We start from the raw sequence: 115343 nt of genomic DNA on the forward strand, positions 1-115343 counted from the left end.
TAAACCTCGCGATACCCTGGGGCCATTTGAAGTACAAGCGAAATTGAGAGTTGCCGCATATCGTTCACCTGTAAAAAATCCAGCCCAAGCAATCTTTGCATGTGCGATTGCATATCAGTAAGCTGCCGTGATAGTAGTGAATCTTTGAGTTTTCCTTGTTCAGATAAGCGTAATTTCAAATCCTTTAATTTCTGAGCAATGCGCAGAAGTACCCATCTTACGAATCGATTCTCATTCGTGTCGTAATCCACATACCGCTTTGTCTCTATGGCATGGGTGGGATAATAGCGTTGCCCATTGATGGATACGATCCCGAGCTTATTGTCCTGTTTTAACAAATGAGGATGCTTGGCGAGAAATGCTATGTTCTTCTTACCTGGCTTCCTCACTCGGCCGGACTCCACGATTCGATTCTCCGTTTGATGCTTGGTATGCGGTGCACTTTGGATTCTCTCTACGGCTTGAACCAACTGTCCAAATACATGCTTCAGAATAGAGAAAAACTCCGTCAAACTCTGATTTCTAGTTTCCTTTAGGCCGGTTAAATGATAAGTTTTGCGCAAGAAATCGAACGAAAGATTATAAATCTGTTGATTCACATCGTTCAAAATCATCTGGTAGTCGCGTTTGTAATCCATTTTCACAGGAAAAATCTCCAGCTGCAGCCCTAGTATTACTTGTCCATAAAATCGAAGCTCCAGATCGGTTAAGCCTACTTCGTTCTGAAAGTTTAATACACCTGAGAGGATCTGACCTCTACCCAGCGATTTAACTGCTTGTCGAATATTCATATTCTCATGGTAGAAGCTTAGGGGCACATCCCCTTTCTTCTCAATGACAAGCTCATAGGGCTGCGTTTCGAAGAAGAGTGGATACGATGCTCCACCGGGCTGCCATTCCGATAGCTCCCGCTTCTCAGGATTGAATAGGAGTAGCTTCTTTATCTCCAAAGATGAAGATGGTGAAGATATATGGAAATGTGCCGGAATCAGTTCATTGTCATCCGTTCTATGAAGCTGAAGCGAATCCACCGTGGGATGAAATGGCTTACCGTGCAGATACAGAATAAATAGATTCGTCTCAATGCGAAGTAGTTCAGTACTTAGATTAAGAGAGCCAATAAGAGGTGAATCCATCTTCCTCTAACCTCCGCAGCATGAATGCCAATTTACGAGCACTAAGCGGATACTTCGCCTCAGCTTCTTGTTCCTTCGCCTTCTTACCGGAATATAGCTCCGATGCATCATCCATTAAATCTTGGATAGGTAATGACTTTCCGAGTGCTTCTTGTAGGAGCTGGAGCAACACTCGTTTTACCGACGAGCTACTTCCTTGTACACGAGGTAAAAGCTTTTGTAGCAGCTGCAGATCGAATGCTTTATCCTCGCTCATTAACTCAAACTGCTTATTGTAGATCATATAGAAACAGACGGCATCTCTAATGCGGAAGCCAACATGAGAATGCACTTGTTCTAGGATCTCATTAATCTTGACTAACTTCGTCGTGACGTTCTTCACAAGATCTTCGTTGAGATCATAGGCATCAATTAGTTGTAGATATTCGCTTCGTAAGAACGAATTGAACACTCGATCAGGTGTAATTTGATTGCTGAAACCAGTAGGAAACTGCTCCAGATTAATATAGTTGAACTCAATCGTGTTGGCGCGATCTAGCACCTTTTTGCTAAAAGGATGTGTTGTCTCATCCATGTTCACTGTTCCGATGATATACACGTTATCTGGGAGTGCAAGACCGCCGTAGATAGGTTGATCCTCAGTAATTAAACTGTCCTTCTGAATAAGCGGCACCGTGACAATTCGATCGTTCCGCCACTCTTGTGTCTCAATAACACTGAGCAAATCGCTAAAATAGTGCTCAACGCGCGCCAAGTTCATTTCATCCAAGCAAACAAAATAAGGTTTGTTCCGATTGCTATCTTTAGATGCTTCAACCAATACTTCAGCCAGTAAGCCTGGTCGAAAAGTACCGGTTAAATCCTTATAACCAAGCAGATCGGAAGGATCACTCCAATCTGGGCGGACCGGGATAAGGTTGAATTGCTTGTTCGCACTTGTTGCACCTAGCGCCTCTGCAAATAACTTCACCAACTTGGTCTTCCCCGTTCCGGAAACACCAGCTAGAATGACGAAAGGTTTAGTCTTAAGTGACAAGTAAAAGTTCTCAATTAGGTCCTCAGGGAAGTGGAAACCCTTACTCTCAATATAGGTACTTATGTAATTAACACGCTCCATTACTGTTAACGTATCTATTGGTTCCACCTCCACCTCAGCTATGAAACGATACTCATCTTTAGACTTGTGAACGTATCCAAGCTCCTCTAACCAATTCAACATAAACCGAGAACGATTCACCTGAGTCACTGCGCCCCACTCGTTCTCCATGTTCATGGTGGAGATGAATATGGATCTGAACTGTTCTAACGTAAATGTGCCGAGTTCCTCAGCAGTTGTGATTCCAAGATTGATACACTTGGTTAGTCGGCTTGCCTGCTGCTCGTTCTCCGAGTTTGACAGGCTTGCTCTAACTAGCTGTACTTGAACTGGACTTAACGACCAAATTGTTTGATCAAAAGCTTGATAATACTCTAAGCCTCGAGCCGTGAGAGAGTACTGTCCGTCTTCGATTGCTACCAATCCAAGCTCATGGAAGGCACGTCCGATATGCTGCACTCTTTCCTTCGGATTCTTAACATCATCTCCCGATTTCAGTACCGTTGCTTGATTCGCAACTAGCTCATCTAGCGGAACATATCGAGTGTTGTTCTGCCCTAAATAATAAATAATACCTTGACCTAAATAGAGATGAGCAATCGTAAAGGTGAAGACTGGGTGCTCAACGGGGGGCTGTTCCTGAAGAACTTTATCTGCATATAGCTTGTAATTATTGACGACATTTTCTAGGTCGGCTAGTAGCTGTGAATCTTCTGGAACTTGATTACGATCATAGCGGATCGATGCGATGATTGCTGCTTGATAGTCATCTCCCGCACCGGGTACAATTTCATCTTTTTGCATATTTTCAAGGGGTAAGTAGCTTCTTATCTCATCGGATTTTTGCTTGAAATATTGATTAGCTCCCTTTTTCTTATAAAGCCTCTGCGGCTCAGTTACCCCATGTGCCAGCGTAAGATACACAGCACTCATATCTTCAGCAAATAAATAAACGATATATTCACCACTCTGAATAGATATATTTAGACGCTTGTCTAGAATTCCAATCCAAGGAATACCTACCCAATTTCCTTGACCGATAGAACCTTGTACTTTGTAATCCGGGCCAATAAAATCCTGCGAAAGTAAATATTCAGGAATCGACTTCCTCATCAGTGCACCTACAGGATGACTGCCGAACCCTTGCGTCTTGTACTCTAGATAATGGTTTAAGATCTGATCAAAAGAATCCTTCAGCGAAAACGTCGACGCAGCTTTTAACTCGCTGTTATATGCTGCTAACTCAGACTGTGCATATTCCCTCAACTCCGAAAGCATTTGCTCGTTCAACTGTGACCAAATATGCGACTTAAAGCTAATTGTCTCAGAATTCACTTCTAAGACAGACTTAAGTGCATCGATTGGGGTCTGTAACAGAGATTTTGTCTGAGACAAAGTGAAGGAATTCCAACTCTCATTTACTTTCTGAGGTGGGGAGTCAACAACTTGTCCTGAATTTATAGCAGAACGATAATACGACAAAAACCGCTCAGCAATTATGTTGAGCGGTAGAAACTGAAGTTTGGTTTGATGGTACTCATCCAGAATAGACAAGATGAAAACCATTTTATAAGATTTTTGCTTTACTCGAAATATAGTAGCCAGTTCTACTGGAAGTGTAAGTGTCATATCGTTTCGCTCCAAACTTAAATTGACTAGAGTTCAGATTAAGATTCGATATGATAGTGCTAAAGTCCTTTTGGAATGGTTAGATATTCACAATATACCATCTAGAAAAGAATAGAAGTTACCTTGATACAACCTCAATCTATATCAGAGAATAGGCTCATTTCAACTAATCACACATCAAATATAAAGGTTTAAAAACTCATTGAGCCATCACATCATAAATATGTTAATTTTCTGCAAATCACAAGAGCTTCTTCCGTTAGGGGAACTCTCAAAATTTCTAGGCGCTCGTGGTTGATTTCCGTTCTATACTGGTCGTTTCTGGGCATACTCTGTAACAATACTAGGTTTCTAGGGACCAGAAGGAGAAAACAAATGGATGATTTCAACTGTATTCTTCGCTTACGTTACCCATCGCCAGATGCAGACCTGAGGGCCAGAAAAGAGGACATTGAGACAGTTGTGGAACAGTCTAACAGATACTACGATCAAACATGCAGACTGAAAATTAATATTATAAGAATCAGCAAACATGAGATCCATCTACTTGCCAGCAAAAAACATGGGGGCACTCCCTCGGGGAAAGACTTCTTGCTGATCAGTAAACGCCTGTACCACAAATTTGGTTGGAAAGATATTTCGACTAAAGAAAGTAAGTTGTTCATCGTGGAAGTCCTAGATACAACTTGTGACATCGAAGAAGTACAATCTACCCCCTCCCCAAAACAAGCAGCAACAACCGAAGAGACTCGATCCCAACTGATTGAACTTAGAAACCGGATCGATAAGCTTATCGCAGCTCTTTAGTGTAGATTTATCCAAAATGAGAACACGACGCTATTTGGCTACCAAGGTAGTCATTTGGATGTAAGTTTGGCGATCGGCTGGTTTTAGTCTGCTCGAGCACTTATACGCCGAGCTAAAGAGCTTGCCAGTGAAATTAGCAAATAACTCATCGCTGGATCGACGCAACGGATATGGCTTCTGACATATCCGTATTTTTTTGCTACCACGTAAATGAAACAATTATAGCTTCATACTTTAACACAATATTATATAGGCATATTTAGGACTGTATGAGGAAGTAGGCTATGATAATCTGGTAATACCATGTAATTTCCGGAGGAAACCATTGTTCGTCGTCCTAGGGACCTCCTTTGCCGGTCATGAGATAGATACGATCATTGAAGCCGAAACCCCGTTAGAGATTCTAAGATGAATTCTACAAAAATATAACAGCAGGCTCAAAAAACCATATGCAATCTACATTCCGTCTCAGGTAAGCGAAGTACAGCTGAATGCAGCTGTTCGGGAGCAAAAGTTTGACTGCAGTTGGTGGCTGGAAGACACTAAGATCATCCAAATCGGGGAAGCGACTCGTTCCAACGCGTTTGTTGGGGATCCAGACATGCAGGCGTTTAAGCGATACTGCAAAACGCTGACAGATGGTATCCTTGAACGCTATTGGTCGGATATGACCGGTTTCCCGAAGTCGGATAAGGAGTTCAAGCTACTCAACCAGATCGTTATGGAATTCCTCCCCAAATTCAACCCAGAGCTTAGCCAGACACTTCGGGCCTTTATTTGGAGACGTGTTCGAGATCGGGTCGTGCGTGAATGGAAACGTGAAAAGCACAAAAACGCAGACAGTGAGACGGCTGAGCCGAAGGTAGATCTACTTAGATGAATTCGCCAGGACGCTCATGCCTAGAGTGAACGAGGACGATGAATTAACAGAGAGAGAAACTGATAAAGTATGGGCTTTTCTTCGCGCCACATCTTTCGGAGATGAAGCCGAATATGCGCTGAAAACTAACAAAGGGATGTAGCAATGTTCACCTTATTCACTAGCTTCCCATCCAAAGTATCTCCGCTAAATAAAAGAAGACCCTTCAATCTTGAAAGGCTTCACTCAATTTCATTCAAATAATGTCAAAATGTATATTTACTTTCTCTCATAAACTAGGTTACTAAGAATACTCAAATTCTCGTTGATAAATGATTCCGCTACATCTTCATTTTCATTGGCAGCTATCACAACTGCTTTTTTTGCAACTTCATACAATTTCTTTGACCGATGTCTAAGCATATGTGATTTATAAACAAGTTGACTAATTTGGGTTTGCTCGTAATCTCCCACAATAGGAATCGGTAATTCACTAATGTATTTTTCATAAATAGAAATGATACCGCTTGTACCAACTATATTTTTATAAATTAAGTTCTGTCCGATAGATGAGTTTATAAAAACACATAATACCTCTGGTAAAACACGTGATGAGTCGAGGGGTCTCATTATCTTTAAAGTTGAATCTGTAGTGAATGACTTAATTTCAGTTTCAAAATCATAAAAAATACTGGCTTTTCCAAGAGAGCCGACTCCCATAGAAGCAAAAATAATATCTTTATCACGAACTAATGGAAGATTATTCCCAATAACCATTGCATTTGATGTATTACTTTCCGTATTATAATTTAGAATGTTTTTTCTAACTTGTTTTGTTTTAAATACAGGTATTTCACCGTTTTCTACATAAGGGAAGTTAACAGTTTTAAGAACTTCAAAGTTTGAAATTAATGATTCATATCCAGACGCTTTAACTCTTGCCACTAACATTTCATACTTCGGTTGGTAAAACTCAGCATCAATACGTTCGGAATTCTCTACTTCCTCAAAACTTTTAATATAATAACGATTATTTTTGGGTTTCCATGAATCTAATTTTGTAGATGACAAAAAAATTTGCTCTGCTTCATTATATTTTGAGAAAGAAACTTCCTTTAGTTGTTCAAGTTCATTGTAGATTTTCTCAAATAATCCTTGGAAGTTTTCATTAGCAACTGGTATCAAAGTTTTTTCAATGGCTTCTAAGGTTAAATGTGGCTGCCCTGTTTGGCTGGCTGTTCTTAGCATCATGCTTTTTCCCAGGTCAGAAAATAAATACATCCACAAGTAAAATTTATTAACTCCCCTTAATTTATTCGTACGAAGTATTATTGTATCTCTACAAGTAGCATATCGTGAGAATAAATCAGGAACAAATCCAACCTTACCTAAAGTATTCCCACCTTTGGCAATTATCAAATCACCTGGATAAGCTATGGAAATTGTTTTTTGATTTTGCTCTAATACAAATTCGGGTAAGAAAGCTGTCTCTTCAGTTATCTCAATTAATCCATTCTGAATTTCATTTACTCTTATAAAGGGAACTCCAACACCATCAAATGAATAATATTGTGTGATTGCTGGATAGAATGCACTACAGTCCAGTTTTCCATTTAGTTGCTTAATAGTTTTAGATCCAATTTTTTCTAAAAATTTTTCAAGTTTCAAAAAATGTGGACGGTAATACTCAGCATCTAAACGTTGACTGGTTGTATCTAGTTTACTTTTCGATACGACAGATATTTCCATAATTACTCTTCTCCCCAGAAAGAAAAACCTTCTCTAGTAGCCCATTCAATAAAACCCTCAGCTATTCCGTCTTCTAGTTGCATATCATGATTGTGCAAATCATGATTCACTATTAAATGTCCATTGTTATCAATCTTTGGTTTTCCATCTTCGTTTAAGACAAATAAATATTCACCGGAGTTATCTTTTCCAGCTTTATCTGATACGGCAAAAAAAATAGGGTAATCTTCAACTTTTGGACAAAGCGGTCCTGCATTAGGGTCATCGTTCCATTTCTGAAGTAATAACACACTTGTCTTGGTTCCTGTATGCGGTTTAAACGTATTAACATGCAATCCTACTACACCAAGAATTCTCGCTTTATCTGAAATGAAATCGCGACCACTTTTGTCAGTGATATTATTGAATCTACCTTGCGGTAAAACTATTGCCATTCTACCACCTGGTTTAAGGAAGTCTAAATTCCTTTCAATAAATAAAATATCACGACCTACTTTATTATGAGGCTTTTGTGATTCTTTATATCCCAACTCGTATTTATGAATAATTCTAGATTCCTTTATGTCACCTGCAAATGGAGGATTTGCCATTAAAACATCAAAAAGAAATTCTTTGTTAGAATCTCTGTTCTTTTTAAGTTTTTCTAAACGACTATAACCTTTGCCATAGGTCGTAAGCCATGATTGTGTTGAAATGGTTTCATTCCATCTTTCATAATCCAAGGTATTCAAGTGTAATACATTCGTCTCTCCATCACCAGCAATAAGGTTTAAGGTTCTTGCAACACGAACTGCTTTCTCATCAAAGTCAATTCCAAATATCTTCATAACATCTTCTTTTTCTTCTTGTGATATTTCAACATTGGAAAAGAGGTGACCAGTAATATAGAAAATTGTGTGAACTGTAAATCCACAGGAGCCTGCCGCTGTGTCTATCATGTATTCTCCCCGTTTTGGGTTAAGCATTTTTACACACATATCAATTACATGACGTGGTGTGAAGTATTGTCCTTTCTCACCTTTAGAAGATTTATTTACAAGATATTCAAACGCTTCATCAATGACTTGCAAATTTGAGTTGAACAGCTTAACATCTTGTATCCCTGAAACACAAACAGACAAATGGGAAGGAGTAAGGTCAATCTTACTATCGCTTGAGAATACTCCTTCCCATGTTGCTTTAGCTTCATCAAAAATCTTTTGAATCTTGTTTTTGAGTTCTCCTTCTGCTTGTCCTGTATTCCTAAATTCCAAAATCCTGAAATCTGAATCATCAATATCTGAAACAATTTCTTGCAATTTTTCGAACTCTATTGAACCAGCAGGCACTTCTCTTTTAACCACCCTATTTATATAGGACTTATCTTCTTTACTTTTCATTTCATCATAGAGCTTTGTAAATATTAATTTAAATACTTCCTCAAAGACATCGACACCTGCGTTGGCAAGGACTTCATCTTCTAATTCCTTAATAATTGATTTTAAAGATTTTCCTTCATTTGGAATTTTATCCTTTATAATCAAGTCCTTCAAAGTGAATCTTTCTTTTAATATATCTGCGAGTGTTTGGGTTACACTTGGAATATCGGTAATATCTTCAAAATAGTTGGGGTCTTTACGGTTGTAATGCGAGATTTGTCCACCATTTGTCCATACACCTATTGGAGCTCCTGTAGCATTACAATAGGAACGTAGTTGTTCTTTTCCTTCAGATAGCTTGGGCTTTTTAACTTCAATTATTATGTACTCGACAGTCGGTCTATCCTTATCGAATATAACAATATCAGCGGATTTCACTTGACGTCCAAAATGTATTCCATGCTCTAATTTTATTCTACTTTTGGGATACTTGTATTCATTTAATAATTTTGAAATATAAAGTTGTCTAACTACTTCTTCTGGTTTTAACAAGATATCTTTCTCTCTTATCAGACAGGAAACATAAGGTTTTTGCTGCCCACGGTCTTCCTTAAAGAATATTCTTCTTTCAAAAAGCTCGATTTCCTTTTGCTTAAAAATTGCGAGGTCATAGTTAGTGTCTTTCAATATGTTAATTAATACATTTTCCATTAATAAAACAAACCCCCACACAAAGTAATTAATTATCGTTTATTAACATTCTACAGGAATAGTTAATGTTTGTCCTTGTTGATTTATGGGACTGAAGTGCTAAAAGAGGTAAAGCTAACTCGACATAGAGCCTCTGTGAGCATGATTTTTTGCTAATAGCGGCGAATCACATAGGATTCGCTAGGTTAGGCAGCCTATCATACTCACCTCTCCAAGTAAAGTTTATCTGGGCAGAATTACACGTCATACTTCTTCCATCTTTGTTAGAAAAGCCATAAAGAATTTGTCTTTCTCTCTTAAAGTAAACTCAATGACAACTTTTGTTTTTAGAAAACAATTACAATTCCCAAAATCCATTAAAACAAGGGGCATAGCCATTAACGGCTAACCCCTTCTTGTCATTAATATTACGCATTCGATATGTGTCGTATGCGGAAACATATCCACCGGTTGCACCTCAAGAGTTCGGTATCCGCCGTCCTCCAACACGCGTAAGTCACGAGCCAATGTCGAAGGGTTACACGACACATACACCACACGCTCCAGGCGCATCGCCAGGATCGTCTCCAGCAACGCTTCGTCGCAGCCTTTGCGAGGCGGATCGACAACGATCACATCCGCTACAATGCCTTCCTTCCGCCAACGCGGAATGACAACTTCAGCTGGGCCAGCCTCGAACGAAGCGTTCTCGATTTCGTTCAGCTTCGCGTTCCGCTCAGCATCCGCAATCGCCTCTGGCACGATCTCGACGCCGTAAACATGGCCGGCTTGACGCGCCAAGAACAGCGAAATCGTACCGATGCCGCAATAGGCATCGATAACCCGCTCTTTACCCGTCAGCGCCGCATACTCAACCGCTTTGCGGTACAATTCCACCGTTTGCACAGGGTTCACCTGATAGAAAGAGCGTGCCGAAATGGCGAAGCGAATACCATCGAGCTCATCATAGATAACCTCGTTGCCCCATAGCACACGCGTCTCATCGCCGAAGATCACATTCGTATCACGCTTGTTCACATTCTGCACAATACTCTTCACGTTAGGCACAGCTTCACGAATCATCTCAATCCAGCGATCCACTTGCGGGATATGCCCCCCGTTCGTGATAAGCACAATCATCGCTTCGCCCGATACGAAACCAACACGCGTCATGACATGACGCAGCAGCCCACGTCCTGTCTCTTCGTTATAGGCCGATACACCAAGTTCGCGGCCGATAGCCTTCACACGCGCCACAATATCATCATTGTGCGAGTGCTGAATCATGCACTCGTCCATATCAATGATGCGGTGGCTGCCGCGCGCGTAGAAGCCGCCGATCAGGCGCTCCTCCGAGAAGAGCCCATCGCCATCTCCACCAGTAGCTACAGCGGCCATTCCCATCGGCACGGACGCTTTGTTCCGATAGCGCCACGGCTCGTCCATCCCAACCGTGGGATGAACAATCACTGCATCCGCCTCACCGCCGACTAGGCCACCATCGCCGCCGGCCCCAGCGACCCGCAGCTTCCCGATCCGCTCTAAATTATCGACCACATGCTGCCGCTTCCACGCCAGCTGCCCCTCATAGCTCAGATGCTGCAGCTGGCAGCCGCCGCACTGCTTATAGATCGGGCAAGGCGCGTCCACGCGGTCCGCGCTCTTAACCAGCAGCTCCTGCAGCTTGGCGTAGCCATAAGTCTTCTTCACCTTCAGCACCTTCGCGCGGACGCGCTCGCCGGGAAGGGCTCCCTGTATAAAAAGGGTAAAGCCGTCTGCACGGCCTACCCCTTCGCCCTCATGCGTCAAGCCGACAATGTCGACGACGACTTCATCATTTTTGCTTACTGTCGGTACTTTAACCTTATTATTGCTCATTGTACGTAACCCGCTCCGTTTTCCTCAGTCAGTTGTCTCGCCTAGCCTTAACCATCTATCTGCTTCGTGCCGTTTATTTATAAGTAGAATTGCCCGCTTCATCTACGATAATGTTCAAATGCGACGGCAGCACCGTGAACGTACATGGCAGCGTGCCGCCATACTCGCCGTCTAGGTTCAGCTGCACGTAATCCGGTGTCGTGACGATCAGCTCGTGCGTTTGAAAATGCACCACATGCGGGTCATGCAAGTGCTCGCCACGCAGCGCCAGTGACGCTAGCCGGATGAATTCGCCGAGGTTGCATTTCTTCAGCACGACTACGTCAAACAGACCATCGCTCAAGCTCGCCTCAGGCGCCAGCTTCTCGAAGCCGCCGACCGAATTGCTATTACAAATGAGGAACATCATAATCTCCTCATGAATCTCGCCAATCTCCTTGGCCTGGAGCCGCAGCTCCGTTGGCCGCAGGCGGGTCATTTTCTCAAGACCCTTCATATAATAGGCCAGCTGACCGATCATCGTCTTCAGCTTGCTCGGCACCTCATAGGTCAGCTCCGTCAAGGAGCCGCCACCCGCGATGTTGATAAAATACCGCTGATTCGCCCGTCCCAGGTCAATCGATTTCGTAAACTGCTGAATGATGAGATCGCACGCGTACTCCCAATGCTTCGGAATGCCAAGCGCCCGGGCAAAATCATTCGTGGTGCCCAGCGGCAAAATCCCAAGCGGCGGTCGTACGTCCTTCTCCGCCAAGCCGTTGATCACTTCATACAGCGTCCCGTCCCCGCCTGCCGCGATAATCATATCGAAGCCGCGGTCTGCAGCTTCGGATGCCGCGATCGTCGCATCGCCTTCGCTCACGGTGGCGTGACAGCTCGTCTCGATGCCGCCGCGCTCCAGCCGCTGCAGGATATCCGGCAGCCGCTTCTTAATTTCTTCCCGTCCAGACGTCGGGTTATAGATCAATCTGGCCCTCTTAATCGTCGTCACCTAGTCCACCTCCGGCACATTCACTCCGGACCGTGTGCGGCAGCGCCTCCCGCGCATCCGCAAACACGGCAACCGGTAAGCATCCTGCTGCCCGTATCATCTCATGTTCTCTATTCTCTACTATACACTGAAATGGCGAACTTCCCAAACGGCCCTCGCCAGCTATTCCCAGCAACCCCAAAGCCGTTATCTCGCCTCGTTCAGCTCACGCAGCCAGCTCTCGATCTGACGCTCCATCCAGCGCACAATACACGGATGCGGCAGCAGCGCGCGGCCATTGTACCGGTAATCCAGCCCATCAAGCCGACCCGGAATCACCGTTCTTGTAAAATAACCCTCGCTCAGAAAAAGAGGCACGACGAGGAACGAGTCACCGGGGTACCGCCGCTGCAGCACGCGCAGCTTGCAGGCCGCCTGATTCGGCAGCAGCATCGCAATGTCTGCGCCGCCAAACCCGCCAAGCTCGCGGACACGCGCCGCGAGCTGCCGCATGCCGCTTCGCCAGCGGCCGTGAAAGACCGCCTCGCGCGAACCATGCGCGACGAGCAGCAATCGCTCCCGCGCGGGTGCCGTCGACAGCTCCGCGATATTGCCTAGCAGCAGCTCGGCAATATCCGCGTCGTCGTCGATCGGCAAGCCGAAGCGGACGCTCATGCCCGCGCCAACCCGAAACGGCGCCAGCTCACCCCGGCGCGCCGCCGATACCGGCGCAACGCCAAACGCCTGTGCAATGTCGTCCACATGCGTACTGCCGGACGACACAAAAAGCGGAAGGACGTAGAGCTCCGTCACGCCTTCCGCTTCTAGCTGATCTATGCCGTCTTGAATCAGACGTCCTTCTACAATTTCCAGAAAAGCCGAGACAACCGGCACATCGGCGCCACTAAGGTTACCATGGTTCTGCTCGTCACCGCGACCAGCGCCACTCTCTCGCCCTACCGCAACCGCCGCTACCGCCTCATCAACAAGCTTCACCCAGCCCGCTTCGCGCGAACCATGGCTAATGACTAACACGCCAGGCTTCCGCATGACGTTAGCGCCCTGCGCGCTCCAGCGCCATTTTGTAACCGTCGTTGCCGTAGTTCAGGCACCGCTTCACGCGCGAAATCGTCGCCGTGCTTGCGCCGGTCTCGGCTTCAATCTGATTATATGTCGCACCCTTGCCAAGCATGCGTGCCACTTCAAGCCGCTGGGACAGCGACTGGATCTCGTTAACCGTACACAAATCATCAAAGAACACATAGCATTCTTCCACCGTCTCCAGCGTCAGAATCGCCTCGAACAGCTGGTCGAACGTCTTATCATTCAGCTTCTTCAATTGCATCGTCCGCACACTCCTACTTGAACTAGTAAGCTAATTGTATTCGTTTCTCTATCATTATTCAAGCATCACCGTTGTAGCGCTTCACAGAACAGAAGGACATCCCGGCCCACGACGATCGCCGAATGTCACCCTGCACCTGCGGAAATTTATTACGAAAATACGGGCATTCGTCCAGTCCGTATGTTTGCCTATCCCATAGACTACTATATAAAAAGCCAAAAAAGGTTGTGATCTGCGTGAAATACCGCTACGATCCACCCGCCGGCAGCTACGAGCAGCAGAGCCAGAGCGGCGGGCAAGGTCAAAGCCTGCATAATGGGCGGCAGCAAAGTCCTTTTCCGGGCATATCCGATCCATTTCAAGGTCTGAATAACAAAAGCGTCGGGCTAGGCAAAACCCCTGTCCCGTTCTCCTCCTCCTCCTCCGAGTTCTCGACCGGCGTACCATCGATTACCATTCAACCGGCGGCAGGCCAGCAAATTATACCTCTTCCGGAGTCTGACGGCAATCTCCCTACGCTTATTGAGCAAACCAAAATCGAAGAGAAGACCGACACCAAGTCCGGCTTCAACCTCGCTACGAGCCTCAATGACCTGAAGGGCGTCGTGGATCGGATGGGCGGCATAGACGGCATCGTGACCACGATGGGCAAGGTACAGAAGGTCGTCGGCAGCATCACCCAGATGGCACCGCTGATCAAAGTACTCGCGGGCTCCTTCGGGAAGAAAGGCGCTTCCGTGACCAGCACCGACGACGACGATGACGCACCGCCGAAGCGCCGCAAGAAGAAACGTCGGCGTACAGCCGGCAAGACCGGCGTAACGCCCGGCGGCCCTCGCCGCAGACGTCCGCGTAGATAACCGCCAAGCGAAAAAGGCTGAACATCTCAACCAAGCGCACCTAAGCAGCGCTTGCGAGACGTTCAGCCTTTTAACCTTTTAGATAAACAATGCAATAATTTGATAAATCAGCGCCGCGAGAATCATCGTAATTGGAATCGTAATGATCCAGGAGATGATGATCCGTCCGGCCAAATCCCATTTGACCGCGGAGAAGCGCTTCGCGCTGCCTACGCCGAGAATGGAGGATGTAATAACATGCGTTGTACTAACCGGCAGGTGAGTCAAGGTTGCCGTGAAGATAACGGTAGCCGATGTGATATCCGCCGCGAAGCCGTTGATCGGCTCGATTTTGAAAATTTTCGTACCCATCGTCTTGATGATCTTCCAGCCGCCGATCGACGTTCCGAGCGCCATAGCCGTAGCTGCGGAAATCTTAACCCACAGCGGGATATGATCCGTCGTTTCTTGGATGCCGGCTGTAACGAGCGCGAATGTGATGATCCCCATCGCCTTCTGTGCATCGTTCGTCCCGTGCGTGAACGATTGGAAGGCCGCCGTCAGGATTTGACCGGAGCGGAACACCTTATTGACATGATGCGGACTGGATTTGGCAAAAATCTGCTTCAAGATCCACATCACGATAAAGCCCCCGGCGAATGCAATGAGCGGCGAAAGAATGAGTGCTTTTAAAATATCGATAAATCCGCTGCCATTAATGGCGTCTAGTCCCGCAGAGCTGACAACAGCCCCGGTCAACGACCCGATCAACGCATGCGAAGACGAAGAAGGAATCCCGAACCACCAGGTAACCAGGTTCCATGCAATCGCCCCGATCAGCGTCGCGACTACAACCTGGACGCCGTGGTCCAGCGTAGCCGGATTCGCGATTTTGCCCCCGATCGTCTTCGCCACGCCGGTAAACATGATCGCCCCGATAAAGTTCATCAGCGACGCAAGGATAATCGCCATCCGCGGCGACAATGCCCGCGTGGACACCGTCGTCGCGATCGCGTTCGCTGTATCGTGAAATCCGTTAATAAAGTCAAATGCCAGTGCTAGAAAGATTACGATGCCGACCCAAATGTAAATGTCCATACCTGCTCGTCCCGCTCCTTAGCTGTTGCGCATAATGATGGTTTCGAGTGTGTTTGCGACATCCTCACAATAGTCGGTCGTTTGCTCCAGACGCTCATAGACCTCTTTGCGCTTGATCAGCTCAATCGGATCCTTCACGTTCGCGAACAAGCTCTTTACGCTGATGCGAAGCAGGTCGTCGGCTTGGTTCTCAAGCTCGTTGATATGAATGGCCGGCTCGCGCATGGCAAGCAGCTTCTTCTCGGATAGCAGGTAGATCGCTTTCTTGATTTGCTGCGCGCAGCGAAGGATGTTCTCTGCGAATAGGGTGACATACTCGTCCGGCTCCGTGATGTTGTACATTTCGAAACGGGAAGCACAGGCTTCAATGCCATCCAGCACATCATCAAGCGATGTGGTTAGTTTCATAATATCTTCACGCTCAATTGGCGTAATAAACGTTTTGTTAAGCTCAGTCAGAATCGTATGTACATGACGGTCGCATTTGCTTTCATACTCTTTCATCGTTTTCGCAAACTGTCCGACATCTTTGATTTTAGAAACGTTCTGCTCGAAGTAGAGCACGCCTTCCAGAATCGTATCGGCCATCGCTTCCAGTGTCGTAAAGAACACATCGTTCTTTTTCTTAAACATAACTATCCCCTTCGCTATCGCGCTAATTTGGTTGCCGGTAAATTTCAACAATTGCCATATGAAACCGACAATATCTTAACACAGTTTACAACCCAATTGTTAAGGGAATGTAAAGGTTTTATGACTATTTTCAAAAAACGTACATTATTTTCATTTGAGCCTTCCGTGCACTTCTATTGTTTTCCGGCACATCCGATTTTAACCGTCCGCGGCGCAAAAAAAAAGAAACCGGATCCCCTCCGGCTTCTCTTGCTTTACAGCTTCACGGCTGCGATTGTAAATGTCTTCGGAATCCCTTTGTCGAACACATCGGACGAGGCGTTAGGCAGCTCTTCGAGCAGCTTGATGCACAAGCCTCCGGAGGCAACCGCCGTCACGATCTCTCCGAGCGTCCAGTTGCGCAGCAACACTTTGGGCACTTCCGCTGCCCCTCCATGCTCCGACATAAACTTCGAGAAAGCGACTTCCTTTTCCTCCAGCTCGGTGCTGAAATAATCGCCGTCCACCTTGTGCTTGCGAATGTTCGCCGTCGTGCCGCGCGAGGAGATCAGCTTGGTAGAGACCGGATGGAAATCCTGCAGCACCAGCGTCCCGGCTTGGCGAAGCAAGCCGCGCACAACCTCAAACAGCGGGAGCAGATCTAGAAAATAATGCAGAATCCCAAACTCCATGTACACGATATCGTAGCTGCCGTTTAACACTTCATCAGGCAGCTTCAGCACATCCGCAACGATGTAGGTGAGCGGAACTCCTGCTGCAGCGGCCAGCTCGGTGGCATAACGTTCGTTCTCCGCCGAGAAATCGATGACGGTTGCTTCTGCGCCAAGCAGCGCAAGCGCTACGGCTTTATTCCCGTTCGAGCCAAGCAGGTTAACGATTCGCTTCCCGCTCACATTTCCCATATGCTCAAGTGCTGAACCGACGCGTTTCTCGGGTGCCGATTTGATTTTGTCCGCCGCCTCGGCCGGCGTGCCGAAACGCTTCAGCCAAGCCCCGTATGCGCCGGTATTCCAGGACTGTTCATTTTGCTTCGTAGTCGATTCCAATCTCTGTTCCTCCACGTTACACGTCTAATCTTCTCATTATATGCCGAGCTTCACATGCCCCGCAAACGTCGGCGTCATCGGAACGATGTGATAATACGTATGTCCCGGGATGAATGGCAGCTCCTGCCCGTCCTTCATGAGGCGAATGACGCCGTCACTGCTGCGTTCCCAGGTGCAGTCGACTTCCTTGCCCTTCTGGATCAGCATCGCCGGACCGCCGCTCTCGAGATCTATCTCCAGCCTGCCGTAGTCGTCGTACGTCTTATGCTTCGCGCCGATGATCACTAGATTCGTGGCCGTCAGCTGGTTGTTCGTTGTGAGATCGGTATGCGGCTTGCCGTTTACCGATCGTTCATAGAGGCCTGTAGCCTCGTTATACCGGTAAGACAGCTTATAATCCTTCAGCAGAAAATGAATCTCGACCGTCGTTGCTGCTATGCCGTCTGAGGTTGCTCCTTGCTCTGACCATGTAAACGTCGGGATCTCGACGGTTTCGGCATATTTCTTCTTCGCGGCTCCGGCACGCAGCTTCTCCAAATTGGAGTACAGATTGTGCGGCGGTTTGCGGAAAGATTCCCGGTAGAAGTAAGCTCCCGCATTGGAGATTTCGTCTAAATAATCCTTGTTATGATGCTGCAGCAGGTCATAGCCTTCGGTGCTCGCACCGGCATGGGCCAGGACAGCATGATAGGCTTCGCCGATCCGGATTAGGTAAGGACGATTGCTGCGAATCGGACCGATCGGATTGGTTGAGGTGTCGCTTTGGAAGACGGCTACAAGCCGCGTAATGCCGCCCTCGGCAAGCACTTCCCAGACGACATCGGCATTGGGCAATCCCGATTGCGGACGTGCCGCAGCGAAATTGTTGACCATGACGGCGATCGGACGCAGCGTAGCTTCGGTATCGAGCGGCAAGCCGGTCAGCGGTGCAATATATTGAGGCGGATCGACGGCGGGCGGATCAACCGGCGCCGTCTCTACAGGCGCTTCCGCTGGTTCCGTCGGTTCTTCGGCAACCGGTGGCGTATCATTGGTGTTCAGCTTCTTCTCATTACAGCCTGAGAGCATTATGCCTGCCAATAGCAGCAATACTACGCCAAGCACGAGTGTAAATCGAAAGGATGACCGTTTAGCATGCTTCATCTGCGAGCCCACCTTTTGGAAGAGTTAGAGTTTGGATATTTCTTATTAAACCACAAGAACGGTGGAATTGTCTTCCGCTGCTGCTAAGAATGAACCTATTGGAGGAGTAGACTGGGATCGGCGGGTTGTGGCATTCAAAATGCTCTAACGAACCATACAGGTCTTATTTGACCGAAAATGGCTCCTGAAACATGCTAACAAACCGTACAGGCTCTATTTGACGGTTCTCAGGTGTTTTGGAGCCCATTTTCCCATAATAACGCCCGTACGGTTCGTTAGAATCTCGTAGCCCCGAAATCAGGCGGATTAACGCCCGTACGGTTCGTTAGAAATTCGTAGCAGGTGGCTAAGGGGGATGACAATATTGGATGCCAGAGGTGTGGGGAGAGAGGTGCCTGATGCGATCTATGAAATACTCTAACGCATCCTACAGGTCTTATTTGACCGAAAATGGCTCCAGAAAAATGCTAACAAACCGTACAAGCTCTATTTGACGGTTCTCAGGTGTTTTGGAGCTCATTTTCCCAATATAAGGTCTATACGATTCGTTATAATCTCGAAGCCACGAAATTGGGCGAAATAAGCCCTTCACGATTCGTTAGATTTTCGCATCAGGAGGCAGCAGGGACCGGATACCGGATACTCGATACCGAATTTGAAGTGTGGGAGTGCGAGGTGCAGGTGTCAGTGCCTGTGCGGGCTGCTGGGGCGAGGTAGGGAATACCGGAGGCACGGTACCAGATGCACGGTACCCGGTGCCAGGCCCGAGTGCGGGACCCAGGGGTACAACCACAGCAACTCGCATACTCCCCCTAATAATTGGCATACTACCTCTATCTCGCTTACTCGAGGGGGCTGCTTATGCCAGCTTTTATAGACTGGATCACCGCACATTGGTTCTCCAGCCTTGTTATCCTATTGGCTATCATTGCGATCGCCTTTGTATTCAAGAATCACAAGTCGCTGTTCTATAAAGAATAGATGAAAGCTCCAAAATAACCCGGTCGGCCGCTGCCGATCGGGTTATTTGAGGTTTGCCGCGTCGGGCGGCTGTTGTGGTGGCTGTTGCTGCTGTTGTGTTCGGATTAGTGGCAGTGCGATTGTCACTGTTGTACCTTCGCCAACCGCGCTCTCCAGACGGAAGCTGCCGCCGTGCAGCTCGACAATCTCCTTGCAGATGGCCAGGCCAAGTCCGCTTCCGGAGCGCTGGCTTGTCCCTTTGTAGAACTTCTCGGTCACATGGGGCAAATCTTCTGGCGGAATCCCGCTTCCCGTATCTTGGATCCGGATTCGCGCCATCCCTTCGTCCTGATCCGCAGTTACCGTAATCGTCCCGTTCCGCGGCGTAAACTTCAGCGCATTGTCGAGCACATTGATGAACACCTGCTTGAGCCGATTGGCATCCACTTCCGCAACGAGCGGTTTTTCTCCGCCGGTTCCCGTAATGGCGATCGATTCGCGCTGCCCGCGCGCTTCGAACTGGCGGAGCGTTTCTTCGATCGTCCTCCGAATGTCGAGCGCCTCGGGATGAAGCACAATACTCTTGGCATACAGCTTCGAGAAGTCGAGTAAATCCTCGACGAGTCCCGCCAACCGTTCCGTCTCCCGGTCGATGATTGCGAGCCCCATATTAAGCTCCTCTACATCGCTAGGATCGCCGGAGGCCAGCGTCTCGCTCCAGCCTTTGATCGAGGTGAGCGGTGTCCGCAGCTCATGGGAGATGGAAGAGATGAAGTCCTCCTTCAGCTTCTCGCGCCGCGTCAGCTCCGAGGCCATCGTGTTCAGCGTTTCTGCCAACCGTCCGATCTCATCCCGATCATGCGGCGCGGCGCGGCGGCTCCAGTCCCCTTCCGCCATCTTCTCCGCGACTCGCGTCAAATTGCGGATCGGCCTGGCGATCCGGTTCGCGATCAGTACGCTCATCGCAAAGAACAGCAGCACGACAACCGAACCGACAAGCAGCGTAATCCACAGGACGTTGCGGACGGTGGTGTCCACTTCTTTGAGCGAAGCGGTATAGCGAAACATGGCGACCACGCGCTGGCCTTGCTTAACCGGCAGCGTAACAGCGGCAATCCGCTCGTTCGTCAGCGGGTCCGTTCCGCGCCAGACCCCTTTGCCACCATAGATTGCCCGCCGGACATCCGGCGTTTCCGCGAGCTTGCCCTCGCCGCCAAGCCCGTCGCTGTCGACGACGATTACGCCGGAGCCGGTAAGCAGCTGGAGATGGGCCGTGCCTTCGGACATATTTTGCAGCATGTATCTGGCTTTCTCTCGCATCGATTCATACGCGATCATCCGATTATGTAAGGCCGCCTCCGTCTCCGCACGCTGCAGAACAGAGCCGACCGCGCTGCTGTAATAGTAGTTCCAGACGAGGGTTACGAACATCGAACCGAGCATGACGACTACGAGCACGATCAAGATGCCATAGCTCCATACGATGCGTGTACGCAGACTCCTCATTGATCGTCGCTCCGTTTCCAGCGGTAGCCATACCCCCACAGCGTCTCGATATGATGCGGATCCGATGGCTGAATCTCGATCTTCTGGCGGATGCGGCGAATGTTCACATCGACAATCTTCAGATCGCCGACATAATGGCGTCCCCACACCGCATTCAGAATATCATCGCGGCTAAGCCCTTCGCCTTCCCGCTCCATAAGCAGCTTCACGAGCGTCCATTCCGTCGGCGTCAGCACGATCTCGACGCCATCCTTCCACAGCCGGCGCTCCGCCGAAGACAAGCGGAACGGTCCCGAGTTCAGCTCGCCCGGACGCTGGGGCTGGGCGCTCGGCGCACCGCCTCCGGCCAAGGCGCCTGAGGCTTGCTCCGCTTGCGCCGCCGGCGCTGGCAAGGCTGCTGCCTCGGCAGCGGAAGCGCCTGCAGCCTCGCTTGCCGGCTCCTCGCCAAGCGGCTGCATGCGCCGCTTAAGCGCGTTCAGCCGGGCGACAAGCTCGCCCGGGCTGAACGGCTTCTGCACATAATCATCCGCGCCTAGCTCAAGGCCGCGGATCTTGTCTTCCTCCTGCGACTTCGCCGTCAGCATAATGATGCCCATACGGGGAAATTGCTGTCTCAGCTGCTCACATACTTCGAATCCGCTTATACCCGGCAGCATGAGATCGAGCAGGGCCACATCGAAAGGCGGGGAAGCCGCCAGCGCAAGCGCCAAAGCGGTTTCCCCATCCTCGGCCTCCGTCACTTCCATGCCGCCTCGTTTTAAATTAATGCGGACAAACCCGCGAATCGCTTCTTCATCCTCAACAATCAATATTTTCAAAGCAGCCGTTCCCCTCTTTTCTCATCCAAGATCTATTCCTCCGGCAGCAGCTTGAAGAGCTTGCGAAGCGTCGCTTCATCCGGCGGAAAAATGACACCCGGCTTCTCCGCGGCATCCTTCACCAGAGGCGCATGCCAGATCGCTACATAGACAAGCCCGCTTCCGCTGCCAAGCTGCACGAAGCGGCTCCCTTCCTCTTGCAGCTGCTGCTCTTTCTCATTCCAATCCGCGATCGGAATGACGCGCAGTGCCAGGATCTCCTCGCGCCGATTCGTTTCCTCATCATATTGGTCAAGCGCAACATCGTTGCTGCTGCCGTCCGTTAATCTTCGAAACGTGTAATGGTTCCATTCCATCGGCAGAGACAGCGCATAAGATCGATTCGTATCCACATATTGTTCGCCAACTACGTTAAATCCATCTACGCCATTCCACTGCTTATACTGCTGAATCCACAAGAGATCGCTGTAGGCCACACCCTCAGATTGACCGGGAGCTTCACGCAGCTCGATCACATCCAGAATGCCGTCCCCATTGCCATCATCACTCAGCTGCATGGTCGCATTGATCTGTACATTCTCATCGCCGGATTGCTTAGGCGGGTAGATCGGAATCAGCTTCCCTGCTTTCCAGGCATACATCGTCGTCATGGACGAGTTCGCGCCAATAGCCGCATCTGCGAGCACGCCATATTGATCCTGCGCGATTTTGCCAAGCTTCACCTGCAAATATTCGTTCACCGAACCATCCAGCGTGGCGGAGGCCATCTTCGATGCTCGGTCTCCCGCAAAATGATAAATGCCGATCGAAGCCGTCAGCTTCTGACGCTGCAATTGAATTAAAGCAAGCTCATCATGACCGTCGCCTTCCGCATCGCCGACTCCGAGTGTATCGTAAGGCAGTTCCGCTATCGGCTTTGGCGCTACGATCCCGCTAGTCGGCGGCACATGATAAAGGGTCAGAATATGCTGAGGCTCCCCATACTGATTCCACCCGATAAGCACCTCGGGCTCTCCGTCCCGGTCCAAATCAACCGTGCGCAGCACATCGATCCCGTAGCTGGATGTCTCTTCGAACGTAAACCATTGCTGCCAGCCGATATCCGCCGTCTTCTTCAGCACCATCACATGCTCTGTTCCGCTCTCATCCGAGTAGATGACAAAAGCTTCCTGTTTTCCATCCCCATCCGCATCCATTTTGACCACGGCCGAATTCGACCGCTCCTGCATGGCAAGCGACAGCTTGGCTCTCGCCGGGAGATGATCGCGAATGGCCGAAGCCAGCTCGGCGTTCTCCGGCGTAGACCTCGGGTTAAGCAGGAGATCAGCTGGGGTAGCGGTATACTGACAGCCGCTTATAACCAAGAAGCAGAGCAAGGCGCCGGCCAGAACAACGGTTTGTTTCATCCAATGCGATACGTTCATCCCTTGTGCTCCTTCCGCACCGTCAGCCGTTCTTCGTCTTAGCATGATTGCGATGTGCTTTTGCAGCCAGCAGCTCACTCACGGTAACGAAGGTATAGCCTTTGTTTTGCAGGTCTTTGATGATGAGCGGCAGAAGTTCTACCGTGTTGTTGATATGTTTACTCCCAAACGAATGCATCAAAATAATGCCGCCGGGATGCGTGTTCTTATTCACGTTGGCCCGCATTGCAGCAACCGAGCTGCCCGCCCAATCGCGCGTATCGACGGTCCACCCGATCAGCTCACGCCCGTTATCCTTCACAATCTGCTTCAGCAGCGGCGAGGTAGCGCCATAAGGCGCTCTTACTAAGCGTGGCACGTATCCGATCTGCTTATTAATTAAAGCGTCCGTCCATTTAATTTGATTCAAAATAGGGTTGCTGTCAAGCTTTGACAAATCTTTATGCGCATAGCTGTGATTGCCGATCTCGCTGCCCTCATCGCGAATGCGTTTCATCACTTTGCCGTTCTTCTTCACTTGGATCCCTACCGTAAAGAAAGTGGCATGGATCTTCTTCGCTTTCAAAATATCGAGTATGGCCGGCGTGAAATGACTGTCCGGTCCGTCATCAAAGGTTAAGGCAACCAGTTTCCCGCCATTGTTCGTTAGAAAATCGGTATCCGGCTCGGTCGGATTGTCGAGTGTTATAGGTGGCTCAATCGTAATCTCCGGCGGCTTTGGATGAAGCAATGGTTTGCCGGGTATCGCTACTACGAGCTCATTGTCCTTGTCGCCGCCGCTGCCGCCCGATTGATTCCAATCTGCATGTGATGCAGACTCCGAATCTCCTGTGTCGCCGCTGCCGGTATGCGTGCCAGTATCGCTGTCACTTTGCCCCGGAGGAAGCGGCGGATGTGCGGCGCCTGCCAATTCATCCTTGCGCAGCCCGCAGCTGGTCGACAATAGACCTATCATTAGCGTAACCACAATCAATGAGGCTAATCTTCTCCGTTGTCGCAATCCTCGCTGCTGTCGCATACTACCAATCCTCTCGCACTTCTTCTACTACTTCCTATGCTAGTAGATTTAGGCGACTTAGTAGTTACAAAGAAGTAACACCTGTCCTACCAAACTATGGACACCCTCCAAAACAATGGTAGGCAGGTTGCAAATATGCAAAAAGACCGCCTCAAAAGTGGTGTGACTTTTGAGACGGTCTTTAAATATGCATAGCTGGTGAGTGGAGCTCCGAAGTAGCTCTAGAAGGTCTAAATAGCCGAACGGCTTTAATGATCGTTCGTACATTCAGCAGTCCCGCCCTCATTTCGAATCATACCCGAATCCCGAATCGGGGTGTGGATGGTGTGTGAAATTGTGTGGACAAGAAAAAAAGAGTTGTCCAGATGTGGACAACCCTTTCTCGTTGTAGCTGACGTTTACGCTCACTATTTCAGTGCTTTCGCCGCAATATCGGTACGGCAGTGCATGCCGTCAAAATGAATCGCAGCCGCTGCTTCATACGCTTTCGCGCGCGCTTCCGCGATATCGCTGCCACGGCCGACGATGCCGAGCACGCGTCCGCCGTTCGTTACGATCTCGCCTTCGGCAGAAAGTGCCGTACCGGCGTGGAACACGAGCGCGCCTTGTGCTTTTGCAGCATCCAGACCCGAGATAGGCAGGCCTTTCGGATATGCTGCCGGGTAACCTTCGGATGCGGCAATGACGCATACCGCAGCTTCGTCGCTCCACTCGATTTCAAGCTGATCGAGACGACCGTTCATGGAAGCAAGCACGATATCGAGCAGGTCGGTTTTGAGACGCGGCAACACAACCTGTGTCTCGGGATCGCCCATCCGTGCGTTGAACTCAATCGTCTTCGGGCCGTCCTTCGTCATCATCAACCCCGCGAATAGGACGCCGCGGAACGGACGACCTTCGCTGACCATTGCTCGAGCCGTCGGCTTGATGATGTTCTCGATGGACTCTTCCACGATGGTCGGATCAATATGCGGCAGCGGAGAATAGGTGCCCATACCGCCTGTATTCGGGCCTTTGTCGTTGTCGTAGACAGGCTTGTGATCTTGAGCCGGCACCATTGCGCGCACCGTTTCGCCATCGACGAATGCCAGGATCGACATCTCTTCCCCCGAAAGGAACTCCTCAATCACGACACGTCCGCCGGATTCGCCGAACACTTTACCCACCATCATGCCGTGGAGCGCTTCTTCCGCTTCTTCCAACGTAGCCGCAACCGTAACGCCTTTACCTGCCGCGAGGCCGTCTGCTTTCACGACGATCGGCAGCTCTTGCTCGCGCAAGTAAGCCAGTGCCGTCTCGTACTCGGTGAATGTCTCGTACTTAGCTGTCGGAATCTCATACTTCTTCAGCAGATCCTTCATGAAGATCTTGCTGCCTTCGATTTCAGCTGCTTTCTTGCTAGGTCCGTAGATTGGAATGTTGCGCGCCTCGAAAGCATCGACGATTCCGTCCGCAAGCGGATCATCCGGTCCTACGAAGACCAGATCCACCGCGTTGTCGCATGCAAATTGAATGAGATCGTCAAACCGGTTAACCGGAATTGGCGCAATTTCTGCCAGCTCCGCAATGCCTGCATTACCCGGCGCACAGAAGATTTTGCTTACTTTATCGCTCTTATTCAGCGCCCAGACGATCGCGTGCTCACGCCCGCCGCCGCCGATGACCATAATCCGCAAAGGAAACCCCTCCTTTTATGCCAAGCCTGTACTAGTGTTTAAAATGACGAACGCCTGTCAGCACCATCGCAATGTTATGCGCATTGGCTACTGCGATCGATTCCTCGTCTTTGATCGAACCGCCTGGTTGGATAACGGCCGTGATGCCGGCTTTCGCTGCCAGCTCCAGCGTGTCGCCCATTGGGAAGAACGCGTCAGAAGCAAGAACTGCGCCTTTTGCTTTGTCGCCTGCTTGCTCGATCGCGATGCGAGCTGCGCCGACACGGTTCATTTGACCAGCGCCTACGCCTACCGTCATATCATCCGATGCGAGCAGGATCGCGTTCGACTTCACATGCTTCACAACTTTCCAACCGAATAGCAGCTGCTTCAGCTCTTCTTCTGTTGGCTTGCGGTTTGTGACAATTTGGATGTCCGCTTCCGTTAAGCTATGGACGTCGCTCTCTTGTACGAGCATGCCGCCGTCTACGCTCGTTACGAGCCATTCCGGTTTGCGTTCGCCTGCTGCTTGGATTTCGCCGAGTTTCATCAAGCGGATGTTTTTCTTCTTCGTCAGCACTTCAAGCGCCTCAGGCGTGAAGTCCGGAGCAATAACGATCTCTAGGAAAATCTCGCTCAGCAGTTTCGCTGTCTCTACGCCGATTGTACGGTTAGCCGCCACAATGCCGCCGAAGATCGAAGTTGGATCTGCTGCGTAGGCTTTCTGGTAAGCTTCGTGGATGTCGCTGCCGATACCCACGCCGCATGGATTCATATGTTTTACCGCTACGACAGCCGGTTCGTTGAATTCTTTGACAATGGCAAGCGCCGCGTTGGCGTCGTTGATATTGTTATAGGACAGCTCTTTGCCATGCAGCTGCTCGGCCGTTGTGATGTTGCCTGCGGATGCCAGCGGCTTGCGGTAGAAGGCTGCTTTCTGATGCGGGTTCTCGCCATAACGCAGATCCTGCACTTTCTCGTACGTAACGGTGTAGCTCTCCGGAAGCGGATTGCCTTGCAGCTTCGAGAGGTAGTCCGAGATGAGCGCATCGTAAGCGCCGGTGTGGCGGAATACTTTCGCTGCGAGGCTCTTACGAGTCTCAAGCGTAGTGTCGCCTTGCGCTTTCACTTCGTCGAGCACGGTTTGGTAGTCTGCCGCGTCTACGACAACCGTTACGAAAGCATGGTTCTTCGCTGCCGAACGAAGCATCGTCGGGCCGCCGATATCGATGTTCTCGATCGCATCCTCGTAGGATACATCCGGTTTCGCGATCGTCGCTGCAAAAGGATACAGGTTCACGACAACGAGGTCGATGTAGTCGAGGCCAAGCTCTTCCATCGCTTTCTGATGCTCTTCGTCATCGCGAACAGCAAGCAGACCGCTGTGTACGGCAGGATGCAGCGTCTTTACGCGGCCATCCAGAATCTCTGGGAAGCCCGTTACATCGGAGATCCCGATAACCGGAACGCCTTCCTTCTCCAGCAGGCTCGCCGTACCGCCCGTCGAAATAATTTGCACGCCAAGTCCAGCCAACGCCCGCGAAAACTCCACAATCCCCGTCTTATCCGATACGCTAATAAGTGCTCTGCGAATGGTCAAAATAGAACCTCCTAAAAAGTTTTTGCGCCGCTCCTATGGAGCACGCATGTTGTAAGCAAAACTTGCATCTCTATGTTCAAACTAGCTCATGCTACTCGATGTGATTAGCCAAAATGTCGGTTACTAGCCAATGTGTTGCTCAGGGTTGCTACTCTTGTGCTCGATTCGTTAGTTTCTTAGCCAATGTGTCGCTCTGAGAGCTACTCTTGTGCTTGATTCGTCGGTTTCTTAGCCAGTGTGTTGCCCTGAGAGCTACTCTTGTGCTTGATTCGTCGGTTTCTAGCCAATGTGTTGCCCTGAGAGCTACACTTGTGCTTGATTCGTCGTGTGCGGTAACCATTACCCTCTTAGCTCCTAAATCTCCGATCCCTCACCAATGTAGCTCTCCTGGTGATCTTCATCCGCCGAATCACACTAGTTTCCCGCCAATGTAGCACTCCTGGTGATCTACATCTGCTCCACCACACTAGTTTCACACTAATGTAGCTCTCCTAGTGACCTACATCCACCGAACCATACTAGTTCCCCGCCAATTTAGCTCCTCGGGTGACCTTCGCCATCTCGATCTACTTCACGCTCACGTGTCGGCCATCGATCGCGACCGCCCCGGCGGCGATGCGCGAGACGACCCACGGGAGCAGCGCCTGCTCCGCCGCATGGATCCGCGGTGCGAGTGTCTCCAGCGTGTCACCGTCGGCGACTTCGACTATGCGCTGCGCGATGATCGGGCCGCTGTCCAGGCCGCCGTCCACGAAGTGAACGGTGACCCCCGTCACCTTCACGCCATAGGCTAGCGCCTGGCCGATGCCGTTCACGCCCGGGAATGCGGGCAGCAGCGACGGATGGACGTTGATCATCCTTCCCAAAAACGGCTCAACGAGCACCGACGTCAGAATCCGCATGTAGCCCGCCAGTACGATCAGCTCGATTCCGCGTCGCGTCAGCTCCGCCAGAATCTCCGTTTCATACGCCTCTCGCGAAGCGTACTCCTTCGGCTTGAACAAAAACACATCAATGCCAGCTTCTCGCGCGCGCGCAACTACAGGCGCCTCCGGCTTATCACAAACAAGAAGCTCGAGGCTTGCGCCCTCGAGCCTTTGTTGTTTTGCCGCATCCACGAGCGCCCCGAAGTTCGAGCCGAAGCCCGAAGCAAACACGGCGACGCGCAAGCCGGCCATTAAACGTCAGCTCCCGTAAAGGTAACTACACGGCTGCCTTCCGTTACTTTACCGATGATGTAAGCATCTTCGCCAAGCTCGCGCGCAATGCGCAGCGCTTCTTCGGCTTGTTCAGCAGAAACGACAACGACCATACCCACACCCATGTTGAACGTTGTGAACATATCGCGGTTTGTGATCGAGCCTTTCTCTTGCATCAGCCCGAAGATTGGTTGAATCGGCCATGAACCGTATGCAATTTCAACGTTGACGCCATCAGGCAGAACCCGCGGAATGTTCTCGATGAATCCGCCGCCTGTAATATGGGCCATTCCTTTAACTTGTACTTGTTTGATCAGCTCAAGAACGGATTTCACATAAATCCGAGTCGGCTCGATGATCACTTCGCCAAGCGTTTTGCCGCCAAGCTCAGGCAGTGTATCGCCAAGACCATATCCAGCTGTGTCAAGCAGCAAACGACGAACGAGCGAGAAGCCATTGCTGTGGATACCGCTCGAAGCGAGACCCACCACGACATCGCCAGGTGCGATCGTTTTGCCGTCGATGATGTTTTTCTTGTCTACGATTCCGACTGTAAAACCAGCGATATCGTACTCGTCGCCTTGGTACATACCAGGCATTTCAGCGGTTTCGCCGCCGATTAGAGCGCAGCCGGACTGCACGCAGCCGTCGGAAATTCCTTTTACGATCGCTTCGATCTTCGCAGGCTCTACTTTGCCGCAAGCGAGGTAATCGAGGAAGAACAGCGGCTCTGCGCCTTGAACGATAATATCGTTCACGCACATCGCAACCGCATCAATACCGATCGTGTCGTGCTTGTCCATCGCAAAAGCAACCTTCAGCTTCGTACCCACACCGTCCGTACCCGAAACCAATACCGGCTCCTCGTACTTGTCTTTATTAAGACCGAACAGACCGCCGAAGCCGCCAAGATCCGTCAATACTTCCGGACGGAACGTCTTCTTCACGTGTTTCTTCATCCGTTCGACTGCTTCGTTACCAGCCGCGATATCAACGCCGGCTTCTTTATAAGCTTCTGCCACGATAGTCACTCCTTAGAATTATTTCATCAAACCTTAAGTGATCAAGGTTTGTCTTTCGGATCATACCCCAAGGTGAAAAAGCGGCCGGAGGCCGATATGGAGTCGGAACAGCGTTAGCGGTCGCCTTTGTAGATGGATTTCCTACCTATACAGGTTAGAAAATTCAAAGAAATCCATCTACAACAGCGAGTGGAGACCCATATTGGCCGCAGGCAGCTGCCTTCACCATACTCTAACAAGAGCAGCTTTTCTCCGAAGTCGGATCCACCGGTGTCGGATAATCATTATCGAAGCAAGCCAAGCACATCCCGCGATTGTATTCGCCGTCGTTGCCGCCAACAGCCTCGATAAAACCTTCATGGCTTAGAAAATATAACGAATCCGCGTTGATCGCCTGGCGAATTTCTTCAACCGTCTTCTGCGAGGCAATCAGTTCCTTGCGGTCAGGCGTATCGATGCCGTAGTAGCAAGGGTTCTTGAACGGAGGTGAAGTAATGCACACATGAACCTCAGTCGCGCCTGCTTCGCGAAGCAGATTGACGATGCGAAGGCTCGTAGTACCGCGCACGATCGAGTCATCGATCATGACAACGCGCTTGCCTTCCACCACTTTGCGAACCGCAGACAGCTTCATTTTGACGCCTTTTTCACGAAGCTCTTGCGAAGGTTGAATGAACGTACGGCCCGTGTACTTGTTCTTGATCAGACCAAGCTCATAAGGAATCCCCGTTTGCTCCGCATATCCGATGGCTGCCGAAATACTCGAATCCGGTACGCCGGTTACGAGATCGGCATCGAAGAATGCTTCAAGCGCCAGCTTCTGTCCCATGCGTTTACGCGCCGAGTGCAGGTTGATTCCATTAATATCGCTATCCGGTCTTGCAAAATAAATATATTCCATCGCACAAGTCGCGCGGCGCTCCAGCTTCTCGAAACGATCCTCACGCAGACCGTTCTTATCCAGCACAAGCAGCTCGCCCGGCTGCACGTCACGTACATACTCGGCGCCGCAAGTTTCAAGCGCGCAGGTCTCCGAAGCGAATACATAACCGCCGTCCAGCTTACCCATGACGAGTGGACGAAGGCCATGGCCGTCAGAGGCAACAAGCAGCTTGTCATTCGTCATAATAAGAAAAGCAAAACCGCCAATAATCCGTTGCAGCGCATCTTTTGCCGCACTTACGAAGTCTTTGTTCGAGCGCGCAATCAGATGGGCAATAACTTCCGTATCGCTTGTCGTTTGGAAAATCGAGCCCTGGCTCTCCAGCTCCTTGCGGATCGAAGGCGCGTTCACGATGTTTCCGTTCGTTGCGACAGCCAGATCGCCGTCACGATATTTGAAGACAAGCGGCTGCGCATTCGCGAGCTTGCTTTCCCCTGCAGTCGAATATCGCACATGGCCGATGACACAGTTGCCCGGAAGGCCTTCCAGCGTTGCCTGGTCGAACACTTCCTTTACAAGCCCCATGCCACGGTGATACGTAAACTTGCCGGTTGTTGATTCCACCGCAGCCATGCCGGAGCTCTCTTCGCCGCGGTGCTGCAGCGCGTGCAGCCCGTAGTAGCCAAGGGAGCAGGCATCCGGGATGCCGTACACCCCGAATACGCCGCACTCTTCACGCAATTTATCAAAAATATCATCCCGGCCAATGCCTTCGTTATAGTGATCGCCTGTCCACAGCTTCGGCAGCTGTTTTATTTCATCAGACATGGAATCGCATCCTTCCAAACCTTCTCCAGTTGATCAACCGGTGCATGGATGCCCGGTTTGCCGTTAACAGTAACAACAAGTCCGCTTGTGCGTACGACGCCGAGTGCCGCGTTCGGTACGCCTTTATCTGTCAGGTACTTCTGCAGCGCTTGTGCTTGCTCCGGTTTAGCCGAAAGCAAAATACGGGATTGCGATTCGCTGAACAAAGCAGCATCCGGACGCAGGTCTGTCGTAATGTCCACTTCAGCGCCCAGCTTGCCGCTGATCGCCGATTCCGCAAGCGCAACCGCTAGGCCGCCCTCGGACAAGTCATGCGCCGAAGCAACAAGACCTTCGCGGATCGCGCCAAGCACGCCATCAAGCAGCTTTTTCTCCGTAGCCAGGTCAATTTGCGGAGGACGTCCTTCGCTCTTGCCTTGCAGCACGTATTGCAATTCACTACCGCCAAGCTCATGTTTCGTTTCGCCGGCAAGGAAAATGACATCGCCTTCCGCCTTGAAGCCTTGCGTCGTAATATGGTCAACGTCGTGCACGAGTCCAACCATTCCGATAACCGGCGTTGGGTAAATCGCGCCTTTCGCATTTTCGTTGTACAAGCTGACATTACCGCCGATAACCGGCGTTTCCAGCGTACGGCAAGCTTCGGAAATTCCGTCTGCCGCTTTCTCAAGCTGCCAGAACACTTCCGGCTTCTCCGGGCTGCCGAAGTTCAGGTTATCCGTGATCGCGAGCGGCTCGGCACCGGAACATACGATGTTACGCGCTGCTTCTGCTACTGCGATACGTCCGCCTACTTCTGGATCAAGGTATACATAGCGTCCGTTGCAGTCTGTCGTCATCGCAAGCGCTTTGCGCGTTCCGCGAATCGTCACAACCGCAGCATCGGAGCCTGGTTGAACCGCAGTGCTTGTGCGCACCATGTAGTCATACTGGTTGTAAACCCACTCTTTGCTCGCCACTGTCGGCGAAGCCAACACCTTTTTCAATGCATCCGTCAGATCCGTTACTTCCGCATAAGCAGTCGTATCGATCGCTGCATTTGCCGCGTAGTAAGCAGGCTCTTTGGAAGGTTTGTCGTACATTGGGCACTCGTCAACGAGCGCTGTAACCGGCATATTCGCCACTTCTTCGCCTTGGTGGAACAGACGCAGACGGCCATCATCCGTAACTTTACCAACCTTCACGCAGATAATGCCCCAACGGTCAAAAATTTCCTGCGCTTGCGCTTCGTGCTGCGGTTCAACAACGAACAACATACGCTCTTGCGACTCTGAAAGCATCATTTCGTAAGGCGTCATGCCTTCTTCGCGCTGAGGCACCTCATCGAGGTACAGCTCCAAGCCGTTACCCGCTTTGGACGCCATCTCCGCGCTGGAGCAAGTCAGACCCGCTGCTCCCATATCTTGAATACCGACTACGATGCCGGCATTGATTAGCTCAAGCGTTGCTTCCATAACAAGCTTCTCCATGAAGGGATCGCCTACTTGCACAGCCGTACGTTTCTCTTCGGACTCTTCGGACAATTCGACCGATGCGAATGTCGCACCGTGAATACCGTCACGGCCCGTAGCAGGACCCACGTAGAATACCGGGTTGCCTACACCTTTAGCGACGCCGCGCTGGATTTTATCATGATCGATAAGCCCCACGCACATTGCGTTTACAAGCGGATTGCCTTCGTAGCTCTCATCGAACATGACTTCGCCTGCAACTGTCGGAATCCCGATACAGTTCCCATAGCCAGCGATACCGCCAACTACGTGCTCGAACAAATATTTAACGCGTTGGTTCTCCAGATTACCGAAACGCAAGCTGTTCAGCAGCGCAACCGGACGAGCACCCATGGAGAAAATGTCGCGGATGATGCCGCCTACGCCTGTTGCTGCGCCTTGGTATGGCTCAACTGCGGAAGGATGGTTATGCGATTCGATTTTGAACACAACCGCTTGGTTGTCGCCGATATCGACGATACCTGCGCCCTCGCCCGGACCCATCAATACTTTCGGTCCTGTGATTGGGAACTTCTTCAGGATTTTCTTCGAGTTCTTGTAGGAGCAATGCTCCGACCACATAACGCTGAAAACGCCGATTTCTGTATAGTTCGGCTTACGGCCCAGAAAACCGCAAACCAGTTCATATTCATGATCCGTCACACCGAATTGCGTATAAATGCGTTGCTCCGCAATTTGTTCCGCTGTCGGTTCCTTAGCTGTTAACTGCTGCGCCATTTTGTTCCCTCCAAGCATTCAAAATCGATGTAAACATCCGTTTGCCGTCTTCCGAGCCAAGCAGTTGATCCACCGCGCGCTCCGGATGCGGCATCATGCCGACCACGTTGCCACGTTCATTGCTGATCCCTGCGATATTGTCGATGGAACCGTTCGGGTTCGTATCACCCGCATAACGGAACACAATTTGGTTGTTTGCTTTGAGCTGCGCGAGCGTTTCGTCGTCGCAGTAGTAGTTGCCTTCGCCATGCGCGATCGGAATATCGATCACTTCGCCGGCGCTGTATTGGCTAGTGAATGCTGTCGCATTGTTTACGACTTCCAGCTGTGTTTGCTGGCAGATGAATTTCATGCCGCTGTTGCGGCGAAGTGCGCCTGGCAGCAGGCCTGCCTCGGTAAGGATTTGGAAGCCATTGCAGATGCCGAGAATGAACTTGCCCGCCTCAGCTGCTTTAACCACTTCGTTCATAACCGGTGCAAAACGAGCGATCGCGCCGCAGCGCAGGTAGTCTCCATAGGAGAATCCGCCCGGAACGAGAATCGCATCATACGCGGAAAGATCCGTAGCCGTATGCCATACGTATTCGACTTGCTGGCCGATTGTATCTTCTACTGCTTTGAAGCAGTCAATATCACAGTTGGAGCCTGGAAAAACGATTACCGCGAACTTCATCGTTTAGCCCTCCAATTCAAAACGGTAGTCTTCCACTACTGTGTTCGCCAGCAGCTTCTCACACATCGCTTTCAGACGAGTTTCCGCTTCTGCGCGATCCGTAGTATCTAGGTTCAGTTCCAAATATTTGCCGATGCGGACTTTGCCGACTTCCTCGAAGCCCATTGTGTGCAACGCGCCTTGTACAGCGCTGCCTTGCGGGTCAAGCACGTTTTGTTTGATCGTTACGTAAACTTTAGCCTTCATTTGGGGGGTCGCCTCCTGGAAAATGTGAGATGTGGGATGGGAGCGCTACGCAAAACGTGGATATGTCGGCCTTCGTCGCTGTTGAACTTTAGGAAACTTGAACAATATCCTAGCGGATGTTTCCCAAGTTCAAAGGCGATCGCTTGCGCTCTACGGCTCGACATACCACTTATTTGCTTCGCCCATCCTGGAAAACAATTTTGCAGGATGCTCTGGGAGCATCCTGGGCTCGCTTCGCGGGGCTATTCGCCGCCGCTTGCGTCGCCTGATTTATGTGGTGCGAGCCATCTGTGCTTGGCCCGCGGGTTTTGATTACTAGACCAATGCTTCGCCTGTTAGTGCTTTGTAGATGGCTAGGTAGCGGTTGGTTGTTTCTTCTACGACGGCTTGCGGGAGCGGAGCCGGTTTGCTGTCTCGGTCCCAGTCGGAGCCGAGCAAGTAAGTGCGTACCGGTTCTTTGTCCATACTGTCGATTTCGATGTCGTAGGCATAGTTGTCTTTCGCCCAGAAACGGGAGGAATCCGGGGTGAAGATTTCGTCGATGAGAATGACTTTACCATCTATAAGGCCGAACTCGAATTTGCAATCCGCCAAAATGATGCCGCGCTCTTCGCAGAAGCCGCGCGCATATTCGTACAGCGCAATGCTCTTATCGCGAAGCTCTTCCGCCAGCTCGGCGCCGACCATCTCTTGCATCCGCTCGAACGGGATGTCTTCGTCATGGCCCACGTCGTTCTTCGCAGCCGGCGTGAACAGCGGCGCAGCAAAACGCTCGTTCTTGCGCAGACCTTCCGGCAGCTCGATGCCGTTAATTGCCGATGTTTTCACATATTGTCTCCAACCGCCGCCGGTGATATAGCCGCGAACGACACATTCGATATCGATGCGCTCTGCTTTCTTGGAAACCATAATGCGGTTTTTCAGAAGTTCAGGCTCCGTTACGAGATCGCCAAGCTTGTACACGTCCGTGTGAACGATATGATTCGGCATCATAGCCGCCGTTTGATCAAACCAGAAAGCCGACAACCGATTCAGCACGTTGCCTTTCTCCGGAACAGCCGGATCCAGCACATAGTCAAACGCGCTGATGCGGTCCGTGACCACAATGAGATAATGCTCGCCAAGATCATAAAGCTCGCGCACCTTGCCCTTATACAGCAGCGGCGCCTTCACATAATCCACAGCCGTGGACAACGCTTGTGTCATTTCAATCTCTCCTTTTTTCAACGGTTTGATTTAGATTTATGCACGTAATGACGGAGCAGGAGAAAACAGTCTGTAGAAGCGTCAGCGTTCGCCTTTGTACAAGGATTTCAACCTATAATCCCTTATAGTTCAAAGAAATCCAAGGTACAACAGCGATCGAAAGACGTTTTCTCATGCGCAGTCATGCCTTTAAATCAACTCAAGCCGTCTGAAAATGGTATCCACGTGCTTAAGATGCCAAGCCGGGTTAAACGCATCAGCGATTTCATCAGCGGACAAATGAGCCGTAATCTCAGGCGTCGACTCGATGATATCGCGGAATTGGCGCTGCTCTTCCCATGCTTGCATCGCGCGCGGCTGTACAGTGTCGTACGCTTGCTCGCGGCTCATGCCTTTATCGATCAGCTTCGTCATGACGCGGCCGGAGAACGGCACGCCGAACGTACGCTGCATATTGCGTTTCATGTTCTCAGGGAACACCTGAAGGTTCTTGATGATGTTACCCAGACGGTTCAACATGTAGTTGAGCAGCATCGTGGAATCCGGCAAAATCACGCGCTCAGCCGACGAGTGGCTGATGTCACGCTCATGCCACAGCACAACGTTCTCGTAAGCTGTCAGCATATGGCCGCGGATAACGCGGGACAGACCGGAGATGTTCTCGCAGCCGATCGGGTTGCGTTTGTGCGGCATTGCGGATGAACCCTTTTGACCTTTGGCGAACGGCTCTTCCACTTCACGGAACTCACTCTTCTGCAGAGCGCGGATTTCCGTAGCGAATTTATCGAGCGAAGTCGCGATCAGTGCCAATGTGCCAATGTACTCCGCATGACGGTCACGCTGCAGCGTTTGCGTGGAGATCGGAGCAGGCGTAATGCCAAGCTTCTTACATGTGAATTCTTCTACAAAAGGATCGATGTTCGCGTAAGTGCCTACCGCGCCGGAGATTTTGCCGAATTGCACGCCGTTAGCCGCATGGCGGAAACGCTCCAGGTTACGCTTCATTTCTTCGTACCAGAGGGCAAGCTTCAAACCGAACGTTGTCGGCTCCGCGTGTACGCCATGCGTACGGCCCATCATCGCTGTATCTTTATAAGCAACCGCTTGGCCGCGTAAAATTTCAATAAAGTTCGTAATGTCTTTCTCCAAGATCGTGTTCGCTTGAAGAAGGAGGTAACCCATCGCCGTATCCACAACGTCTGTGGAAGTCAGGCCGTAATGAACCCATTTGCGCTCAGGTCCGACTGTTTCGGATACCGCACGCGTGAACGCGATAACGTCATGGCGTGTCTCAAGCTCGATCTCGTTGATGCGGTCGATGTTGAACGTTGCTCCTTTGCGAAGGGCTTCAACATCCTCGCGCGGGATTACGCCAAGCTCTACCCAAGCCTCGCATGCGCAAAGCTCAACCTCTAGCCATGCCTTGAATTTGTTCTCTTCCGTCCAAATCGCTCTCATTTCCGGTCTGCTGTAACGTTCTAACATCGTGAATTAAACCCTCCAAATGTTGGTTTCGGAAATCCATGCCAGCGCTTGCTCCACATCCGATGCAAGCACGTTGACATGACCCATTTTCCGTTTATGTTTGGCTTCATGTTTCCCATATAAATGAATTTTAGGCGCTACGCCTAAACGTTCCGCATGTTCATCTTGCTTCGCGATCAGTTCCAGCAGCGGCTCCACATGCTCGCCGAGCACGTTCACCATAACAACCGGCGTAAGAAGCGCCGTGTCGCCAAGCGGCAAACCGCATACGGCGCGCACGTGCTGCTCGAACTGCGATGTCCGGCAAGCTTCCATCGTATAATGGCCGCTGTTATGCGGACGCGGCGCAAGCTCGTTGACGAACAATTCGCCGTCCTCCGTCAAGAACAGCTCCACCGCGATCAAACCGACGGCGCCAAGCCCTTCAGCGATTCGTGCAGCAAGCCGCTCCGCTTCCCGCTGAAGTTCTTCGTCAATCCGTGCAGGCACGATCGACAGATGCAATATGTTATCGACGTGGATATTCTCCGCTGCCGGGAAGGTACGAATCTCGCCCTGCGGGCTTCTTGCCGCAATGACCGAAAGCTCCTTCTGGAAGCGAATGAACTGCTCCAGCACAAGCTCCGTACCGGCACGATTCAGCGTCTCGAACGCCTCATCGATTTCAGCTTCGCTGCGGATGACCCATTGGCCTTTGCCGTCATAGCCGCCCATAGCGGTCTTCAGCACGCAAGGCAGGCCGAAGCGGCCTACTGCCTCGCGAAGCTCATCTGCGCTTCGCACTTCGGCATAAGGCGCAACCTTCACGCCCGCCGCTTCAATCGCCCGTTTCTCACGCAGCCGATGCTGCGTCGTATAGAGCAGCTCGCTGCCTTGCGGCACGTACGATTCCTCCATCAGCATGGCCGCAACGCCGGCATCGACGTTCTCGAACTCATACGTGATGACATCGGAGCGCTCCGCCAGTTCGCGAGCCGCATCGCGATTGTCATACGCGGCTACGATTTGACCGGCAACTTGTCCGGCAGGCGCATCCGGCGTAGGATCCAGTGCCACGAACCGATATCCCATGGCGCTGCCTGCATTCGCCATCATCCGGCCAAGCTGACCGCCGCCAAGGATCCCGACTGTGGAGCCGGGCAAAATCACTTTCACTTCTTTACCCGTGCCGCCGCTCATAGCGTCTCACTGCTTTCGAGCACTTCCTGCTCAATCCGCTCGCGGCGCGCAAGCACGCGGGCTTGTACATCCGGATCGAACGCGCCGAGCATCTGTGCTGCAAGCAATCCCGCGTTTGTGCCGCCGGCGTTGCCGATCGCAACCGTTGCAACCGGAATGCCGCCGGGCATCTGTACGATGGACAGCAGCGAGTCAAGTCCGTTCAAATTCGAAGACTTCACAGGCACGCCAATAACCGGCAAGATCGTCTTCGCGGCGACCATGCCGGGCAAATGTGCAGCTCCGCCAGCACCCGCGATAATAACCTTCAAGCCGCGTTCTACTGCTGTTTCTGCGTATTGGAACATAAGGTCCGGTGTCCGGTGAGCCGAAACAACCTTCTTCTCGTAGGGGATTTGTAACTCGTCCAGAACGTCACAGGCTAGCTTCATAGTCTCCCAGTCTGACTTACTGCCCATGATGACGCCGACTTTTGCTGACATCTGCTTATAACCACCTTTGTTTGATGAAGGAATCGGATTACAGTACAAGCCACAAAAAAAGTCCCTCAGCACAGGCTCCACAACATGGATGGCTTCGGGACTTACAAGTCCAGCAATGAAGATCAAGCTCTATCGCCGCCCTGCTAACCGGTAGACAGGAACGGCAATAGACAACATCAGGCTGCCCCGTCAAGGCGGCAACCTGGTTCTTCAACTGCATGGGCTCGTAGTCCGAAAATTAAGGTTCTCGGGTAGATACTCTCGGGCCTAATCCCCAAGGATATACGAGTCTTGCATGGTAAGTATATGATTCGTTTTTCGCTATCCCTAGTTTATCAATCCTGACGCAGAATGTCAACGAAAAAACACGAACATTAAATTCAAATAAACTTATAAAAGTTCGTGTTTTGCCTAGTTTTTGCAATTTTCACGAATTATTTTGAACAATCTGTGATTTTGTTGGGTATTCGGACCATTGCTGACACTGCCTTCTAATCCCGCCCTCCTACAAAAACCGACAAAATACGCACGCTATTCAAGTCGATGGGAGCACCAAATCCCTATTCGCGAGCACACAAAAAACGTATTGACTCATCAGTCAATATAGGATTACAATCACATTGACTCATCAGTCAACATTCATAATTAACCCTCTAAAACGATAGGAGGCTCCAAGCGTGAAACCAATCGTCGAACTTCGTCAGTTGACGAAAACGTACGGCAAGAGCCGTGGCATATCCGATGTATCCTTTACGATCGGAGAAGGCGAAGTATTCGGGTTCATTGGACCGAACGGCGCGGGCAAGAGCACAACGATCCGAACGCTGCTCAATTTTGTCTTTCCTACCTCGGGCAGCGCCTCGATCCTAGGTATGGACATCGTGAAGGATGCCAAGGCCATCCGCCGCCAAGTCGGTTATCTGCCTTCAGAAGTATTTTATTATGATGACATGAAGGTTATGGATCTGCTCAAGTATTCGGCGGCTTTCTATGATCAAACGGATTCCAATCGCATCACGGAGCTGGCCGAGCGCCTCGACCTGGATCTCTCCCGCAAAATCGAGGACCTCTCCTTCGGCAACCGCAAGAAAGTCGGCATCGTTCAAGCGCTGCTGCACAGGCCGAAGCTGCTTATACTCGATGAGCCGACCGGCGGCCTAGATCCGCTTATGCAGAATACGTTCTTCGAGCTGCTCACCGAAGAGCGCATGAAGGGTACAACGATCTTCTTCTCCTCCCACATTCTGAGCGAGGTACAGAAGATGTGCGACCGGGTCGCCATTATTAAAGAAGGTGCGCTTATTAAAGTCGAATCCGTCGAGCAGCTGCTTAAGAACAACCTCAAGAATATTACCCTGACAGCTAGCAATCCCGAGGCCATTGGACTCCCGCAATTGAAGGGCATCTTAAAGCAAGAAACGACCGGTTCCCATGTGAAGCTGCTATATGGCGGCGATATGAAAGCACTCATTCAAGGATTGGCGGACTGCGCCTTCACGGATATTTTGATCGAAGAGCCTTCGCTTGAGGAAGTATTCATTCATTATTATGAGAAAAAATAAGGAGGCTGTACGATGCTTCTAAGAAGAGAATTCAAACGAAATCTTCGGGGATTGATCATTTGGAGTATTATTATGGCCGGGATCATCCTCTTATATTTAAGCATTTACCCGGAATTCGCCAAGCAGCAGCAAGGGCTGGACGATATGATGAGCACCCTTCCCGAGGGGATGAAGAAGGCTTTCGGCATGGATCGGCTGAGCATGAGCACCCTGCTCGGATTTTATGGCATCGAGATCCACTTGATGACGACCTTGCTCGGCAGCATTTTCGCATCCTTACTGGCTTCTAATATCGTAGCGAAGGAGCAGCATGAGAAAACGATCGAATTCCTGCTCTCCAGACCGATTACGAGAACCCAGATCATCGGCCAGAAGCTTGCTGCCGTAGTCATCAATATTGTGCTGTTCAACCTAGTCATTGTGGCCGCCAGTCTAATCGGGTTTCAATTCTCGAAAGATAACGACGTATCGCTGTCTACTTTCTTCCTGCTGGAATCGGCCGTCCTGCTCATGCATCTGACCTTCGCAAGCCTCTCGTTCTTGTTCTCGGCGATCCTGAGAAGGACCCGATCCGTCGTATCCATGTCGCTCGGACTTGTGTTCATCACTTATTTCTTCAGCATTATTTCGGGCGTTTCCGACCATTTCGCATGGTTCAAATATATCAGTCCCTTTAAGTATGCCGAAGCGGCAGCCATCATAACCGACCGGTATTTCGATCCGCTGTACATCACCATTATGGCCGTCGTTATCGTCTGTTGCGTGCTGTCCGCTTACTGGTATTATAGTAGAAAAGACATCACCGTTTAGTCGTCTTTAACAGAACTGAGGTGTTTTAACCGTGTACCCCGCATTCGCGAAGCTTCCTGAAGAGAAACAGGAGCTCATCATGACGATTTGTATCGAGGAGTTTGCCAAGAACGGCTACACAAACACCTCCACGGATACGATAACGGCGAGAGCCGGTATTTCTAAAGGCATTTTGTTTCATTATTTTAAAAGCAAAAAGAACCTCTATCTTGCCGTTGTCCAGCATGCGATGGACTTGCTTGTTGAGAAAACGATTACTGCGGTGGAAGCGATCGGCGCGACTGATTTCTTCGAGCATATCAAGGAGATCGTGCTGGCGAAGCAGCGCGTGACTTTGCATTATTTTCAAGAGACCGAGCTTGTGCAGCGTGTCATCAGCCTTCCGCCGAAGGCCGTCCAAGCCGAGATTGAGAAGCTGATCGAAGCGTATCAGAAGACGTTCACGACGCCGGCTATGCTGCGGTCCATCTATAAAGCCGAGCTTCTGGACGCCGCCCCGCTGCGGGATGGGCTGGATGCCGAGGCGGTTTTCAACCATGTCACCTTCGTCTTGAATGCATTGTCGAACAAGTATCTGCAGCTTCACAAGACACAGGCTCTCGCTCCCCCCGTTATCGAGCAGAAGCTGATCCAGGAGATCGATATCTTTATCGATATGATCAAGTATGGAGTCTACAAGCAGCACGGCTAAAGGCAAAAAAAGAGGACGGCGCAGATTCTGCGCCGTCCTCTTCATTGTTCACTATTAGCCTTGGCTTCCGATAAACGCGTAACGCGCGACGATCAGAATCGCAAGCACCCACATGAGCCAGTGCACTTTGTAGCCGCCTTTTTTGCCGGCAAGATTAGCTGTTGTAGCCAGCACTACATACGAAACGATACCGAAGGAAACACCGTTTGCGATGTTGTAAGTGAACGGCATAAGCGCAACCGTCAAGAACGACGGGATTGCATACACCATGTCTTGGAAGTCGATTTCTTTGATCGATTGTACCATGAGCACGCCGACAATGATCAGTGCAGCTGCAGTAGCAGAGCCCGGGATCAATGCGATAACCGGCCATAGGAACAATGCTGCCAAGAACGCAACGCCTGTCGTTACGGCAGTAAGACCTGTACGTCCGCCCTGCGCGATACCCGCAGAGCTTTCAACGAATGCCGTTACTGTGCTTGTACCGAGCATTGCGCCGCCGCTGACGCCGATCGCATCAACCAGCATCGCTTTACCAACCAGCTTCTTGCCTTTTGCAGGGTCTTTCATGTAGCCGGCACGGTTCGCCGTACCTACCAGTGTACCGAATGTATCGAACAATTCAACGAATGTGAAAGTCGCAATGATGGAAATCAAGCCGGTGTCCATAACACCTTTGAAGTCGAAGTCCCAGAAGTTGCCTTTGCTGAAATCAGGGCTCCACGATTGGCCTTTCAACGCTTCGCTCACGTTCACGTCGCCAGTCAAGATCGCGATGATCGTCACGCCAAGAATACCGAACAGAATCGCGCCCGGTACGCGCATTACCATCAGAATCGCGATCAGCAGTACGCCGATCAGCGTCAGGTACACGCTGGAGTTCTCCAGGCTGCCCATGTGGAACACGGACTCGAAGCCCAGAACATCCGTGAAGACGCCTTTAGGAATATCCGTAACCGTATTCTCAACGCCGACTGTCATAATACCGCTGTTTTTCAAGCCGATGATGGTGATGAAAAGACCGATACCTACTGTAATGGCATGCTTCAAGCTGTCAGGAACAGCTGTAATCAGCAGCTGACGAATTTGCGTAATCGTCAGGATCAAGAAGATGATACCGGAGATAAATACGGCCGTCAGCGCCATTGAAGGCGAGATCGGTGTATCTGTTGCTTTAGAAGCAAGTACCGTTGCCGCGAAGTAAGCGTTCAGACCCATACCCGGCGCGAGCGCAACCGGGAAGTTCGCGAACAACCCCATCGCAATCGTGAAGATACCGCCGGCTAATGCCGTTGCCAAAAACACCGAATACCCATCAAGTCCTGCAGTTCCGAGAATGCCCGGATTGACGGCCAAAATGTAAGCCATCGTCATAAAAGTCGTAAGGCCCGCCATAATCTCTGTCCTTACATTTGTTCCGTGTTCCTTCAAACGAAAGAAACTACCCATTTTTCAAAAACCCTCCCCAAAAAATGTTTCAGAACAAACAAGAACCCAGAAAAAAAATGCCGATGGTGTCGGCATTTCTCCTTAGGTTCCACGCAAAACAAGACAAGAAGGCGCGATATGACCGATCGCAGCCTTACTTAGTCTTGCTTCTCGTAGACAGGTCATTTACGGTGACCTCGTAGAGACTCTCAAGCCGATTCTTGAGATTATACGAAAAGATATGCTGTTTCTGTTTGTATTGATCTGTGAACATTTTAGCGAGGAACTCCCGAGCCTGTCAATGGGAAACGTTTGCAAATTAGGTAATTGTCCTTATAAAGTGGAAAAGCATCCTTCCATTGCGCTTTCCCGCATGGTTCTGCTCGTCCACTACGATGTTAATGGAATCGTTTCATCAGGTGATGGATTGCTGCGGATATCTTCTCTTTATTTCGCTTTTCCGAATCGGCTTTTTCAAGCGCAAGCAGCCCTATGCTGTATCCCAGGATGGCTAGAGAAGAGGAAATTTTCGCAAGATCGTCTGCTGTAATCTGCTTTTGTTCCGGCATTCACGCAACGCTCCTTCATTCAGGATAAACCTGTTTCATTCCTGTTTCTCTGTTCTGGCTTTCAGTACTGCAAGCAACCCAAATAGATCTCCGACAACTAAAATGATCGCCGCCCACAAAGCAAGGTCATCAGCAGATAATTCACTCAACTCATCTTTGGTCGTTGTTGCTCTCGCCATTTGGATTACCCCTTGTTCTTTAACTGATAGTAGCCTATGCACTACGGGCATTAGCCGCGTAGGCTACTGCCCTGAAGGGTAAAATTTAATCCGGCGACTAGTATCCGGATCCACGCGCGGCATCCACCTTAACTCGTCTTCCGCTCTCGAACGAGCGAATGGCCGCATCCGCGATCGCCAAGGCGCGATACCCGGCAACGGCATGAATCGGAGGCTGCTGTCCAGCCATAAATGCCGCCAGCATAGCATCGACATGCTTATCCATCGTGAGATGGAATTGGCGATCCGCATCATTGAAGTATCCTGCTTCCCAGGTCTCGCCCAGCTCGCTTCCGGACGGATGGAACGTATACCTCTTGACGGTATCGTGAATCACGACCCGTCCCTTCGTACCGTCCAGTTCAACACGATGCGTGTCCGGATACGCATAAGAGGAATCATACGTTCCGATTAGACTGCCGACCGCGCCGCTGCTGAATTTCAGAGATAGCGCGATGGTTCGGTAACCTGCTTGGGTCAAGTCGGACATCTCGGCAGACACCGCTTCAATCGGTCCGCATAGATGTTCCAGCATATCGAAACCGTGACACTGCGTCTCGATGAGGTTGGCATGCGGATGCGTGCTCGAACCCTCTCCCCCGAAACGCCAGGATGCAAAAGTCAGTTGCCCGAGCCGCCCCGCTTCGATCGCTTCGCGCGCCAATTGGACCGGCTTGGCGTATCGATGGTTAAAGTTAATCGCAAAAAACAACCCGCGTTTGTCCGCTTCGTTCAACAGTATATCTGCCTCTCTCAAAGAGAACACAAGCGGCTTTTCCACAAATAGCGGCACGCCTGCCTGAATCACCTGAAGCGTCGTTTCAAAATGACCCTGGTTCGGTAAGCACAAACTGACCAGATCTGGCTGCTCCTTCTCCAGCATAACGGCAAGATCCGTGTACGCCGCGGTATGAAATTGCCGGGCAGCCTTTATGGTTTTCTCCGGATTGCGTCCCACCAGTGCGCAGAACTGAACCTTCTCGTGGGCATCGAATATTCTGGCATGCTGTTTTCCCCAGCCGCCTGTACCGACAAGCGCTATTTTGACCCGTCCCGTCCCGCTCATTGTTCGATGATCACCTTCCCGGTATCGCCTTGGAAAAACAGCTCGTACGCTTCTTGGAGTTGGCTCAGCGGAAATCGGTGCGTAATGATTTGCTTCAGGTAGGGTAGATTCGCTAAGAGCCGCAGATGATTGTCCTGCAAATCCTTGTACTGGAAATACTCGCTGCCAAGCACCGTCCGCTCCGTCGCGATCAAATCACCGGAAACCTGCAAATGCAGTTCCTCCCCATGCCCCACACATACAAGCGCGCCGGGTTTGTTCAAACAATGAAGCGCGGCTTGCCGCGCAACCGTTCTGCCGCTGGTATCCACAGCCAGATCGACACCATCAACCTGCATGGCATCCATTCGCTCGCGAATACGCTCACGGCCAAGATTGACCGGGATCGCCCCCATCTTCTCTGCCAATTGAAGGCGGTAGTCGTTGAAATCCATGATGAATACAGGCGTTTCCTCGCCAAGCAGCAATTTGATCATCGCCAGAACGCCAAGCCCAATTGGGCCGGCTCCTGCGATAACGGCGGATCCGATGCCCGGAAGCACCTGAAGGCCGCGTTTGATCGCATGCCCGCCGGTTCCCATAATATCCAGAAGCATCGTCGCTTCCGCCATTGGGATCGATGGATCAATTTCAAAAAACACACGTTCGCTAATCAGCATATAAGGCGCGTAGCCGCCGTCATGCGAGAACCCGTAATCTGCGGATTTGCTCAGACACAGGTTGGTAAAGCCCGACATGCAATTCCGGCACGAGCCGCAAAATTCCATAAGAAACACAACGCCGTGCGCTCCTTCGCGTACGGCAGTGCCCGCTCCCGCTGCAATGACAATGCCTGCAGCCTCATGGCCTGGCACGATACGGGTTCCATGCTGGAACTGCCCGCGATCTGAACCGCACAAGGCATTCGCCTTTACCTTCAGGAGCAGTTGCCCTGGACCGGGCACCGGAATTTCCTTTTCCCCGTATTCAATTCGTCCTCCCCCTGCAAAAATCGGAACCGTCATGGACCTCATTACACTCGTGTTCTCCATTGGCAGACAACCACTCCTTCGTTTGAAGTACGTCCCTTATGCTTGCGTAACCACTAACACATCTTTATTATTCTTCGGTGGCAGAAACACTCGTAATACGAATAATGATATAATATGGAACGAGATTTTCCTTGTAGGATCCGATGATCTTCTTGTCAAAAACACTTATTATAACAAGCAATAGAAGGGACTTTGGGAATGGCAGTAAAGGACAATCCGCTGAGCTATCACGTCTCTCCTCATGTTCGGCTCTGTTACACTTTCGAGCGTTCCGACTTTGTACAAGGCCCGAGGAGGCTTCTTGATTATCTGTTTCTTTATTTGGAGAAAGGGCGTTATGTGCTTACGATCGAGGGGAGGGAGCATGAGCTGCTGGAGGGAGAATTTGCGCTCATTCAACCCGGATTACTGTTTACGACACACGGATTCGGCGATTGCGTCGTCCCCAATGCGCATCTGGATTTCTTCTACAATCCGCTGCGCGAACAAAGCTTTGTCACCACGCCGGGAATGACGACTTTATCCAAATATTCCGAGCTGATGCAGCCTCGGCTTGATGAACTGGGTCTGGCGCAGCTCCCGCCGATCATCGTTCCCGAGAATGCGAAGAAGCTGAAACACACCCTTATGCAAATGATCGATAATTTCAAAAACCACGATGTAGTCAGCATGATTAAGGTGCAGCAATTAGCGCTGGAGCTGCTGGTACAGCTCATTGGCAGCAGCGGCCGCCAAAGTCCGGCGAGTCATTATTACGAGCATCGTTTCCGAGCGCGCATGGAGGCTTATTTATCCTCCAATCTATCGGCGCCGCTCAATATCGCTGACATGGCCCGGCATATCGGCTACTCGGAATCCCATTTCTGCCTCATATTCAAACAAGTTTTCGGCGAACCGCCGCACAGCTACCTCACCCGGATGCGAGTCGGTAAAGCCAAGGAGCTGCTGCGCTCCACCGAGCTCCATCTGGAGCTGATCGCCGAATATTGCGGCTTCGCCAACGCCTCCCATTTCTCCAAAACCTTCAAACAGTCCACGTCGCTCACCCCAAGCGGTTATCGGCAAAGCTCGGAGGAGGAGTAGGATGGGCATGATCGCGCACAACGAAAAGGACTCCATGGAGATGCCCCTCGATGATGCTCGCTTGCGTCAAGTAATACGAAAAAACCCTCAATCCCCGCTTTAGGCGAAAATTGAGGGTTTTACACATGGGATAGACCAGCTATTCCCCGTTTGCATAGAGCTCTTGCCTTAGAAGAATGTTAAGCTTCTCCGGGGGATTACAATGCGGATGATTCATGAAAATCTCTTGGGTTCTTCCTTTTATTTGGTACCCTTCTTCAGCGACTCCATCCACTAAAGCTTGTACCGAAGATTCGATCTGATCGTAGCTTCCGGTATGTAATAATTGCGCGCAATAGCGTTTGGGGGCAGCCGTCAAAGAAAGATCGAAATCGAAACGATCCAGCCTATTCTTCAGCTCCTGGATAGTGACATGAAATAAATCATAGGTGATGTAATCCGGAACCCACATCATTGCCGTAAACTCCGTTTCTTCTTCACGCTCTGTTGCCCACGCCATTTCGATCGGCATTCTGCTGAAATTTTTCCCTAGCTCCCGCACCGTGTGATACTTGACTCGATTGATGAACCGGCCCATTGTCCAAACCTCTTTATACTCATGCATCTTGTAAATATCCCGATCACCGGATCCCGAAGCAACCAAGTATTGCATCTGAGGGAGTTGATAAATCGTACAGGTTATATCCGCTATTACTTTCCTTTAAGCGTATTCGTAATTTGCGCCTTGGACTTTAGCTCTGCCAGCAAAGCAGGAGAAAGTTCGGCAACCTGCTGGCTAACGAGCTGTTCGCGGATTTCAGCTTTCTTCTCATCAAGCGTCGCTGCTTTCGCTGCCTTATGGTCGGTTACTTTGATAATGTGATAACCATATTCCGACTTGATCGGCCCACCAAGCTCCCCAACCTTAAGCGAGAATGCTGCTTGCTCAAACTCAGGGACCATTGCCCCTTTGCCGAAGAAACCAAGATCACCGCCGGCATTAGCACTGCCTGCGTCAGTTGATTTTTCCTTCGCCAGCTTCGCAAAATCCGCGCCTGCCTTCAACTGCTTCATAATTTCGTCCGCTTCTGCTTTCGTGGAGACCAAAATATGCGATGCTTTCACCTGCTCCGGCTCATCGAACTCCGCTTTATTTGCCTCGAAAAATTGTTTCACGTCTTCGTCCGTCACCTTCACGCGCGGCTCTACGAGCTTGCGAATGCGAAGCTGCATCGGCGTTTGCCTCTTCAAATCGTCGAGCGTCATGCCTGCTTGCTGCAGCGCAGTCTGAAAATCCGATTCAGACGGGAAACGCTTCTTGATCTTCGCGATTTCCGCATCCACATCTTGCTCACTGATCGTGATGCCTTTCTTCTTCGCCTCTTGATTAACGAGCTCTTCCTGAATCAGGTTGTCCAACGTTTGCGCTCCGCCAATCGTAGCCATTGCATCGTACAGTTTGTTTTTGGTAATGGCCACTCCGTTAACGGAACCGACCGCTTCATTCCCAGCATCGCCTAACGGAGACTTATCGGGCTTGCTCGTAATCATGACTGAATTCGAAGCCGCATTGTAGTTCACATTAGCACCGAGCATCTCAGCCGCGGAACGGATCGGAACGTAAGTAACCCCCTTAATAGATACCGGTTCAACCGTTGATTTTTTACCATTTACGATTAAGCTTATTTTCGTTGCCGCATACGCTCCAGCACCTGCCGCGAGCGTCATACCCACTACAATCAATGCCGTTATTCCCACTCTGCCAAATAGGATATTACCTTTACTTTTGCCCACACAATAGACCCCCCGCTGGAATAATTCCAATAACTTGTAATGAATTGCATACTTGGATTCTATATCATTGCTCTGGATATATAAACCATTCCGATCAGAAGACTACTTTAGTCATAAAAAAACTCCCTTCTATTGCGAAATATCGCAAATAGAAGGGAGTCATTTGTAGTTCTAGCCTATTCCCACTCGATTGTAGCAGGCGGCTTCGATGTTACGTCGTAAACGATACGGTTGACGTTATCCACTTCGTTAACGATACGTACCGAGATTTTCTCGAGAACGTCCCATGGAATACGCGCCCAGTCTGCTGTCATGCCGTCGATGGAAGTAACGGCGCGGATGCCGACCGTGTACGAATACGTACGCGCATCGCCCATTACGCCAACGCTCTTCATGTTCGGCAGCGCTGTGAAGTACTGCCAAATTTCGCGGTCAAGACCGGCTTTGGCAATCTCATCGCGCAGAATCGCATCGGAATCGCGAACGATCTTCAGCTTGTCTTCCGTAACTTCGCCAAGCACGCGGATTGCAAGACCCGGACCCGGGAAAGGCTGGCGCCATACGATCGCTTCAGGCAGACCGCATTCTTCGCCGACTTTACGAACCTCGTCCTTGAACAACGTTTTAAGCGGTTCAACGAGCTTAAATTTAATATCTTCAGGCAAGCCGCCGACATTGTGATGCGACTTGATCGTTTGTGCAGTAGCCGTACCGCTCTCAACGATATCGGTGTAAAGCGTGCCTTGTGCCAAGAATTCGAAATCGTCGAATTTCGCAGACTCCTCCTGGAACACGTAAATGAACTCGTTGCCGATGATTTTACGCTTCTGCTCCGGATCGTCTACGCCTTTCAGCTTGCCCATGAAGCGCTCTTTGGCATCGATTTTGACAACCTTCATATCGAACTTGCCTACGAACGTTTCCATAACGCCTTCCGCTTCGTCTTTACGCAGCAAGCCATGGTCGATGAACATACAAGTCAGCTGGTCGCCGATTGCTTTGTGCAGCAGGATCGCTACAACAGAGGAATCTACGCCGCCGGACAGGGCGCAAAGCACTTTGCCATTGCCCACTTGCGCACGGATATCGCGGATCGTGTCATCAATAAACGTGGTCATGCTCCAGTTGCCTTCGCAGCCGCACACGTTGTAGAGGAAGTTGCGAATCATTTCGTTCCCTTGTACGGAGTGGCGTACTTCCGGGTGGAATTGTACGGCGAAAATTTTGCGATCCGGGTTACTCATCGCCGCGATTGGCGCATGGTCCGTGCTCGCATCAACGCGGAAGCCTGTTGGCAATTCCACAACGTGGTCGCCGTGGCTCATCCATACGGTTTGGTTGCTGCCCAGATCTTTTACGAGCTCGCTGCCCGCGATGAACTCGACATCAGCTTTACCGTATTCGCGTTTGCCTGCGCGCTCGACTTTACCGTCGAGCTGGTGCGCGATCAGCTGCATGCCGTAGCAAATGCCGAAGATTGGCAAACCCAGATCATAAATCGCAGGATCAACAAGCGGCGATTTCTCCTCATACACACTTGCGGGTCCACCCGAGAACACGATGCCTTTCGGCTGCAGCTCGCGGATCCGTTCCACCGAAGTATTGTATGGCAGCAATTCGCTGTATACGCCCAAATCCCGGATACGTCTTGCAATTAACTGGTTGTACTGTCCGCCGAAATCGAGGACGACGATCATTTCATTTGGCTTGTCCACTTTTTTAAAGCCTCCCTCAAATCATTGTGTCAATTATATATAGGCGCTAAGGGACAGTCAAGGCGAATGGGGTGAATGCGATGAGGATATGGTGAACAGTTGAGCCGTCGTGTAGGTGGAGGCAGAGATGAACGAGTGAAGGTGGGTTTGGTATCTGGACTTGGTGCGATTTGTGGTAATTTAAATCTTTTGGTAATTCGATTTTCCGTGCTCTCCATCAATGTAGATCTCTGGGTGAGCTTCTTTGTGCAGAATCGAGCGTTCAGCAGCAATGTAGATCTCTAGGTGATCTTCTTTATTCGATTTTCCATGATTTGCATCAATGTAGATCTCTGGGCGTGCTTCTTTGTGCAAATTTCCCGAAATTTCGGCCAATACAGCTCTCTGCGAGGTCTAGATTCGTAGCAGCTTAAAATAAAAAACCGAGCCGCCTTCTAAAGGCGGCCCGGCTCTATTCATGCGCTATTGCTACTCTTGCTCGGTGGTTGCTGCAACTGCTGTTGTAGCTGCGACCGCTTGGTTCGTTTTGTTTTTGGCCAGCTTCAGGTAGCCGTAGACGTTCTGGAACTCGCTGTCGTTGACGAAACGAAGGCGAACGGAACCAGCTGCCTCGTTAATGTACTCGCGCAGCGCGGAAGCTCCGCCGCCAAGTACATAGAAGCACTGAATATCAGGGTTCTTCTTCCAACGCTTCAGAATCAGATCCAGCACTTTATTGGCAGCGCGGCTGAAGTAGTTGTCCACGATCGGACGGATATCCGCCTGGCCTTCGCCAATCCGCTGAATGATGTAGTCGCGGTTCTTGATCCGTTGGATCAGCTTCGTGCGGCTCGGGAAGCGGTGGCCGAACTGATCTTCCACGTCACGGATGATATTGTCCAGGTAGCCCGCAAGGCCGAATTGCTCGCCCGTGCTGAACTGGTTGTCGATGCTCATCCGTTTTATGACCGGGAAATCCGTCGTAAGCGCGCCCATTTCGCAAATCCCGATGCAGCCGTAGTACAGCTCTTCGTTCTTCACGGTCAGGTTGTCGTGTGTTGCCATATGGAACAGCGCCGCTGCGCCTTCAATGGAAACAACCGCGCGTTTGATAATGACGCGAATGGAGCGGCCGCGAAGCTTCGGCGTGGAAAGGAAGGTCACCTCATGCTCGCCTACAAGGCGCTCCTCAAATGTTTTGTGAAACCCTGCATATGTACGTACCGGCAAACCCGTTCCCACGATATACTCTACCGCTTGCGTCGTTTGTCCTTCTACCGGCTCATAGGTTTGACTAGTCAGCCCCGCATAAGCAAGTGCTGTCAGCGCCACGATCAACGCTTGATCACTGGTCGCTTTGTTATCCGTCTCTTCGAGCTCCGAAATATCCTGGTCTTCCATCGCCAGCAAGCCTACAAAGTAGCGCTGGTTGTTCTTTTTTAATTTAGGGCTGTATACACGCACGTCCAGTGCTTTTAGCGGTGAATCCTCATCTTGAAAAATATGACGTTCATAGCCCGGGGAGAGAATGCTCGGGACTACAATCGGCTCCGATGCTCCATCAACCACCAGCTTTACACTATCATTTCCTACGTCAATGCCTGCAATTTTAATCACAAGAGTGCCTCCGTTCAATGTCTTAGCCTTTTTCCGCTGATAAGGAGTTTCAATTCGCTATATTGCGACAAAATCCTTTTTTATCATTCTTTTTTCCCTACGTCTAAGTTTTTGCTGTCGATCTGCCGAAATAGTTCGGTGTGTATGTTTTTTTGCTCCGCCTTTAGTCGCATGAAAACGTGAGTTCAAAGCAAACAACTTCGAGGAGGTAAGCATGAAACTTTTACCGCGCAACACCCATTTCACCTTTCTTGTCTTACCAGACGGCAGCAAGCCAGCGCTGCGGTTTCGGGTTTCCACCGCCCTGTTACTGGTGATTCCCATCCTTGTTTCCTTGCTGATTGTGATAGCATCAACGCTATACCTACTTCATGAACGCAGCAGTCGTCAGCTGGAACAACTTCATCTGCAGCTCGTTTCCGAATCCCAAGCCCATCAAGATCAGCTGGCAGTCAAAGAAGCGCGTATTATGAAGCTCCAAACCGATTTGGTTCAACTGGCCCGGCAGGCGGATGCCGTAGACGCCCGAATGGAAGAGCTGAGCAAGCTGGAATCCGATATGAAATCACTCGTCGGCCTCTCTCCCGACAAGTCAACGAAGGAAGCAGACGGCGATGGCGTCGGGGGCGAGCAGTTGGACGCAACCGATGAGGATATCCAAGGACTCATAGACCAAACCAAATCGTTCTATTCTTCTATCGGCGGCGAAATCAGCGAATTGAAGAACAGACTGACCTCCACCACGAAAGAGGTACAAAAAAAGAAGCAAGTTCTTCGGCTCACGCCTACCTATTGGCCTACGGAATCGGAGCGTATTACTTCTTTGTTCGGGGTTCGAATCGACCCTTTCACGAACCATCCCGGCGTACATAAAGGCATGGACATAGCCGGCAAAACAGGCGACGCCGTATTCGCAGCGGCAGATGGCTTCGTACAAGAAACCGGATATATGTCGGAACGCGGGAATTACATTGTCGTCTCTCACAAGAACGGCATTGCTACGAAATATATGCATTTGAACAAGGTACTGGCGCAAGAAGGCGACCGCGTAGATCAAGGGGATCTGATCGGTTTGCTTGGTTCAACGGGCCGCAGCACGGGACCGCATCTTCATTTTGAAGTGATGAAGTACGGGGTGTCTGTCGATCCAAAACCATATTTGAAAATGGGGATAAAGGGGATGCCAACTGATGTTCAATTGGAAGAAAGACAAGATTAGCTCCAAGCTGACCGACACGTTCATCGGGGAAGGTACGATTGTTGAAGGCAGTATCCGTTCCGCGGGCGGCGTTCGCTTGGAAGGACAGCTGCGCGGAGATATATCCTGCGACGGCGATGTCGTCGTGGGAGAAAGCGGTTTTGCCGTATCGAATATTACCGCGCGCAATGTCATTCTTGCAGGACAAGTCACGGGCAATGTCCATATCACAGGTAAATTGACCATCTCCTCCACAGGCAAACTATATGGCGATATGACCGCGGCTACGTTGACCATTGAGGACGGCGGCCTGTTCCAAGGAAAAAGCACTATGGATCAGGACGAGCCTGCAGTCAACCCTGCCGAGCGCAGAAGCGGAATTGAACGTCGCAGCGGGAACAGCGGAAACTATACAGGTGTCGAGCGACGCAGCGGATACGACCGCAGAGATATGGTGGTTGGCGCCGACGGGGCAGTTGTGTGGGCCGCTCCGAAAAAAATCAGCTACCGTGCTATTGAGAAGCCCAGTGAAACGGATGAGGCAGTCGGGAATGAAGGCGGCACGACTGAGCGTAAAGAAGGCAATGAGTCCTCGAATCGTGATCCGCTCCGGGAAAGCGGTAAAGCATTCATATCCAGCATCAGCGGCAGTAAAACGGTAAGTGCGTCTGATGATGCGCTGCTCGTTGATCAGGATGCGGGTAGGGAGCAAGAGCGGACCGTTCGGGCTGAAAGCATTCATGAAGAGCAGAAGCAGAATCGATCAGCGCAAAATGAGTCATTCAGCCCTGTGAACACGAGAATCAACGAAGGGGTTAACGAGGCGGAGCGCGCTGCTTTGAGCGGGATGATTTTGGCCGATGTCGCTGCTCAGAGTCAAAGTGAGGCGGCTGCCGGCTCGGAGTTTGTGAATGAGCACACGGAGCTGATGGATGAGGACTCCGTGAGTGCAGTGGATTTGGTGTTGGATGCCGGGAGCCTCGTGAGCGATAGTCGAAGTGCGGAGAGCCTAGCGGATGAGAGGGCAAGTGCGGCGCTGAGCGATAACGCGAGTTTGTTAGTGAACGAGGTCAACACTGCTCAAGCGGGAGCAGTGGTTGAAGCTGCGATTGATGAAGCAGGTGTTGAAGCAGTAACTGAAGAAGAAGCAGCAGTTGTTGAAGCGGTAATGAAAGAAGATAGCGAAGTGCAGCCTGGCATTGTAACGCACCCTGCAGCTGAAGAGAACGCAGCGACTGCCACTGCAGCCAAAGATGTAACGGCAGCAGCGAATCCTAATAAAGGTTCAGAACCGTTAAATCCTGCTGGCAACGTGTATAGCTATGGCTTCGAGGAACGCGCTAATGGTAACACTTCGACTAATGAACCTGCGCCATCGGAACGTGATTCGTATCAAAATCAATCCAGCAGTCGCAGTGCCGCGGAAGCCGCGGCGCTGCTCAAAAACTGGTAAGCAGCCGCATCAATGCATGATGGCGTAAATCTGTGTGATGTACCAGGGTAGTTTGCTATTTGAATGCGAAATGTTGCTCGGTTTGCAACATTCCGGATCCTAAAGGAGATTTGTAGTCTTCCCCTCTGTAATTGTTGCATTTCGAGCAACAAATCACTATTTGGAGCATCGCGAAAAGGAAAAACATTGCAATTTCTGCAACATTTTTTCTGCGTGACTCCAGACATTGTTGATTATCACTGCCCTGAAAGGGCTAAACAAAAGGCTGTTTCAAAGGTCGCATTTCGCGAACGTTTTGAAACAGCCTTTTTCTGTTGCTTTAGGTTTGGCGCGCTTGCAAGCCGGCGACAAGCACGGTCATTTGCTGAAGCGTTGGCTGATTGTGCCAATGCGCGTCATAGCGCGCCGCTTCATCCCAGCGCACAAATTCAGCGACCAGCTTCGCGGTTTCCGGCGGGAGGCCGGGCAGCGCCTCCGCCGCGAATTCGCGCGTGGTGCGGTGCAGCGGCTTCGCACCGCACCTGTTGTACAGCTCGCGCCAGCAGGCATCCGCGAGCTGGAGGAAGTGCCCGCGGGCCGCGGTATGCCGGCCCGCTTGCAGCGCGCTGCCATAGCGGCGCAGCGCGCTTCCGAACGCGAAGCGTTCGCTCTTGCGCCGCCGCGCCGCCGCCAGGGCGAGCCCGGCGGCGCCGGTGGCGCTCGCGGCTAGCGCGGCCATGGCCCACGGCTTCGCCGCCATGGCGCCTTGCGCCGCTTGCGCGAGGGCATGCGCCCCGCGCTGCGCGGCATCGGCGGCATGCTGCGCCGCCGCCTGCAGCTGCGCTGCCAAGCGCACCGCCAGCGCGCGGGCGGCGCTGGTGGCGGCTTCGCCGCCAGCCGCAGCCCCGGCTGCGCCACCCGCGCCTGCGGCTGTTCCAGGCTGCGCCCCATTGCCTGCCCCTGCAGGCGTCAATGAGGCTTCGCCGGCGGCACCGCTGCCCGGTGCCGCAAAGCCCGGCGTCGGCTCAAACGGCAGCCACCCGACGCCTGGGAAAAAGACCTCCACCCAAACGTGTGCATCACTTGCACGCACGGTGTACAAGCCCGCTGGACCGCCGGCTGTAGTCTCGACGGCCTCGCCCGGAGCAAACCCTTTGACGTACCGCGCGGGAATCCCTTGCGTCCGCAGCATAACGGTCATCGCCGATGCAAAATGAACACAATACCCTTGCTGCTGGCGGAACAGAAAGTCGTCGACAAAGTCGGCTCCATCGGCGGGAACCGACGACTGCAGCGAGTATGCGTAGCGGCTGCGCAAATACGCTGCGATAGCCTCTACCTGATCGTAGCGATTCGCCGGATTCCCGGCATCCGCAACAATCTGCGAAGCCAGCTCGCCGACTCGTGCAGGCAATGCCTTAGGTAACTGCGTATACGCATCCTCAAGCGCTACGGTCTCAACAAAAGCGCGCGACCCCGCTGCCTCCGTCCCTTTTCCAGCTTCTCCTGTGTTCTCGCTTCCCGCCGTTGTCCCTTTCCCCGCTTCTCCAGCTGCTTCGTTTCCCGCGTTACCCAAATCCGTACCCGTACCGGCCTCTTTCCCCGATTCCCCTGTACTCTCGACGCTACTCGCACTTCCCGGACTCGCTTCCCCTGCAGCCCAGCTTCCCGCATTACTCGAACCTGCGCTTGAATCCGCTCCGCTCCCCACACTACCCTCAGCTCCGCCAGCCACCGGCTCCACATTCGCAGAAAGCTTCCTCAGCTCATCCAGTCCCAGCTCCGGCAGCTCCGCGGCTACCGTGTAACTGACGACGCGATCGTTCTCGTCGATCGGATAGAGCGCTCCTGTCGCCGCATCGCGCCGATAGCCCGCTGTTTCGCCATCCAGCATCCGGATCGCGCTAATTTTCGCCTCTGCACCGCCTGCCAGCAGCGGCCATCCTGCCGTCGGATGAACAGCCGTTATCGTTTGCACCAACAAACGCGCGTCTTCTTCCGCTTCGTAGGCGGATACATTCAGCGTGAGCCAATCATGAACATTTTGCACCCAGCCTTTGCCGGTATAGTCCGATTTGCTTTCGCCGCGCAAGTAAGTCGCTTCCTTCGAAGCCACGGTGAATAGAACCGAATGATCCTGTGTTAGCGGCCCACCCAGCACCTGGTCATCAAGCCCATAGCCGGTTATGCCGGAGTCACCGAATCCCGCAGCAGCCATCGCTTCCTCCGCGGTAGTAACGCGATCACCATGCCCCGTTCCTCCACTCTGATGGTCGAGCAGCTTCTGCTGTCCCCAATCTACTGCTTCCGCAGCCCAGGGCGCCGGTTCATTCGGTGTCTGTCTCGCTAAACTCCATACAGCGCCAATGCCGACTGCCAGGATGAGAACAACCAGCCACGCTGAGCCGTTCCACCAAGGGAGCGACCAGCCCGCCATTTGATGGTTGCCATCATTTTTCGCTCGAACGAACAGATTGGACCCGATTAAACGCTCCATCCGCGGCACCGTTACCAGCGCACTGAGCAGCAGTCCTTCCGCAAGCGCGCGCATTAGATTCGGAAACACCTGCAGACCCAGAAAACCATACAGCATCAGCAGATACACCGCCGTCAGCGCAGCAAGCCCCAGCCCCCACTGCCTAAGCCACACGAGGGATTGCAGCGCCAGCGCCATCATGCCAAGTCCACTGACAAGGAGCACGGTTCGCATTTCTCCGCTCAGCACGAATTTTCCCTGAAGCAATTGGCCAAAATCATGCGTGAACGCATGCACAAACCCGATCAGCGCATCGTACCCCGAAGCATATTGACCTTGAAACAGAACAAGGACCGTTCCCACAGTAATCATGCTATTGAGCACAATCGATAACCACGTCGGAGGCACAAACAGACCAACAGCGAGAAACAGGCCGACTGTCGCCAGCAGCGGCTCCACCTGATATAGCTCCGTGTATTCCTTCAGCTGCGCAAGCGGGAGAAGCCATTCGACGATCAGCCCAAACAGCAGCAAGCTCGTTACGAGCCGGCGCGATCCCATTTGAAAAAAATCAAGTCCCGTCCGCTCTCGCTGCCGCCTCGACAGCTGCGAACCGCCGACACCGTTGTTAGCTGCTTGCTGTGCTGACATCCATGACGCCTCCTTCCCTATTCGTGGTCATACTGAGTTCCGCCATAACCGGCACTTGTTTGCGGTAGGACAGCGGAACAGGCAGCGCCTTTACGCTGCAGTCCGTGCCTTGAAGCCGCGCTCGCCAGTTCGCTTCCGCCGGAGCCGCCTCGGTCTCTGCAAAAGAAAGCAGCAGCACCAGCTTCACGCCTCGCACAGCCGCGAGTTTAGCGCCGTAGAATACATTTTCCGAGGCAGTGGATTCCCGTGCAACAGCGCCGGCCCCCTTCGTACCCGCAGTCAAACAAATCAGCGCCGAGCCGCGAGGCATTCCCGCCACAACGTCAGAGAGACACTGGGATAGCGGCTTCCGAGGCGAAAGCCCCCATTGCAAGCGGGCCAGCTTCTCCTCCGCAGCCAGAAGCGTACTTCTCTCCCCAGTGCGCACGATAAGCTCCAATTCCTCTGTAGTCAGCAATACAACGCTTTTCCCTTCTCTGACCGCCTGCCTCATCACGAGCACCGCGCGTCCGACATGGGCATCGAACAACCGCATGTCGCCGCCGTATGCGGATTTTGACGTGTCCAGCAGCACAATGAGCTGCCCCGCCTCTTCCGCATTGCTGATCCGCGTCTGCATGCCGAGCCCTCTGGCCATCGCACGCCAATCGACTCGCCTTGGCGAATCGCCGGGGATATAGCTTCGCACATCCGGACCCGCTCCGCCTCGGCTTACACGCGCAGCCGCCGTTATCATCTGGCCGCCAAGCGACGCGATTGGCTGGCGCTCACTGCTCTTCGCACTAGGCCGGAAACCCGGCAAGTCTGCAAAAGCTTCCCCAGCCGGCGCCATCGCATGAACAAGCAGCCCACCTGGACACCCCACTTCAAATTTACGAACCGTCAAGCCGAGCATATCCCCAGCCGAAACTTGCATCGGACTAAATTTGAACTCACCGCGCCGCAGCCCCCGAAACGAATAACGAATATGGAATACACGCTTAAATCCAGGCAGAAAAGCATACTCCACCCTTAGTCCCTTCCCAGACTGCGCGGTAGCAGGGACAATGACTTCGCTCATCCCCAGCCACATGAAAGGCACGGGTCTGCTAAGCCGCAGCGTCAGCAGCACCTGCATGTCCCCTCCGTCGTATAGTCCCTCAGCATCGACTATTGAGCGTTCAACCGTAACTTTCCCTATCGCCATGTACGGCAAAATAATGCAGCAAACCGCCACCGCCGCCGTCACCGTAGCAAGCAGCCACTCCACTGCGCCCCCTCGCGCATGAAGCGCCGCCATGCTGGCGCCAAGCAGCAGAATCAACACAGCGCGCGCCACAAACCGGCTGCGCAGCCTTACCCCTTCGCCCCACTCTACGAACGCTGCCTTTTCCAGCCCTGCCTGGCCCGGTCCTGTCTGTTCCGCCATTCCTCGTCCTTGCCCTGTCTCGCCCGGCCCCGATTGCTCCGCCCGTTTCATCGCCGCCGCCCGCCATCGCCGGACGGAATCGGAATCGGCTGCGCCGACATAATCGCTCCCAGCACCGCGGCTGCGGTTTTCCCGCGCACCAGCGCTTCGTCGCGCACGAGCAATCGATGCGCAAGCACATGCTCCGCCGTTTGCTTCAAGTCATCCGGCACGACAAAACGCCGCCCGCCGATATAAGCCGTTGCCTGAGCTGCGCGCACCCAGTCCAAGGTTGCCCGCGGACTTGCGCCAAGCAGCAGCTCCTGCGAGGTTCTGGTCGCGCCGACAATGTGAACCGCATAGGCCATCAGCGCCGGATGAACATGGACGGACAGCGCATCCCGCTGCATCCGCAGCCATTCCTCCGGTATGATAACCGGACGCAGCGATTCCGGATGCAGCCGTTGTGCCGTTTTCCCTTCCAGCATCGCAATCTCATCCTCCGCTGCCGGATAGCCGATCGACAGCCGCATCATAAACCGGTCAAGCTGCGCCTCGGGCAGCGGATACGTGCCGTCGTCGCGCAGCGGGTTTTGCGTCGCGAGCAGCATGAACGGCTGCGGCAGCATTCTTGTTTCCCCATCTGCCGATACACTCCGCTCTTCCATCGCTTCAAGCAGCGCGGACTGCGTACGCGGAGGCGTCCGGTTGATTTCGTCCGCTAATACGACATTCGCCATCAGCGGCCCTTGCCGGAATACGAGCTCGCCCCGTTTGCCATCCCAAATCATGCCGCCGACCACATCGGCAGGCTGCATATCCGAAGTAAACTGAATGCGCCGGAACTCGCCTCCCATTACGCGGGCAATGGCCCGTACGAGAAGGGTTTTGCCGACGCCCGGTACATCCTCAAGCAGCACATGCCCGCCGGCAAGCAAAGCGCTGAACACCTGCGTGACAACTTCTTTCTTGCCTAGCAGTACACTATTTACTCTAGCCATCATGAGCTGCAAGGATTGCTGCGCAGCCTCCGGCCATGCATCCTGCTGCAGAACCTTACCCTCGGACTCCGCCACCCTGCTGCCATACGGCTGCTCCGACATTTGTTTCGGTATCATTTGAGCTTCATCTCCTACTCTTTCAACCTATGAATTCCTCTAGTTGATAGTTTCGCCAGACTGTGCACTCTTTACACCTTCCCCGCGGCCACGTTTCTATTTACAAGGAACAGGGCAGGCTGTAGGATGATTTTTACATACGTGACGCTTTCCGTAAGACGATAGGATGGAGGGTTTGCCGTGGATCCCATTATGATTGATTTTCCCAGTGAATTTATAACGGAACGTTTGCTCATTCGTATGCCATTGCCGGGGGACGGCAAAGCCGTGCTTAAAGCACTCAATGCCTCGCTTAACGAGCTAAAGCCATGGATGAAATGGGCGCAAGAAGAGCATTCGGAGTATGAGGCAGAACGGGGTATTCGCGAGGCTCACGTGAAGTTCTTGCAGCGGGAGAATCTTCGTCTGCATGTGTTCCTTAAGGATCGCGGGACCTTCATCGCATCGGCGAGCTTGCATGGCTTGGACTGGGATGTGCGCAAATTCGAAATCGGGTATTGGATCGATAGTCGGTACAGCAGGCAAGGTTATATGATTGAAGCCGTTGACGGCATCTGTAATTTTGCTTTCGAGCAGCTGCAAGCCCGTCGATTGGAAATTCGCTGCGATACGCTCAATACCAGGAGCATGCTGATTCCGCAGCGCCTCGGATTTGAGCTTGAAGGCATTATTCGAAACGAAGACCTCTCTGCTGATGGCAGCGAGTGGCGGGACACGTGTATTTTTGCGAAGATTAATTAAGCCAGTCACAATTCGACCAGGCAGTCCGCGCTATTTTGAGGCAAATAAGCCCTGTACGATTCGTTAGAGCTGTCTACGAAAATCCATACGAATCGGATGGTTCCTTAGATTCGATTAGTGGTTATTTGCGAGCAAATTATAGATCATCATGCCCTCTCTCGACATACAAAAAAGGGTTGTCCAGAAAGCCTATCGGCTTCCGGACAACCCTTTTCTACTTCTAGCTACAGCGCCTGCGCTGCTTCGAGCACCTCTTGCACATGCCCCTTCACGCGCAGATTCCGCCACTCGCGAACAAGCTTGCCTTTCTCATTGATGAGGAAGGTCGAGCGAACAAGTCCCATATACTCTCTGCCGTACAGCTTCTTCATTTGCCACACGCCGTACAGCTCGCACACGCGGTGCTCCGGGTCGGCCAGCAGCTCGTAAGGCAGCTCATATTTCTCCGCAAACCGCTCATGTGTCTGCACATCGTCGATGCTAATGCCGAGCACAACCGTATTGCACTCGCCAAAGGCTGCGTACGAATCCCGATAATCGCAGGACTCCTGCGTACAGGCCGGCGTCAAATCCTTCGGATAGAAGAACAGGACAACCTTCTTGCCCGCAAATTGACTTAAGCTGACCTCACGGCCGCCCATGGCAGGCAGCGTAAAGTCAGGCGCCTTCTTCCCTACAAATGCTTTTGCTTTAATCGCTCTCGCCATCTGGCTTCTTCTCCCCCACTACTTAAGATCCCGCACCCCTGTAGCGCTTCACGCCATGATTCCAGATCGTCAGGCCAATCGCGAATACGACGATCCCCACAACCGGAGTAAGCAGCGCAAGCGACGATAACCCTTCGTGATCCTTCTCCAGGAAATAAGAAGCCGGGATGACGCCGACGAATGCGAAAGGAAGCAGCCACGTCAGCAGGAATCGAATGATTTTGTTATAAATGTTAACCGGGTAACGGCCATAGTTCGAAATATTGTACATCAGCGGCAGTATACCCGTTGGTGCATCCGAATAGAATGAGATGGCCGTCAGCGATGTGAACAGTCCTGCGTAAATCATCACGGAGCCAATCGTAAACACGGCAAGCATCAGGATATCGGTGAACGAGAACGCGAGCCCCAAATCTCCCCAGCTAAGCACCATAATTATAAGGCCGACAAGCGAACCGAACAAGGACGGCGGATCGAGATTTTCCAGCAGCACCTGATACAGGTTATAAGCAGGCCGCGTCAGCACGCGGTCCATTTCCCCTTTTACGATATACCGTTCGCTGAAATTCCAGATGTTGAAGACGGCACCGAAGATGCCTGCCGGCACCATGAAATAACCGTAGACGAAAATCACTTCCGCCTCCGACCAGCCTCCAAGAGAAGGCGTATGTTGAAACACGATTAGGATAAAGATCAGATTGACCCCTTGGAACAGCAGGTCGGATAAGAGCTCGATCCAGAAGTCCATCCGGTAGGTAAGCTTTGTTTTGGCATAATTCTTAATATACTCCATTGCCAGCGACCAATAAAACATATCCTCAACCTCCCTGCACGAACAATCGGGTCCTCGCCTGACGCCACACCCATGCGATGGGAATGATTAAGACAACGAACCAGATCAATTGAATTCCGAACACCCGCAGCACATCATCGCCCGCCGTACGGCCGGTGAAGACGGAGCTTGGCAGGTAGGTGATCGCTTGGAAGGGCAGCCACTTCATCGTGACGGCAAGCCAACCCGGGAAGAAGGAAATCGGCACGATAACGCCCGAAAACAAGTCGACGACGACGCGCTTCATCCGCAGCATCCCCTCGTTATTCTCAACGAAGAAGGCGAACAAACCCACGAGCATATTGATTTGGGTATTGATTAAGAAGCTGAACAGCAGCATCAAGAGATAAATGCCCCATACTCCGGGATCGGTCGGCAGCTTCACCGGAAAAATAAGACAAACAATCGCAAGCCCCGGCCCCATGAACAGCAGCAAGCGGAACAGCCCTTCGCCGAAGCCCTGCATCAGCTTCACGAACAAATAATTGTAGGGCCGAATGAATTGAACCGCCACGCTGCCATCACGGATCTCATTGGCGATCTCACGGTCAAGGTTATTGAAGTAGAACGCCCTCGCCATCCAAGAAACCGCTACATAGGTCGTCATCTGAGCCAGTGTGAATCCGGCCAGCACTTTTTGATCGCCGAAGATCGCTTCCCACAAGAAGTAGTAAGCACCAATATTAATTGTGTAGATGACAATACCGCTGTAGTAGTTGACGCGATACGCCAGCATCATGAGAAACCGAATGCGGATAAGATCTAGGTAGGCGCTATTCATGATTGCGGCTCCTTCTCCCTATCCGAGGCAGCGGCAACCGGTACCTTGCTAGCTTCGTTGGCGGCTTCCGCCGTTACCGAGCTTTGACTCAGTTTCTCCGTCGCTTCGGTCGAAGCCGAGCCGGATTGGTAAATCTCACGAACGATATCGTCCGTATTCGTCTCCGTAATCTTAATATCGCGGATATCGGCTCTGCTTCCCACTACGCGGGCAAGTGCATCCGATACATTCACCTCATGAGGCAGCCACATCGTAGCAGTCAGTTCATTATCGATCGTCCAGTGCACGCCTTCCAAGCCTTCAGTCAGCTGCATCAGCACATCATGCGGCGGCAGCTCCCCGAATTGGAATTGCAGCTCGCGGCCTTTGCTCCATCTCGACTTCAGCTCATCCAAGCTGCCGTCATAAATGATCCGGCCATCGTCAAGCATAATAACGCGCGAGCACAAGGCTTCGATGTCTTGCAGGTCATGCGTGGTAAGCAAAATGGTGGTGCCGTGCTCGCGGTTGATTTTTTTCAAAAACTCCCGGATTTCCGTCTTCACCACAATATCGAGTCCGATCGTCGGCTCATCAAGGAACACAATCGACGGATTGTGCAGCAAGGAAGCAACAAGCTCACAGCGCATCCGCTGACCAAGGCTCAGCTTCCGTACAGGACGATTGAGCAGATCGCCAAGGTGCAGCCGTTCCACGAGCTCATCAAGCCGCTTACGGAACTCCGCTTCCGGTACACGATACACCTTGCGAAGCAGCTGGAACGACTCGATAACGCCGATATCCCACCAGAGCTGACTGCGCTGACCGAAAACAACCCCGATCTCGCGAACGAATTTTTCCCGCTCCTTATATGGGACGTACCCGTTTACTTGCAGATGACCCGAGGTCGGCACAAGAATGCCTGTCAGCATCTTGATCGTCGTTGATTTGCCTGCCCCGTTCTCACCTATGTAACCGCAAATCTCCCCTTGAGGGATTTGGAAGGTGATGTCTTTGACAGCCGTAATGTCGTTGTATTCCCGCTTAAACAGATCCTTCAGCGCGCCGCCGAGCCCTTCTCGGTTCTTCTGAACCTGGAACTGTTTTCGCAAATCTCTTACATCTATTGCCAGCATAGGATGCTTAGCTCCTCTCTTCCTCGCCTTCGACATTTCCTGGGAAATATCTGGCTTTTTCGATTCTATCAGATAAAACTTGCTTCTCTACGACAAACCATTTTATAATTTTATGATATGTAATGCTATAGTGAATTTATCGGCACCGGACATTCAACCCTAAATTATAGCTATTAACTAGGCCTCATTACCCCTGCTCCGCGTCGGCTTCGGATTCTCCATCCGCACACGGACCTATTACAAGGAGGAACAGAACTTTAATGTCACGCTCCCAGAAGACGATTAAGAAGAAGAAGCCGTGGAAATGGGCACTGTTTGGCGGGCTGGTCGCCATTGCGGCTGTAGTCGCATATTTCGTTTACCAAGGTGTCGGCGTCTATAACGGACTCGAGGGCTTCAGCAAGCCTAAGGAAGAATCACGGTTCGGTCAATTTGAAGAGGTTGCCGAAGAGAAGCCACCTGAATGGGAAGGCACGGAACGCGTCAACATTCTCATTATGGGCGGCGACAACCGCGGCTTGAAGAAAAGCGAAACCGCTCGTTCCGACTCCATGATGGTTGTCTCGGTCGACCCTGTGACGAAGAAAGCACATTTGTTCTCCGTACTCCGCGATACGTACGTGGACATCGAAGGTCATGAAGATGGCCGGATTAATACGGCACTGGCACTTGGCGGTCCTAACCTGGCTATGAAGACCATTGGCGGCTTGCTTGGACTTAATATTCAATATTATGTGTATACGGACTTCGAAGGATTCAAATCTCTGATCGATGCGATCGGCGGCATTCAAAACTTCGAGGTTGAGAAGAATATGAACTACGTCGATAATGCCGACGGCAACCGGTATGACATTCACCTGAAGAAAGGCATTCAGGATCTGGACGGTACGACAGCACTGCAATATGTGCGTTTCCGTCATGATGCGATGAGCGATTTCACCCGTACCGAACGTCAGCGCAAGCTGCTGAATGCCGTTGCGGACAAGATGAAGAACGGCTGGAACCTGCTGAAGATGAAGAAAATCGTGGACAGCATTCAGCCTTATGTAGAATCCAATATTCAAGTGTCCGACATGATCAAGCTGGCACAGCTTGGCGTTGAAACGCATATCGCAGGTCAAGCACAGGTTCCTCCAATGGATCTTATCGGCGATAAGAAAGTCGGCGGCGCATCCGTACTGTCCGTACGCGATGACAATGAGCTTCTGCAGTTCGTGCAAGACGAGCTGACGAAGGATTCAACCGCTACAGCACCGGCAGTTGCAGGCAGCGGCAATGCGACGGATACGAACGGAACGAACTCCGGCACGAACGGTAATACGGCAAACGGAAGCAAATAATAGGCAGGACAAAGAGGGTGAGTAGACCGATGGCGGTCTGTTCACCCTCTCTTTGGTTGTACTGCTGCAGTTTCTGGGGTTACAATAAGGTATTGTAGTCGGAAAATATTTAGGAGGTTTCACCATGTCCATTCAACGACCGCGCTCGGAGCAGCTTTATACCGAAGCGCTTGAGCATATTGTCGGCGGCGTCAACAGTCCGTCCCGCTCGTTTAAAGCGGTAGGAGGCGGAGCGCCTGTCTTCATGAAACGTGCGCAAGGCGCGCATTTCTGGGATGTCGACGGCCACCGCTATATCGATTATTTGTGTGCCTACGGGCCGATTATTACCGGTCATGCCCACCCTCATATCACGGAAGCCATTACTACTGCAGCTACTAACGGAACACTCTACGGTACGCCGACGGAGCTGGAGATTCAGCTCGCTCGTATGCTGAAGGAAGCGATCCCTTCGATGGATAAAGTGAGGTTCGTCAACTCCGGCACTGAGGCCGTGATGACGACCATACGTGTTGCACGAGCCTACACGAAGCGCAGCAAAATCATTAAGTTCGCCGGCTGCTACCATGGCCATTCGGACTTGGTACTCGTTGCAGCGGGCTCCGGTCCTTCCACGCTCGGCATTCCCGACAGCGCCGGTGTACCAACAAGCATTGCCAGCGAAGTCATCACAGTGCCGTTCAATGATCTGGACGGCCTTCGCGTCGCGCTGGACACCTTCGGCGACGAAGTTGCAGCTGTTATGGTCGAGCCGATTGTCGGCAACTTCGGCATGGTAATGCCAGAGCCGGGCTTCCTTGAGGGACTGTGCAAAATGACCCGCGAAGCCGGCGCGCTCGTTATCTATGACGAAGTCATCAGCGCCTTCCGCTTCCACTACGGCAGCGCGCAAACATTCAGCGCGTTCCCGGATCATGCTGCCATCGAGCCAGACCTGACGGCGCTTGGCAAAATCATCGGCGGCGGCTTGCCGATCGGCGCCTACGGCGGCCGCAAGCATGTGATGGAGCAGGTTGCGCCGCTTGGCCCCGCTTATCAAGCAGGTACGATGGCCGGCAACCCGGCGTCCATCTCTGCGGGGATTGCCTGCTTGGAAGTGCTGCAGCAGCCCGGCGCTTATGAGCGCATGGATGCGCAGGCAGCCGAACTTGCCGCTGCCCTTCAGCAATCGGCGGACAAGCATGGCATCGCGCTCACGATCAACCGTATTCGCGGATCATTCTCCGCTCATTTCTGCGATCATCCCGTTACCAATTACGATGAGGCGCAGGATACGGACGGCGAGAAGTTCGCGGAATTCTTCCGCCTCATGCTGGATCAAGGCATCTGCCTCGCACCATCCAAGTATGAAGCATGGTTCCTGACTACCGCCCATACGGACGAAGACATTGCGGCGACGATTGCCGCAGCTGAGCGAGCTTTTGCCGCGATGGCGAAGTAAATGAAGAAGGCTGAACGGGAGCAGGTATCCTGTTCAGCCTTTTTATATGAATAGGTCATGGCCTTTTTTCCCGTATCCTATCCAATAGCACGCTTTCACTTTACGAAGCCCTAGAATTCTAACGAACCGTACGGGCCTTATTTGATCAAAAAGCAGCGGTTTAAAATTCTAACGAACCCTACAGGTCTTATTCACTCGAAAACTCGTGCATTTCTGCCTATGTCGGCCCAATAAGACCTCTGTGGTTCGTTAGAATTTTTGAAGTGCTATTCTCACCAAAATAAGACCTCCACGGTTCGTTAGAAATCTCGTTGTGCCTTTTCTCTCAAAAAAAGCCTCTGCGGTTCGTTAGAATAATGGTGGGGAGTGGCTGCCGAGAAGTTGTCGCGCTAATGAACCCGCTACTCCATCATCGCAACCACGCCGGCAATAAGGAATGGAATCGCGAACAAGGTCGCGATAACCAGCCACCCCATCGGTCTCCCGAAATTCAGCGTCCAACCGATCCCATATTTCTTGGGTACGAAGACAGACGGATCCTGCGGATTATAGTAGATGCCACCTGCCAACCAGCGGCCTTCCTCATTCAGATCGCCATCATCTCCGTGCTGCGATAATCGCAGCCTCCTGACGTACATAATCAGAAAAGCTAGACCCCCGATGATGAGCAAAAATAACGCTATCGTTCCAATGAGAAGAAGCGGCCTCGACCAGCCGTAAAGCGTAGTTGCTTGTACATAACTAAAGTACAAGACGAGCAAGAGCGACAATCCGTATAGAAAAACGCTGTTCGCATACCGGTATTGCCGGCTTTTCTCATTCGGCATCTCCGGCCCTCCTGGCTGCGTAGCACGCTTAACAAGGTAGTCGGCTCCCATCATGATGCCGAGTAGAAACAGCTGTACGATGTTAAAGAGAAAAACCGGGCCAAACTCCTTCGCAGCGTAGCGGTCAGGTTGAAAGGTTATATCATAATGCACGGCTAGCTTTGCGGGAATCTGATCCCACAGTAATACAGCGGATATTGCCGATACCGCTATAAGTATCACTTGCAGCAAATACCAGCCGGGTGCAACCGACTGTTTGTGATCCGTATTCATTCCAGTGAATCTCCCATCGTCGTCAAATCGCTTCGATATATGTTTAGACAGGCTTTGCTGAATTCAGCTTCCGTCATCCCTCTGGCCCGGCCTTCTGCCGCTAATGCACGCAGCTGCTTCGCGAGCCGATCCCTATAACTATCCGTAACGCGCGGCATTTCGTTAAGTGCAGGGATGAGTACGCCTAATTTGCCATCATAACGCTCCTGCAGAAATCCTTCCGACAGCAGCGTCTGATACGCTTTATGAACAACCGTTGATTTGACCCGCAGATCCGAAGCAAGCCGCCGCGCCGAAGGCAAGGTTTTACCAGGCTTCAGCGATCCGGAGGCAATCCCTGCTATGATTTGGTGCGCAATTTGCTCCTGAAGCGGCACGTCTCCATGCACATCGAGCTCAATAAACATTCTGCCCGCCTCCCCCCATGAAAGCTTCCTACGCTATCATATGCAAAAGAACGCCTCTTCTCCCGTCATTCTTGACGGTTGCAGAGACGTTCTCTTTCCTTAGCTGCCTGATTCCGCTTGCTGGAGCGCTTGCACAAACTCGTCGTGAATATGTCCGTTTGAAGCTGCCACATGGCGTACACCCAAATCATATGGAGTGCCTTTTACATCTGTTACCCGTCCGCCGGATTCTGTAATCAGCAGCGCGCCTGCCGCCAAGTCCCATGAATTCAGGCCGATCTCCCAGAAGCCGCTCAACCGTCCCGCTGCAACATAAGCCATATGTAGCGCGGCCGAGCCGCCGGAACGAATATTGCGCACTTGCGGTACCAGCGCTTGAAGCCCCTTCATATTGAGCGGAAGCGCATACTGTTGATCCGCCGGGAAGCCTGTAGCAATTAAGCTGTCACGCAGCGTTTCCTCTGCGGATACGCCCATGCGACGTCCGCGCACATAAGCCCCTTTGCCTTTCTCCGCTACGAACAGTTCGTCTCGAATCGGATCATACACCACCCCAACGATAACCTCGCCTTTATGTGCGAGCGCTATCGATACCGAGAAGAATGGGAAGCTGTGCACGAAATTCGTCGTTCCGTCCAGCGGATCGACGATCCACAGGTACTCCGCATCTCGTACGCTCTGCAGCGCTTTGGTCGAAGCCTCCGGTCCCGGCTGCACGCCTTCCTCGCCAAGAAATGAATGCTGAGGGAAATGCGTCATCACCAGGTTGCGAATCATCATCTCCGCGCCTTTGTCCACTTCCGTGACCAAGTCTTGTGCGGAATATTTTAGCGAAAGGCTTGTATGGTTGCCAAGCTTCGTCTTTATCCATTCTCCTGCTTTCGCTGCACAATTAATCGCAACAGCGGTAAAGCTCTTTCCTCCGATAATCTGCTCACTCATGGTTAAACCACGCTACTTTCCTATGAGTTCATAAATGTCTTACTACTATACGTTGGCGCTCGGACGAAGTTTCTCCATAATTAAGTATAAATCGTTAACGCATACACGCCAGTATTGCGGTGATTATTATTTTTTAGTAAACATCTTGAAAAGTTTATCATTTTCCAGATGTATACACAAACCGTACGAAAACAAAAACTGACTGGGGCGTCGACTTCCGACAGCCAGTCAGTTTATAGTAATGGTTTTAGATTCTAAAACAGAACCTTGCTCCTACGTTATACCCCGACAATATTGTATCCATTATCCACATAAATGATTTCGCCTGTAATGCCGCGGGACAGATGGCTGAGCAGGAACATCGCCGTGTCGCCGACTTCTGCTGCCTCCGTTGTTTTGCGTAGCGGTGATTTTTCTTCCACTTGGCGAAGGATCGAGTTGAAATCCTTGATGCCTTTGGCAGCCAGCGTCCGGATTGGACCTGCCGAAACCGCGTTTACCCGAATATTGTGCGGCCCCAAATCGGCAGCCAGGTAACGAACGGAAGCTTCCAGTGCAGCCTTCGCCACGCCCATGACGTTGTAGTTACGAAGCGCGCGCTCGGCACCGAGGTACGTCATCGTCATGATGCTGCCGCCTTCCGTCATCAGCGGATATACGCGCTGCGCTACAGCCGCAAGCGAGTAAGCACTGATATCATGAGCCAGCGCAAAGCCGGCACGCGAAGTGTCGACGTACATGCCGTCAAGCTCCTCTGTCTTCGCAAAAGCGATGCTGTGCACAAGGCCATGCAGCACGCCGAACGCGTCTTTCAACTGAACTGCGAGCGACTCGATTTCTTCATCCACCGTGACATTGCATTGGAGAAATAAAGAGCCCGGAATGGTCTCCGCCAGCTTGCGTACCCGTTCCTCTACGCGCTCATTCTCGTATGTAAAAGCTAGGCGAGCCCCCTGTGCAGCAAGCGACTGAGCAATTGCCCAGGCAATACTGCGGTCATTCGCCACACCCATAACAAGCACATTTTTCCCTGCTAATAATCCATTCATCGTTTCACAATCCTCTCGAGAATATTTGTGAGCTTATGATGATTGACCAGGGTGTGATTGCACCGTAGAAAACTAAAATGATAGCGCTTCCTTAACCAAAAATAACCTAAGGGACGGAAAAGATCAAGCTTTTCCTGTCCCTTAGGTTATCTCGATACTTCCGCCGTTGATAACGCGAATGCCCGCACCTTCGGCTTCCAGCTGGCGCATATCCGCCATGAGCTGCAGCAGCGCCGCATCCTTCTGCTTGGCTTCGATCATGACATCCAGCTGATCGACCGAGCCGGCCGTTTCACGCAGAAACCGCAGCAGCGGACCAACGTCGACATTGTCGGCATGACCGCGCGGATCGCGCTCGCTCTTCGGGCTCGATACATGCAGCTTGGGCGGCAATGCAAGCGGCTGTCCGTCCGGCCCCGTCCATGTCCGCAGAATGCGCGGCCATAGCTCGCCATACAGCGTACTGTCCGTTTCGCCTCCGTCATTGACCGCATGATGATGGATATCCAGCACCATCGGCGTTCCGACCGCTTCGGCAGCGCCGAGCGTTTCGCGGACGGTAAACGTTTTGTCGTCATTTTCAAGCGTGACCCGGTTGCGGATCCGATTGTCCAACTGACCGAACTGCTGCACAAACCGCTCCGCAGACGCAGGCTTGTCCCCGTACGCACCGCCGACGTGAATATTGCACTTAGCCGACTCATCGAGCCCCATATGCTCCAGCATCCGGACGTGGTACTCCAGATCCTCCTTGGACTTCGCCAGCACCTCCGGCCTAGGCGTGCTGAATACGCAGAAGTGGTCGGGATGAAACGAAAGCCGCATCCCTTTCTCCTTCGCATACTGCCCAATCTCGGCAAAAGCCTGCTCCAGCGGCGGATACGGGTCCCAATCCTTCAGCGCGTCATGGGTAGCAAGCGGAATAATCTTCGAGGTCATGCGATACACAAACACATCATGACCCACGCAGTGCCGCATTAAGCGAAGCGTAGTGCGGAGATTATCCTCCGCGATCCGCTCCAATCTGCGAAGCGCAGCCTCACGATCATCCAGCTTGGAAAATGTCGCATACGTCATGGTCCGCGAGGGCGAAGCGTTATCGAGCAGTACGCTCATGGCTACGAAGCCGAAGCGGACAATCATGCCTGATCCCCGAAGAACATTTCATAAGCCAGCGCCGTCTGCACGCGCGCTTCTTCCTCCGTCAGCTTACGAACTAGGTCCATCTCCACTTCGGTTACTTCCTCGCCTTGAAAATTAATTTCCGCGATGGAAACGCGGATTTTTACGATTGCGATGGCTTCATTCTCCGGTGTGTAGGCGATGACTTTCTGCCCGGTTGGATAGACGCGGAAGCCGCTCTTGACCATTTTGCCGCGGCCGTATTCCAACAGCTCGTACAGCTCTTGCTTGGATTTGAATTTGCATACAGAGTTAAATTCGGTTTGGAATCCCATGAACAAACCTCCAATAGTCGTTAGTATATGTATGTAACTTGCCATAATGCCCGACCTCGCCAACCTACAAAAAAACGGGGAAAACCGGCCCCTTAAGCCGGCGTTCCTCCGCTATAATCGATAAGCTGTTTTTCTGCGTGACGCTCAATCGCAAGCGCGATCAATGTATCGAGAAGTTCCGTATACGGAACGCCGCTTTCCTTCCACATCAGCGGATACATGCTGTACGGCGTGAAGCCCGGCATCGTATTCACTTCATTGATAAACAGCTGGCCATCTTCCTTGCGCATGAAGAAGTCGACACGCGACAAACCGGAGCCGTCAATCGCAAGGAACGCGCGAATCGCCATTTCGCGAACGGAATCCGATACTTCGGCCGGAATGTTGGCCGGAATATGCATCATCGATTTGCCGTCGATGTACTTCGCTTTATAATCGTAGAACTCGCTTGAGGACGTAATTTCGCCGACAACAGAAGCGCGCGGCTCATCGTTGCCAAGCACACTCACTTCGATCTCACGCGCATCGACGAACTCTTCGACGATGACTTTACGGTCAAAGCGAAGCGCGTAGTCTACAGCAGCGATCAGTTCCTCACGGTTGCGAGCTTTGGAGATCCCAACGCTTGAACCCAGGTTCGCCGGCTTCACGAAGCAAGGGTAACCGAGCGCGACTTCAATTTCCATCATGTAAAAGTCCGAATCCTTCTGCCACTGCGTGCGATTGAAGAAACGGAACACGCACTGGGGCAAACCTTCTTGCGCGAAAACTTTCTTCATCGTGATTTTGTCCATGCCGACTGCGGAAGCCAGAACGCCTGCTCCGACATACGGAATGTTCGCCATCTCGAACAAACCTTGAATCGTGCCGTCTTCACCGAATGTACCGTGCAGCAAAGGGAATACGACGTCAATCTGACCATCATCAGCCGCTTCAACCGCATCTACCTGCTGTTGGCCTACGGAAGATATGGTTACCGCGCCCGGCACCGAAGAAATTGCGATGGACGCATCATTCTCCGATTGCCCGCCGAATACCGGCATTAGCGCTCCAGTACCGATGATCGCATCGCCGCCGGCAAGACGCAGCTGCTCCAGACCGCTTGGCGCGGCCAGCAGCGTGTCGCCTGCCCGCCACTCGCCGTCTTTGCCAATATAGAAAGGTTTAATTTCGTATTTGCTGTAATCAAAAGCTTTCATGACCGCAAGAGCGGTTTGTAGAGAGACCTCGTGCTCGCCTGAGCGCCCTCCGTAAACAAGTCCTACGCGCACTTTCTCCCCCATGATTCATCCTCCGGTTATGTTAAAATTCCCATACGAATGGGTTGTCATACTCTCCTGGGTTAAAGCGCCGTTTAAAACTCATCCGCGATATGAAAAAAACGGTATTTCGTCTGCTCCGTCCATGCATAGGAATCCTGATAATCCCAATATCGGTGACGGCTTGCAACCGTGTTGGCATTCACAAGCGGCATGCCGGCTGCATCGAATGCAGTCACAATCGTACTGTGCTGGAAACGGTTATCGCCGCTCCAGTCGTACGTGATAATATCGCCAAGGGCAAGCTGATCGGCGGAATCGACAACAGTTGCTTGCATCGCAGAGCTGTGCGGAGCCGACAAATAAGTCTTTAACGCGTTGGATACAGCCCAGCTGTAGCTCCAATTTTCTCGGCCGCCGCTGAAGCCGCGGTACCACCAGCCGGAATCCCTTTTACCAGTATAGTTCATAGGCGAGCTGCCTGCAAAGAGGCACTGAGACACGTAATTCGTGCAATTTACCTCGAAATTCTCGTATGCGGGATTAGGTTCGTTCCACCAGCGATCCGCATAAGCGGCCGCCAAATCCCTCCTATATCTGACACCTGCACGAGTATGTTTGAAAAACGGCAAAACATCATAATTTATATAAGGTATGGATTGCTGCTGACTACCGCCGGCAGAAGACTCCCGCTCCTGCATCTGCTCCGCGGCAAGGATGGCATCGGACGAGCTGTAGCGCGGCCGCCGCTCCGAGACGATCGGCTCGATACGGGAGATGAAATATTCGTCTTGCTCGGCGCTCAGCCACAGCCGTTCACGATCACAGCGTTCCTCCTGATACGTACGTCCATTATGATCAATCGTTCGTTTGATGCGCAGCTCAATAAGCACCACCACCTCCGACCGCGAGCTGGACTCGCTGATCCGGATAAGCTCGGCGCTCGTCTCGCTGCGTGACGGAAGAACGCCGCGAAGCAGCTCCTGCTCACGCAGCCGGTCCAGCCGCTGTGTAAACCGATACAAGTGATCCTCATCTCGAATGATCTCTTCAAACGGCGGCGCATAGCGGTCGATTTCAGCCTGATTGTACAGCTTCACGTAGCGATGGACAGCAGCCTTCCAGCCTTGGAGCTGAGACTGCGATAATGAAGCCTGCGACGGTGACGCCGGCTCTGCTTCGCGGCGGCGGCTCGGCTTGCCGCCGCTGCGCGGTTCCGCTCCCAGCAGAGTCGACCGGCTCTGCACCGTGCTTTTTTTCGGAGCTGCAGGTTTATTGGTTCCGACCCATATTCGCGTTCGCGGCACGCTGGTTCCCCTCCTTGTTTCTGCCATAAGGACAGCACGGAACCGAACGCCTGATGCATGCGTGAGCGATTCGTGCATAACAGTAGCCTTGTTTTTTCTTGGACCGATAAAGTTGGTTCATTATATGTGAAGGCAGACGAATTCATGTAAAAACGGGCGAAACATCTTCCCTCGAAGGTGATATTTGGACTTTCTAAATGGAATAAAAAACGCTATACTTAGGGTATCAAATGTTTTTTGAAATTGTGTTTCACACAGTGAAACCACAAAATGATTATGGATGCCAAGGAGGCGCGAATTGCAAATGACACATCAAAACGAATACTCCGTTCGCGAATCGCTTGAAGTCGGCGGTAAGCCCTATGCTTACTACCGCTTGGGCGGTCTGGAAGAGCAAGGCCTGGGAAAAATCTCGAAGCTCCCTTTCTCCATCAAGGTGCTTCTTGAAGCAGCTGTCCGTCAATTCGACGGCCGTGCGATCACGAAAGAACATGTCAAGCAGCTTGCAACTTGGGCTGATGGCCGCGAAGACAAAGAAATTCCTTTCATCCCTGCACGTATCGTCCTGCAGGACTTCACCGGCGTACCGGTTGTAGTCGATCTGGCAGCAATGCGCGATACCGTGAAGAAATCGGGCGGCGACCCGAAACAAATCAACCCGCTCGTTCCGGTTGACCTTGTAATCGACCACTCGGTTATGGTTGATGCTTTCGGTACTCCTGAAGCACTTGAGTACAACACGGACATCGAGTTCAAACGTAACGGAGAGCGTTACCGCTTCCTGCGCTGGGCGCAAACGGCATTCGAGAACTTCCGCGCAGTACCGCCGGGAACGGGTATCGTTCACCAAGTTAACCTGGAGTACTTGGCTTCAGTCGCAGCAACGAAATCCATTAACGGCGAAACTGTCGTTTATCCGGATTCCCTTGTAGGAACGGATTCCCATACAACGATGATCAACGGTCTTGGCGTAGTCGGCTGGGGCGTTGGCGGTATCGAGGCTGAAGCCGGTATGCTTGGCCAACCGCTTTACTTCGTTATGCCGGAAGTTATCGGCTTCCGTCTGACAGGCAGCTTGGCAGAAGGCGCTACAGCGACTGACCTTGCCCTGACGGTTACACAAATCCTTCGTAAAAAAGGCGTAGTCGGCAAATTCGTCGAGTTCTTCGGCCCTGGTTTGTCCAACATCAGCCTCGCTGACCGTGCAACAGTTGCCAACATGGCTCCTGAGTATGGCGCTACAGTCGGCTTCTTCCCGGTAGACAGCGAAACCATCAACTTCCTGCGCGCTACAGGCCGTGAAGAAGATCAAATCGCACTCGTTGAAGCTTACTACAAAGCACAAGGCATGTTCCGTACAGACGATACGCCGGAACCGGCTTTCTCCGACATCGTTGAGCTTGACCTGTCCACAATCGTACCTTCCCTTGCAGGTCCGAAGCGTCCGCAAGACCGCGTTGAGCTGACGAACATGAAAGAATCGTTCAACAGCATCATCCGCACACCGATCGACAAAGGCGGTTACGGTCTGAGCGACAACAAGATCGAAGAGTTCGTTGAAGTCAAACACACGAACGGCCAAGTTAGCAAAATGGGTACCGGCGCAGTCGTTATCGCAGCTATTACAAGCTGTACGAATACGTCCAACCCAAGCGTTATGCTCGGCGCCGCGCTCGTAGCGAAGAAAGCCGTTGAGCGCGGTTTGAAGAAACCGGCTTACGTGAAGAGCTCCCTAACGCCGGGTTCCCTGGTTGTTACGGAATACCTGAAGAGAGCAAACCTGCTTGAGTCCCTTGAAGCACTGGGCTTCCACGTTGCAGGCTACGGCTGCGCAACTTGTATCGGTAACTCCGGTCCGCTTCCGGATGAAGTAAGCAAAGCCATTGCAGATAACGATATGACGGTTGCAGCCGTTCTTTCCGGTAACCGTAACTTTGAAGGCCGCGTTCACGCGCAAGTGAAAGCCAACTACCTGGCATCTCCGCCGCTGGTTGTTGCATATGCGCTTGCAGGTACGGTGAACATCGATCTGTCCTCCGATCCAATCGGCTATGACAGCAAGAACGAGCCTGTGTACTTGAAAGACATCTGGCCAACATCCAAAGAAATCGCGGATACAATTGCTGCGGCAATGAGCCCTGACATGTTCCGCGACAAATACGCTAACGTATTTACGCAGAACGAGCGTTGGAACGCCATCGATGTACCGACTGGCGAAAGCTATGAGTGGGATGATAAATCCACTTATATTCAAAACCCGCCATTCTTCGAAGGCCTTGGCGCTGACATCGGCGACATTGAAGATATCAAAGGTTCGAGCGTACTCGCGCTTCTGGGCGATTCCGTCACGACCGACCATATTTCGCCGGCTGGTAACATCAAAGCTGACAGCCCTGCAGGCGAATACCTGATCAAACACGGCGTAGACAGAGTCGATTTCAACTCCTACGGTTCCCGCCGCGGTAACCATGAAGTTATGATGCGCGGCACATTCGCCAACATTCGTATTCGTAACCAAGTGGCTCCCGGCACAGAGGGCGGCGTAACGACTTACCTGCCAACCGAAGAAGTCATGTCGATCTACGATGCTTCCATGCTGTACCAAAAGAACAACAAGAACCTTGTCGTTATCGCCGGTAAAGAGTACGGAACAGGCAGCTCCCGTGACTGGGCGGCAAAAGGTACGTTCCTGCTCGGCGTGAAAGCCGTTATCGCAGAAAGCTTCGAGCGTATTCACCGCTCCAACTTGGTAGGCATGGGCGTACTGCCACTGCAATTCCAAGCAGGAACAAGCTGGAAAACGCTGAACATTACAGGCCGCGAAACATTCGATATCGTGGGACTGAGCAACGATGTTCTGCCAAGTCAAACGGTTCAAGTCATCGCAACGCGCGAAGACGGAACAACGTTCGAATTCCCGGCAATCGTTCGTCTCGACTCCATGGTTGATGTCGATTACTACCGGAACAGCGGTATTCTTCAAACCGTTCTCCGTCAAATGATCGCAGCAAACAACAGCAAATAATTCAACAACACAAATAAGCGGGTCCGCTCCTCATGGAGCGGACCCGCTTTTGTATATCGATCTATTTATAATGCTAAAATCTCGGCTTTCGCTGCGATAAGCTCTTTAGCATGTTCATAAAGTTAGTGGTGTATTTCTCGGAAGAGAAATGCTGTTTAATATGCTTCTCGGCATTATTGCGAATGGTATTGCGAAGCGTAGTATCCTTCATTAGCGATTCGCCTTGGATGACTGCTTGATTGACGTTGCCGCGCGAATACAGCTTCCCTGTGACATCATGAATCAGAAATCTACGGATTCCATCAGAGTCCGTTGTCAGTACCGGACAACGGCAGAGCATCGCTTCCGCTACCGCATAGCCGAAGCCTTCCAGAATGGAGGTCGAGCAGAGAAATCCCCCCGAATCCCCAATGACCGAGAAATAGTCTGCAATTTGTTCATGCGGAATGTTGGAATAGGCTATGAGTTTATGTTGTAATTGCAGGCCGTTAACCCATCTGTCATAATGCTCCTTCTCCACCGGTTCGGCCAGTGTCGTATCGCCGAAGATCCATAGATACCCTTCAGGATGTTTTTGCAGCATGCGGGAACCGATGAGTAGAAACTCTCGCCAGTTCTTATTCGCCTCAATTCGGCCAACCCAGCCAATGATCGGAAACGGCTTCGGCGGGTAAGAGCTGTAGCCGAACCCCTCCGTATCCAGCGGATCGTCAAAGCAGAAATGAGGGATGCCTTGCAGATGTGCCGTCATCAGCTCCTGCAGATGACTCGTCTGCGGGTATAATACGCCGTCTGCCGCCTGCAGCACGCGGGCCGATATATCGGTGAGCACCGCGCTGGCGGTTTGCAGCGTTCCTAAACCTTGAATTTCAAAGATAAGATGCCCTTTAAAGCCGGCCTTCTTGATCGTCAGCAGCATCATCACATCTGTGCACACGACGATCGCATCGTAGTTTTGCCTCTGGATCAGCCTGCCGATGGAAGCCTCGTCATTCATCACGAACGTCGGAATGCCTTTAATGTTTTTGAGCCCTTCGCCATCCAAGGAATAGAGCAGGTGGCATTCCACGTCCATTTTCATGAAGGCATGGCAGCGGATCCGATTGAGTGTTTCCATGCCGCCGCTCGGATTAAAGAAGGTAAATAATAGTTTCATCCCGGATCACTCATTTGAGCAAAGTTTGCTTTCACGTAATCAATCAGACCTTGCCTGCGGAACAGCTCGTCGTACATCCCATCTTTGGCGCAATAGGTGCTTGAATGTCTGTAGCCGACTGCATTGTGTTCCTCGTTATAGTAGTTGGACATGACAGCGGGAGCTGCTTTCTCCATCTCGTTGTGCAACACAGTCAGATCCATCAAGTCCTTGAATAGATTCGGTCCCAGGATGTAGCTGTAAGGCGTTTGGATCATCTGAGAAGCGTGAAGCAAAGCTGTTGCCACGTTGGCATTCGGGAACCATTTGAAATCCGTCGTCGGATGGGAAATGAGCGACAGATCCGCCGTAACCCGCATGTCCGGAGAGAGATCCAGAATATAGCATGTATAGTTACTGAAGGTTTGCTCGTAGAGGTTCTCGATTCGCGCGATGGCCTCAGGGCTGGACTCCTTCACCGGAAATAGTATCGTCAAGTAGGGGGTAATCCCCCTGCGCATCCTGGCACGATGCCTCGCCAAGTGATACGCGTACCGCCATATGCGGTGCTGGGCAGTCGATTGCAGCGTTGCTGATACACTAAACGTGGAGTTCACGCGATAATCGAGAAGCTCCACAGGAATATACTTGATTTGGCAAATCTCCGTGATGCGCAGCCAGTAATCATAATCTTCTACCGGCACAAGCTCATAACCGTCAATCTGTTTGGCATAGATCGATTTATACATAAAAGAGACACCGATGAGCGAGGAATCCAGCAGTTTATCAATCGGCTGCGATTGATATTGGCGTTGAACTGCGAGCGTCTGTTCATCGTAGATCGGTTTGCCTTCGTTATCGACCGACTGGAACGAGCTATAAACAAGGCCAAGCTCCTGCGGTCCTTTCACTAGGGCATTACGAAGCGTCTCCAGAAATCTCGGATAGTAAATGTTGTCGCTGGACACCCAGGTTAAATACGCGATATCGGGCATGTCATAGAGATATTGAAAACCGGTGTTCAGCGCTTTGGCGACCCCCTGATTATAAACATGGGAAACGACTTGTACTCGCTTATCGCCTTGAATGAGCATGCGGACGAGCGGCTCCATTTCGGGCGCTCCGTCAATGACAATAATTAGCTTAAACTGTTGGAACGTTTGCTTCAGCACAGATTCCAGCGCCGCTGCAAGAAACGCCGGTTTCTGCTTGTATAGTGGCATGACAACCCCTAAGTCGATCATACTGTCACTCCTTCCAATGCACCATCCTGTACTATTGTATTTATATGGCATCCGTTTGCTTGTGCGGCTATCCCTTGAGGCGTACGCCTTTTATCAAAAAAAAAAATGGCAATTCAGCGATATTCGCTAAATTCCCATCTCTGCTTGTGACCCGTCTTCTACTATGGCGTTGTTGAGAAAGCGGAAATTTCCTGCCAATCCATGGCAAGCATCTGCTGGCCTTCAACCGGTAAACCAAATTCGTCAACCCCGAAGGCTGTAAAAATAACCTCAGAAAGTACCCCCGACGCATTTACCTGTATTTCATAGGCAATGTCGCCTGCAATATTAAACTGACGTGAATCACTCGATTTTCCAGGCAAAATGTAGCCGGTTAGATAGATTAGCGTAAGCGTATTCGTCGTTGGAGGTACAACATAGACCTCGATCAACACCAGAGCCGTCGTGCTGGTGATATTCCGTGCGTTTATAACAACACCTGAGGCTGGTGTCGGTAAGTCGTTATGAATCAATCCCGATGAAAACGGCATGTCCTCACCTCCCATATGTCAATTAATTACATTTTATTCCTTTCAAAGGATAAATGATTGGGAATTAATCCGCCTCCATACACACATTTTTCAATCATTTCGTGATATTCAAACAAGCATTATTCGACAAACTTCATACAATGCTTTATGAGATTATGAATTAATATTAGAAGGAGGAAACCATGACTAACTTCAACTTTCAAGTCACGCCGGTAGGACCGCCTAAGTTTGAACCGAGCGTTGCCGTGAATCTTCTCATTCCCGGCATTATGATTTCGGTTGCCGTCGATAACACATCAGGTTCCCCTCTGATCGGTCTATATCGTTCCTTAGACGGCGGGTTCAGTTGGGCCAATAGCCTGCTTCCTTTGCCTCCGGGCTTTAATGGCGCAGAAGCTCCCGTCGTGTCGTATGGATTCCCGAATATTTTTCTCGTCTCCGCGCACGTTTTCCCGGGCGAAGAGTATGGTACAGCGGTTGTCTACAAATCCTTCGACAACGGCGCGACATTTAGCGCTCCGCAAATCGTAGGACCGGGCTATGGTTCGTATATTAACAACGATGAAACGAACTGCACGGTCGATGCCTCGCAAGCAAGTCCGTTTATCGGCAATATGTATGTCACCTATAACCGCCAGTTCAACGTTGATAATGGCGGTAACTCCGTTGCCTTCTTCAATCGCTCCAGAGATAACGGCACTACATGGGATCAACCTTTGCTGCTCTCGAACGAGGCAGACCAAGTGGAACGGCCCGATATAACAGTCGATCTGGTCGGTGTTGTCGATGTCGCTTATATCACAGTGGACCCCAGCTTCAACTTCATCGTTCGTCAGTCGACTGACGGCGGCGCTTCCTTTCCAAACGCGGTTGTCGTCTCCCAAGTTGTCCCCGTCCCTTCGCCTCTGCCCGTTCCGGGATGGGACTTCCGCGTACTCACCTTTGCCAATATATCGACTGACCGTTCAGTTGGCCCCTTCACAAACCAAGCGTATGCCGTATGGCAGGACAACCGCCTTGGTTATGCCGATATCTTTATGTCTAAGCGGGCACCGGACACGAATAACTGGACGACACCTGTCAGCATTACCGGTGCTCCGGCAGGCACGCAGAACTTCTTCCCCGCTATTGATGTCGATCCATTGACAGGGGTCGTCAATATCATTTATTACAGCAATCAGATCAGCCCAACAAATCTGGACGTCTTTGTAGCGCGTTCGATTAACGGCGGTCAAACCTTCACGAATATCCGGATTACCAACGTTTCGTTCAACCCTAACGCCAGCAGCCCTACACCGGTACCGCTCATCGGCGATTATATCGACATCGTCAGCGTTCCCCCGGGCGGCTACATTGGCGTATGGATGGATACGAGTCCCGGAACATTCTGTATCTTCGCGGGTTATTCGGATGTCATCATTCCATAGGTTCTTTGAACGCAAAAAGAGTCGAGCTCGAAGGCAGCAGCCCTCAGCTCGACTCTTTTTGGTTTTATTTCAGCATGACGCCAAGCCGGCGGGCTGCTTCGATAACAGCAGGCGCCTGACTGCGCATGATTTCGGTCGTCAGCCGATTCGCCGGGCCTGACACCGACAATGCCGCGACCAGCTTGCCTGTGCGAGAGAAGACGGGCGCTGCTACAGCTGCCGCACCTTGCTCGCGCTCCTCCACGCTCATCGCGTAGCCGAGCTTCTGCCACTCCGCTATCTGCTCCCGAAACTGCTGCCTGTCGAAGGAAGCCGGCCACGAGGCGTCAGCAAGCAGCTCCTCGCGTTTAACCGGCTCCTCGAAGGCGATAAGCACCTTGCTTGAAGCGCCGACATACAGCGGCAATCTGGCTCCGATCGGAGCCACTCTGCGTATGGCCTGGATGCTCTGCACCGCTTGAATCCGGATCCGCTCATTGCCGTCACGCAAATACAAGCTGACGGTTTCCCCCAGCATATCGCGCAGCCGCTCCATCTCCGGCAGTCCGATCACAGCGGGGTCATCCGCGCCAGACATATTCGCCGACAGCTCCCAGATGCGAAGCCCGAGCTTGTAGCGGTCCGATGCCGCATCGCGGGCTACGAAGCCTCGTTCCTCAAGCGTAGCGAGCATGCGATGAACGGTGCTTTTGTGAAGCCCAACGCTGTCGGCAAGCTCCGTCATGGCCCATTCTTTCTTTATCGTAAAGCAAAGCAATATATCCAGTGCTCGTTCGACAGCACGAACCGTTGATTTTCCATCCTCAGCCATAGTAAGTCGGCTCCTCGCTATAGTTTCACTGAGTGAAACTTGGTTACAGTCAGTATAACGTAAGGATGGCGGCCCGGTAAAGCTTTGGCTTCCGGTGCGGCTTATTTTACAGCCATGTTACAGGAGGTTAACATTACGTCGACACGCATTGACAGGCTACGGCCGCGCGCCATACCATAGGAATATAGCACTAGTTAAGCGCTTTCAAAAAATCATCGGCAATCGTGATCATACTCATTCTTCTTAAGGGGGCCTCCACCATGAGCACAACGACTTTGAGACCTGCACTCCCCGCATCCGGCGGATTCCCGTCCGGACTGCTCCCCCCGCTGCTGCCTTCGCCGCAAGTGCCTGAACGGGCATTTGCAGGAACCCGCACTCGACGCAAACATGCCGCGCTTGCTGTCCTGTCGGCCTTGGCAGCCCTGCTGCTGTTCACTGCGCTCGCCTTCCACGGCTATGTCGCATGGGTGATCGCGCATCCTTATGTACCTGCGTTATACTCTAACCCGAAGATCGCTCAAGGGCTGGATTACAGCGATGTTTCCTTCCCGAGCAAGAGCGGGCGTACTACCGTTCACGGCTGGTATATTCCTGCGTTCGGGACGGAAACACATTCCGACAGAACGGTCGTATTCAGCCACGGCTACGGCGCGAACCGCGAGGAAACATGGGTGCCGATGTACGAGCTTGCTGCCCTTCTGAATCGGCTGCACTATAATGTATTCATGTTTGATTATGGCTACGCCTCTTCCGGACAGCGTTCGCCGGCTACCGGCGGCAAGGAAGAGTCCCAGCAGTTACTTGCGGCAGTCAACTATGCCCGCTCGCAAGGCGCGGACGAGGTTGTCGTATGGGGCTTCTCGATGGGGGCGGGCACCGCATTGCAGGCAGCGCTGCAAACCGATTCGACGGACAGTATTGATGCGATGATTCTCGATAGTACGTTTCTCCCAAGCTCTGATTCCTTATATAATAATGTACGCCAGTATATGGATCTGCCTAAGTATCCATCTATCCCGATTATCGAATGGATGCTGCCGTTCTTCACAGGCGTAAACTTTAAACAACTGCCTGTTGAACAGGTGTTGCAAACGACCTATACTATGCCGCTCTTCATCATGCATGGCACCGCTGATGCGATAGCACCGGTGGCGACCGCAGAGCGGGTTTCCGCAGGCCAGTACAACTCGCTCTCGCGTGAGTGGATCGTGGAGGGCGGCATGCACGAGATGCTGTTCCGCACGCATCCGAAGGAATACATTCAACGCGCTGCTCTGTTCCTCAGTCAGGTAGATGCAGCTCGTAAATCCACCACCGCCGCTTAAGTCCAGAATAAAAGGCTCTTCCTTGCAAGGCCGCCGATCGGGCAGTCTGCAAGAAAGAGCCTTTATTGTAGTTACTGCTTAAGCAGTGATAGAAACTCCGAACGGAGCGCTGCGCTTGTACGGAAATCACCGCGGACTGCCGACGTCACCGTCTTGCTGCCCGGCTTCTTCACGCCGCGCGCGCACATGCACAAATGCTCGCCTTCGACGACGACCATAACGCCATGCGGCTGCAGCACTTCATCCATGATATTCGCGATTTGCGAAGTGATGCGCTCTTGCACTTGAAGACGGCGCGTTACCGCTTCAACCAGGCGTGCAAGCTTGCTTAAGCCTGCGATCTTGCCGCTTGGAATATAGCCGATATGCGCTTTGCCGAAGAACGGCGCCATGTGGTGCTCGCACTGGCTGTAGTACACAATGTCACGTACGATGACCAGCTCTTCATGCTGCTCATCGAAAGTAACACCCAGCACTTCGCGCGGATCTACCTCATAACCTGCGAAAATCTCCTCGTACATCCGTGTTACGCGTGCCGGTGTTTCCAGCAAACCTTCGCGCTCCACATCTTCTCCGATAAGCTTCAAGATTTCACGAACATGATGCTCTATTTGATCCTTATTCGATGAAACGGCTGAATTGACGTAATCTTTCCTGCCCGCCATATCTGCAACGTCTCCTTTCCTGTGAACCAATCCCCGGTACTTCTTATCTCCGTCCGCCCGGCCGATTGTTCCCCTTCGTAAATTGCTGGTTCTGGTTCTTCATCATTTGCTGCGCTTTTTGCATTTGTTGGTTATTCATATTGTAGCCCATTTGCTTTGCCATCTTTTTCAGCATTTCCGGATCGTTTTGCATCTTCTCCAGCTGCTTGCGCAAGTAGTATACGCCCGCGAAAAAGCCGCCAACAGCGCCGACTATGAGCGTAATGATCGAAATAATGACCGTCCACATTGTCATCTCACCTTGTCCTTATCTGTAAGTATATTGCAACTTATAATAGCATGTAGGACCATGCGTTCGCAAACAATCTGTAAAGGAAAGAAGGACCTCGTCCGGTAGACGAGATCCTCCTTCATGTTGATTGGTATCTCAGAACCGTATCCGCAATCTGCAGCTCGGATAGTGCTGGCCGCTTACTCTTGCCATTCCGCGAAAATCTAATGAACCGCCGCAGAGCCACATTTACCGAATTTCCACACTACGGGATTCTAACGAACCGTAGTGGCCTTATTAGGGTGAATTTCCCGGCTGCGAGAATCTAACGAACCATGGGAGCCTTATTTGGGCAAAATCGACTCCAAAACACCAGCAAACCGTCAAATACGACCTCTACGGTTCGTTAGCATTTTTTTGAAGGTGTTTTGAGGCAAATAAGACCTGTACGGTTCGTTAGAGCATTCCTCATGCGAACTCGAATTCGATACTCTCACCACCATATTCCGCATCTCTCTGGCATCAATCCCCGAAACAAAAAAAACCTGACTATCAAACAAGGTCAGGTTCACTCAATCGCTCAATTCCTCTATTCACAGCTGCCTAGCCCAGCTAAGCCCCCGAGCTTAGCCCAGCACCTGCTCGATAAATACCGTCGTGTGCTTCGCCATATCGATCTCCCGGCTCTCGACGCTGTCATTTGACTCGCGCTGGAGCACCCGTACAATTGGCCGGCCCGGCAGTCCGCGGTGCTGCCCGACGACAATGCCCGTTTCCTTCGTCGTGAGCCGAACCGATACGCCGTTCGGATAGATCGAGACGATCCGCATGAAATGAACCAGGATCTCGTGATCCAGGCGCGTTCCCGACATCGCCATCATCCGCTCGCAGGCTTCATGCGGAAGCAGCCTCCCGGCGTCTCCGCCGCCGCTCGTGAGCAGGTTATCGAAGGTGTTGGCCACCGCTACAATACGGGAATACAGGTGAATTTGATCTCCAATCAGCCCTCGCGGCTCGCCGGATCCATCGACATGCTCGTGGTGCTGAAACGCAACATGAGCGATGAGCAAACTGAACTCGCGTTTGGCCTTTAGCAGCTCGAAGCCTCGCCACGTATGTCGTTTAAGCTCCTCATTCTCTTCCTCTGCCTCAAGGTCCGACTTCCCGAGATCATGCAGCAGCGCACCGATCGCCAATTCCTTCAGCTGCACTTGATTCAGCTGCAAGCTGACGCCAAGCAGGGAAGAGATCATGCAGACATTCATCGCATGAATATACTCGGCATTATCACGCGTACGGATGTCGTTCAATTGAACGAGCACATCCTTATTGCGAATGACATCGAAGAGCAAATCTTCAATCGTTAAGCTGATCGCGCGGGAGTTCAAATCTTTGCCGGAGCGAATCGAATCCATCGTCTCGGCCATCTGCTTGATGATGCCGACTTTGGTTTCCTCCGACAGAATCTCCTCTTGCTCATCCATATCCTGCATGCCCGCATCTTTAATATAGACATTCGTGACGCCGATGCGCCTTAATGTGCTGATCATAAAGACGGTCAGCTGCACATTCGAGGAAAGCAGCACCGCCCCATTGACGGCATAGATCGTCTTGCCAAGAATATCACCTGGTTCAACCGCTTCGATATCGACATATTTCATGATGTCTACCTCTTCCCCATATCTTCACATCGAAGCTGTCATGCTCTTAAGCGCGTCCTTGATTGCTTGCTGAACCGTTTCATCCTGCTCGCGCAGCGCCGCTGCCTTGAGCACTTCTGCCGCGTCCTCTCCGCCGATACGGCCAAGCGACCATGCAGCGGTTGCCCGCAGCTCAAAACGCGTATCGCTGCGCAGCACATCCGCAAGCGCAGGAACAGCGCTTGCATCCTTGAAATTGCCAAGCGCGATAACGGCGTTGCGCTGAATCGGTTTCCTCCCGCGCCAAGCCGAGGAGCTGTTGCCGTACTGCTCCTTGAACGCCCGATTCCCCATCGTAAGCAGCGGCACCAGCAGCGGCTTCACTTTATCATGATCGGGAATAAGCTCCGGATGGTGAGTCGCATTCTTCCCCTTGTTCTCGGGGCATACGACCTGGCAGGTGTCGCAGCCATATAACCGATTGCCGATCTTGCGCATCAGCTCGTCAGTTACAACACCCTTGGTCTGCGTGACGAAGGAGATGCAGCGCTGTGAATTCAGCTGTCCCGGAGCTACAAGCGCGTCCGTTGGGCAGGCATCGATACAGGCCGTACAGCTGCCACAGCTCTCCGTGACAGGCGCATCCGGTGGGAGCGGCAAATTCGTAATCATTTCGCCGAGGTACACATAGGAGCCCCACTCCGGCGTAATAATCGAGCAGTTGCTGCCAATCCAGCCGATCCCGGCCCGCTCCGCTACTGCACGATCTGACAGCGCTCCCGTGTCCACCATGCTTAAGAAACGTCCCTCAGGCACGCGTTCCAGCAGCCAAGCTTCCAGCCGCCGCAGCCGCTCGCGCAGGACGCCGTGATAGTCGTCTCCCCAAGAGGATCTTGAAAACAACCCCCGTCTTGCTCCCGGTTCGGACTTCGGTGGATCCACAAGCTTCGATGGATAGGCGACCGCAATCGCAATAATGGATTTCGGATCTTCGAAGAGGAGCGAAGGCTCCGTCCGTTTATCAAGGTCCGGCTCTTCGAAGCCAGACTCATAGCCAAGCTCCCGGTGCCGAACCAGCCGCTCTTTCAGCGCTGTGAACGGCTCCGCGGAAGCGATTCCGATTTTATCAATGCCAAGACTCGCCGCAGCGTCCTTCATCTCGGCTTTTAACTGTTGCCAGTTGATCGTGTTCATGCTGCTCCCGTCCAACTCGGAGTCTCCTTTAAGCTTACAAATGGTTCAATTTAGAGATGGGCCACAGAATGAAATCCGCGCGGCCAAGAATCATATCGCGCGGCACGGCCTGAAACGACCGGCTGTCGCGACTCGCCTTATTATGGCGGTTATCGCCCATAACAAAATAATGATCGGCCGTGACCGTTTCCGGCCCATAATCCGAATCTTCAATTTCCGTGTCCGTATACGACTCTACAACGAGCTTCCCATTGCGATACAGCTGACCCTGGCGAATCTCGATGGAGTCACCGGGCATCCCAATAATCCGTTTAACCAAATACTCTTTATGTTCGATTCCGTTCGAAGGGTCCTTCAGGATGACCACATCGCCTTGCTTCGGATCGCCCATGAAGTAAGAAGCCTTATTCACAAACAGCCATTCCTTCTCATACAGGGTCGGCTCCATGGACTGCCCCTTAACCGTCGAGAGGTTAAACACGAATACATTTAAGCAAAGAACGACCGCGGCGGCAACCGCCAGCGTGATAAACCAGCTGCGCAGCTCGGCAACCCAGGGTGACAGCGGCTTCGACTCCCTACGAGAAGAGGAAATAGAAGAAGAAGCCCCTGCTGCCTTTGCTTTCGCCTTGACCTTCGGGGAGCCCGATCGTTTGCGCGGCCCGAATCCTGCTTGCTCCGAAGACTCCGTATCCGAACCGGGATTGACGTTCATAGCTGCTACACCTCGCCCATATGTTTGTTCCACGCCTCAAAATAACCGAGAATAAGGTCATCATTGAAAGGGGCTTGTCCGTTCTCGATCCGCTTCAGCAGCGCACCGAGCCCCTCCATTACTTTTCGGTTAACTTCTTCCGAATAGTGATAGGCAATCTTATGGAGCTCATATTCTTCTTGATCGACGACTTGCGCTTTCCCTCCGCGGGGCACGATAACATCAAGGTCATAATCAATGTAGGTGAGAACATCATGTTTGAAGAAGAGCGGGGAGGCTACATTGCAATAGTAGCGAACGCCATGATCCTCGAGCAGGCCAACTACATTGAACCACTCGCCGGGGATAAAGAAGGATACTGCAGGCACTCGGCTAATCCACTGCTTGCCGTCTGCCTCTTGAATCGGTGTCTGTCTGTTGATGAACACATGCATCGATTCCGCCGCATGCTCGCTTGCCAGCTGCTCTGTCGGAACCTGCCAATTCTCCAGCCACATCCGGTGCAAATGGCCGTTGTTCTTGAAACTCTTGATAACACAAGGACGGTACGTAGTCATAAGCGTAATACTCCTAGTGATGTACTTTCTTACTATAAGAAAAGCATATCTGTACGCCAAAATCAATGACGCACTAGATATGCTTGTCCATAATTGCTTATTTATAAGTGCTTGAGTCGACTTGCTGCCTAACCGGCAACAATACTTAGTTTCTGAAAGGAACGGAAAAAGTCCGTTGTGGCATAACCCAATGATTCATAAAGCGAAAGAATCGGCTCGTTATGTTCGTCGGCCGTCACCATGATTTTCGTTACATTCCGTTGCTCAAATCGTCCACGCAGGGAGCGAATCAGCTCTTTACCCAAACCTTGACGTTGATAATTCGGATGTACGGCAATACGGTAATAGTACCCTCTGCCCTTGTCTATCGTCCCGATAATAATACCTGCGATTTCATCTTCAACCGCAGCAACGAGCACCAGCTCACTGTCCCATGATAGTTGGCGGCCGAAAGCCTCCATCGTTTGTTCATAGCACTCTTCTGACAGCACAGTCTCCAGCAGTTCCGTAACGGGCCGATAATCAGCTAATTGGAAGGATCGAACGTCCATAACTTTAAGCTCCTCTTCAAACGCAGTATGGAAATAACGGCATTGCTAGGGAAGAAATGAACTTCGCCTCACATAAACAGCGACAGCCCTTCTTCTTTAGGTAAAATTAATAATACGACAAATTAGCTCGAATTCCTTCTAATATCTTTAAAAAACCTTAAAAAATATAATAAATCTACATAATCCTAGTGAAAACGCTTTAAATTAAGCGTTTTCATAACATTAACCCTATCAATTGGCCCAATACGAAGCGAAAAAGTGCCGCAAGGGCACTTTTTCTCACGAATGCTTCATATAATGCGCTAATGCTTCCCGCCATGGTCTTAGGTCTTGCAAGCCAGCTCGCTTGATGGCGGCATGGCTCATGACGGAATATGCCGGCCTGGCCGCAGGTCTCGGAAAATCCGCTGTCGAACATGGTTCGATTACGACCGAATTAGCCATCCCCCTGCTCTGCAAGATCTCCTGCGCAAATTCATACCATGAACAGCTTCCCGTATTTGAAGCATGATAGATGCCATAGTTGTCAGTCTGGACAAGCTCGATCAGGAATGCGGCCAGATCGAGCGTATAAGTAGGCGAACCGATTTGATCGCTGACGACCTTCAGCCGGTCTCGTTCACTGGCCAGCTTAAGAATAGTCTGGACAAAGTTGCTGCCGTATTTTCCATAAACCCATGAGGTGCGCACGATGTAATATCGATCGAGCAGCGACGCTGCTTCCAGCTCACCTGCGAGCTTCGTTTGCCCATAAACCGTTTGCGGGTTGGTCGGCTCCTCGATCTCGTAAGGTTCACTGCCTTTGCCATCAAATACATAGTCCGTGCTGATGTAACAAAGCTTGGCGCCGCATGCCTTCGCTGCTCCAGCAACGTTGCGAGTGCCGAGTGCATTAATCCGGTAGGCTTCCTCCACGTCGGTTTCCGCCTTATCCACCGCCGTGTAAGCTGCGCAATGGATAATCACATCCGGGCAGTAGGCACTCACGACGTCGGCGCATTGCTCCGAATTTGTAATATCCAGCCCCTCTCGTCCATAGCCCAGGATATGTATTCCCGGCCGGACCTTTAGCTGCACAAGCTCTTTTCCCAACTGACCATTGGCGCCAGTGACGAGAATCCTCAGTTCATTCAGATTGGCAGCTGTCATGAGCGACCATCCAAGTAAGCACCTGATCGAATTTGCTCGACCCAAGCTTGATTGTTCAAATACCACTGGATCGTGGATTTGATGCCGGATTGGTAATCATATCGAGGCACCCATCCCAGTTCATTACGAATCTTGTCCGCATCGATGGCATAACGGCGGTCATGTCCTAAGCGATCTTGGACAAACGTAATAAGTGAATCCGGCTTGCCAAGCTCCGACAGGATCGTAGAAACCACTTGGAGATTGCTGCGCTCGTTGTTTCCGCCCACGTTATACACCTCACCGGGACGTCCCGCGTGAAGGACGCAGTCAATCGCACTGCAGTGATCCTCGACATACAGCCAATCGCGCACATGAAGTCCATCTCCATAGACAGGCAGCGGTTGATCGGCGAGTGCACGCTGAATCATGAGTGGAATCAGCTTTTCCGGAAATTGATAGGGCCCGTAATTGTTGGAGCAGCGCGTAATATTCACGTTCATGCCGTACGTTTCATGATAGGCACGGACTAGCAGATCGCTTCCCGCTTTACTGGCTGAATACGGACTGTTCGGCGCAAGCGGCGTCGACTCTGCGAACAACCCCGTGTCGCCGAGTGTCCCATACACTTCGTCGGTGGATACATGGACGAACTTTGCCACATGATAGTGTTTGGCCAGATCAAGCAGCGTCTGCGTGCCAAGCACATTCGTTCGGATGAAAATATCCGGCTGCGCGATACTGCGGTCGACATGGGATTCAGCGGCAAAATGAATGACAGCATCCATGCCCTCCGCGAAAATCGGCTCCATAGCAGCGCGATCCGCGATGTCCGCCCGCACGAACCGGTAGTTGGGAAGATTCGCAATCGCCGTTAAATTAGCCGGATTGCCTGCGTAGGTCAGTGCATCGACATTAATGAAGGTGTAGCCGGGATATTTTGCTATCATATACTGAAGATAATTGCTGCCGATAAATCCGGCTCCGCCAGTTACAAGCAGTTTCACAGGCTTACCTCACCCTCCGTAATAGAAATTTTTCTCCGCTGTGGACAGAGGGGGATGACCCCGATCTTTATCCGACAATATCGGATTCGTTACCGGCCAATCAATCGCAAGCAGCGAATCGTTCCACGCAATGCCGCGGTCATGCTCCGGCGAATAGAGTTCATCTACTTTATATTGCACCTCGCAGTTTGGGACAAGCGTACAGAACCCATGGGCAAAGCCCTGCGGAACGAGCAGCTGTCTCTTGTTCGAAGCGCTTAGAATGAATCCTTGCCAATGGCCGTATGTCGGCGACCCTGCGCGAATATCCAGAACAACATCATAAATCGCTCCCGCCGTAACGCGTACGAGCTTCGTTTGCGCTTTCGGATTCAATTGATAATGGAGCCCGCGAAGCACGCCTGCTTCAGCTGACAACGAATGATTATCTTGCACGAAGGCGCGGGCAATACCATGCTTTGCGAATAACGCCTGATTGTAGCTCTCTGTAAAAAAACCGCGATGATCGCCATGTACCGCTGCTTCGATCAGTTTGACGTCTTTTAGCTTTGTTTCGTATATTTTCATCGTTGCTCCCCATTTGAACGACATTCCACTCGGACTATATCAAGAAGTTCTACTATATATAGATATATACAAAATAAGATGGTATTGCCTTTAGGCGTCTGTGGTTTTTCATGAAAATAGACAGCTTTATTTCATTTTCCATGAATTGCAAAGTTCAAATTTGATCATGCTAGAAGGTGTTCCAAGGGAGTTGTCAGCAGGTCGTACTTTACAAACATTTATGTTGATTTATTGCCCGAGAACGAGCATAATGGAAATGAAAAACGATACATATTATAGGAGGTTTTTGAACAATGGCACACCAATTGCCCGCTTTGCCTTATGCAAACAATGCGCTTGAGCCGCATATCGATGAAACAACGATGATGATTCACCACGACCGTCATCATAACGCTTATGTAACTAACCTTAACGCTGCTCTTGAGTCCGCTCCTGAGCTTGCAAGCAAATCCATCGAGGATTTGATCGCTGATCTGAACAGCGTACCGGAAGCTATCCGCACTGCTGTTCGCAACAACGGCGGCGGCCACGCTAACCACTCCCTCTTCTGGGAAACAATCGGACCAAACGCTGGCGGCGCACCAACAGGCGCGATCGCCGATGCTATCGCAAGCGAGCTGGGCGGCTTCGATCAATTCAAAGCTGACTTCGCGAAAGCGGCAGCAACTCGTTTCGGCAGCGGCTGGGCTTGGCTTGCACTTAGCCAAGACGGCAAGCTGAAAGTTTACAGCCTTCCGAACCAAGACAGCCCGATCATGGAAGGCGACACGCCTCTTCTTGGTCTGGACGTTTGGGAGCACGCTTACTACCTGAACTACCAAAACAAACGCCCTGACTACATCGCAGCGTTCTGGAACGTTGTAAACTGGTCAGAAGTTGGCAAACGTTACGACGCAGCGAAATAAGTTTCGTTCGCATCCGGAGACCTTCGTGCTAAATGCACGGAGGTCTTTTTGCTTTCATATCGCGAAACTGCGTCTATATACCTAACATGAGTTTGTGATTTTTAAAGAAAATTTTCATTTTTTAGACTATTGGAACTATTTTCATGTTATAATTCCTCCCATATAGCTCAGTAGAGAGATGGGGATACCTGATGTTTGATTGGCTGGGATTTCGCAAAGGGCTGCCTTTATGGCGGTCGTACAAGCTGAATGCAGGGATGAAGGATGATGTAGCGGATATTTTTGAAGGCATCGCAGATACGCGGATGGATATTCTCACGGCATGGACAAATGAATATTGGGATCATCTGGATCGGCTGCACCATCAGCTGTCCTTTCGCCAGCCCGGAGCGGCAGAAGACGATGCTTGGGATCCCTCCACATTGGAGCGTTTATTCGCAGGAACTCGCGCACGTGCGTCGGATTTCTCCGAGATCTTCCTGCTCGGCGAAGACAGCCGCGTTGTTTTCTCAACAGAGACGCGCCATACCGGCGAGCATTATGGAACGGGCAGTCTGCTGGAGCCTGGTTTGGCTTATTCGAAGGGCGGTGCTCCGAGTGGCCGCAACTGCTTATTCGGACCTTATGCTGATCCATGGACGCTGAAGATCGGGCCGAGCTCATCTTCTTTTCACGATAAAATGACTCTGCTGTTCATCTCTCCAATCATGCTTGGCGGCAAGTGGAAAGGCGCACTCTGCGGCCGAGTTCCAAACGATGTCATCGGCGACCTCATCCAGCGGGAATCCGGGCATGTGTATCCCGATTCCGGGGACAACTATCTGTTCATGGCGCGCCCCGTGTTGAATACTCATATTGCACCGGGTACGGCTTTATCGCGAAGCAGGTTCGAGGACCGCACGTTTACGCATGGCGAGAATTTGAAGGACGGTGTAACTACAGATTGGGGCATCGTTTCCGTGAAGGAACACACGGAGCTGGAGCTAGTATTCACGGATCCTGCTACAGGTCAGCTTCACCCCGGTGTGGCCAACACGATCCGAAACGGCAGCAATCTGTTCGTGGAGTTTCCCGGTTATTCGGATTATCGACATATTCCTGTTATCGGCAAGGGCGTTACCTTCCAGCTTCCCCACTGCCCGGATGTATGGGGGATGATGTGCGAGGGCGATTTGGAAGAAGTGTATCGCATTCGAAGCATTCGCTTCACCCAATTCAGGCATGCTTTAGGCTGGCTAGCCGCTCTCGGTGCACTGGGTACCATTCTCGCGTACTACTTATTCACGAACGCCATGCCTGTAGCCGGGGCCATTATTGTTGGTCTTTTCAATTTCGTGTTCGGATTGGCCATGATGCGGTCCTTGGATCGCAAAGGCAATCTGGTGACCTCTCTCCAAATGCGAAGGCTGAACCAGTTTATCCGTATTAATGCCGAGGGGAAAGGCGACCTTACTCAGCGGCTCGATACGAGCTTGTTCCCGCCTAACGAAACTCGCGAGCTTGCCAAATGGATTAATAATATGATCGACTCCCTCGAAGGCGTTATGCTGCAGGTGAAGCTTGCTTCCGGCGATGTATTGACGAATCAACGCGCGCTGCTTGAGACCACCGGAGCGACCGCAAGCACGACCGAGCGTGTCAGCGGCCGGATCGGGGATATGATTCTCAGCATTCGGAATCAGCTGAAGGATATCGACATCGCCAAGGATGTGGCCGGCGAGATGCGCGAAACGCTTCGTCTGCTGGAAGATAAGGCTTCCGCCAACATCAGCGTGGCGCAAGGGGAACTGCTCCGCATCGGCGATAAAATGGAGCAGATAGCCGGCCGCGTAACGGAAACGAACCGGTCCATCGAATCGTTCATGAAAACAACGAATGAAATTCGCAATGTCCTCGGCGTCATTGAGGAAATCTCCGCACAAACGCATCTGCTTGCACTGAATGCTTCCATTGAAGCGGCGCGTGTCGGCGAGCAAGGCAGAGGTTTCGCTGTTGTTGCGGGGGAAATCAGGAAGCTGGCGGCCCTCACCAAGAAGTCGACGGAAGAAGTGCACAGCATTGTCCAAGATATTTATGTTCACGCCCAGGACGCTACAACTACGATGGCCCAGGGCACGCTTGTCGTGTCTGAAGGGACGGCACTCGTCGCGGCGGCTTCCGAGCTGCTCAGCAGCACCAAGGAAGATGATTCGCTGAAATCGCAAATTATCGACGAGGTCGTTGTGATTATGGAGAAGATCGCGACGGTCAGCAAGCAGAATCGTACCATTTCGACGGAGGTTGAGGGCAATGTGCAGGAGCTGCTCGGCGACTTCGTCAACGTCCGCCATACCTCCAATCATGTCGAAGCCATTACCGAATTCCTGCAGCAGCTGGTTGGACAGTTCCAGTTGCGCGAGGATCGGAAGCGGTAAGCGAACTCAGTGAAGTGCGTAAGCGGTATGAGGAAAATCCCCAGTCCTTCTGATTGCAGTTGCTGCAATTGGAGGGACTTTTTGTTTTTTGGGATTGACTATCAGTCGTAGATCGGGGTGTGAGGGCCAAGTTTGCCTGTGAGTACGCTCAGCAGCTCCCGGTTGAATTTCTCCCTCTCGTCGTAGAAGAGGCCGTGCCCGCTTTCTTCGAAGGGGATGAATCTGGCGTTCTGAATGCCTTTATGCTGCAGCTCGCCTAGGGCGAACGGAACGATACGATCATGCTTGCCGTGCAGGATCGTTGTCGGCACATGGACATGGGCCAAGTCGGCGCGAAGATCCTCATCCCGAAGCGCCTTCGTCCCTCCGGTGGCACCATAGGGAGATGCCTCGAACCCGAGACCGTTGAACCATGTGCGGAACGGATCGCTGATCGGTTTGTGGAAGAACAGCCGGCCGAAGCCGTCAATGGTCTTCGGTCTATCGGTCATGAGTCCAAGGAGCGTGGCGTCCGATTCAGAGGCCGGTTTGCCGAATGGATAGCCCGGCCGCTGGGTCATCAGAGGTGCGGCTGCGGCGGCAAGGACAAGTCCGCACATTCCGCGGGCGGCGTGCCGTGTAATATAGCGGATGGCGATGGCACCGCCCATGGAGAAGCCGACGAGCGTCGCGTTTTGGATGCCGAGCGACTCCACCACCATTCGAATATCGTCAGACATTCGATTGTAATTGTACCCATGCCAAGGGGCATCCGACTTGCCAAAGCCCCGCAAATCGATGCTGATGCAGCGAAAACCGTATTTTGGCACGACATTCAGCTGGTACTCCCACATTTGGCGGTTGACCGGCCAGCCATGCACGAAAACGACCGGTCTGCCGTAGCCGACATCTTCGACGTACACTTTGACGCCGCGCTCTACTTCCACATAGAACCCCATCGATCAGCCACCTTTCTCCCATCTCTATATGTATACCAAGAGGCGGCTGCATAGTATCGAAACGCGCCAAAATCGAACACCAGATAGGCGATAGCCGCATACACTGAACCGAGACATTTACCTATCCACGCTTTTGGAAAAGGAGTTTGATACATGAGTTACTACACGTATATTCCTGGTGCGCCTGCTGGCTATTCCAGTAAATATTCGGATTGTGGCTGCGGCGGACCACGCGCGTTCCCCGGCGGAGCAGGCGGCATGCTTCCCGGAGGCGGCGTATTCCCTGGAGGTGGCGGGGGCGGCATGTTCCCTGGCGGCGGGGGCGGCGGCTTCCCTGGCGGCGGAGGCGGCGGCTTCCCTGGCGGCGGGGGCGGCGGCTTCCCTGGCGGCGGAGGCGGCGGCTTCCCTGGCGGCGGAGGCGGCGGCTTCCCTGGCGGCGGGGGCGGCGGCTTCCCTGGCGGCGGGGGCGGCGGCTTCCCTGGCGGCGGGGGCGGCGGCTTCCCTGGCGGCGGGGGCGGCGGCTTCCCTGGCGGTGGAGGCGGCGGCTTCCCACCACCACCATTCCCAGGACCTGGGCCATTCCCACCTCCACCTCCACCGTTCCCATTCCCGGTTCCAATCCCAATTCCGATTCCGGGGCCAGGACCATTCCCAGGACCAGGACAGCGATTTGTGAGAGTCGTCATCAACGGCGGAGCGTTCTTCCCTTGGGTAACACAGGTTTATAATGTAAGACATTTCCCTGGCATGACCATAGCGCAAGCGCTGGCAGGCACAGGCGTTGTACGCTTTGGCAATAACGGCCGAATTATCTCCGTCAACGGAGTTGCTACGGTTGGCAGTGTCGACACCATTCTGCGTCTCAACGGTCGCCGTATTCCGGAGTCGCTGCTGTACCTCCCGGTTCAATTCAACGACACCGTTGGACTTGAGCTCATCGCAACCCCATTCGGTGGCCCGCGCGGTGATGATGAGTATTTCGGACTTCACCCCGACCAGATTGAAAATAACTATGAGCAGCTTCAGCGCTTGGAAGAAAACAACCAAGGCTAACCTGCACGACAAAAACCGCCCTCAGTCAATTACTGTGGGGCGGTTTTTTGTATTTTGTGATTTGGTTGTTTCACAACCGTCACCACGGTTTTGCGGTTTGAGCGGCCGCTACTCCATTAGCGGTTATTCCGCTTACATTAGCGGTTATTCTGCTTACAGCACTGTTCTCGCATGTTTTCGACCTTCGAAAGCGGTATATCCGCTAAAAGCCGTCGAAACCGATGATTACTGGGCAGTTTCGCCACTCGAACACCATCGAGAGCGGCTATTCCGCTTACAGCTGTAATTCCACATGTCCCTCCCCCTCGAGAGCGGCTATTCCGCTATCAGCTAGCAATGGGGTTAGTTTCCTCATATGTGCCACCATCGGCGCATTGAGAGACGACTTTCCCAACTCTTGGGCTCATTTCAGCGCAGTTTCAGCGGTGGGAGTAGGTTTTCCCCACTCATAGCGCCAAGCACGTTAGTTGAACCACTGAGAGTTCCTTTTCTCGACTCTCAGCCTCATTTCAGCGCAGTTTCCACGGTGAGAGTTCCATTTTCGTACTCTCACTCCTACTCACAGCGCCAAGCTGGTTAGTTGAACCACTGAGAGTTCCATTTCTCGACTCTCAGCTTCATTTCAGCGCAGTTTCGACGGTGAGAGTTTCATTTTCGTACTCTCACTGCCACAATAGGCGCCAAGCTGGTTAGTTGAACCACTGAGAGTTCCATTCTCGACTCTCAGCCTCATTTCAGTCCAGTTTCGACGGTGAGAGTTCCATTTTCGCACTCTCACTCCGACTCACTTCCCCAAGCTGGTTAGTTGAACCGCTGAGAGGCGGATTTCCCGACTCTCAGCTTCATTTCGGCGCAGTTTCGGCTGCGAGAGTAGGATTTTCCGACTCTCACTTCCACAAGCCGCGCCAACTAGGTTAGTCTGACCGCAGCCCCGACGTCCGCAAACAAAAAGCGGATGCACAGCCTATCGGCTGCCCCATCCGCTTCAAATAAATGTATTAGTGCGTGCTGCTCGCTTCTTCCTTGATCGCTTTCAGGCGCTTCATGACGTCGTTTGCGCCGCGGCCGTAGTAATCGTGCAGCAGGTTGTACTCGGCGTACAGCTTCTCGTAGACGGCAACGTTCGCCGGGATCGGCTTGAACGTTTCCTCGCGAACGCGGGCCATAGCTGCCGCTGCGTCAACGACGCTGTCGTAGCCGCCTTTGTCCGCTCCGGCTGCTACTGCGCCAAACATGGCGGCGCCGAGCGCCGGCGTTTGCTTCGATGCCGCGATTTTGATCTCGCGGTTCGTAACGTCTGCGTAGATTTGCATCAGCAGACGGTTCTTCTGCGGCAAGCCGCCGCAGGCGTACAGCTCGTGCACTTCCACGCCGTTGCTGTGGAAAGCATCGATGATTTTGCGCGTGCCGTATGCAGTGGCTTCCAGCAAGGCGCGGTAAATTTCCTGAGGCTTCGTAAGCAGCGTTAGCCCGACCAGCAAGCCGGTCAAGTTCGTGTCGACGAGCACGGAACGATTGCCGTTCCACCAGTCGAGCGCGAGCACGCCGGATTCGCCGACGTTCAGCTCAGCGGCCGCCTTCTCCAGCCATTCGTGGACGCTGATTCCTTCACCTTTGGCCGCATCGACGACATAAGCAGGAACCGCCTCATCCACATACCAGGCGAAAATATCGCCAACCGCCGATTGCCCCGCCTCATAGCCAAAATACCCCGGAATAATGCCGTCCTCCACCACGCCGCACATACCTTCCACTTGCTTCTCTTCCGAGCCAAGCAGCATGTGGCAGATCGAAGTCCCCATCGCCATAACCAGCTTACCCGGTGTCACCACGCCAACCGCCGGAACGGCAGCATGTGCATCAACGTTGCCGACTGCAATGGCCGTGCCTGCAGCAAGCCCCATGCGTGCGGCCATCTCAGCAGTAAGCTCGCCGGCCTTTGTACCGAGCGGAAGAACATCGCCGCGCAGCTTCGTTTCCGCCAAATCCTCGAGCCTCTCGTCAAGCGCTTTCAAGAAGGCGCGGTTCGGATAGCCGTCTTGCTTATGCCAAACCGCTTTATAACCGGCTGTGCAGCTGTTGCGTACAATGTTGCCCGTCATTTGACCCACGACCCAGTCGGTCGCTTCAACGAATTGATCGGCCGTTTCATAGATTTCCGGTGCTTCATTCAAAATTTGCCATACTTTCGCAAGCATCCACTCCGAGGAGATTTTGCCGCCGTAGCGAGGAAGAAACGCTTCTCCGCGTGCCGCTGCGATTTCATTGATGCGGTTCGCCTCATCCTGCGCCGCATGGTGCTTCCATAGCTTCACCCAGCTGTGCGGGTTCTCCTTGTAGGCCGGATCCAAGCAAAGCGGCTGACCCGCTTCATTAATCGGCAGCATCGTACAAGCGGTGAAATCGATCCCCAGACCGATAATAGCCGCAGGATCAACACCGGATTCACGCACAACCGCAGGTACGGATTGCTCCAGCACCTCCATGTAGTCGGCCGGATGCTGCAGCGCCCAATCATGCTCCAATTTTAAACCGCTTTCAGGTAAACGCTCATCAATTACATTATGGCGATAAGGCGTAACATGCTCAGCAATCTCAGCACCATCGGACAAACGAACAAGCACTGCGCGGCCGGACTCCGTACCATAGTCAACACCAATAGCATATTTAAAATTCATGATTAGGCCTCCTAAAATAATGTACACTGCTACTTCCGATTGCCTTAACGACGACTACTTCCTAATCCGAAACTCCCTGCCTTCTACTTCTGCCCGTAATACGCGTTCTTGCCATGCTTCCGCAAGTAATGGCGATCAAGCAGGTGCTGGTCCATCGGCTGGACCTGCGGGTTCAATTGGAAGGTATGCAGCGCCATCTTGGCCGCTTCCTCTACAACAACGGCGTTATGGACCGCATTATGCGCGTCCTTCCCCCAGCAGAATGGCGCATGGCTGTACACGAGCGCGGCCGGCACTTGAAGCGGATCGATGCCGCCTTTCACGAAAGTCTCAATGATGACATTGCCCGTTTCAAGCTCGTAGGCGCCGTCAATTTCAGCCTCCGTCATCGGACGCGTACAAGGGATTTCTCCGTAAAAATAATCCGCATGCGTCGTGCCCAGCGCCGGAATCGCGCGTCCCGCTTGCGCCCAGCTTGTAGCCCACGGTGAGTGTGTATGCACAATGCCGCCAATCCCTTCAAACGCCTTGTACAGCGCCACATGCGTCGGCGTATCCGAAGATGGACGAAGGCTGCCTTCCACAACATTCCCTTCTAAATCCACCAGAACAATTTGCTCAGCACGCAGCTCCTCATAAGGCACTCCGCTAGGTTTAATGGCAACCAATCCGCTTTCGCGGTCGATGCCGCTCACATTTCCCCATGTGAACGTCACAAGCCCATTGCGAGGCAGCTCCATATTCGCTTCCCATACCGCTTGTTTCAACGCTTCCAACATACGCTTTCAACACTCCCCTCACCAGGTCAATAGTAAGCCCATTATAACTTGTACGTACAAGTGTGTCACGACTTAATTTATAGACTGCGCTGGAACAGGGCCTGTAGATTCACGAACGATCAGCTTCGGTTCATAGATCACATCCGCGATACGTTCCTGCCCGCTGCGCCGCTCGATTATGGACATAAGCAGAGCTACGGCATCCTCGCCCATCTTCGTCTTGGGATGCTCGAACGTGGTGAGCTTCACTTCCGTTGCGGTCGCAAGCGAAGCATCATCAAATCCGACCATAGACAGATCACCAGGCACACTCAGCCCGCTTCGGCGAGTGATATCCAGCAGCCGCACGGCCAGCTCATCGTTATAACATACGATAGCCGTCGGACGTTCCGCCGGGTCAAGGCGCAGCAGCTCAGCCAGCATAGCAGCAGGCTTAGCCAGCTTCTCCTCGGTCGTATAACGAATGATCATTTCAGGTTGAAGAGTGATCTTCCGCTCTCTTAGCCCACGCATAAAGCCTCGCATCCGGTGTACACCTTGAAAGTCGTCCGTCTTGAAAAATCCTGCAATCCGCTGATGCCCCAGCTTCACCAGATGCTCTACCGCGCGGAAGCCGCCAAGCTCGTCGTCCACCTTCAAGCAGACCGCATCGAGATCGCTGTATCGCTCATTCAGCATGACATAAGGAATATTCCTTGCCTCCAGCGCCAGAAAATAATCCAGATTCGGATTGCCCTCCGCACTCTTGGTAGGCTCAATAATCAGTCCGCCAAGCTGCTGCTGGAGCAGCATAGACTCCAGATTCTCCCGTTCCCGCGACTTCTCGTTCTCCGTGCTGGAGAGCAGTAATCTGGCTCCCTGCTTCCGCAGCTCCGACTCTACGCCACGCACAATCGTTGGGAAAATATAATCCGAAATATGCGTCGTCATCATTCCAATTGTCAGCTTCTGCTGCGGCTCTATACGGGACTGACCCTTCTCTACACCCGATACAAAGGTCCCTTTGCCCTGAGCACGGTATAACCAGCCCTCGGCTTCCAAGTCGCCAAGCGCCTGACGGACAGTCTGCCGGCTGAAGCCGAATCGCGATGCAATTTCATTCTCAGATGGAAGCTTATCATGGGGCTTGAACTGCGCCATCGCGATCCACGAGACAATCTCCTCTTTGAGTTGAATATATTTGGGTGGAAGCTGTTCCTTCATGGCCTAGCACCTCTATTTTCCGTTGTTTCCGCCAACTTGTATGGGTTTAGTATAGCATGCACGCAACTTGTACGTACATACAAGTTGCGAGACATCCCTTTCTAGCACCATTAGTATAAAAAACTAGACCTCCGCGCAATTTACAAACACGGCCGTTCAGCAGTAAGATGATAGCAGCACGGCCATATTGAAAGGAGGGTTTGCATGCCCGAAGGCAATCGTTATCTACGCATGACGATATTTTTGCTTGCGGTATTATTTGCAGTTTGTATTGTCATTCAAGTGTACTTAGCCGGAATGGCTACGTTTATCGATGGTACGCACTGGTCCGATCATAAAAACTTCGTCCATATTATTGAACCGGTGCCGCTGGCGATATTCGTCCTGTCTTTCTTCGGCCGCGTGCGCGGAGCTGTTCGCTGGATTGGACTTGCCATGCTTGTACTTGTTATGGCCCAATATGCGACCGCCCATTTGAGCGACAAGCTTCCTTACTTCTCTGCTACCCATCCTGTTATTGCTATGATTCTGCTTTGGTTGTCCGTTTACACGGTGAAGCGCTCCTATCAAATATGGCGCCGTACGGTATAGCAAACAAAACCCGCATGGACCGTTTACTAACGGTACATGCGGGTTCTTTATTAGGCGTCGTGAATAGCAGGGAGTCTAATCTCAACGACAGTTCCCCGATTCAGCTCACTCGAAATCTCAATCTCGCCGTGATGTTCGTGAATGATTTTGTAGCTGGTCATTAGCCCAAGCCCGATGCCTTGTTCTGTCGTCCCGTAGAAAGGCTGTCCCAAATATCGGATTCGGTCGGGGGCAATGCCGCGCCCGGTATCCGTAACCCGAATGATGACCTGATCACCGATATCGATACAAGCCACACTTACCACACCGCCATCCGGCATCGCATCGATCCCATTCCTCACAATATTCATAACCGCCCGCTTGAGCAGCTGCTCATCACAATACAGATGCGAGTTCCCCGGTCCCTCCAACTCCACTTCAATGGAAACCCCGTTCTGCAGCGCTTCAGTCGCCAGCATAGCCTGTACCTGCCTGATGATACCAAGCGGTTCACGTTTCATAAATTGCACAGAAGGATAAGGCTTCGACAGCAAAATAAACTCTTTGGTGAGCGCCTCGATTTGGTTTAGCTCTTCATTCATAATTTCGATATAAGCCTGAAACTCCGAGCGTGCCCCCATTAACTGCAGGAAGCCTTTCACCGCTGTGAGCGGATTTCGGATTTCATGCGCGAGCCCTGCCGCCAGCTGCTGTGAGACATGCAATTTGCTGAAATGATGTCTGAGTTCCTCTATACGCAGTTGATCTGCGACCCGCTTAAGCTCCAGCTCGTCCATAATCACTTGGGCAAGTGTTTCAAGTATACCGATTTCCTCATCTGTCATATTCCGCGGCTTGTAATCCAATACACAAAGGACGCCTACATGCTGCCCCTCGCGGCTGGTTAACGGAACTCCGGCATAGAAACGCAAACCGCTCTCTCCTGTGATAAGAGACTCCGTACTTGCGCTAGAATCAAGGCCTATATCCACCACAATATAAGGCTTATTGGAATAGACTGCTGCACTGCATAGACCGGAATTTCTCTCTATCTCTCGCAGATCAGTGCCGTAGCTCGATTTCACCCAAATCCGATCTTCCTCAACGAAATTAATCATGCATAGCGGAATGCCGAGCAGCTGCGCCGCCAGACTTGTAATTCTATCGAAAGCATCTACCGGCGTAGTTTCAAAAATCGGATAGGTCCGTGAAGCCTTTAACCATGCATATTCGTTCCCGGATGAATTGGGCATAGATGCCTGCCTTTCAAGTCGTAGATTGCCGATTTTTTTCCATTATATACTATTTATCATAAGGTTAGTTCCGAATAAGTTCATCACATAATAGTTGCGCGATTGCGCAATTAATTTTGCGCACGAATGAAAAAAGAATTGCATATTCAGCATGATACTGAATATGCAATCCTTAGTTAATTTGGTAAAATAATGGCTAAGACTTATAACCAGTTACCAGCTGGCTGTGCGCCCCCGGACTTCACGGCTTTGTTAAAGGTTCCGCTTAGTGCTGCTGTTTCTTGCATCGAGAGCCCTTGCTTAGCCAGAAACGAGCTTACCGTTTCGCGCAATTCGACCTTCTTCATCTTGTGAACCGTGTCGTGAAGCTGGGAGCTTAACTGAATCGCTAGCATGGTGAACAACTCCTCATGTCGAATTTTATCTCACTTTGCTATTATAGCAAACTTTACTATTATATGGGAGAATTTGCGTGCGAAACAACATCATCATCAAGCTATGTGTCTTCACCTTCGTAATGCTGCAGCTTTGGTGTTCATTTATTACTTTTACCAACCCTTATACAGGTATTAATCTTTCTCTTAATCCTGAACAACAATGGGTCATCTCGAATTTAGACCCCTCGGGAGTAAGCAGTCAACTAGACGTGAAAGTTGGGGATATCATTGTAGAGGTCGATAATAGCATCCCTAATGAGTTCTCGACCGTCAGAACCTGGCATGTAATCGAACAAGCACATCACTTGGTGCTTTCAAGGAATGGGCTTGAGCATGAAGTCAGAATAAACATGAACAAGCCCACAGCTTACTCTATAATTCCATTTCTCGCGGAAATCAGCTGTCAATTTATGGCTCTATTTCTCCTTGTCAGAATGAGACATTCATTATCTGCCAGACTTCTGTTGTTGTTCTTCTTAAGCGCCGCGATAATCTATATGAGCCTAGGCGCCTCCATTAGGGGCGATGCTGTCGGTAAATTGCTAATAGTCAGCTTCATGGTCCTATTGCCTCTCGTTTTCTATCACTTTTTAGGAGTCTTTTTCAAAGAAAAAGGAGAGATCCGACTACGGATACGGTTCTTAAACGTTCTCTACGCCGCAGCAGCTTTAGCCACGGTTGTACGACTATATTTCTATTTCTTCAACACTCGGTTTGCTTACGCGATGATCCACTTTGAAAGTCCGGTCACCTTGCTGCTGTTCATCGCCGGATTTCTATTCAACATGTACGTCTTAACGGCGCTTTATATGAAGTTTCGCAAACAGCATACGCCAACCTCAACCATCGTTAAGACCGCATGGTGGTCCATGCTTGTCTCGTTCTCACCTGTTATTGGCCTGACCTTTCTTCCTCAATTATTGACCGGTTCGCGCATGTTGGATGGTATCTATACAAGCTGGTTTATTCTATTGTTTCCGATCTCATTGGCGTACCTCCTCTTGTCTGATCAGGTACATGATATCGCGCTGGTACTGCGAAGATTTCTATTTACCGGATTAATTGCTGCTCTTCCTGTCACCTTGTTTACGGGAATCTATATGCTGCTCTTCTGCAATTCGGTGGATATGAAACAAATCTTATTTGTATTTCTCGGTACGCTTTCACTTGTAGCCATGATGCTTTATGCTGCAGAATACTTAATGACGCGGTTCGAGCCGTTTCTTTTTCCAAGGAAATTCATCCTGCAATCCGCGCTCATGAACATCTCCCGCCAACTCGGCAGCATTTCCAGCTTCCGTGAATTGAAGGAATTGTTCCTCGTCGATATCGTCAAGACGCTTCAGGTGACGGGAGGGGCGATTGTGTTTCAATATAACGGCGGAACGGAAATCATTCATGAGGGCGACCTTGATGCGGAGGAAATCAAACGGCTGCTGGTATCGCAATCGCTTATAGATAATCCGGACTACACGTGCTTGAAAATGAACAACCACGAGGATTATGCCAGCTATTTGATCATGTCTCGGAAGAAAACGAATATGCGCCTTGGCAAAGAGGAGCTCCGCTGGCTTGGATTAATCGCGAACTACCTGGAAATCAGCTTAGAGAATCTTCATCTGATCAATAAGCTGAAGGGCAGGCTGCAGGAGCTTGCGGCAAGGCTTCCCGATGAGAGCTCTGCCAAAGACATTCAATGGTTCCGCAAAATCATGTTCGACCTTCAAGAGGAAGAACGCATCCGCATCTCTGCCGATCTTCACGATACAACGATGCAGGATCTCTTCTTCCTGAAGCGCAGGCTGCTGCAGCTTGGCGAGATGCTCGAACGAACCCCCGAAAGCCGGGAGCAGATCAGCAATACGATTAATTTCGTAGACATGATTAATGCAAGCCTGCGTCAAAGCTGTTTTGATTTGAATCCGTATTTGCTGAGTGAAATCGGACTTGTACAGACAGTAAGAACGTATCTCGATAAGGAAGCGTACACCGTGCCTTTCGAGCTCATCTTCAACGCCGAACAGGTTCAATTTATCGAAACGAAGGATTTGCAGACGCAGCGGCATATCTTTCGGATCGTTCAAGAGCTGCTCAACAATGCGAAGAAACATTCGGAAGCTTCTAAAGTCATGTTCCGCTTTACCGAGTTCGGTTCGCAGTTTCATTTGAGTTATCAAGACGATGGGGTAGGGTTTCTTCATGAGGAGCTTGCTCAAAGACAGATCGGACAAACATCCGGCATGGGCATGGAACAGATCAGAAGCAGAGTACAGCATCTGGGCGGTCAGATGATGATCGTTTCGATGAAAGGCAATGGCGTGAACATCAAGATTACCTTACATAATGAAAAGGAGATTTCGGCATGAACGAAGGGTCAAAACACTCATAGTAGACGATCATCCACTCTTCGCCAGCGCCACCAAAGCATTACTTGAACAAATGGAAGACATTGAAGTCATAGGTATTGTAAGCAGTGCCGCGCAATGCCTCCAGCAAGTATCCCTATTAAAGCCCGGTCTCGTATTCTTGGATTATCATCTGCCCGATCAGCATGGTACCGAGGTTGCCGCGCAAATCAAGAGTCAATTTCCGGATACGCATATCGTTATTTTCTCCGGCATTGAGCTGACTGACATCTATAACAAGCTGATCGATATCAAAGTAAGCGGGGTGCTCTCGAAGGAATCCAGCGAACGCACGATTAAGAATATGGTGAATTGCATTCTGGATAACCATACGATGATGCCACTGGCGCTCTATCATCAATCTCAGCTCAACGGAACGCTTGCAAGCAAAGCAGCGCTCTTGGAAGAAGAAGAAATACTAATGATGAATTTACTCGTAAAAGGCTCCACCTTGGATCAAATTGCAGCCCGCATCCACATGAGCAAACGTACAGTCGATAACTATTTACGCAAAATCTACGATAAATTAGGCGTACGAACGCGAACGGAAGCGATTGAATCTTTTATAAAAAGCAGCTATTATTCCTAACCAACGGAGCGTGCAGCTATGGAGTCGACAATCAAAGAGCATATGTACCGTATCGTGGATGACTATATAGATGCGGAGGATTTGAACCGTCTGCTGAAATCGTTTATCGACGATAAAGCAGCGGAGACAAGCGTATGGTCGCAGATTACCATTCTAACGCACCGAATGCTTGGCGGCGATCATGCGGCAATGGAACGGCTCGCGGCTGCCGCGGAGCTGATGATTCTCAGTCTGGATATTATGGATGATCTGCAGGATCAAGATCAACCCGGCAAACCCTGGATGCAAGGTCCGAAAGGTTATGTCTTAAATGCCATGCTGGCCATGCAGATGGGATTCATTGGCGAGCTGGGCAAGCTGCAGCTGGCACCGCAGGCCTTCACGGAAATAAGCCGTATCATTGCAAGAGCCGTAAACGGGCAGCAGAAGGATCTGAACCAGTCTGCGGCTAGCGCGGAAGCTTATTTAACCATGGTGCAGGAGAAGTCCGGCTCTATTTTCCGGCTTGCATGCTGCATCGGCTATGCTCCCCTAGCCGTCGATGAGGAAACGGCATCGCAGCTATTGGACCTTGCCGATTGTATCGGTCTCATTCATCAAATTCAGAATGACATTCAAGATGTACTGCGCTTTGATGTGAAGAACGACCTGCTCGGCAAGAAACGCACGCTTCCTCTGCTATACTTGCTTACGATTGAGGATGATGACTTCTCTCCTATCCAAGACTATTACAAGGGCAACGTAACGTCCGACTTCATTCTGAGCAACAAGCATGAAATCAGCCAGCTGATTCAAGACTCGGGATGCTTGGAATACGCCCGTGTCATCCAGTCCATTTGCCTTCAAAAAGCAGAGGAGCTGTTCGGCAGTCTGCCGCTCAGCTCCCCTTGGAAGGAACAATTCAAAACACTTACAGTTGGATCGTTCGTCTCGTAGTGTTTACTCGTTAGCTGCTCTCTGGCCATAGGTGCGAATGATCGCTTGATGCTTCTCATCAGCCTGCTGCATGAGGAGACTGAATCCCTCTTGGTCTCCTCTTAACAGCGCCATTTGGCCCTTCTCCATTAGGGCCGCTAACGAGTTGGCACCGATATCAAAAGCAACCCCTTTGAGCGTATGAACGAGCCGTTTAGCCTTACTCAGGTCACCTTCGTGAACAGCTTCAAGAATTTGCTCAATCGCATTAGAATAATGGCTTATGAATAACGCGAGTATCCGATTATAAAGTGCAGTATTTCCTCCAAGCCTCGTGATAACGCCTTCCGAGTCCAGCTTCTCAGCAGACGCCTGCTCCTCATTCTGACAGAACCGCAGCAGCACATTATAGAGATCTACAGGATCAAACGGCTTCGTGAGATACCCGTTCATGCCGATCGACAACACCTGATCCTCTACGCCCTTCATAACATCGGCAGTCATGGCGATAATCGGAACGGCTTTCTCCGCTTCCTGCAATCTTTCCTGAGCTCTGATCGCTTTCGTAGCCTCATAACCGTCCATCACCGGCATTTGTAAATCCATCAGAATGGCATCGTAAGCTTTAAGTCCCGCGAGTTTAACTGCCTCTTCCCCGTTGTTTGCCACATCTACATGACGGACTACCTCTCGCAGCAGCTCTTTCGCAACCAATTGGTTAATTTCGTTATCCTCGACCAGCAAAATAACGGCGTCCTTCAAATCTGTGGGCTGCAGCGGCTTCATCCCGCCTTCCGGCAGTTTGTAAACCCCATCCCGGTGAAGCAGCTCGCCTAGTTCGTTATACAATTGCGACTGGCTGATCGGGTACAACAGCGCCTTCGAGATGTACGGTAATTGCACCGCTGCCTCGTACTCCGCTTCATGATAAGCGCTAATGAATAGGACTGACGGGCTTTTCCCATCGCAATCCCGAATAATCTCTTCAGCTAGCTTAGCTGTACCTATTCCTCTCAGCTTCCAATCAATCAGAACGAGATCATAGGCATTGCCTGCCTGCAATAGCTCCCTTGTCTGATCGGCGTCCGAGCTTGTTTGAACGTTGAAGGCCAGCTGTTCCAGCTGATTCTCTAGCACGGTACGCATCTCGTTATCCTCACAGACGAGCAATAAGCGAGGTTTCTTCTTACCGTAACCCTTCCCCTCTTTGCCCGGTTTGTCTGAAGGCAATGCCAATTGGAAGGGCAATGTAACCGTAAATAGACTGCCTGCGCCAAGCTTACTTTCAACCTTGATGTTTCCACCCATCGTTTCGGTCAGCTTTTTGCTAATCGCCAAGCCAAGGCCTGTACCACCGAACTTGCGCGTGGTCGTCATATCGGCTTGCGTAAATTCCAGGAACAGATTGCTGACTTGCTCAGCGCTCATCCCAATGCCGGTATCGCGAATTCCAAAGGACAGCGTTGTAGTCTGCTCCTCTTGCGAAACAAGGTTTACTGCAATGGAAAGCTCGCCTTTAGGCGTGAATTTAACCGCATTATTCGTAATATTCAGCAGGACCTGCTGCAAGCGGAACGGATCACCCATCAGCATCTGCGGAACGTCATGATGAATGTCAAAGCGAAACCTTAAGCCCATCTCATTCGCCTTATAACTAATGAGATTCGAAATATTGCGGAGCACTTCATACAGGTCAAACCGCGTCGATTCCAGGACGATCTTATTCGCCTCGATTTTGGACAGATCCAGCACATCGTTGACCAAATTCAGCAAGCTCTTGGCTGCTGTAATGGACTTGTCCACGTATTCCAGCTGCTTCGGATTCAAATTCGATTGCTGCAGAATATAATTAAGTCCGATAATGGCATTAATCGGCGTACGAATTTCGTGGCTCATATGGGCCAGAAATTGACTCTTCGCTTTGTTCGACTCATCCGCTGCCTTGCGCTTCATGATGTCACTCGTGTCGACGGCACTTCCGATTACATCGACAACTGCACCGTGATTCTTAACGGGATGCAGCGTAACAAGAATATTGGTATCCATCATCGTTGTTTCGTAGGAGATCTTCTCCCCTTGCCACGCCTTCTCGTATTGAACTTTAAGAAACGCAGCAAACGCCTCCGGGAATATCCGAACATCGTCTATGGATTTGCCAATAAAATCATTCGGCTTCGCCCCTAATTGTTTCAAGAGCCGGCCTTCAATTAAACTGTATACAAATTGACCGTTTTTCTTCCGAAATCGAAAGGTAAAGCCCGGCTGCATCCGAAGCAAGTAACTCGTATCCCGTTCGGTTTGGATCATTCTGGTTTTATAGCGGTGATTGCGGATCAGATAATAAAGGAAGCAGGCGATCAATTGGGAGTAAATGAGTTGAATGAGGATGTATAGCATGATGGTGTTAAAGCTCATCTGACCGGCCAAACATAAGGCTCCGTAGTAATAGATTAATAGAGACAGCGCTCCAATTGGCCACTTGACCCAATACGGACGGATGCGGAAGAACAAATAACCTGTCCCGTATGCTGCCGTTATCCCGATAGCCATTTGGACCCAATTAATCGAGCCGTCTTTCATAAATCTTCCTATGTATACGACTGCCAGCTCCGCTAGCGCCCCCGTCGGACCTCCGAAGAAAGCAGCCATCATAAGCGCAATTCCACGCAAGTTCAAAGGCACTTCCGTACCTTGAATCTGTATGCCGAAGAACATCAGAATGACGCCTAATAACCCGAAAACGCCACCTATATACAATCGTTTGACAAACGACGGCTTGGCCTGGTTCTCCTCTCGGATGAAGAACGGGGAGACGAAGAAAAGATACACGCTGAGTATCGCGAAATTTAGGATTAAATCTTTAGGCACACCGTCACCGTCCAAGGGCTTTTTATACTAATTTACAACATAAACCGACATTACAATAGCCCTTGGACATAAATAAATATGATTATCGGAGTAGGCCATTTCTCCTTGAATGACAGCCTCTTAATCTGACATGAATTGGCAACTATCTCTCCGAAATGGATGGAAATAATAAACAATATTGGGGTCGCTTCATAGGATTGACGCCGGTATTCTCACATATGGAACTTTCACTTCAATCTGTGCTCAGTTAACCTGCAGCGTGTAGCTTACCGTAATCGGTCTGCCTTCTCTGGCGAATTGTCCCCAAACTTTATAGATGCCCGGTGCGGGGAATGTCGTATGGAAAACAGCCTCCGAATCAGCTGATTTCAAGTCCTCAGGGTGCACGTGGATGTATTGCTCCGAATCGCCGCTGATAATGACGACATGCCCGGCTGCCCCAAGATACGGTTCAAGGTTGTTTGCAGGTTTCTTCGTCTTCGCATCCGCAATATGGAACGTTAAGCTCGTCTCTTCACCGGCCGCCAATCGGTCATGGGTTAACGAAATGATCTCGTGCTCGGTAGATTTCGTGAGCGATGTATCCGGCGAGAGCGGGTTCGACTCTGCTTTACCGCTTAGCATGATAGCTTGTCTCGATACGACAGAGCCGCCTCCCTCCGGCTGAAACTCCGCGAATAAACAGTATTCGCCACCGAAAGGAAGCTTGGTATCGATCGTAAACATACCTTCTCCGTTATATTCCGGATGGATATGGTTGAAATACGACAAATCTTTACTCACGACGATCAGATGAAGCAGCTTCTCATGCATGGCGGTGAACCGCGTAACCGGCTTCCCATCTGAGCCATGTGCCATAAATTGAATCCGTATGTTCGAATGCGGAGCCGGTATCTCAGGATTTAATCGCCACATGCCTTGAACCGAAGAGCTCTCCATCTCCTGATGCTCATGCTCGTGATGTCCACTGACAGGCGCGGATTCCCCCCTCATGCTTGCCGCTCTGGAGCATGCGCTAAGACTAAGTACGAGTATTACCAGACCAACTATTGCCGCGTTTCGTTTCAATCTTTCCACCTCTTCAATAAATCATCCTATCCCCCTCTATATTCCACAAAATGGTACCATCCATACCCTCAGCAAAAGGAAGCTCAATAAGACAAGGCCACAGACTGGTTCACATAAGTCGTATCCTTTAGCGTCCTAAGCAGAAAATGGGCCACGTCCGCACGGGATATACGCCCCTTCCCGCTCGGCACGCCATGCCTGGCTTCGAGGTATTGTCCTCTAAGCCGCCCATTGCCAAGCTGCAGCGGACGGGCAATCGTCCACTGTAGCCCGCTTGCTTCAAGTGCATCAGCCGCGCGCCGATGGTCGGCCAGTACCTGTCGCAGCAGCAGCTGCACTACGAATCCGGTCACTCCCGGAATCTCATTGTAGATTCCCGCTGATGCGACGTAACTAATCCGGCCAACATGATGCTTCTGCATGCCGGCGATAAGATTGGCCGTCATTTCCGAGATGGCTTTTCCGCGGCGACTTAATCCCTTTGTACCGAGGCAGGAAACGACAACATCATGTCCTTCAATAGCATTGCCGACAGACTCTTGATCCAGCGCATTGCCTTGCACAATAAGAAGCTTGCCATTGCCCTTGTTTGGCGCGTCTATAGTCAGTTTCTGCGGCGAACGAACGAATGCGGTTACGGCTTGCCCCTGCTCCAATGCCTGCCTGACTACCTCTTGCCCCGTCCTCCCGCTTGCACCAAACACGATCATCTTCATTCGTGCTCCGCCTCCGGCCAGTAACATTTTTCTATTGACTTCCATCCTTATTTATAATAATTTTAATTTAGAACTTATTATCATTTAGTTTCAATTTCAATCACATTGGGTTATAGAGGGGAAAGGAGCAATCATTCCATGGAAAACATCGTTATCGTAGGCACAGGCCCAGCCGGCTTGACGGCAGCCATCTATCTCGCTCGTGCCGGTTACAGTCCGCTTGTACTTGAGGGACCGCAGCCGGGCGGCCAATTGACCACTACTACAGAGGTGGAAAACTTCCCGGGATTTCCCGATGGCATACTAGGCTCCGAACTGATGTCGAATATGCGCAGTCAGGCTGAGCGCTTCGGTGCTCGCTTTGAGACCGGTTGGGTGCAGCACGCCGACCTGTCTGAGCGTCCTTTCAAGCTGTCTTTGGATGGCGGACGCGAATTGATTGCAGGTGCCATGATTATTTCGACGGGTGCTTCGGCAAAATATATGGGTATCCCTGGTGAACGTGACAATATTGGGCGAGGTGTGAGCACCTGTGCAACTTGCGACGGCTTCTTCTTCCGCGGCAAGAAGATCATTGTCGTTGGCGGCGGCGACTCGGCTATGGAGGAAGCCGGCTTCCTGACTAGGTTTGGCACTGAGGTTCGTCTCGTGCACCGCCGGGAAGAGCTTCGCGCATCCAAGATTATGCAAGACCGGGCACGCGCCAATGACAAAATCAAATGGAGCCTCGGCGTCACTCCGATCGAAGTCGAAGCAGGCGAGCACAGCGTGAAGGGACTTCGTGTCCGCGATAACGCCACTGGCGAAGAAACGCTCCTTGAAGCAGACGGTGTATTCGTAGCCATTGGCCATACGCCGAATACCGCTTTCCTAGGCGGTCAAGTGACGACAGATGAGCTTGGTTACGTCGTTGTAACACCAGGCACCTCGAAGACGAATATCGAAGGCGTCTATGCCTGCGGCGACGTGCAAGATCACCGTTACCGCCAAGCGATTACTGCGGCAGGAAGCGGCTGTATGGCTGCACTGGATTGCGAGCATGATCTGGAAGCATGGAAGGCGACAGCAGGGCTTGCGACAGACACAGCAGTCAATGTGTAAAGTGTAATTCCTATATCCTATTATGAAGGAGCTGTTCAAGATGACGACTAAACTACAAACGAAACTACAAGGCACGCTAAACAAACAAATTGCAACGTGGAGCGTATTGTATATCAAGCTGCATAATTACCATTGGTATGTGAAGGGCAATCAGTTTTTCACCCTGCACGTGAAGTTCCAGGAGCTGTACGAACAAGCAACACTTCATGTCGATGAAATCGCGGAGCGCCTGCTTGCGATTGGCGGCCAGCCGATTGCGACGATGGCCGAGTACCTCAAGCACTCCAGCGTGAAAGAAGCGACAGGCAGCGAGTCTGCGGTAGAAATGGTTGACGCCGTCGTTGCCGATTTCACCTTGATCGCTTCCGAGCTCAAGGAAGGTATGGAAGAAGCGCAGTCCGCCGGCGACGAGACGACCGGAGACATGCTGCTTGCGATCCACAGCGAGCTTGAGAAGCACATTTGGATGCTTAAAGCGTTTAACGGGAAAGAAGTTTAAAGTCGGAGAAACACAAGAACTCTCTACCGTCGGCAGGAGCTCGCGGTCGGCGCAACCATACAAAAGACACCTTCTGCAGCCGGGAGTTTCCCGTTGCAAAAGGTGTCTTTTTCGCATCTCATCTATTTCTTCTTATTCGCCGCAATTTGCTCGGCAAGCTCGTTTAAGTATGCCCAGCGGTCCATCA

General features: G+C 51.5%; 100 protein-coding genes and 2 riboswitches (2 of these 102 cut by a window edge). Of the genes, 24 read left to right on the forward strand and 76 right to left on the reverse strand.

All coding sequences use genetic code 11. The annotated features are described in order from the left end of the window. Together AC6ESO_RS15840 and AC6ESO_RS15845 are read right to left on the reverse strand one after the other, a co-directional pair. Nucleotides 1-1136, reverse strand: the 5' portion of a protein-coding gene (locus tag AC6ESO_RS15840; protein WP_497092198.1) for a DUF2357 domain-containing protein. Its footprint begins 1285 nt before the window's first position; the window shows 1136 of its 2421 coding nt (coding positions 1-1136); its start codon is at nucleotides 1134-1136; its stop codon lies off the left edge, out of view. Beyond that, nucleotides 1108-3861: an MrcB family domain-containing protein gene (locus AC6ESO_RS15845; RefSeq protein WP_497092199.1), complete on the reverse strand. Its 2754-nt coding sequence runs from the start codon at nucleotides 3859-3861 to the stop codon at nucleotides 1108-1110. Before AC6ESO_RS15845 ends, AC6ESO_RS15840 begins: the two co-directional genes overlap by 29 nt. Before the next feature lie 375 nt (nucleotides 3862-4236). Here AC6ESO_RS15845 and AC6ESO_RS15850 point away from each other — a divergent pair, with 375 nt between their 5' ends. Beyond that, nucleotides 4237-4668: a hypothetical protein gene (locus AC6ESO_RS15850; RefSeq protein ID WP_497092200.1), complete on the forward strand. Its 432-nt coding sequence runs from the start codon at nucleotides 4237-4239 to the stop codon at nucleotides 4666-4668. 601 nt (nucleotides 4669-5269) lie between these two features. Then, nucleotides 5270-5548, forward strand: coding sequence for a hypothetical protein (locus AC6ESO_RS15855; RefSeq protein WP_497092201.1), 279 nt, complete (start codon nucleotides 5270-5272; stop codon nucleotides 5546-5548). Nucleotides 5549-5806: 258 nt separating this feature from the next. On the opposite strand, the gene AC6ESO_RS15860 is transcribed toward AC6ESO_RS15855, so the two are convergent. The 6 genes from AC6ESO_RS15860 to AC6ESO_RS15885 form a co-directional block, all read right to left on the reverse strand. Next, nucleotides 5807-7276 (reverse strand): restriction endonuclease subunit S domain-containing protein, encoded by a 1470-nt coding sequence (locus AC6ESO_RS15860; protein WP_497092202.1) that lies wholly within the window; start codon nucleotides 7274-7276, stop codon nucleotides 5807-5809. Nucleotides 7277-7278: 2 nt separating this feature from the next. Continuing rightward, the gene (locus tag AC6ESO_RS15865) at nucleotides 7279-9345 is read right to left on the reverse strand and encodes an N-6 DNA methylase (RefSeq protein WP_497092203.1); all 2067 of its coding nucleotides are present in this window, start codon (nucleotides 9343-9345) and stop codon (nucleotides 7279-7281) included. 384 nt (nucleotides 9346-9729) lie between these two features. After that, a complete protein-coding gene (rlmD, locus tag AC6ESO_RS15870; RefSeq protein WP_497092204.1) occupies nucleotides 9730-11202 on the reverse strand; it encodes a 23S rRNA (uracil(1939)-C(5))-methyltransferase RlmD in 1473 nt (490 codons plus the stop codon). A gap of 73 nt (nucleotides 11203-11275) precedes the next feature. Then, on the reverse strand, nucleotides 11276-12184 hold the full coding sequence (locus tag AC6ESO_RS15875) for a diacylglycerol kinase (RefSeq protein WP_497092573.1): 909 nt from the start codon (nucleotides 12182-12184) through the stop codon (nucleotides 11276-11278). Between the two features lie 195 nt (nucleotides 12185-12379). Beyond that, on the reverse strand, nucleotides 12380-13222 hold the full coding sequence (locus AC6ESO_RS15880) for a sirohydrochlorin chelatase (protein ID WP_497092205.1): 843 nt from the start codon (nucleotides 13220-13222) through the stop codon (nucleotides 12380-12382). A gap of 4 nt (nucleotides 13223-13226) precedes the next feature. Continuing rightward, entirely contained in the window at nucleotides 13227-13517 is a 291-nt protein-coding gene (locus tag AC6ESO_RS15885) for a YerC/YecD family TrpR-related protein (protein ID WP_090978952.1), read from the reverse strand. A gap of 236 nt (nucleotides 13518-13753) precedes the next feature. Here AC6ESO_RS15885 and AC6ESO_RS15890 point away from each other — a divergent pair, with 236 nt between their 5' ends. Continuing rightward, nucleotides 13754-14377 (forward strand): hypothetical protein, encoded by a 624-nt coding sequence (locus AC6ESO_RS15890; RefSeq protein WP_497092206.1) that lies wholly within the window; start codon nucleotides 13754-13756, stop codon nucleotides 14375-14377. Between the two features lie 78 nt (nucleotides 14378-14455). Here the strand turns inward: AC6ESO_RS15890 and AC6ESO_RS15895 are convergent, their stop codons facing one another. The 20 genes from AC6ESO_RS15895 to purE form a co-directional block, all read right to left on the reverse strand. Further along, nucleotides 14456-15454 (reverse strand): inorganic phosphate transporter, encoded by a 999-nt coding sequence (locus AC6ESO_RS15895; RefSeq protein ID WP_497092207.1) that lies wholly within the window; start codon nucleotides 15452-15454, stop codon nucleotides 14456-14458. An 18-nt stretch (nucleotides 15455-15472) separates the two neighbouring features. After that, nucleotides 15473-16087: a DUF47 family protein gene (locus AC6ESO_RS15900; protein ID WP_495463924.1), complete on the reverse strand. Its 615-nt coding sequence runs from the start codon at nucleotides 16085-16087 to the stop codon at nucleotides 15473-15475. A gap of 254 nt (nucleotides 16088-16341) precedes the next feature. Next, on the reverse strand, nucleotides 16342-17133 hold the full coding sequence (locus tag AC6ESO_RS15905; protein WP_497092208.1) for a class I SAM-dependent methyltransferase: 792 nt from the start codon (nucleotides 17131-17133) through the stop codon (nucleotides 16342-16344). 36 nt (nucleotides 17134-17169) lie between these two features. Then, on the reverse strand, nucleotides 17170-18276 hold the full coding sequence (locus AC6ESO_RS15910; protein ID WP_497092209.1) for a DUF3048 domain-containing protein: 1107 nt from the start codon (nucleotides 18274-18276) through the stop codon (nucleotides 17170-17172). 1023 nt (nucleotides 18277-19299) lie between these two features. Further along, nucleotides 19300-20742: a sensor histidine kinase gene (locus AC6ESO_RS15915; protein WP_497092210.1), complete on the reverse strand. Its 1443-nt coding sequence runs from the start codon at nucleotides 20740-20742 to the stop codon at nucleotides 19300-19302. Further along, nucleotides 20739-21560: a response regulator transcription factor gene (locus AC6ESO_RS15920; protein ID WP_497092211.1), complete on the reverse strand. Its 822-nt coding sequence runs from the start codon at nucleotides 21558-21560 to the stop codon at nucleotides 20739-20741. The genes AC6ESO_RS15915 and AC6ESO_RS15920 overlap by 4 nt, the downstream gene beginning before the upstream one ends. Nucleotides 21561-21592: 32 nt before the next feature. Further along, nucleotides 21593-22984: a hypothetical protein gene (locus tag AC6ESO_RS15925; protein ID WP_497092212.1), complete on the reverse strand. Its 1392-nt coding sequence runs from the start codon at nucleotides 22982-22984 to the stop codon at nucleotides 21593-21595. Nucleotides 22985-23006: 22 nt separating this feature from the next. After that, nucleotides 23007-24002 (reverse strand): polysaccharide deacetylase family protein, encoded by a 996-nt coding sequence (locus tag AC6ESO_RS15930; protein ID WP_497092213.1) that lies wholly within the window; start codon nucleotides 24000-24002, stop codon nucleotides 23007-23009. A gap of 407 nt (nucleotides 24003-24409) precedes the next feature. Further along, the gene (gene purD, locus AC6ESO_RS15935) at nucleotides 24410-25678 is read right to left on the reverse strand and encodes a phosphoribosylamine--glycine ligase (protein WP_497092214.1); all 1269 of its coding nucleotides are present in this window, start codon (nucleotides 25676-25678) and stop codon (nucleotides 24410-24412) included. A 31-nt stretch (nucleotides 25679-25709) separates the two neighbouring features. After that, nucleotides 25710-27257, reverse strand: a complete 1548-nt coding sequence (purH, locus tag AC6ESO_RS15940) for a bifunctional phosphoribosylaminoimidazolecarboxamide formyltransferase/IMP cyclohydrolase (protein WP_494821093.1) — start codon at nucleotides 27255-27257, stop codon at nucleotides 25710-25712. A gap of 566 nt (nucleotides 27258-27823) precedes the next feature. Next, nucleotides 27824-28435: a phosphoribosylglycinamide formyltransferase gene (purN, locus tag AC6ESO_RS15945; RefSeq protein ID WP_497092215.1), complete on the reverse strand. Its 612-nt coding sequence runs from the start codon at nucleotides 28433-28435 to the stop codon at nucleotides 27824-27826. After that, nucleotides 28435-29478, reverse strand: coding sequence for a phosphoribosylformylglycinamidine cyclo-ligase (gene purM / locus AC6ESO_RS15950; protein ID WP_497092216.1), 1044 nt, complete (start codon nucleotides 29476-29478; stop codon nucleotides 28435-28437). Before purM ends, purN begins: the two co-directional genes overlap by 1 nt. 232 nt (nucleotides 29479-29710) lie before the next feature. After that, entirely contained in the window at nucleotides 29711-31189 is a 1479-nt protein-coding gene (gene purF / locus AC6ESO_RS15955) for an amidophosphoribosyltransferase (RefSeq protein WP_494821096.1), read from the reverse strand. After that, nucleotides 31174-33417 (reverse strand): phosphoribosylformylglycinamidine synthase subunit PurL, encoded by a 2244-nt coding sequence (gene purL / locus AC6ESO_RS15960; protein WP_497092217.1) that lies wholly within the window; start codon nucleotides 33415-33417, stop codon nucleotides 31174-31176. The genes purF and purL overlap by 16 nt, the downstream gene beginning before the upstream one ends. Continuing rightward, the gene (gene purQ, locus AC6ESO_RS15965; protein ID WP_497092218.1) at nucleotides 33395-34090 is read right to left on the reverse strand and encodes a phosphoribosylformylglycinamidine synthase subunit PurQ; all 696 of its coding nucleotides are present in this window, start codon (nucleotides 34088-34090) and stop codon (nucleotides 33395-33397) included. Before purQ ends, purL begins: the two co-directional genes overlap by 23 nt. Before the next feature lie 3 nt (nucleotides 34091-34093). Continuing rightward, nucleotides 34094-34336, reverse strand: coding sequence for a phosphoribosylformylglycinamidine synthase subunit PurS (gene purS / locus AC6ESO_RS15970; protein WP_497092219.1), 243 nt, complete (start codon nucleotides 34334-34336; stop codon nucleotides 34094-34096). A gap of 315 nt (nucleotides 34337-34651) precedes the next feature. Further along, nucleotides 34652-35542 carry a phosphoribosylaminoimidazolesuccinocarboxamide synthase gene (locus tag AC6ESO_RS15975; RefSeq protein WP_210663323.1) on the reverse strand — a complete coding sequence of 297 codons (891 nt, stop codon included), beginning with the start codon at nucleotides 35540-35542 and terminating at the stop codon, nucleotides 34652-34654. Nucleotides 35543-35731: 189 nt separating this feature from the next. Further along, nucleotides 35732-37027, reverse strand: coding sequence for an adenylosuccinate lyase (purB, locus tag AC6ESO_RS15980; RefSeq protein WP_494821101.1), 1296 nt, complete (start codon nucleotides 37025-37027; stop codon nucleotides 35732-35734). Nucleotides 37028-37033: 6 nt separating this feature from the next. After that, complete coding sequence (purK, locus tag AC6ESO_RS15985) at nucleotides 37034-38206, reverse strand: 5-(carboxyamino)imidazole ribonucleotide synthase (protein WP_497092220.1); 1173 nt, start codon at nucleotides 38204-38206, stop codon at nucleotides 37034-37036. After that, the gene (purE, locus tag AC6ESO_RS15990) at nucleotides 38203-38688 is read right to left on the reverse strand and encodes a 5-(carboxyamino)imidazole ribonucleotide mutase (RefSeq protein WP_090978892.1); all 486 of its coding nucleotides are present in this window, start codon (nucleotides 38686-38688) and stop codon (nucleotides 38203-38205) included. The genes purK and purE overlap by 4 nt, the downstream gene beginning before the upstream one ends. A gap of 207 nt (nucleotides 38689-38895) precedes the next feature. Beyond that, a riboswitch (purine riboswitch) is annotated at nucleotides 38896-38996 on the reverse strand. Nucleotides 38997-39365: 369 nt separating this feature from the next. Here purE and AC6ESO_RS15995 point away from each other — a divergent pair. The 3 genes from AC6ESO_RS15995 to AC6ESO_RS16005 are packed head-to-tail and all read left to right on the forward strand — an operon-like array spanning nucleotide 39366 to nucleotide 41751. Continuing rightward, complete coding sequence (locus AC6ESO_RS15995; RefSeq protein WP_497092221.1) at nucleotides 39366-40250, forward strand: ABC transporter ATP-binding protein; 885 nt, start codon at nucleotides 39366-39368, stop codon at nucleotides 40248-40250. A gap of 12 nt (nucleotides 40251-40262) precedes the next feature. Next, on the forward strand, nucleotides 40263-41060 hold the full coding sequence (locus AC6ESO_RS16000) for a DUF2705 family protein (RefSeq protein WP_497092222.1): 798 nt from the start codon (nucleotides 40263-40265) through the stop codon (nucleotides 41058-41060). A gap of 31 nt (nucleotides 41061-41091) precedes the next feature. Continuing rightward, nucleotides 41092-41751 (forward strand): TetR/AcrR family transcriptional regulator, encoded by a 660-nt coding sequence (locus tag AC6ESO_RS16005; protein WP_497092223.1) that lies wholly within the window; start codon nucleotides 41092-41094, stop codon nucleotides 41749-41751. A 54-nt stretch (nucleotides 41752-41805) separates the two neighbouring features. Here AC6ESO_RS16005 and AC6ESO_RS16010 read toward each other — a convergent pair whose 3' ends face one another. The 5 genes from AC6ESO_RS16010 to AC6ESO_RS16030 all read right to left on the reverse strand — a co-directional run bounded on the left by AC6ESO_RS16010 (nucleotide 41806) and on the right by AC6ESO_RS16030 (nucleotide 46063). Then, nucleotides 41806-43200: a solute carrier family 23 protein gene (locus AC6ESO_RS16010; protein ID WP_494821106.1), complete on the reverse strand. Its 1395-nt coding sequence runs from the start codon at nucleotides 43198-43200 to the stop codon at nucleotides 41806-41808. A gap of 133 nt (nucleotides 43201-43333) precedes the next feature. Further along, nucleotides 43334-43434, reverse strand: a riboswitch (purine riboswitch). Nucleotides 43435-43577: 143 nt separating this feature from the next. Further along, a complete protein-coding gene (locus AC6ESO_RS16015) occupies nucleotides 43578-43748 on the reverse strand; it encodes a hypothetical protein (protein WP_497092224.1) in 171 nt (56 codons plus the stop codon). A 35-nt stretch (nucleotides 43749-43783) separates the two neighbouring features. Further along, nucleotides 43784-43927, reverse strand: coding sequence for a hypothetical protein (locus tag AC6ESO_RS16020; protein WP_497092225.1), 144 nt, complete (start codon nucleotides 43925-43927; stop codon nucleotides 43784-43786). A gap of 97 nt (nucleotides 43928-44024) precedes the next feature. Then, nucleotides 44025-45032, reverse strand: a complete 1008-nt coding sequence (locus tag AC6ESO_RS16025) for a Gfo/Idh/MocA family protein (RefSeq protein ID WP_497092226.1) — start codon at nucleotides 45030-45032, stop codon at nucleotides 44025-44027. After that, nucleotides 45029-46063 (reverse strand): alcohol dehydrogenase catalytic domain-containing protein, encoded by a 1035-nt coding sequence (locus AC6ESO_RS16030; protein WP_497092227.1) that lies wholly within the window; start codon nucleotides 46061-46063, stop codon nucleotides 45029-45031. The genes AC6ESO_RS16025 and AC6ESO_RS16030 overlap by 4 nt, the downstream gene beginning before the upstream one ends. A gap of 198 nt (nucleotides 46064-46261) precedes the next feature. On the opposite strand from AC6ESO_RS16030, the gene AC6ESO_RS16035 reads away from it, so the two are divergent. Continuing rightward, nucleotides 46262-47146: a helix-turn-helix domain-containing protein gene (locus AC6ESO_RS16035; protein ID WP_497092228.1), complete on the forward strand. Its 885-nt coding sequence runs from the start codon at nucleotides 46262-46264 to the stop codon at nucleotides 47144-47146. A 139-nt stretch (nucleotides 47147-47285) separates the two neighbouring features. Here AC6ESO_RS16035 and AC6ESO_RS16040 read toward each other — a convergent pair whose 3' ends face one another. The 4 genes from AC6ESO_RS16040 to AC6ESO_RS16055 form a co-directional block, all read right to left on the reverse strand. Then, nucleotides 47286-47750, reverse strand: a complete 465-nt coding sequence (locus AC6ESO_RS16040; RefSeq protein ID WP_497092229.1) for a hypothetical protein — start codon at nucleotides 47748-47750, stop codon at nucleotides 47286-47288. A gap of 86 nt (nucleotides 47751-47836) precedes the next feature. Then, nucleotides 47837-48919 (reverse strand): peptidylprolyl isomerase, encoded by a 1083-nt coding sequence (locus AC6ESO_RS16045; RefSeq protein WP_497092230.1) that lies wholly within the window; start codon nucleotides 48917-48919, stop codon nucleotides 47837-47839. A gap of 176 nt (nucleotides 48920-49095) precedes the next feature. Further along, nucleotides 49096-50634 carry a glutamine-hydrolyzing GMP synthase gene (gene guaA / locus AC6ESO_RS16050; RefSeq protein WP_497092231.1) on the reverse strand — a complete coding sequence of 513 codons (1539 nt, stop codon included), beginning with the start codon at nucleotides 50632-50634 and terminating at the stop codon, nucleotides 49096-49098. 468 nt (nucleotides 50635-51102) lie between these two features. Beyond that, nucleotides 51103-52230 (reverse strand): ParM/StbA family protein, encoded by a 1128-nt coding sequence (locus tag AC6ESO_RS16055; protein ID WP_497092232.1) that lies wholly within the window; start codon nucleotides 52228-52230, stop codon nucleotides 51103-51105. Nucleotides 52231-52444: 214 nt separating this feature from the next. Here AC6ESO_RS16055 and AC6ESO_RS16060 point away from each other — a divergent pair, with 214 nt between their 5' ends. Both AC6ESO_RS16060 and AC6ESO_RS16065 read left to right on the forward strand, forming a co-directional pair. After that, nucleotides 52445-53449: a peptidoglycan DD-metalloendopeptidase family protein gene (locus tag AC6ESO_RS16060; RefSeq protein ID WP_497092233.1), complete on the forward strand. Its 1005-nt coding sequence runs from the start codon at nucleotides 52445-52447 to the stop codon at nucleotides 53447-53449. Further along, entirely contained in the window at nucleotides 53421-54881 is a 1461-nt protein-coding gene (locus AC6ESO_RS16065) for a bactofilin family protein (RefSeq protein WP_497092234.1), read from the forward strand. The genes AC6ESO_RS16060 and AC6ESO_RS16065 overlap by 29 nt, the downstream gene beginning before the upstream one ends. Before the next feature lie 319 nt (nucleotides 54882-55200). On the opposite strand, the gene AC6ESO_RS16070 is transcribed toward AC6ESO_RS16065, so the two are convergent. The 3 genes from AC6ESO_RS16070 to AC6ESO_RS16080 are packed head-to-tail and all read right to left on the reverse strand — an operon-like array spanning nucleotide 55201 to nucleotide 60492. Beyond that, on the reverse strand, nucleotides 55201-57987 hold the full coding sequence (locus AC6ESO_RS16070; protein ID WP_497092235.1) for a transglutaminase-like domain-containing protein: 2787 nt from the start codon (nucleotides 57985-57987) through the stop codon (nucleotides 55201-55203). Then, nucleotides 57965-59446, reverse strand: coding sequence for a DUF58 domain-containing protein (locus AC6ESO_RS16075; RefSeq protein ID WP_497092236.1), 1482 nt, complete (start codon nucleotides 59444-59446; stop codon nucleotides 57965-57967). Before AC6ESO_RS16075 ends, AC6ESO_RS16070 begins: the two co-directional genes overlap by 23 nt. Beyond that, a complete protein-coding gene (locus AC6ESO_RS16080; RefSeq protein WP_497092237.1) occupies nucleotides 59443-60492 on the reverse strand; it encodes an AAA family ATPase in 1050 nt (349 codons plus the stop codon). Before AC6ESO_RS16080 ends, AC6ESO_RS16075 begins: the two co-directional genes overlap by 4 nt. A 180-nt stretch (nucleotides 60493-60672) precedes the next feature. On the opposite strand from AC6ESO_RS16080, the gene AC6ESO_RS16085 reads away from it, so the two are divergent. Continuing rightward, the gene (locus AC6ESO_RS16085) at nucleotides 60673-61233 is read left to right on the forward strand and encodes a GNAT family N-acetyltransferase (protein ID WP_497092238.1); all 561 of its coding nucleotides are present in this window, start codon (nucleotides 60673-60675) and stop codon (nucleotides 61231-61233) included. Between the two features lie 224 nt (nucleotides 61234-61457). Here AC6ESO_RS16085 and bcp read toward each other — a convergent pair whose 3' ends face one another. Genes bcp through AC6ESO_RS16105 form a run of 4 tightly spaced genes read right to left on the reverse strand, consistent with a single transcriptional unit; the run spans nucleotide 61458 to nucleotide 64668 of the window. Further along, nucleotides 61458-61940: a thioredoxin-dependent thiol peroxidase gene (gene bcp / locus AC6ESO_RS16090; RefSeq protein WP_494821122.1), complete on the reverse strand. Its 483-nt coding sequence runs from the start codon at nucleotides 61938-61940 to the stop codon at nucleotides 61458-61460. Nucleotides 61941-61962: 22 nt separating this feature from the next. Next, nucleotides 61963-62754, reverse strand: a complete 792-nt coding sequence (locus AC6ESO_RS16095; RefSeq protein ID WP_494821123.1) for an ABC-2 family transporter protein — start codon at nucleotides 62752-62754, stop codon at nucleotides 61963-61965. A 4-nt stretch (nucleotides 62755-62758) separates the two neighbouring features. Beyond that, entirely contained in the window at nucleotides 62759-63553 is a 795-nt protein-coding gene (locus AC6ESO_RS16100) for an ABC-2 family transporter protein (RefSeq protein WP_494821124.1), read from the reverse strand. Continuing rightward, nucleotides 63550-64668: an ABC transporter ATP-binding protein gene (locus AC6ESO_RS16105; protein WP_497092239.1), complete on the reverse strand. Its 1119-nt coding sequence runs from the start codon at nucleotides 64666-64668 to the stop codon at nucleotides 63550-63552. Before AC6ESO_RS16105 ends, AC6ESO_RS16100 begins: the two co-directional genes overlap by 4 nt. Nucleotides 64669-64928: 260 nt before the next feature. On the opposite strand from AC6ESO_RS16105, the gene AC6ESO_RS16110 reads away from it, so the two are divergent. Beyond that, complete coding sequence (locus AC6ESO_RS16110; RefSeq protein WP_497092240.1) at nucleotides 64929-66008, forward strand: LCP family protein; 1080 nt, start codon at nucleotides 64929-64931, stop codon at nucleotides 66006-66008. Nucleotides 66009-66132: 124 nt separating this feature from the next. Beyond that, complete coding sequence (locus AC6ESO_RS16115) at nucleotides 66133-67449, forward strand: glutamate-1-semialdehyde 2,1-aminomutase (protein ID WP_497092241.1); 1317 nt, start codon at nucleotides 66133-66135, stop codon at nucleotides 67447-67449. A 401-nt stretch (nucleotides 67450-67850) separates the two neighbouring features. Here AC6ESO_RS16115 and AC6ESO_RS16120 read toward each other — a convergent pair whose 3' ends face one another. The 8 genes from AC6ESO_RS16120 to AC6ESO_RS16155 form a co-directional block, all read right to left on the reverse strand. After that, nucleotides 67851-68549, reverse strand: coding sequence for a DUF5808 domain-containing protein (locus AC6ESO_RS16120; RefSeq protein WP_497092242.1), 699 nt, complete (start codon nucleotides 68547-68549; stop codon nucleotides 67851-67853). Continuing rightward, entirely contained in the window at nucleotides 68546-68956 is a 411-nt protein-coding gene (locus tag AC6ESO_RS16125; RefSeq protein ID WP_494821129.1) for a GntR family transcriptional regulator, read from the reverse strand. The genes AC6ESO_RS16120 and AC6ESO_RS16125 overlap by 4 nt, the downstream gene beginning before the upstream one ends. Before the next feature lie 99 nt (nucleotides 68957-69055). Continuing rightward, nucleotides 69056-69898, reverse strand: coding sequence for an inositol monophosphatase family protein (locus tag AC6ESO_RS16130; RefSeq protein WP_497092243.1), 843 nt, complete (start codon nucleotides 69896-69898; stop codon nucleotides 69056-69058). 278 nt (nucleotides 69899-70176) lie between these two features. Then, a complete protein-coding gene (gene fabI / locus AC6ESO_RS16135; RefSeq protein ID WP_497092244.1) occupies nucleotides 70177-70947 on the reverse strand; it encodes an enoyl-ACP reductase FabI in 771 nt (256 codons plus the stop codon). A gap of 141 nt (nucleotides 70948-71088) precedes the next feature. Beyond that, nucleotides 71089-72090 (reverse strand): UV DNA damage repair endonuclease UvsE, encoded by a 1002-nt coding sequence (gene uvsE / locus AC6ESO_RS16140; protein WP_497092245.1) that lies wholly within the window; start codon nucleotides 72088-72090, stop codon nucleotides 71089-71091. Further along, nucleotides 72087-72404 carry a hypothetical protein gene (locus tag AC6ESO_RS16145; RefSeq protein WP_475782587.1) on the reverse strand — a complete coding sequence of 106 codons (318 nt, stop codon included), beginning with the start codon at nucleotides 72402-72404 and terminating at the stop codon, nucleotides 72087-72089. Before AC6ESO_RS16145 ends, uvsE begins: the two co-directional genes overlap by 4 nt. 92 nt (nucleotides 72405-72496) lie before the next feature. Further along, on the reverse strand, nucleotides 72497-73687 hold the full coding sequence (locus AC6ESO_RS16150) for a D-alanine--D-alanine ligase (RefSeq protein ID WP_497092246.1): 1191 nt from the start codon (nucleotides 73685-73687) through the stop codon (nucleotides 72497-72499). Between the two features lie 71 nt (nucleotides 73688-73758). Further along, nucleotides 73759-74970 carry an amidase domain-containing protein gene (locus tag AC6ESO_RS16155; protein WP_497092247.1) on the reverse strand — a complete coding sequence of 404 codons (1212 nt, stop codon included), beginning with the start codon at nucleotides 74968-74970 and terminating at the stop codon, nucleotides 73759-73761. Between the two features lie 304 nt (nucleotides 74971-75274). On the opposite strand from AC6ESO_RS16155, the gene acnA reads away from it, so the two are divergent. Beyond that, the gene (gene acnA, locus AC6ESO_RS16160) at nucleotides 75275-77995 is read left to right on the forward strand and encodes an aconitate hydratase AcnA (RefSeq protein ID WP_497092248.1); all 2721 of its coding nucleotides are present in this window, start codon (nucleotides 75275-75277) and stop codon (nucleotides 77993-77995) included. Between the two features lie 73 nt (nucleotides 77996-78068). Here acnA and AC6ESO_RS16165 read toward each other — a convergent pair whose 3' ends face one another. From AC6ESO_RS16165 to AC6ESO_RS16175, 3 genes are all read right to left on the reverse strand, one after another. Continuing rightward, the gene (locus AC6ESO_RS16165) at nucleotides 78069-79151 is read right to left on the reverse strand and encodes a glycosyltransferase family 4 protein (RefSeq protein WP_497092249.1); all 1083 of its coding nucleotides are present in this window, start codon (nucleotides 79149-79151) and stop codon (nucleotides 78069-78071) included. Next, nucleotides 79148-80374, reverse strand: coding sequence for a glycosyltransferase family 2 protein (locus AC6ESO_RS16170; protein WP_497092250.1), 1227 nt, complete (start codon nucleotides 80372-80374; stop codon nucleotides 79148-79150). The genes AC6ESO_RS16165 and AC6ESO_RS16170 overlap by 4 nt, the downstream gene beginning before the upstream one ends. Before the next feature lie 161 nt (nucleotides 80375-80535). Then, nucleotides 80536-80904: a hypothetical protein gene (locus AC6ESO_RS16175; protein WP_497092251.1), complete on the reverse strand. Its 369-nt coding sequence runs from the start codon at nucleotides 80902-80904 to the stop codon at nucleotides 80536-80538. Between the two features lie 182 nt (nucleotides 80905-81086). On the opposite strand from AC6ESO_RS16175, the gene AC6ESO_RS16180 reads away from it, so the two are divergent. Beyond that, nucleotides 81087-82331, forward strand: a complete 1245-nt coding sequence (locus AC6ESO_RS16180) for a sialidase family protein (protein ID WP_497092252.1) — start codon at nucleotides 81087-81089, stop codon at nucleotides 82329-82331. Between the two features lie 64 nt (nucleotides 82332-82395). On the opposite strand, the gene AC6ESO_RS16185 is transcribed toward AC6ESO_RS16180, so the two are convergent. Continuing rightward, nucleotides 82396-83142, reverse strand: a complete 747-nt coding sequence (locus AC6ESO_RS16185) for an IclR family transcriptional regulator domain-containing protein (protein ID WP_494821140.1) — start codon at nucleotides 83140-83142, stop codon at nucleotides 82396-82398. A gap of 260 nt (nucleotides 83143-83402) precedes the next feature. Here AC6ESO_RS16185 and AC6ESO_RS16190 point away from each other — a divergent pair, with 260 nt between their 5' ends. Continuing rightward, nucleotides 83403-84470 (forward strand): alpha/beta hydrolase, encoded by a 1068-nt coding sequence (locus tag AC6ESO_RS16190; protein WP_497092253.1) that lies wholly within the window; start codon nucleotides 83403-83405, stop codon nucleotides 84468-84470. 71 nt (nucleotides 84471-84541) lie between these two features. Here AC6ESO_RS16190 and folE read toward each other — a convergent pair whose 3' ends face one another. The 10 genes from folE to rfbC all read right to left on the reverse strand — a co-directional run bounded on the left by folE (nucleotide 84542) and on the right by rfbC (nucleotide 92765). Then, nucleotides 84542-85135, reverse strand: coding sequence for a GTP cyclohydrolase I FolE (folE, locus tag AC6ESO_RS16195; protein ID WP_494821142.1), 594 nt, complete (start codon nucleotides 85133-85135; stop codon nucleotides 84542-84544). 43 nt (nucleotides 85136-85178) lie between these two features. Beyond that, complete coding sequence (locus AC6ESO_RS16200; RefSeq protein WP_494821248.1) at nucleotides 85179-85424, reverse strand: YneF family protein; 246 nt, start codon at nucleotides 85422-85424, stop codon at nucleotides 85179-85181. A gap of 608 nt (nucleotides 85425-86032) precedes the next feature. Next, nucleotides 86033-87067: an HD-GYP domain-containing protein gene (locus AC6ESO_RS16205; RefSeq protein ID WP_497092254.1), complete on the reverse strand. Its 1035-nt coding sequence runs from the start codon at nucleotides 87065-87067 to the stop codon at nucleotides 86033-86035. A gap of 24 nt (nucleotides 87068-87091) precedes the next feature. Further along, the gene (queG, locus tag AC6ESO_RS16210; protein WP_497092574.1) at nucleotides 87092-88240 is read right to left on the reverse strand and encodes a tRNA epoxyqueuosine(34) reductase QueG; all 1149 of its coding nucleotides are present in this window, start codon (nucleotides 88238-88240) and stop codon (nucleotides 87092-87094) included. A 34-nt stretch (nucleotides 88241-88274) separates the two neighbouring features. After that, nucleotides 88275-88955 carry a signal peptidase I gene (gene lepB / locus AC6ESO_RS16215; RefSeq protein WP_497092255.1) on the reverse strand — a complete coding sequence of 227 codons (681 nt, stop codon included), beginning with the start codon at nucleotides 88953-88955 and terminating at the stop codon, nucleotides 88275-88277. A gap of 5 nt (nucleotides 88956-88960) precedes the next feature. Then, nucleotides 88961-89512, reverse strand: coding sequence for a DUF402 domain-containing protein (locus AC6ESO_RS16220; protein WP_494821145.1), 552 nt, complete (start codon nucleotides 89510-89512; stop codon nucleotides 88961-88963). Nucleotides 89513-89640: 128 nt separating this feature from the next. Next, a complete protein-coding gene (locus AC6ESO_RS16225) occupies nucleotides 89641-90063 on the reverse strand; it encodes a GNAT family N-acetyltransferase (protein ID WP_091224131.1) in 423 nt (140 codons plus the stop codon). A gap of 279 nt (nucleotides 90064-90342) precedes the next feature. Further along, a complete protein-coding gene (gene rfbD / locus AC6ESO_RS16230; RefSeq protein WP_497092575.1) occupies nucleotides 90343-91188 on the reverse strand; it encodes a dTDP-4-dehydrorhamnose reductase in 846 nt (281 codons plus the stop codon). 20 nt (nucleotides 91189-91208) lie between these two features. Continuing rightward, the gene (gene rfbB / locus AC6ESO_RS16235) at nucleotides 91209-92198 is read right to left on the reverse strand and encodes a dTDP-glucose 4,6-dehydratase (protein WP_497092256.1); all 990 of its coding nucleotides are present in this window, start codon (nucleotides 92196-92198) and stop codon (nucleotides 91209-91211) included. 9 nt (nucleotides 92199-92207) lie between these two features. Then, nucleotides 92208-92765: a dTDP-4-dehydrorhamnose 3,5-epimerase gene (rfbC, locus tag AC6ESO_RS16240; RefSeq protein WP_497092257.1), complete on the reverse strand. Its 558-nt coding sequence runs from the start codon at nucleotides 92763-92765 to the stop codon at nucleotides 92208-92210. Nucleotides 92766-93058: 293 nt separating this feature from the next. On the opposite strand from rfbC, the gene AC6ESO_RS16245 reads away from it, so the two are divergent. Next, nucleotides 93059-93670 carry a superoxide dismutase gene (locus AC6ESO_RS16245; protein ID WP_090978782.1) on the forward strand — a complete coding sequence of 204 codons (612 nt, stop codon included), beginning with the start codon at nucleotides 93059-93061 and terminating at the stop codon, nucleotides 93668-93670. Between the two features lie 191 nt (nucleotides 93671-93861). After that, nucleotides 93862-96084, forward strand: a complete 2223-nt coding sequence (locus tag AC6ESO_RS16250; RefSeq protein WP_497092258.1) for a methyl-accepting chemotaxis protein — start codon at nucleotides 93862-93864, stop codon at nucleotides 96082-96084. Nucleotides 96085-96185: 101 nt separating this feature from the next. On the opposite strand, the gene AC6ESO_RS16255 is transcribed toward AC6ESO_RS16250, so the two are convergent. Continuing rightward, complete coding sequence (locus AC6ESO_RS16255) at nucleotides 96186-97022, reverse strand: alpha/beta fold hydrolase (protein ID WP_497092259.1); 837 nt, start codon at nucleotides 97020-97022, stop codon at nucleotides 96186-96188. A gap of 153 nt (nucleotides 97023-97175) precedes the next feature. Between AC6ESO_RS16255 and AC6ESO_RS16260 the strand changes: the two genes are divergently transcribed. Beyond that, nucleotides 97176-98075, forward strand: a complete 900-nt coding sequence (locus tag AC6ESO_RS16260) for a hypothetical protein (RefSeq protein WP_497092260.1) — start codon at nucleotides 97176-97178, stop codon at nucleotides 98073-98075. Nucleotides 98076-99073: 998 nt separating this feature from the next. On the opposite strand, the gene AC6ESO_RS16265 is transcribed toward AC6ESO_RS16260, so the two are convergent. The 3 genes from AC6ESO_RS16265 to AC6ESO_RS16275 all read right to left on the reverse strand — a co-directional run bounded on the left by AC6ESO_RS16265 (nucleotide 99074) and on the right by AC6ESO_RS16275 (nucleotide 102735). Next, complete coding sequence (locus AC6ESO_RS16265; protein WP_497092261.1) at nucleotides 99074-100753, reverse strand: ribulokinase; 1680 nt, start codon at nucleotides 100751-100753, stop codon at nucleotides 99074-99076. 83 nt (nucleotides 100754-100836) lie between these two features. Beyond that, complete coding sequence (gene araD, locus AC6ESO_RS16270; protein ID WP_497092262.1) at nucleotides 100837-101532, reverse strand: L-ribulose-5-phosphate 4-epimerase; 696 nt, start codon at nucleotides 101530-101532, stop codon at nucleotides 100837-100839. Nucleotides 101533-101604: 72 nt separating this feature from the next. Next, nucleotides 101605-102735, reverse strand: coding sequence for a GntR family transcriptional regulator (locus AC6ESO_RS16275; protein WP_497092263.1), 1131 nt, complete (start codon nucleotides 102733-102735; stop codon nucleotides 101605-101607). A 204-nt stretch (nucleotides 102736-102939) separates the two neighbouring features. On the opposite strand from AC6ESO_RS16275, the gene AC6ESO_RS16280 reads away from it, so the two are divergent. Then, nucleotides 102940-103326, forward strand: coding sequence for a DUF6220 domain-containing protein (locus AC6ESO_RS16280; RefSeq protein WP_494821155.1), 387 nt, complete (start codon nucleotides 102940-102942; stop codon nucleotides 103324-103326). A 50-nt stretch (nucleotides 103327-103376) separates the two neighbouring features. Here the strand turns inward: AC6ESO_RS16280 and AC6ESO_RS16285 are convergent, their stop codons facing one another. Together AC6ESO_RS16285 and AC6ESO_RS16290 are read right to left on the reverse strand one after the other, a co-directional pair. After that, on the reverse strand, nucleotides 103377-104558 hold the full coding sequence (locus AC6ESO_RS16285) for an ATP-binding protein (RefSeq protein ID WP_497092264.1): 1182 nt from the start codon (nucleotides 104556-104558) through the stop codon (nucleotides 103377-103379). A gap of 203 nt (nucleotides 104559-104761) precedes the next feature. Next, nucleotides 104762-104953, reverse strand: a complete 192-nt coding sequence (locus tag AC6ESO_RS16290; protein WP_497092265.1) for a hypothetical protein — start codon at nucleotides 104951-104953, stop codon at nucleotides 104762-104764. 767 nt (nucleotides 104954-105720) lie between these two features. Between AC6ESO_RS16290 and AC6ESO_RS16295 the strand changes: the two genes are divergently transcribed. The 3 genes from AC6ESO_RS16295 to AC6ESO_RS16305 are packed head-to-tail and all read left to right on the forward strand — an operon-like array spanning nucleotide 105721 to nucleotide 108925. Then, nucleotides 105721-107361: a sensor histidine kinase gene (locus AC6ESO_RS16295; protein ID WP_497092266.1), complete on the forward strand. Its 1641-nt coding sequence runs from the start codon at nucleotides 105721-105723 to the stop codon at nucleotides 107359-107361. Beyond that, complete coding sequence (locus AC6ESO_RS16300; RefSeq protein WP_497092267.1) at nucleotides 107339-107989, forward strand: response regulator transcription factor; 651 nt, start codon at nucleotides 107339-107341, stop codon at nucleotides 107987-107989. Before AC6ESO_RS16295 ends, AC6ESO_RS16300 begins: the two co-directional genes overlap by 23 nt. 18 nt (nucleotides 107990-108007) lie before the next feature. Beyond that, nucleotides 108008-108925: a polyprenyl synthetase family protein gene (locus tag AC6ESO_RS16305; RefSeq protein WP_497092268.1), complete on the forward strand. Its 918-nt coding sequence runs from the start codon at nucleotides 108008-108010 to the stop codon at nucleotides 108923-108925. Between the two features lie 3 nt (nucleotides 108926-108928). On the opposite strand, the gene AC6ESO_RS16310 is transcribed toward AC6ESO_RS16305, so the two are convergent. The 3 genes from AC6ESO_RS16310 to AC6ESO_RS16320 form a co-directional block, all read right to left on the reverse strand. Next, on the reverse strand, nucleotides 108929-111772 hold the full coding sequence (locus AC6ESO_RS16310; protein ID WP_497092269.1) for a response regulator: 2844 nt from the start codon (nucleotides 111770-111772) through the stop codon (nucleotides 108929-108931). Between the two features lie 243 nt (nucleotides 111773-112015). Continuing rightward, complete coding sequence (locus AC6ESO_RS16315) at nucleotides 112016-112840, reverse strand: DUF8832 domain-containing protein (RefSeq protein WP_497092270.1); 825 nt, start codon at nucleotides 112838-112840, stop codon at nucleotides 112016-112018. An 83-nt stretch (nucleotides 112841-112923) separates the two neighbouring features. Beyond that, on the reverse strand, nucleotides 112924-113556 hold the full coding sequence (locus tag AC6ESO_RS16320; protein WP_497092271.1) for an NAD(P)-dependent oxidoreductase: 633 nt from the start codon (nucleotides 113554-113556) through the stop codon (nucleotides 112924-112926). Nucleotides 113557-113694: 138 nt separating this feature from the next. On the opposite strand from AC6ESO_RS16320, the gene trxB reads away from it, so the two are divergent. Both trxB and AC6ESO_RS16330 read left to right on the forward strand, forming a co-directional pair. Next, a complete protein-coding gene (gene trxB, locus AC6ESO_RS16325) occupies nucleotides 113695-114657 on the forward strand; it encodes a thioredoxin-disulfide reductase (protein WP_497092272.1) in 963 nt (320 codons plus the stop codon). A 40-nt stretch (nucleotides 114658-114697) separates the two neighbouring features. Then, complete coding sequence (locus AC6ESO_RS16330; RefSeq protein ID WP_494821165.1) at nucleotides 114698-115156, forward strand: ferritin-like domain-containing protein; 459 nt, start codon at nucleotides 114698-114700, stop codon at nucleotides 115154-115156. A 122-nt stretch (nucleotides 115157-115278) separates the two neighbouring features. Here the strand turns inward: AC6ESO_RS16330 and AC6ESO_RS16335 are convergent, their stop codons facing one another. Then, nucleotides 115279-115343, reverse strand: the 3' portion of a protein-coding gene (locus AC6ESO_RS16335) for an ABC-F family ATP-binding cassette domain-containing protein (RefSeq protein ID WP_497092273.1). The gene runs 1885 nt beyond the window's last position; 65 of the gene's 1950 nt are visible here — the last part of the coding sequence; the start codon falls outside the window, past its right edge — the gene reads right to left on this strand; its stop codon occupies nucleotides 115279-115281.

Source organism: Paenibacillus rhizoryzae (genome assembly GCF_059686995.1).

Excerpts from the sequence above, each read along its gene's own strand:
- AC6ESO_RS15845 (WP_497092199.1), bottom strand. The coding sequence starts at position 3,861 with ATGACACTTACACTTCCAGTAGAACTGGCTACTATATTTCGAGTAAAG.
- AC6ESO_RS15850 (WP_497092200.1), top strand. The coding sequence starts at position 4,237 with ATGGATGATTTCAACTGTATTCTTCGCTTACGTTACCCATCGCCAGAT.
- AC6ESO_RS15855 (WP_497092201.1), top strand. The coding sequence starts at position 5,270 with ATGCAGGCGTTTAAGCGATACTGCAAAACGCTGACAGATGGTATCCTT.
- AC6ESO_RS15860 (WP_497092202.1), bottom strand. The coding sequence starts at position 7,276 with ATGGAAATATCTGTCGTATCGAAAAGTAAACTAGATACAACCAGTCAA.
- AC6ESO_RS15865 (WP_497092203.1), bottom strand. The coding sequence starts at position 9,345 with ATGGAAAATGTATTAATTAACATATTGAAAGACACTAACTATGACCTC.
- rlmD (WP_497092204.1), bottom strand. The coding sequence starts at position 11,202 with ATGAGCAATAATAAGGTTAAAGTACCGACAGTAAGCAAAAATGATGAA.
- AC6ESO_RS15880 (WP_497092205.1), bottom strand. The coding sequence starts at position 13,222 with ATGCGGAAGCCTGGCGTGTTAGTCATTAGCCATGGTTCGCGCGAAGCG.
- AC6ESO_RS15885 (WP_090978952.1), bottom strand. The coding sequence starts at position 13,517 with ATGCAATTGAAGAAGCTGAATGATAAGACGTTCGACCAGCTGTTCGAG.
- AC6ESO_RS15895 (WP_497092207.1), bottom strand. The coding sequence starts at position 15,454 with ATGGACATTTACATTTGGGTCGGCATCGTAATCTTTCTAGCACTGGCA.
- AC6ESO_RS15900 (WP_495463924.1), bottom strand. The coding sequence starts at position 16,087 with ATGTTTAAGAAAAAGAACGATGTGTTCTTTACGACACTGGAAGCGATG.
- AC6ESO_RS15910 (WP_497092209.1), bottom strand. The coding sequence starts at position 18,276 with ATGAAGCATGCTAAACGGTCATCCTTTCGATTTACACTCGTGCTTGGC.
- AC6ESO_RS15915 (WP_497092210.1), bottom strand. The coding sequence starts at position 20,742 with ATGAGGAGTCTGCGTACACGCATCGTATGGAGCTATGGCATCTTGATC.
- AC6ESO_RS15925 (WP_497092212.1), bottom strand. The coding sequence starts at position 22,984 with ATGAACGTATCGCATTGGATGAAACAAACCGTTGTTCTGGCCGGCGCC.
- AC6ESO_RS15930 (WP_497092213.1), bottom strand. The coding sequence starts at position 24,002 with ATGCGACAGCAGCGAGGATTGCGACAACGGAGAAGATTAGCCTCATTG.
- purN (WP_497092215.1), bottom strand. The coding sequence starts at position 28,435 with ATGGCCGGCTTGCGCGTCGCCGTGTTTGCTTCGGGCTTCGGCTCGAAC.
- purF (WP_494821096.1), bottom strand. The coding sequence starts at position 31,189 with ATGTCTGATGAAATAAAACAGCTGCCGAAGCTGTGGACAGGCGATCAC.
- purL (WP_497092217.1), bottom strand. The coding sequence starts at position 33,417 with ATGGCGCAGCAGTTAACAGCTAAGGAACCGACAGCGGAACAAATTGCG.
- purQ (WP_497092218.1), bottom strand. The coding sequence starts at position 34,090 with ATGAAGTTCGCGGTAATCGTTTTTCCAGGCTCCAACTGTGATATTGAC.
- purS (WP_497092219.1), bottom strand. The coding sequence starts at position 34,336 with ATGAAGGCTAAAGTTTACGTAACGATCAAACAAAACGTGCTTGACCCG.
- AC6ESO_RS15975 (WP_210663323.1), bottom strand. The coding sequence starts at position 35,542 with ATGACACAAGCGTTGTCCACGGCTGTGGATTATGTGAAGGCGCCGCTG.
- purB (WP_494821101.1), bottom strand. The coding sequence starts at position 37,027 with ATGTTAGAACGTTACAGCAGACCGGAAATGAGAGCGATTTGGACGGAA.
- purK (WP_497092220.1), bottom strand. The coding sequence starts at position 38,206 with ATGAGCGGCGGCACGGGTAAAGAAGTGAAAGTGATTTTGCCCGGCTCC.
- purE (WP_090978892.1), bottom strand. The coding sequence starts at position 38,688 with ATGTCAGCAAAAGTCGGCGTCATCATGGGCAGTAAGTCAGACTGGGAG.
- AC6ESO_RS16000 (WP_497092222.1), top strand. The coding sequence starts at position 40,263 with ATGCTTCTAAGAAGAGAATTCAAACGAAATCTTCGGGGATTGATCATT.
- AC6ESO_RS16010 (WP_494821106.1), bottom strand. The coding sequence starts at position 43,200 with ATGGGTAGTTTCTTTCGTTTGAAGGAACACGGAACAAATGTAAGGACA.
- AC6ESO_RS16015 (WP_497092224.1), bottom strand. The coding sequence starts at position 43,748 with ATGCCGGAACAAAAGCAGATTACAGCAGACGATCTTGCGAAAATTTCC.
- AC6ESO_RS16020 (WP_497092225.1), bottom strand. The coding sequence starts at position 43,927 with ATGGCGAGAGCAACAACGACCAAAGATGAGTTGAGTGAATTATCTGCT.
- AC6ESO_RS16025 (WP_497092226.1), bottom strand. The coding sequence starts at position 45,032 with ATGAGCGGGACGGGACGGGTCAAAATAGCGCTTGTCGGTACAGGCGGC.
- AC6ESO_RS16030 (WP_497092227.1), bottom strand. The coding sequence starts at position 46,063 with ATGGAGAACACGAGTGTAATGAGGTCCATGACGGTTCCGATTTTTGCA.
- AC6ESO_RS16035 (WP_497092228.1), top strand. The coding sequence starts at position 46,262 with ATGGCAGTAAAGGACAATCCGCTGAGCTATCACGTCTCTCCTCATGTT.
- AC6ESO_RS16040 (WP_497092229.1), bottom strand. The coding sequence starts at position 47,750 with ATGCATGAGTATAAAGAGGTTTGGACAATGGGCCGGTTCATCAATCGA.
- AC6ESO_RS16060 (WP_497092233.1), top strand. The coding sequence starts at position 52,445 with ATGAAACTTTTACCGCGCAACACCCATTTCACCTTTCTTGTCTTACCA.
- AC6ESO_RS16065 (WP_497092234.1), top strand. The coding sequence starts at position 53,421 with ATGTTCAATTGGAAGAAAGACAAGATTAGCTCCAAGCTGACCGACACG.
- AC6ESO_RS16070 (WP_497092235.1), bottom strand. The coding sequence starts at position 57,987 with ATGTCAGCACAGCAAGCAGCTAACAACGGTGTCGGCGGTTCGCAGCTG.
- AC6ESO_RS16075 (WP_497092236.1), bottom strand. The coding sequence starts at position 59,446 with ATGAAACGGGCGGAGCAATCGGGGCCGGGCGAGACAGGGCAAGGACGA.
- AC6ESO_RS16080 (WP_497092237.1), bottom strand. The coding sequence starts at position 60,492 with ATGATACCGAAACAAATGTCGGAGCAGCCGTATGGCAGCAGGGTGGCG.
- bcp (WP_494821122.1), bottom strand. The coding sequence starts at position 61,940 with ATGGCGAGAGCGATTAAAGCAAAAGCATTTGTAGGGAAGAAGGCGCCT.
- AC6ESO_RS16095 (WP_494821123.1), bottom strand. The coding sequence starts at position 62,754 with ATGTTTTATTGGTCGCTGGCAATGGAGTATATTAAGAATTATGCCAAA.
- AC6ESO_RS16100 (WP_494821124.1), bottom strand. The coding sequence starts at position 63,553 with ATGAATAGCGCCTACCTAGATCTTATCCGCATTCGGTTTCTCATGATG.
- AC6ESO_RS16105 (WP_497092239.1), bottom strand. The coding sequence starts at position 64,668 with ATGCTGGCAATAGATGTAAGAGATTTGCGAAAACAGTTCCAGGTTCAG.
- AC6ESO_RS16110 (WP_497092240.1), top strand. The coding sequence starts at position 64,929 with ATGTCACGCTCCCAGAAGACGATTAAGAAGAAGAAGCCGTGGAAATGG.
- AC6ESO_RS16115 (WP_497092241.1), top strand. The coding sequence starts at position 66,133 with ATGTCCATTCAACGACCGCGCTCGGAGCAGCTTTATACCGAAGCGCTT.
- AC6ESO_RS16120 (WP_497092242.1), bottom strand. The coding sequence starts at position 68,549 with ATGAATACGGATCACAAACAGTCGGTTGCACCCGGCTGGTATTTGCTG.
- AC6ESO_RS16125 (WP_494821129.1), bottom strand. The coding sequence starts at position 68,956 with ATGTTTATTGAGCTCGATGTGCATGGAGACGTGCCGCTTCAGGAGCAA.
- AC6ESO_RS16130 (WP_497092243.1), bottom strand. The coding sequence starts at position 69,898 with ATGAGTGAGCAGATTATCGGAGGAAAGAGCTTTACCGCTGTTGCGATT.
- fabI (WP_497092244.1), bottom strand. The coding sequence starts at position 70,947 with ATGAATGGATTATTAGCAGGGAAAAATGTGCTTGTTATGGGTGTGGCG.
- uvsE (WP_497092245.1), bottom strand. The coding sequence starts at position 72,090 with ATGATTGTCCGCTTCGGCTTCGTAGCCATGAGCGTACTGCTCGATAAC.
- AC6ESO_RS16145 (WP_475782587.1), bottom strand. The coding sequence starts at position 72,404 with ATGGGATTCCAAACCGAATTTAACTCTGTATGCAAATTCAAATCCAAG.
- AC6ESO_RS16150 (WP_497092246.1), bottom strand. The coding sequence starts at position 73,687 with ATGGGGGAGAAAGTGCGCGTAGGACTTGTTTACGGAGGGCGCTCAGGC.
- acnA (WP_497092248.1), top strand. The coding sequence starts at position 75,275 with ATGACACATCAAAACGAATACTCCGTTCGCGAATCGCTTGAAGTCGGC.
- AC6ESO_RS16165 (WP_497092249.1), bottom strand. The coding sequence starts at position 79,151 with ATGAAACTATTATTTACCTTCTTTAATCCGAGCGGCGGCATGGAAACA.
- AC6ESO_RS16170 (WP_497092250.1), bottom strand. The coding sequence starts at position 80,374 with ATGATCGACTTAGGGGTTGTCATGCCACTATACAAGCAGAAACCGGCG.
- AC6ESO_RS16175 (WP_497092251.1), bottom strand. The coding sequence starts at position 80,904 with ATGCCGTTTTCATCGGGATTGATTCATAACGACTTACCGACACCAGCC.
- AC6ESO_RS16180 (WP_497092252.1), top strand. The coding sequence starts at position 81,087 with ATGACTAACTTCAACTTTCAAGTCACGCCGGTAGGACCGCCTAAGTTT.
- AC6ESO_RS16185 (WP_494821140.1), bottom strand. The coding sequence starts at position 83,142 with ATGGCTGAGGATGGAAAATCAACGGTTCGTGCTGTCGAACGAGCACTG.
- AC6ESO_RS16190 (WP_497092253.1), top strand. The coding sequence starts at position 83,403 with ATGAGCACAACGACTTTGAGACCTGCACTCCCCGCATCCGGCGGATTC.
- folE (WP_494821142.1), bottom strand. The coding sequence starts at position 85,135 with ATGGCGGGCAGGAAAGATTACGTCAATTCAGCCGTTTCATCGAATAAG.
- AC6ESO_RS16200 (WP_494821248.1), bottom strand. The coding sequence starts at position 85,424 with ATGTGGACGGTCATTATTTCGATCATTACGCTCATAGTCGGCGCTGTT.
- AC6ESO_RS16205 (WP_497092254.1), bottom strand. The coding sequence starts at position 87,067 with ATGAAATATGTCGATATCGAAGCGGTTGAACCAGGTGATATTCTTGGC.
- queG (WP_497092574.1), bottom strand. The coding sequence starts at position 88,240 with ATGAACACGATCAACTGGCAACAGTTAAAAGCCGAGATGAAGGACGCT.
- lepB (WP_497092255.1), bottom strand. The coding sequence starts at position 88,955 with ATGAACGTCAATCCCGGTTCGGATACGGAGTCTTCGGAGCAAGCAGGA.
- AC6ESO_RS16220 (WP_494821145.1), bottom strand. The coding sequence starts at position 89,512 with ATGACTACGTACCGTCCTTGTGTTATCAAGAGTTTCAAGAACAACGGC.
- AC6ESO_RS16225 (WP_091224131.1), bottom strand. The coding sequence starts at position 90,063 with ATGGACGTTCGATCCTTCCAATTAGCTGATTATCGGCCCGTTACGGAA.
- rfbC (WP_497092257.1), bottom strand. The coding sequence starts at position 92,765 with ATGAAAATATACGAAACAAAGCTAAAAGACGTCAAACTGATCGAAGCA.
- AC6ESO_RS16245 (WP_090978782.1), top strand. The coding sequence starts at position 93,059 with ATGGCACACCAATTGCCCGCTTTGCCTTATGCAAACAATGCGCTTGAG.
- AC6ESO_RS16250 (WP_497092258.1), top strand. The coding sequence starts at position 93,862 with ATGTTTGATTGGCTGGGATTTCGCAAAGGGCTGCCTTTATGGCGGTCG.
- AC6ESO_RS16255 (WP_497092259.1), bottom strand. The coding sequence starts at position 97,022 with ATGGGGTTCTATGTGGAAGTAGAGCGCGGCGTCAAAGTGTACGTCGAA.
- AC6ESO_RS16260 (WP_497092260.1), top strand. The coding sequence starts at position 97,176 with ATGAGTTACTACACGTATATTCCTGGTGCGCCTGCTGGCTATTCCAGT.
- AC6ESO_RS16265 (WP_497092261.1), bottom strand. The coding sequence starts at position 100,753 with ATGAATTTTAAATATGCTATTGGTGTTGACTATGGTACGGAGTCCGGC.
- araD (WP_497092262.1), bottom strand. The coding sequence starts at position 101,532 with ATGTTGGAAGCGTTGAAACAAGCGGTATGGGAAGCGAATATGGAGCTG.
- AC6ESO_RS16275 (WP_497092263.1), bottom strand. The coding sequence starts at position 102,735 with ATGAAGGAACAGCTTCCACCCAAATATATTCAACTCAAAGAGGAGATT.
- AC6ESO_RS16280 (WP_494821155.1), top strand. The coding sequence starts at position 102,940 with ATGCCCGAAGGCAATCGTTATCTACGCATGACGATATTTTTGCTTGCG.
- AC6ESO_RS16285 (WP_497092264.1), bottom strand. The coding sequence starts at position 104,558 with ATGCCCAATTCATCCGGGAACGAATATGCATGGTTAAAGGCTTCACGG.
- AC6ESO_RS16290 (WP_497092265.1), bottom strand. The coding sequence starts at position 104,953 with ATGCTAGCGATTCAGTTAAGCTCCCAGCTTCACGACACGGTTCACAAG.
- AC6ESO_RS16295 (WP_497092266.1), top strand. The coding sequence starts at position 105,721 with ATGATCCACTTTGAAAGTCCGGTCACCTTGCTGCTGTTCATCGCCGGA.
- AC6ESO_RS16300 (WP_497092267.1), top strand. The coding sequence starts at position 107,339 with ATGAAAAGGAGATTTCGGCATGAACGAAGGGTCAAAACACTCATAGTA.
- AC6ESO_RS16305 (WP_497092268.1), top strand. The coding sequence starts at position 108,008 with ATGGAGTCGACAATCAAAGAGCATATGTACCGTATCGTGGATGACTAT.
- AC6ESO_RS16320 (WP_497092271.1), bottom strand. The coding sequence starts at position 113,556 with ATGAAGATGATCGTGTTTGGTGCAAGCGGGAGGACGGGGCAAGAGGTA.
- trxB (WP_497092272.1), top strand. The coding sequence starts at position 113,695 with ATGGAAAACATCGTTATCGTAGGCACAGGCCCAGCCGGCTTGACGGCA.
- AC6ESO_RS16330 (WP_494821165.1), top strand. The coding sequence starts at position 114,698 with ATGACGACTAAACTACAAACGAAACTACAAGGCACGCTAAACAAACAA.